Origin of the sequence: Rubricoccus marinus, assembly GCF_002257665.1 — a bacterium.
GTDB lineage: Bacteria > Bacteroidota > Rhodothermia > Rhodothermales > Rubricoccaceae > Rubricoccus > Rubricoccus marinus.
Genome location: NZ_MQWB01000001.1, coordinates 880,515 through 995,857, shown reverse-complemented (window position 1 = coordinate 995,857; position 115,343 = coordinate 880,515). Strand labels below are relative to the sequence as shown.

Below are 115,343 nucleotides of genomic sequence, written 5' to 3'. Positions count from 1 at the left end.
GCCAGCCCGCTCGTGATCTCGCGCAGCCCCTCGTCACCGAGCGCCTCTACTGCGCTGCCTTCCAGCACGCCGGATGCGTCCACACCCAGTAGGGAGAGCACCTCGCGCGCCAGAGGCTCGTCGCCCGCCGCTTCGCGCCGCACGAAGTTCGCCCGCTGCGCCTCAGGCTGCTCCTGCGCGGCGAGGAAGAGGTCCTGGACTCTAGACCAGAGGTCGGGCGTCATGCGGGGAGGGGAATGCGGCGAGGGCCGCAGGAGAGATCAGGAGGCCTCTGGCGTGAACACGTCGTCGCTCAGTTCGCGGGCCAGCCACGCGCGGGCGGTTTTCCAATCGCGCTGCACGGTGGGGACGGAGACGCCGAGGGCTTCGGCGATCTCGTCCTGGCTGAGGCCACCAAAGAAGCGCATCTCGACCACGCGGGCAGCGCGCTCGGCGAACACGCCGAGGCGCGTCAGGGCTTCGTCGAGCGCGAGCAGGTGCTCGGTAGGGGCCTCTCGCGCGATGCCGTCCTCGATTAGCGTGACCGCGGCCACGCCCCCGCCCCGTTTGGCCGCCCCCCGCCGCTCGGCGTACTGGATCAGCACGCGGCGCATGGCGATGGATGCGATGCCGAAAAAGTGGGCGCGGTTCTGCCAGCTGGCGTCGCGCTGGTTGATCAGCTTGAGGTACGCCTCATGTACCAGCGCCGTCGCGTTGAGCGTGTGCGCGGACCGTTCCTGCCGGAGCTGCTGCGCCGCGAGAGACTGGAGCTCGTCGTACACGAACGGGAGCAGCGAGTCCATCGCGACCTCGTCGCCGCTCTGCGCGCGGCGGAGGGCTTCGGTGAGCGGGGGGCCGGGCGGGCGGGACATGATGTGAGGTGGGATCGCCCTCAATAAACGACGAGCGCCTGCCGATCGTGCGGCGGGCCCCTCGCGAGAGGCCCGCCTGATCCGCCAGCGCGAGGACTCACCCGGCGCGCCGCCGGAGGAGCGGTCGCTAGAGGTACAAGACGGTCGCGACGGCGAAAAAGATGGTCAGGCCGAGGATGTCGTTCGAGACCGTGATAAACGGCCCCATCGCGAGCGCGGGGTCGATGCCAATGCGGGACAGCGCCAGAGGCACCGTTGCGCCGACAAGCGTGGAGAGCACGATCACGACCATGAGCGCGAGCCCGGCCGTGAGGGCCAGCCGCGACGTGTCGTCGCCGAAGCCGCTGGCGACGACGATGAGCGCGAGCGCAACCGAAAGGACCAACCCGTTGATCAGCGCCACGCCCAGCTCTTTGCCGATGCGCCGCACGAGGTCGGAGCGCCAGATGTCGCCAGAGGCCAGGCCTTGCACGGCGATGGCGCTGCTCTGAATCCCCGCGTTGCCGGCCATCGCCATCACGATGGGGATAAACAGCGCGAGCACGGGCGCGACTTGCAGCGCGTCCTCGAATCCGACGATGACGAGGCCGGAGATGTACGCGCCTCCCAGGCCGAGCAGCAACCACACCAGGCGCCCTCGCGACACCGCGAAGATGCTGGACGAGATCTCTTCGTCGCCGGTGATACCGACCGCGCGCTGGAGGTCCTCTTCGGCCTCCTCGCGGATCACGTCCACCACGTCGTCAATCGTGATGCGGCCCAGGAGGTGACCATTCGCGCTCACGACCGGCAGCGCGATGAGGTCGTACCGCTCCATGATGCGGGCGACTTCCTCCTGGTCCAGGTCCGCCTCCACCGTTACCACGTCGGTCTCGGCGATCTTCGCCAGAGGCGTGCGCGAGGGCGCCAGGAGCAACCGCTTCAGCGTCACGAAGCCCACAAAGCAGCCTCTGGCGTCGATGGTGTAGACGACGTAGACGTCGTCCAGCGTTTCGGCGAGGCGGCGGACCTCTTCGGTGGCCTCGGCGACGGTCGCGGTTTCCAGCACGGCCACGTACTCCGTGGACATGAGGCCGCCCGCGGTCTCGTCGCCGTAGGTGAGGAGCTGGCGGACATCGGCGGCGTCCTCCAGTTGCGGCAGGACCGCGTCCGCCATCGCGGAGTCGGTCTCCGCGAGGTCGCCCAGCACGTCGGCCTGGTCGTCGGTCTCCAGCTGGTCCAGGAGCGCGGCGATCTCGGGCGAGGTGAGGTCGTCCAGGAGGTCGCCGCGGAGCGCGCTTTCCAGCTCGGGCAGCACGTCGGCCGTCTGCTCGCTCGGGATCCAGTCGAACAGCGTCCGCGCGTCCGCCAGAGGCAGGTGCGCCACGATCCGCGCGAGGTCCGCCGGGCGGAGGTCGGCGACGAGGTTGAGCACCATGCCGCGCTGCCCCTCGTCCACGAGCACGCCGACGTTGCGGACGAGCTCGTCGTCGACCTCGAAGGCGGTGCCGGACCCAGGCGGGGCCTCTGGCGCGGGCAGGGTCGTGGGCTCGGTCACGGCGAAAAAAAGGCGTGGGTAAGGCGGACGAAGTCGGCGGGCGAGACCTGCTCCGGGCGCAGCGTCGCGGCCCACTCGGGGATCTCGCGCGCCGTCTCCTGCGCCAGAGGCCTCAGGCTGTTCCTCAGCATCTTGCGGCGCTGCCCGAACGCCGCGCGGACGACGCGGCGGAGCGCGGCGGAATCTAGCCCCGCCTCTGGCGGGTTCGTGAAGTCAATCGCGACGACGGCGCTCTCCACGTTGGGCGGCGGGCGGAAGGCGCGGCGGTCCACGTCGAAGAGGAGTTCGGCGCGCGCGAGCAGCGCGAAGTACACCGAGAGCGTCCCGTACGTCTTGCTCCCCTCGGGCGCCACGATCCGGTCCGCGACCTCCTTCTGCACCATCACGACCGCCCGCGCGACGTGCTCGCGCGCGTCCAGGAGCGAGAAGAGGATGGGCGAGGTGATGTAGTACGGCAAGTTGCCGACAATGTGGAGGCGCGCGGCGCTCTCGCCTCTGGCGCCAGAGGCCTCGGCGGCGGCCCCGGCCGAGTGCGCGAGTGCGGCCCAATCCACGTCCAGCACGTCGCCCTCGCGGAGGTCCAGCGTGGGGTGCTTCTGGCGGAGGTGCGCAATCGCCTCGCCGTCGATCTCCAGCGCGATGAGGTCCGGGTAGCGCGCCAGGAGCGCACCCGTCATGGCGCCCTCTCCGGGGCCGATCTCGACGACCTGCGCCTCTGGCGGCGCGTTCACGGCGTCCACGATCTGGCGGACGACCGACGGCTCGGCGAGGAAGTGCTGGCCCAGGCCTTTCTTGGGACGGACGGACATGGCGGAAACGAGGGAGGGGCAGATGGTCCGGTGCGGCGCCGAACGACGCATGGCAGAGTAGCCCCCTCCCCCCTCGCTATGCGGACCCGACGCCTTTTCCTTCTACTCCTCGCGCCTCTGGCGCTGCTCGCCGCCGCGCCGCTGGCGCTCGCCGCCGCGGCTCCCATCACGCCAGAGGCCTACCCGGGCCTGCCCGAGGCCGACGCCTCCACCCTCCTCGTGCTCGTCGCCGACCGTGGAACGCCGGCCTACACGGCGGCGGAGAGCAAGGCGAACGGCTCCACCATCTTCGTGGAGCGCAAGCTCTGGCGCGGCCTGGAGAAAGCGGCCGAGCTGATGAACGAGACCGACGGGCTCACCGTCCTCGTCGGCATCGCAGGCGGCGAGTACACCGGTCAGTTCTCCTCTGGTGTCTGGAAGGTGCCGAAGATCGAGAGCCCGAACGGCACGCTCAAAGTGCTCGGCGGCTTCAACGATGACTTCTCCGGGCGCCAGCCGTTTGGCTTCCCCGTCCGCCTCACGACGGTCTACGGCCGCGATGGCGACATCTTCCAGATGACGGACAAGTCCGTGCTCAACGAGTTGGTCGTGAGCGGCCTGGTCCTGGATGCGGCGCCGTCCAACGCGTACGACGCGCGCACCAACAGCATCCTCAAAGGGCAGTCGCGGAGCTACCCGCTCATGTCGTTCGGCCGCGCGACGGTGAACCGGCTGACGGTCGCGGACAACATCTTCCTCAACGGCGCGCACGCGGCGGTCCGCCTCACCATCACGCCGGCCTCGCCAGAGGCGGAGGTCCACATCACGAACAACTTCTTCCTCAACAACCTCCTCGCGTTCGAGACGCAGATCTACCCCTCGAAGCTGCGGACGTTCGGCAAGCTCGTCGTGCGGCACAACTCGTTCGTGCTCAACTGGCCGTACAACCCGGACCAGACCTCGTCCAACGTCTCGGCCATCGAGCTCCACACGGATCAGTCGTTCGCGGCGGCGGCGTTCGAGCGCAACCTCTTCGCCTACAACCCCGGCGGCGTCTTCCAGCACGACTGGCCCGACGGCGACAGCGGCGAGCTCACCATCCGCGAAAACCTGTTCTTCCTCAACGGTGCGTTGTGGAACCAGTCGGCGCCAGAGGCCGCGGTCGTGGCCGGCAAGTTCGGGACGAACCCGCGCTACCTCGTCCTCGACCTGTACGACGTGGAGGACGACCTCAGCGCGACGATGAGCGGCAACGTGGCCTTCGACCCGCAGATCCCCGTCGTCCTCGCGCCGCTGCAAAGCGTGCAGGCCTCTGGCGAGGTGCAGGCCCAGCCAACCGTCATGAACGATGTGCGCCGGATGTTCGGCGGCAACACAGACGGCGGGACAGTCGCGATCGCCAACTTCGCGCCGCAGATGCAGTACGACGTGCGCATGGTGCCGCTGCCGCGGAACGAGGACGCGCAGCCGTACGGCGTGCAGCCCGCAGGCCTCTACGGCGCGACGCCGAGCACCGGCGAGCGCACGGCGGCACCGGCACCGGCCGGGGATGAGGTACGCGAGGGACCGCGCCGTGCCGTCCGCCGCAGCGTTGGGGGCCAGTAGGCCGCCAGAGGCCGGCCGCAGAAGGCAGATCGTGTAGGGGCGAGGCTCGCCTCGCCCTGTTGGGACTGGTGCTGCACGGGCGAGGCGAACCTCGCCCCTACGCGGGTTCGCCTCTGGCGCCAGAGGCAGGCCCCCTCCCCTCCGCGTCCATCTGCCTCTGGCGCGTGCGGAACCGCTCGCGGTCCTCCTCGGAGTAGCGGTCGTGGCACCGGGGGCAACTCACGCCGCGCTCGTACTGCGGGCTCTCGCGGTCCTCCGCCGAGACCGGATCGCCGCAGGCGCGGCAGAGGACGTAATCGCCCGGCTCCAGGCCGTGACCGACGCTCACGCGTTCGTCAAACACGAAGCACTCGCCTCGCCAGAGGCTTTCCTCCTCCGGCACTTCTTCGAGGTATTTGAGGATGCCGCCCTGGAGGTGGTACACGTCCTCGAAGCCTCTGGCGCGGAGCAGCGCCGTGGACTTCTCACAGCGGATCCCGCCGGTGCAGAACATCGCGACGCGCGGCTTCTCTTTGAGCGCCTCCTGCTCCTCCAGCCAGCCGGGCAGCTCGCGGAAACTCTTGGTGTGCGGGTCGATGGCGCCTTCGAACGTGCCGATGGCCGTCTCGTAGTCGTTGCGCGCGTCGATGAGGACCACGTCTGGGTCTGAGATGAGGTCGTTCCAGGCCTCTGGCGGGACGTAGGTACCGACGGTCTCGTTGGGGTCCAGTTCGGGCACGCCCATCGTGACGATCTCTTTCTTGAGGCGCACCTTCATCTTGCGGAACGGCTGTGTCTCGGCGTGCGACTCCTTGTGCTCCAACTCGACCAGCCTCGGGTCGGCCCGGAGGTGCGCGAGCACGGCGTGGACGCCAGAGGCCGGGCCCGCAATGGTGCCGTTGACACCTTCCTTCGCGAGCAGGATCGTCCCGCGCACGTTGCGGTCGTGGCAGAGCGCGAGCAGCGGCGCGCGGAGGGCCTCGAAGTCGGGCAGCGAGGAGAAGCGGTAGAAGGCGGCGACGAGGTACATAGCGGGTCCGAGCGGGTCCAGGCGCGGCGGGCGCCAGAGGCCAACTTCGGGCCGCACGAGCCCTCGGGCCGCGAAGCGCAAGAGGAAAACCCTACTGGCCCTGAAGGAGGAGGCTGCGGAGTTGGTCGGCGTGCTCCCGGGCTTGGGCGGCGCGCTCCTCGAACCCTCCGATGCCCATCCCCCGCTCGCGCGCGTCCTCGTTCATGGAGGAGAGGAGGTTGGCGCGCTCCTCCAGCGACCGAAGCGCGGCCCACAGCGCACGCTCGGTCGCGTCCGCCTGCGCATCGGCCAGCGTGGTTTCCGTGTACGCATGGCCTACGTGGCAGCGGAAGCGGCGCACGTCGGGATCGTCCAACTTCCAGAGTGGCCCGTGGCATTCGGGGCAGGCGTACGGCGCGAGATCGCCCAGGCGCTCCTCTCGCGCGACGTGGCTCTCGGCCTCGGTCGAGATCTTCGTCTCGGCGACGAGACCCTCGCGGGTGTCGTCGTGGGCAGGCTCTGCGGGCATGGGTGCGGCGATCAAACGACGGACGACCGGCCCCATCTTCAGGACTGGCAACACGTGGTCCACGGTGAGCCGCGCGAGCGCGTTCCGCGGGAGGTCTGGGAAGTCGGCGTCGGCGGGATCCTGCACGATCGCCGTGCCCCCCATCCGCAAGATGGCACCCAGCCCGGCCACGCCATCGTCTAGGTAGCCCGTCAGGAGCACGCCGAGCGCTCCCGGCCCGTAGGCGACGGCCGCGGACCGGAACAGCGGGTCGATGGCCGGGCGTGACCGGTTCTCTTTCGGCCCGTGCGCCACCACGCACGTCCTCCCGGAGACGAGAAGGTGATGATCCGGCGGAGCGACGTACACATGCCCGCCCAGGAGCGGCTCGCCGTCCTTCGCCAGCGTGACCGCCAGAGGCCCCGAGCGGTCCAGCGCGCGCACGAACTCGCCGCTGGCGGTGGCCCCAACGTGCAGCACGACGACGATAGGAGCTACAAAGTCCGCGTCGAGTTGGACGAGGAAGTTGGCGAGAGCCTCGACGCCGCCGGCAGACGCACCGATGGCGACGAGACGATCCGGAACGGGCATGGGAGAGGAAAAGCGATGAGGGGCAGGCCAGCAGACGCGCGACCCGGTCTGCGGTTCAGTTCTCCTCTGGCGCCGAGCCCTCTGGCGCGAGCACGAGGCCCATCCTGCATCCCACTAGGGGCCCGCCTTCGCGCCAGAAGCCCGGGCCCGAACAGCCGAGCCCGGGTGTTGACGCAGAGCCTCTGGCGGCGCGACAGAGGCCTCGGCTACCGCACGGTCTTGCGGCGGTTCTGGACGTAGTCCTCGAACAGAAAGCCGCCCAGGTCGTCCAGGCCGGCGTAGTACGCGCGGCCCTGGTTTACCTCGGTCAGTTCGCGGACGAAGCCCTGGAGGTACGGGTCCTTGGCGATCATGAACGTCGTGATCGGGATGCCCTCGCGGCGGCAGATGGCGCCCTCGTCCAGCACCTTGTTGATGATCTTTCGGTCCAACCCGTACGCGTTGCGGTACATCCGGCCGTTCTCGAAGTGACACGACGGCTTGCCGTCGGTGATCATAAAGATCTGCTTGTTGCGGTTTTTCCGCCGGCGAAGGATGTCGCGGGCGCGCTGGAGCCCGGCGCGCGTGTTGGTGTGGAACGGGCCGACGTTGAGGTATGGCAGGTCCTTGATCTCGACCTCCCATGCATCGTTGCCAAAGGCCACGATGTCCAGCGTGTCCTTGGGGTAGCGCGTGGTGATGAGCTGCGCGAGCGCCAGCGCCGTTTTTCGGGCGGGCGTGATGCGGTCCTCGCCGTAGAGGATCATCGAGTGCGAAAGGTCGATCATCAGGACCGTCGCCATGCTGGCGTGGTGGTCCGTCTCGAAGACCTGGAAGTCGTCCTCGCGCACGCGAAAGTCGGCGCCGATGCCGGAGCCGTGGCGGAAGGCGTTGGAGAGCGTGCCGGTCACGTCGAGGTTGGAGACGTCGTCGCCGAAAGCGTACGGGCGCGTCTCGGGCTGACGCTCGTCGCCCAGTCCCGAAAACGGCGTCTTGTGGTCTCCCTTGCCTCCTTTCTTGAGCTGGTCGAAGATGTCCTCCAGCGACCGCTCGCGCAGGCCGCGTTCGGCCTTTGCGGTGATCTGGACCACGCCGGTCTCCTCGTCGCGGTCGATGTAGCCCCGGTTTTTGAGCTCTTCGATGAAGTCGCCCATGCCCATCTCATCGTCGGTCAGGCCGTACTTCTCGTCTAGCGCGGTCAGCCAGCGGAGCGCCTCATCAGCGTCGCCGCCGGTGTGGAGCAAGAGCTGCTGGAACAGGTCGTAAAGCTTGTCGAACGCGGGGCGGTTGTCGCCGTGTCGCTCGTCGTCCCAGGGGCCGTAGCGGATCCTCATCGTCGTGTGCGGTCTCGTGTGTCTCTCGCACCCGCCAGAGGCCGAGGCGTTCCGGCCTCTGGCGGGGACTGGGGACTGGGCGCCGGGAGATAGGGACTGGGAGATAGTAGCCGGGCGGGCCTCTGGCGCTTCGGGTGGGATGCGTACTGCGTGATGCGGTAGGGGTAGCCGCGAGGAGCCGTGCCAGTCGGGTCCAGGTCCTAAACCGTTCGGTGCCGCGCTCGGCCTCTGGCGCCAGAGGCGGAACAAATCGGGCGGCGCCCCTCCTCATCCCTCATCCCTCATCCCTTCGAACCCCGCCAGAGGCCGCGCGTTGCACACGTCCCCTCTCTTCCGCTCGTCGTGCCCGACATCGATCTCACCCGTCCCCACACCCTCGGCCGTGACGGCGCCCGCCGCGCGGCCGACGCCGTCGCCGCGCGCCTGAAGGACGAATACCGGATCCGCTCCGAGTGGTCCGGCGATCAGCTCCGCGTCCGCGGCGCGGGCGTCAAAGGCGAACTGGCTGTGGGCGAGCACGACGTTCGCGTCACCGCCTCGCTCGGCCTGCTCGCGCGCCCGTTCCGCAACCAACTCCACCGAGAGATCGAAAGGGAACTCGACCGCGCCCTCTCCCATCCCGCCTGAACCCGTCATGCAAGCCGTTCGCCAATTCGTCCTCGACCGCCTTTATCCCCGCGCCATCGACGGCCTCCCCGTTCTCGGCACGCCTGAGGCCTTTGCTGCCCGCTTCAACGACGAGGCCAACTCCCCGCGCGAGCGCGCCGAGAAGCTCGTCAACACGCACATCGCGCTCTCCAGCGCGACTGGCTTCGCCAGCGGCCTCGGCGGCTGGCTCACGCTGCCGATCACGCTCCCGGCCAACCTCGGCGGCGTGGCGATGCTCCAGATCCACATGGCCGCCAGCGTCGCCGCGCTGGCAGGCAAGGACCCCTCCGATGACCTGATCCGGTCGCGCGTGCTGGAATGCCTGATCGGCGCCTCGCCGGACCCCGCCAGCGGCCCCGTCCGCGACGCCGAGCAGGAAACCTTCGACCGCATCGGCCTCAAGTTCGCCGAGAAGGGCCTCAACGCCGCCATCTCCGTCGCCGCCGGCGCCGCGAAGTGGGGCGCTAAAAAGGCCGCGAGCTCCGTCGCCAAGCGGCGCCTCTTGCGCGGCGTGCCCCTCGTGGGCGGCGTGATCGGCGCGCTCAGCGACGGCTTTACGACGCGGCAGGTAGCTCGCAACGCCCTCGACATGTTCTTGGACGACGGCGGCATCCCGCAGCCGTCCGGCTTCCCGCCGGCCTCTGGCGACGGCCTACCGGAGAACACTCCCAGCCCCGCGCCGTCGGAGCCTTCCGAGGCATAGGCCTCTCGCCAGAGGCCCCGGACACGCCGGGCCTTTGGCACCCATTTCTCTTCCCCTCGCTTCTCCCCTCTCATGGACCCCATCCCCACAGACACCCACAACATCGAGCTTCAGGCGACAATCGACGACCTAGAAGGTGGCATCGGCCAGCTCTCGCTTTCCAAAGCCGTCAACCGGATCGACGACTGGAAGCGCGAGATCGAGGCGACCGAAAAGAGCGGCCTCCTCCCGATCGCTGAAGGGCTCGGCGAGCTCCACGCCTCGCTTACCGGCGAGGGCGTCAACGGCGACCAGGTCGGCGAGATCATGGTGCGCCTTGGCGAAATGACCGAAGCCTCGGCCGACGACGCTGAGGAGGTGCTGAAACACAGCCTCAAGCGTCTCGGCTCTCTTCTCCGCCACGCCGGCTCCGCCCTCCGAGGCGGCAACGCATGAGCGAGACTCCTCACGTCGATGCGCTCGCGCGCACCGAGTCCGCTCTCGCCAGCGGCCTGACGGGCATTACGCCCACGACGGCGCTCGGCCTGATTGACCACTGGCAGGCCGCGTGCGCCGACGCCGGCCTCACTGAGATCTCCAGCAGCCTGGCGCACCTCGGCGGCCTCTTGCGCGCGGATCGCCTCGACGGCCGCGCCATCGGTGCGTCATTGCGCGACCTCTCCACCGCGACGGTGGACTCCGCCTCTGGCGATGGGGCGCTGGCCGGTCGGCTTCAGGCTCTCGGCGCGGCGCTCGACCGCGGCGCGTCCATGCTGGGCGCCTAGCCGCGCTCCCCTTCTGTTTTCAGCCTCTGGCGCGAGACGGCTCCCGCCAGAGGCCTCCCTTCTGCTTTCTCCCCTCTCATGTCCGAACACGTCCCCCAGGAAGACCGCCCTACCGAGGACGGCATCTCCATTTTCAGCACACTCGAAGCCTTTAAGGACGGCCTGACCTCTACGCTCTCGCGCGAGAGCGGCGTCAGCGTCGCCAGAGGCTGGATCGCCAAGATTGAGGCCGAGGACCGGCCTGATCTCAAGGGCATCCGCGACGGGCTCAACCGGCTCGCACTCCAACTCGAAGGCCAGACGCAGGACGGCCCCGCCTCTGGCGCCGACATCGGCAAAACGATGGAGACGCTGGGTGCCCACACCCGCGAGGCCGCCGGCACCCTCGACGCCGCGCACCTCGTCGGCCCGCTGACGCGGTTGGGCGATTACCTCAAGGCTGCCGGCATCGCGCTCCAGGGCGGCTCCCGCCCCGACGAAATCGAGGGCATCTCGACCGACGTTGACGGCACCATCGGCGACCCCGAGAGCCGGTCGGCGAACATCGCGCCGGACCTCTCCAAAGGCGACGCGCCCGCGTAACGCGGCGACGTCCGGCCACCCCATCAGCCTCTGGCGCGACGCCCGCGCCAGAGGCGTTCTTTGATGGGGTCCTACGGCACGGCGCCCCGCCAGCCCCGATCTTGCAGCCTGCCCCCCCGCACGATCCCATGCGACTGCTCGTCCTCCTCCCCGCCTTTCTCGCCGTCGCGCTCGCAGGCTGTGATTCCACGGCGCCTCTGGCGGAGTGCCCCGGCGGCGTGGACTGCCCGGAGCCGGTAATCGACCCCGACACGGTCGACTTCGATGGGATCACGGAGCTCAACTTCGAGCGCTACGTGCGGCCGATCCTGAACACGCGGCAGGCGCTCGCGCCAGAGGTGACGGATGTGACCTATGCGGCGCTTTTGAATGCCGGACCGAGCAGCTTCCTGATCCCCTTCGACGCCGACGCGAGCCTGCTCGTGCGTCTCGCGGAGGAGACCCTCACGGACGACAGCGTCAACCCGTTTCCCAGACTCCTCTCGCTTCAGGACGACGAGAAGCGCTACATCCGGCGCTGGATCGAAGCCGGCGCGCCCAACGCCAGCGGCCAGCCCGCCTACGCGGACGCCACGCGTCTGCTTTACATCTGCAACCAGCTCGCGGGCCGCGTCTCGGTCGTGGACGTGGACCGCCAGAGGATCATCCGCAACGTGTACTTCGAAGCGCTGGGACAGCCAGCGGACGCCAAGCCGCACCACGTCATCGCCACGCCCGACGGCAGTGCGTGGTACGTGGCGCTGATCGCGGGCGACGGCGGAGGCTCGGTGCTCAAGCTTTCGTCGAGCCTCACGATGGACCCGGCCGATGCCGATTACCTCCTCGCGAGCGAGACGCCGCCCTCTGGCGACGCCACGTTCCAGAAGCCTGGCATGCTGGCGTTCGACGCCGCGAACCAGCGCCTTTTCGCCGGCCGGTCCTTTTCCGCCGACCCGACATCGTCCGGCATCGCGCGGTTTAACGCTTCCACGCTCGCCTTCGAGACCATCCAGACGCCCGACGTGCACCCGCACGCGCTCGGCGTCAGCCGCGATGGCCGCTACGTGTTCACCGCCGGACTCACCGCCACCAGCGGCGCCACGCCCGCCTACGTCTTCGAGGCGGCCACAGGCGACCTGGTGGATCAGGAACTCGTGCCCGGCACGCTCGCCTTTGTGCACTACGCCGTCTCTCCCGATGGCGAGACGGTCGTCCTCACCTCGCAGACCGGCGGCGCGCTCTACGTGTTCGACTTCGACACCGCCTCTGGCGATCTGACGGTCCGCGGGAGCGTCCCGACCGGCGATCAGCCGTGGCACCCGGTCTACGCCCCGGATGGGAGCGCCGTGTACGTCCCCAACCGGCTTTCCAACACGGTCACCGTTGTGGACCCTGCGGCGCTCACCGTCACGCGCACGATCGGCGGCGCGGGGCTCCCCTTTAGCCAAGTCCACGGCTCCGCCCTCTCCGCCGACGGCAGCACGCTGTTCGTCTCCAGCCGCAACTTCGCCATGATGATGGGCGCGATGCCACCCGCAGCGCCAGAGGCCTCTGGCGAGATGGACCACGGTGGGATGAATCACGAGGGCATGGACCACGACGCGGATGCCGCGAGCCCCGGCGCCACGCCAGCCATGGTGATGCCGGAGATCGCGTGGACGCCCTCCATCCGCTTTATCCAGGCCGACGGCACGCCAGAGCCCAACGACCTCTACGGCAACGTCGCCATGCTGGACGCCCGCGACGGCAGCCTGATCGCCGTGATCCAGACCGGCCGCTGGGCCTCCGGCCTCGCGCTCTACGAGCCGCGCTAGCCCCTCTTCCACGCCCCTGGCGCCCTCAGCCTCTGGAGCCAGAGGCCTCGCCCCTCTCCCGTCTCTGATGCGCTTCGTCCTCCCGCTTCTCCTGCTCGCTCTCACCACCGGGTGCAGCACGGCGCCGCCCGCGATGGCACAGGCCTCGTTTACGCCAGAGGCGTTGGTCCGTACCGCCACGCCGTTCCCGGTCGAGGGCGCGGATGGGCCTCTGGCGCTGCCGTTTACCGGCGGCTACTGGGCACCGGTCCCGCAACTCACCGATCTCAACGGCGACGGCCGGCCAGACCTGACGATCACGACCGGCGGCGCGGGCATCGACGTGTACGCCAACACCGCGGACGGCTGGGTGTGGCAGACGGGCAAGCTGGGGGGGATCACGCCCGGCCCGTGGTACCGCTTCGCGGACATCGACGCTGACGGCGACCCGGACTTGCTCACGCGAGGCGCCCCGGGACAGGCGCGCTACTTCGAGAACACTGGCACGGCCTCGTCGCCCCAGTTCACGCTCCGCGCCGAGCCGCTCCTCCTGGCCTCTGGCGAGATCGTGCAGATCGAGGACACGAGCGTACCGGACCTCTCGGACGTGGACGGCGACGGAGACTTCGACCTCATCGTGGGCAAGGCGGACCTGGGCACGATCTCGTTCTACGAGATGGTCGGCCTCGCGGATGGCATCCCGCAGTTCTCGCTTATCACGACCGAGTGGCAGGGCATTCAGATCTACGAGGGCAGCCCGCAGTGTAGGGACGCCTACGGATCGGTCTACGGCATCACGCCAGAGGCCGGACGCGCCACGCGCCACGGCGCCAACGCCCTCGCCCTGGCCGACATCACCGGGTCTGGAGGCCCCGAGCTGTTCTGGGGCGACTTCTTCAGCGAGAACCTCTTCTACTTCCTCAACATCGGCACGCCAGAGGCGCCTGCGTTCGACCTCGTCTCGGAGTCGTTCCCCGGCACGAGCACGCCGGGCGGGCAGAACGCCGCGGCCTTTGGCGACACGGACGGCGACGGCGACCTCGACCTCGTGGTCGGCGTCCTTGGCGGGCTCTGCGTCACCTCGCGCACGCCGACGCAGAACATCGTCAGCTTCCTCAACACCGGAACGCCCGAGGACCCGGCCTTCGAGATCCAGACGACGCGCCTCTTGCGCAGCATCGACCACGGCCGGCGCTCTGTCCCGGCGTTCGCGGACATCGACGGCGACGGCGACCTCGACATGATCGTCGGCGACGGCAACACGGACGCCAACCTCACGCTGTACACCAACACCGGGACCTCTGGCGCGCCCCGGTTCGCGCTGACGGACCCGGACTGGCTCGCGCTGGACTACGACTTCGGCGGCTACGCGCCCACATTCGGGGACCTAGATGCCGATGGCGATCTCGACCTGCTCGTCGGCGGTTTCAACGGGCGGCTGGCGTTCCTCGAGAACACGGGCACGGCGACGGCGCCCGTCTACGAACTCCGCGACGAGCGCTACGCCGGCATCGACGCCGGGCAGTACGCGAAGCCCGATCTCGCGGACATCGACGGTGATGGCGACCTCGACCTGCTCGTCGGCGAGAGCAACGGGCGCGTGTTCCTGTACCGCAACGCCGGCACGCCAGAGGCCGCCTCCTTCGCGACGGCCAGCAACGGCACGCCTGGCCCCGCCGACCTCGCCTTCCGCGACGATCTCGGCCTCACGGACGACGTCGGCCAGGAGAGCGCCCCGAGCGCCGCTGACCTCGACGGCGACGGCGACCTCGACATCCTGATCGGCTCCTCCCCTGGCGACATCGCGGTGTACCTCAACGTGGGCAGCGCGACGGCACCAGCCTACCAAGCCGCTGGCGAGATCGACGCCGAGCGCCTCACCATCGTGCCGCGCGCGGCCGACCTGACCGGCGACGGGCTCGTGGACCTCGTGGCGGGCAGCGACGCAGGCGGCCTGCTGTACTGGGCCAACACGTTTACGACCGCCTCAGTGGCTCCGCCCTCGGGCCTGCTGCGCCTGGACGCTTACCCCAACCCGTCCTCGGGCGAGGTTCGCCTCGCGTTCGGCCGCGCCGTCCGCGGCGAGGTCGTGGTCCACGACGCCAGAGGCCGCGAGGTCCGCCGCGTGGTGGTCTCCTCCGCCGATGCCACCTGGGACGGCCGCGACGCTTCGGGCAGCGATGCGCCCGCGGGCGTGTACCTGCTCCAGTTCGAAGGGCTCGCGTCGGCCCAAGTCACGCTGGCACGGTAGCACGGCCTCTGGCGCCGGAGGCCTCGGGTCCTTTCGCGAGGCGCCCGCCTACGATGTCTACAGCCAGCGCTTGGTGCGGAACACGAGCAGCGTGCCCAGCGAGATCACCGCGAGCACGACGAGAAAGATGGGGTAGGCGTGCGGCATGGCCAGCTCCGGCATGTTCTCGAAGTTCATGCCGTACAGCCCTGTCAGGAACGTGATGGGCAGGAAGACCGCGCCGATCACCGTCAGCGCCTTCATGACCTCGTTCTGGCGCGCGGAGACCGCCGAGAGGTAAAGGTCCGAGACGCCCGCGAGCACGTCGCGCAGGGATTCCAAGGCGTCCGCGGCCTGCACCACGTGGTCCTGCACGTCCCGGAGGAACAGGCGAGTTTTGTCCGTCACCAAGTCCGACTCCGCACGGGCGAGCGAGGCGACGACCTCGCGCAGCGGCCAGACCGCACGGCGGACCACGAGGATCTCGCGGCGGAGCCCGGCAATCGCGCCGCGGACGGTCGGTCCGGGTGTGCCCAGCACGGCCTCTTCCAACGCCTCGGTCGCGTCGCCCAGCTTCTCCACCGTTGCAAACGCCGCGTCCACGATGAGATCGAGCAGCGCGTAGAGCAGGTAGTCCTCGCCCTCGCCGCGCAAGCGGCTGCCCTCGGTCTCGATCCTCTGGCGAACCGGGTCGAACACGTCGCCTGCGGCTTCCTGGAACGAGAGGAGGTAGCCCGGCCCGAGCACGAACGCGACCTGCTCCACGGTGCCGGTCTCCGGGAGCACCATGCGCGTGACCACGAAGGCCTGCTCGCCGTACACCTCCAGCTTGGGCCGCTGGTTGGTGTGGCCCAGGTCCTCCTGCACGAGCGGGTGCAAGCCGAACGCCTCGCCCAAGGCACGGATGGCTTTCGCGTCGCGCACGCTGTCCACGTTGATCCACGTCGTGCCTTCGCCAGAGGCCAAGCGACGGAGCGCGAGGGCCTCTGGCGTCCCGATCTGGCCAACCGTCTTGGCCTCGGCCCAGTCGGCGGTAAAGTGGCGGACCTCGGCGCGAGCGGGCTCCGCGTCGGGGTGCTCGACGAGCGTTCCGGCGGGGCGGCCCGCGTTCCGGTTCTGGCTCTCGACCAGCCGGGTGCCAGGGCGCCCGAGAAGCTTGAACGGGAGGCCGAGCAGGCGCTCCGCCTCGTCGAGGACGGTGCGGGCTTCGGCCCGCGTGCGAGCCGCCTTTTTAAGCGTGGCGGACTTGAGCTTGGTACGTGGGGACGCCACCTCAGGCGTCCCGGGAGATGGAAGCGGTGCGGCGGGCAACCTCGTCGGCGAGGCGCTGCGTTTCCGACGCGTCCTCGGCCGTCTCGTTCGCCATCGCGCGGGCCGCTGGCGTCCGGGCCGTGGCCGCGGTGGCGCGGGCGTCGGCGGCGGTCTCACCGGCCTGCGCCTGGACAGCGGTCATCTGCTTCTCCAGCTTCTTGGCGCGGCGCTTGGCCGAGAAGGCGCCCGGCACGGCCGCGAGGTAGCCCATGAACAACCCGAGCACCCACGCGCCGAGAACGGTCCACAGCTTGATGCCGATAATCGTCGTGCTGACGAACGGGATGGCGAACTCGATGTCCTCCAGGTTCGTCGGTTGGGTGGCGAACAGGACGCCGCCGAGGGCGACGAGAACGATCAGGACGAAGGCGAAGCGCATGGGAGACGTGGCAGGGGAGGCTCTATGGTACGCCGCTCCGTCTCCGAGGTTGTGTTCAGAGTCCGAGCAGCGGCGGGCCTCTGGCGCCAGAGGCTCCGTTTGGGAGCCCGAACGGTTCGGTAATCACCCGTCCCGGGGCGGGGCACCCGCGCCAGGCGTAGACTCCACCTCACCCTGACGCTGCTCTCACCCATGCCTGCGTCCCCACGTTTTTTCCTGGTCGCCGCGCTCGCCCTCGGCGCCTGCGCCGATCCCGAGCCCCCGCCGCCCCCGCCAGAGGCGTCCGTCCCCACGTTCCGCGGCTCCTTCGTGCCCGTGGACGACGGCAGGCACGTGCCCGGTTTCCCGCGCTTCCGGTCCGAGTTGCGCGACGCCGTCGCGCGGAAGGACACGGCGGCCTTTCTCGGGCTCGTGGCCGCTGGCGCGAGGCTCTCCTTTGGCGACGAGCCCGGTGGTCCCGAAGGCTTCCGCACGATGTGGTTCAGCGGGGACCCGCCCGAGGGGCGCGACCCGTGGCGCGTCCTCGCGGGCGTGCTGGATGCCGGGAGCGTGGAAGAAGACGAGGCCGTGACGGCGCCGTTCGTGTACGGCCTGTGGCCGGGCGAGGAGGACCCGTTCTCCAACGTCGCGATCGTGAGCGAAAACGTGCCGGCGCGCGAGGGGCCCAGCATGTCGGCGCCCATCGTGGCGCGGCTGAGCCACATCATCGTGCCCGCCCTCTCTCCTCCAAGCGGCGGCTGGCGGATGGTTCGGCTTCCAGATTCGACGGTCGCGTACGTGGCCTCGCAGAAAGCGCTCAGCCCAGTGGGCTACCGCGCCGCGTTCTGGGAAGACGGCGGCGGCCGCTGGCGCCTGCAATCGTTCCTCGCGGGGGACTAGAGCCCAACAGGTTCTGCGATGCCTCTGGCGCCAGAAGCCCGTTACCGATCCGAGCCTGGCCCCCAGAGCGCGCGGATCGCGCCCGGCAGCACCTCGGTCTGGACTCGCGTGGCGCGCGTCGCGACGGCCTCTCCGTCTGCGTGGATGGGAAGCACGCCGCGGACGGCGCGGATGGACACGCGCTGGGCGCGCCCCATCGAGACCTCAGGCTCGCCCACGTGCGCGCCCTTGAGCGCCAGAGGCAAGACCCGCGCGATGCGCCCAAACGTGAGCGGCCGCGCGAGGCAGAGGTCCAGCGCGCCGTCGTCCGGCACGGCCTCTGGCGTGAGCAGGATGCCGCCGCCGATGGAATGCCCGTTGCCGACCTCGCAGAGGAAAAAAGCGCCATGGTAAAAGAGCGCGTCCTCGCCCGAAGACTCTACCTCGCCAGCAGCCGTCAACTCCACACCGCCCGACGTGCGCACCTCGACGACGAGATCGCGGCGGCGCCAGAGGCGCAGGCTGCGGAGCGTGGCCGCGAGGTAGGCCGCGCGCCCGCCGAGCCGTTTGTAGCGCGCCGCCTCGGTGGCCACCATCGCGTCAAACCCCACGCCGACGCAGTTGGCGAACACGCGCTCGCCGCTGGCGCCGCCCTCCTCGGTCCAGCGCACGCGTCCCACGTCCATCATGCGCGGGGCGCCATCGGCCGCGCTGGAGAGCGCCGCGAGCGCCGCCGGGAGCCGCGTCGGCATGCCGAGCGCGCAGGCGAGGTCGTTGCCGGTGCCGAGCGGGAGCACGCCGAAGGCCGCCTCAGTCCCGATGAGCCCGCCCATCACCTCGTGGACCGTCCCGTCGCCGCCCACCGCCACCACCACGTCGTGCGTGTGCGCAAGGCCTCTGGCGAGACCGGTGGCGTGACCGGGCGCGGTGGTTGCGTGCAGGCTCGCGTCCATCCCCAGCGCGCGGGCGCCTGCGAGGATGGGCTCCGCATCGCGAGCCGCGCGGCCCGAGCGAGCCGCCGGGTTGAGAACGAAAGCGAAGCGCACAGACGCCGGGGGTGGGGTCGGTAAGTTACCCGCGCCCCGATTTCGCCCGCTCTGCGGTCTCTGCAATGCCCGTCCGCTCCCTTCTTTTCGCGGTTTGCCTCCTCGCGCTCGGTGCGTGCGCCTCGCCAGAGGCCGAGGGCCCGCGCACGTTCACGGACGACGACGGGCGCAGCGTTTCCCTCGCGGGAGCGCCCGAAACGGTGGTGCCTCTGGCGCCGAACCTGACGGAGATGATCGCCGTCGCCGCAGGCGTGGACCGCCTCGCAGGTGTTGCGACCGCCGACGACTGGCCTGCCGAGGTCCGAGGCGTGCCGCGGTTCGCCTCGCTGCCGCTGGACCGCGAGCGGATCCTCGAACTCGGGCCCGGCCTCGCGCTCGGCGTTGTTGGCCTCAACCCGCCCGCCGACCTGGACGCGCTGGCAGGTCTCGGCATCCCCGCCTACGCGTTCCGCTTTGCCGAGGTGGACGATATCCCCCGGGCGCTCCGCACGCTCGACACGCTTCTCGCCTCCTCTGGCGGAGCCGCCGCCGCCGACGCGTTCGAGGCGCGCGTTGGCGCTGTCCGCGCGAAGACGGCCGCGATGCCACGGCCGCGCGTGCTGCTCCTCATCGGCGCCGAGAACAGCGCGTTGTACGCCTTCGGGCGCGAGTCGTACGCCAGCGAAGTCGTCCGCCTGGCGGGTGCCGACAACGTCACCGACGCGTTTTCGGGCGACGCCGCGGCGCCGTCCGTGGAGTGGGTGCTGGAAAACGCACCCGAGGTCATCCTGATCGCTGGCGAGGGCGACGCGCGCCAGAGGCTGATCGAGGCCGCGCCCGCCCTCGCGGGACTCTCGGCGGTGCAGAACGGGCGCGTCTACAGCATCCCCGCAGACCCCATCCTGCGGCCCGGCCCGCGGACGGTCGAGGCGCTCGAAACCATCGCAAGGCGGTTGCACCCCGAGGCGTTCGCCTCTGGCGCGGCGTGACGCCAGAGGCGCCCTCGGATCTCCCGAACGAGCCCGTCTCGCCAGAGGCCCGGCTGCGCGCGGTCGTGCTCGGGCTCGTGGTCGTCGGCGCCGTCGTGTTCGTGCTCTCGCTGTTCGTGGGTAGCTCGAACGTGAGCCCGGCGCGGATCTGGGCGGCGCTCATCGGCGAGGGCGACCGGGCGGCTGAGCCCATCCTGCACCAGATCCGCCTGCCGCGCGCGATCCTCGCGCTCGCGGTAGGCGGCGGCCTATCCGTGATCGGCGTGGCGATGCAGGCGCTCGTGCGGAATCCTCTGGCGGAGCCGTACGTGCTCGGCGCCTCTGGCGGAGCGAGCGCGGGCGCGGCGCTGTTCTACCTCGGCTTCCTGCCGCCCGTTCTCACCAAGGCGTTCTCGATGCCTCTGGCGGCGGTCGTCGGCTCGTGGCTCGCGCTCGCGTTCGTGTTCCTCGTCGCGCGCCAGGGGCCGAGGCTGTCCACGGCGCGGCTGCTCTTAGCGGGCGTGGCGGTCTCAGCGCTGCTGGGCGCCGTGACGGCGTTTGTGACGTTCGCGAGCCCCGAGCCCGACAAGCTCCGCGCTGTTTTGTTCTGGCTTCTGGGTTCGCTCGCGGGCGCGACGTGGCCTGGCGTCCTCGTGCCTCTGGCGGTCTCCACCGCAGGCGCCGCCGTCTTGTGGGCACTCGCTCGTCCGCTGGACCTGCTGGCCACAGGCGAGGAGCCCGCGATGGCGCTCGGCGTGCCCGTCGAAGGCCTCAAACGGGGGCTTCTGGCGGTCTCCGCCGTCGTCACCGGCGTGCTCGTGGCGGCGGCGGGACTCGTCGGATTCGTGGGCCTTATCGCGCCACACGCGATCCGCCTCATGGCCGGACCGGGCCACAGGCGCCTCGTGCCTCTGGCGTTCGGCGGCGGCGCCGTGTTCATGCTCCTGGCCGACATCGCCGCGCGCGTGGTCCTGCCGGGGCAAGAGATGCCCGTCGGCGTGGTCACGGCGATTTGCGGCGTCCCGTTTTTCCTGCTGCTGCTGCGCCGAGGCAACGCGGAGACGATGGTGTAGGGACTGGGGACTGGGGACTGGGGACTGGAAGGTGAGCCCGCTCTGCCTCTGGCGCCAGAGGCCTCTAGCGCAGCCCCGAACCGAGAACCCGGAACTCGGACCTCTGAAAGAGGTCTGCGCCCGATGCCCTTCGCCACGCACCGAGCCCTCCGCTACGTCACCCCGCTGCGGGAGGGCGGCTCCCTCCCCGCCCTCGTCGAGACCGACGCCGGGCTGTACGTCACCAAGTTTCGCGGAGCCGGCCAGGGCGCGCGCGCGCTCCTGGCGGAGCTCATCGTCGGCGGCATCGCGCGGGCGCTGGACCTGCCGTTTCCAGACCTCGCGCTCGTGGATGCGCCAGAGGCCTTCGGGCACGCCGAGCCCGACCCCGAGATCCAGGACATCCTCAAGGGAAGCGTGGGCCTCAACGTCGGCCTGGGCTACGTCGAGGGCGCGTTCCCGTACGACCCCGTGGCCGCTGGCGACCTGGTCTCGCCGGACCTCGCCGCCGAGGTCGTCTGGCTGGACGCGCTCACCACCAACATCGACCGGACGGCGCGCAACCCCAACCTCCTCATCGCGGGCGACGACGCGCGCCTGTGGCTGATCGATCACGGCGCAGCGCTCTACTTCCACCACAACTGGGATTCCGTGGACGAAGCCCGTGCACGGGCCCCGTTTGCGCCGATCAAAGACCATGTGCTCCTCTCCGCCTCTGGCGACATCGAGGCGGCGGACGCCCGCCTGGCCCCACGCCTGACCGACGAGGCGATCGTCGAGATCCTGGCCGCCATTCCAGACGACCTGTACATGGACGCGCCCGAAGGCCGGACCGCGCCGTTCGCCACGCCTGAGGCCAACCGCGAGGCCTACGCGCGCTTCTTTCGCCAGAGGCTGGAGTCCCCGCGCGCCTGGGTCGCCGAGGCCGTCCGCGCCCAGGGCGCCCACGGAACGGGCGACGCCCTCCCCTACCGACGCTAGCGTGCCCGCCTACGATTACGCCCTCATCCGGGTCGTCCCGCGCGTGCACCTCGCCTCTGGCGAGACCGTGGGCGTGATCCTGCAATGCCGCCAGAAGCGTTTTATCGGCGTGCGCTGGGCCGAGGCGCCAGAGGCGCTCGCGGCGCGCTGGCCAGGGCTGGGCGCAGGCCTGCTCACGCGCTACCTCCGCGCGATGGAGCAGATGGCCTCTGGCGAAGGACCGCTGGGCGTGTACCCACCCTCCGAGCGGTTCCACTGGCTCACGGCCACGCGTTCCACCGTGGTGCAGCCGTCGCCGGTGCACACCGGCATGGACGACGACCCCGAGGCCGCCCTCGACCGCATCGCGCAATCTCTCTGAGCGTCCCCACCCGGTAGCCCTGGCCTCTAGCGCCAGAGGCCAGTCGCTCTTCGCCCGTGCCGTGAAGAAGTGCGAGAGGGGAATCCAGAGCCGGCGGCTCGCGTCTCTCACCCCTTCCCTGACTCCCGAGCAACAGTATCACATGGCGGACTTTGGCAACCCTTTCGACAGCTTCGGCGGCGCATTCGGCACCGGCGGCATGGAGTTCTCAGGCTCCGGCGTGCCCACCGATGACGCGTTCGAGATCCGACGCAAGCGGATCGTGAAGGCCCTTATCGAAGGAGAAACGGGCGTGCAGTTCGAATCGCTCGCGCTGTTCGCCGAGCCGCTGTTCTCGCTCTACGAGCTCAACCCCGCAGAGGCGTTCACGCTCAAAACCGACCCCGACAAAGCGCCCGACGAGGTCGTCGCGCTGATGGAGACCGCCCGCGTGCTGTGGGCGTTTTTCTCGCTCTCGCCGTCGTCCCGCGCCCATCGGCGTCAGGCGCTCGTGGAGCAGCTCGTCGGCGGCGAAGCCGAGGAGGACGATATGCTGGGCCTCGAAGGCGTGATCGAAGCCGCCGAGATCCACTGGCAGGCGCTCCTCCCCGAGGAGATCGAGATGGCGCAGAAGACCGGCCATGAGGTCCTGAGCTTCGACGACCTTCTCCACCACGCCGCTTTCCGCATCGACGCGGACCAGGACCCCGTCCACGCCGGCTTTGGCGATGGCGAGTTGAGCGAGACCGAGGCCCGCGCCTTGTTCGCCCAGCCGCTCCTCGAAGCGCCAGAAGTTATGCTGGACGCCGACGCGTTCGACTCCGCACTGGAGCGCGCCGACGCCTACTGGGACGCCGCCCAATCCGGCGACACGCCAGAAGCCATCGCGCAAGCACTCTCTCCCGACGACGGCGGCGACGTGGAGGAAGCCCGGACCATGCTGGCCCGTTACGCGAAGCTGTTTCCCAAGCGCTCGGAGTAGCACCTGTCAAGAGATGCACCCGGCGCGAGGTGCACCCGGCTCCCTCTGGCGCCAGAGGCCGCGTAGACGGGGACGAAGCGTAGTTGCCCCCGTACGTCTGTGAAGGGATATTGAACGCCCTGTCCCCAGACCCACCCGATGGACGTTTCTACGCTCGACAACGCTCGCCTCGACGCTCCGGCGAAGATCCCGTTTAACGGGTCGCCCACTCCCACCATCGGCGTCGAGATCGAGTTGCAGGTCGTGGACCCGCAGTCGTTCAACCTCCGGCAGGGCTCGGTCGAGCTTTTGGAAGGGCTCGAAGGCGTGGAAGGGGCGCTGGACCACGTCAAGCAAGAACTGACGCAGTCCACGATCGAGGTCATCACCGGCGTGTGCTCCACGGTGGAGGAAGCGATGGTGGACCTTACCGCGTCCATCCGCCAGGTGTACCACCTCGGCGACCAGCTCGGCATGACGCTTTCCGCTGCCGGGACCCACCCGTTCGGGCAGTGGCGGGACCAGAAGATCTTCCCCAACGACCGCTACCAAAGCCTCGTCGACCGCATCCAGTGGCCGGCGCGACGCTTGCTGATTTACGGGCTCCACGTTCATGTGGGCCTGTCCTCTGGCGAGAAAGCAATCGCCGTCAGCAACGCGCTGTGCTCGTACCTGCCCCACCTGCTGGCGCTGAGTTCGAGCAGCCCGTTCGTGGACTTCGAGGACACCGGCTTGGCAAGCTGCCGCTCGAAGATCTTTGAGGGGATGCCGACGGCCGGACTCCCCTACCGCCTGGCGAATTACGGCGAGTTCCAGCGGTTCATGAACACGCTTGTCCGCGCCAAGGCGATCCAGAGCATCCGCGAGATCTGGTGGGACATCCGCCCCCACCCCGGCTTCGGCACGTTGGAAATCCGCATCTGTGACACGCCCTCGACGATGCACGAGCTCGCGAGCCTGGTCGCGCTGGTCCAAACGCTCGTCGTCGCACTGGACGAGCGCTACGAGGCGGGCGTAACGATGCCCGTCTTGCAGCCGTGGATCGTGCGCGAGAACAAGTGGCGCGCCTGCCGTCACGGCCTGGACGCGAGCATCATCAAAACCAACGAAGGCGACCAGGGATCGCTCCGCGAAGTGATCCCGATGCTCGTCGAGCGGATGATGCCCATCGCGGAGCGGTTGGGCTGCGCAAAGGAGCTCGGCGCCATCCCCGGCCAGATCGACGCCGGCGCGAGCTACGAGCGCCAGCGGCGCGTGTTCGAGCACTCCCGCCGCCTCCCCGACGTTGTGGCCAGCGTGGCGGGCGAGTTCCGCGACAGCATCAACGCGCGGCCTCTGGCGCCGCGGTCGAGCGAGGCCCCGCCCGAGGCTTCTGCGGCGGCCGAGCGGAACGACTGAGCCGGTAGGCACAGACAACGGACCTCGCCTCTGGCGCGTGCGGTGCCCGCTCGCCAGAGGCCCTCGCGGAACGGTGCCGTCACCGGCCCATTACCTTTGCATATGCAACCAGAGCTCGTGACCGACGCCCCCGTCCGCCTTCCCAACCCCGCGCTCCGCAAGGAACTCACGGACCTCCGCCGCACGCTCCACGCGCGGCCCGAGCTCGGCTTCCAGGAGCACGTCACGGCCGCAACGGTCCGCGAGTGGCTCACCGCCAGAGGCCTCGCGCCGGGCAAGCCTCTGGCGGGGACCGGCTTCGCGGTCGAGATCGAGGGCGCCCTCCCGGGGCCGACCGTCGCGTACCGCGCCGACATGGACGCGCTCCCCTTGGACGAGGCCACCGACGCGCCCTACCGGTCGCAAACGCCCGGCGTGATGCATGCCTGCGGGCACGACGCGCACATGACCATCGCGTGCGGCGTGGCGATGCTGGCCCACGCGCGCCGGGACGAAATGCGCGGCACGCTGCGGGTGTTTTTCCAGCCCAACGAGGAAAGCTCGCCCTCTGGCGCGCCGGTCATGATCCGCGACGGCGTGCTGGACGGCGTGAGCGCGGCCTACGCCATTCATGTGGACCCAACCCTTGCTGTGGGCCGCGTGGGACTTCGCGCGGGTTCTCTGACAGCAGCGTGCTCGCCGTTTCTGGTCACGGTCGCCAGCGGCAAATCCGGGCACTCGGCGCGTCCGCATGAGACGGCCGACACGATCTGGATCGCGCAGCAGATCATGGCCGAGCTGTACCAGCTCGCCGGCCGTGTCACCGACGCGCGGCGCCCCTCGGTTATCACGATCTGCCGCATTCAGGGCGGCGATGCGCTCAACGTGATCCCCAGCCAGGTGGAGTTCGGCGGGACCGTCCGTTGCTCGGACACGGAAACGCTGACGTTCCTGCGCGAGAAGATCCGCCGCGTGGCGGGCGCCCTCGGGGCCGTCTACAACGCCGACGTGGACGTGGACTACGCGCACCTCCTTCCGGCGGTCGTCAACACGGCGCCAGAGGTCCAGACGGCCCGCGAAGCCGCGCGCGACCTGCTCGGCGCCGAGGCGGCCGTCGAGCTCCCGCTGCCGAGCATGGGCGGCGAGGACTTCTCCTACTACCTCCGCGAGGTGCCCGGCGCCATGCTCCGCATCGGCACGGCCTCTGGCGAGCGGACGCGCTACCCGCTCCACCACTCCCGCTTCGACCTCGACGAGGCCGCGCTGCCGCTGGCGGCGCAGCTGATGACCGAGGTGTGCCTGCGCGACCTCGCGGGCCGCGCGGCCTGACGGCGTCCCGCCGGTCGCCAGAGGGAGCGCTGGCAGGCGCTAGCTTTGGGCGTCGCTTTCCCGTCTGTGCCATGCGTTTCGTCCTGCTCGCGCTCGCCACCGCCCTTGTCGGCTGCCCCTCGCCCGACGCCCCGGCCCCCGGCAACGAGTTCTCAGGCGTGTACAAGGGCAAGCAGCAGGCCCCGGCCTCTGGCGAGACGACGGCCACGACGTCTCCCACGCCAGAGGCCACCGCAGCGCCCCAGCTTGTCGCGGTAAACCGGCAGGCAACGATTCGCGACCCGCAGGACACGTTTTTGCACCTCCGCGAAGGACCATCCTCGCGCACCGCTTCGCTCGCGCAGATGTCCAACGGGTCGAGCGTTCGCATCAGCTCATGCCAAGAAGGAACGGTCGGGCGCCGCTGGTGCCAGGTATCCTTTGGCGCGCAGGAGGGGTGGGCGTTCGAATCCGGCCTGGACCTCGTGGAGCGCCCGGCGTCTCCGCGCGAGGTGGCCGCTCCCCGCATCGCGACGGTTGACGACCCGGACGGGTGGACAAACCTCCGCAGTTCGGCGTCTACGCAAGCGGCCGTCGTCACGCGCCTGATCAGCGGCGCGCGCGTCCAAGTCACGGCCTGCATCCCGCCTCAGAACGGCTCGCGCTCCCGCTGGTGCGAGGTCGAGGCCTTTACCGTCTCCGATGGCACGCTTTCCGGCTGGATCGCCGAGAGCCGCCTCCGCTACAACTAAATGCTCCGCCTCCTCCCTCTCGCGCTTCTCGCCGCCCTCCTCGCGCCAGAGGCCCTCGCGCAAACGCCCGCCGCTGGCGAGGTCGTGATCAACGAGATCCTGTACGACCCGCCCACGGGCGGCGCGAGCAATGAGTGGGTCGAGCTCGTCAACCGGAGCGACCGGACGGTCGACCTCGCGGGCTTGGTGCTGAGTGACGTGGGCTCCTCCGCCGATGCCCTCGCAGGCCCGCAGCCTCTGGCGCCGGGCGAGTTCTTGGTCCTCGTGCGCGACGAGGCCGCGTTTCAGGCTGCCTTCCCCGGCGTGGCGTTCGTCGCCGCCAGCGGCTTTCCGAGCCTGAACAACGGCGGCGACCGGGTCTCGATCTCCATCGGCGGGACGGAGCTGGACGCCGTGGACTATGACCCGAGTTGGGGCGGGACCGACGCGAGCCTGGAGCGGCGAGACCCCGACGGCCCGAGCACGCAGCCCAACTTCACCACCTCGACGGCCTCTGGTGGCGGCACGCCGGGTGCGCAGAACACGGCGTTCGAGACCGATACCACGGCGCCCACACTCCAGAGCGCACAAGCCGAAAGCGCGACGCTCGTCGTCGCGCGCTTCTCCGAACCCCTCGACGCCGCATCGGCCGAGACTGCGGCGAACTACTCCATCTCCGGCGGAATCGGCCAGCCCGCGAGCGCCGAGGTTCTGGACGATGACGCCTCCGTTGTGCGCCTCACGCTCGCGCAGCCTCTGGCGCCGCTCCAGAGCTACACGCTCACCGCCAGCGGCGTCCAAGACCGCGCGGGCAACGCGCTCGCGAGTGGTTCGGTCACGTTCGGCTTCGGCGAGGGCGCGGCCGCCGTGCCCGGCGATCTCGTCATCAACGAGTTCCTCTACGACGAGCCCACCGCCGACAACCCCGGCGAGTTCGTCGAGCTCTTCAACCGAACCGACAAGACGTTCGACCTCTCGGACTTCACGCTCAACGACGCCGTGGGCGACGACGAGCCGGTTACGGACGCGCAGGTCCTCGTGCTGCCCGGCGACTACGCCGTGATCGTGGAGGACGGCGCACTATTCCAGGCTCTCTTCCCCGGCGTCGCATTCGTGGAGCAGAGCCCCTGGAGCGCGCTCAACAACTCCGGCGACGCCATCGTGCTCAAGTATCAGGGCGTCACGGTGGACTCCCTCACCTACACGCCGAGTTGGGGCGGCGAGGACGCGAGTTTGGAGCGCAAGGACCCCGCCGGCCCCTCCAGCGTGGCCGTCAACTGGGCCACCACGACCGACCCGCGCGGCGGCACGCCCGGCGCGCAGAACTCCCAGTTCGCGCCCGACACGGCCGGCCCGCAGCCTCTGGCGGTCACGGTCGCGCCCAATGAGACGTCACTCGTCGTCACGTTCGACGAGCCTCTGGCGCCAGAGGCTGTGAGCGCCGGTGCCTTTTCCATCACAGGCGGCCCGGCCGTCACTGCCGCCGCGCTCAGCGCGGACGGCACAGCCGTCACGCTTACGCTCGCGAGCCGCCTCCCCGCGGGCGACTTCACGCTTGTCGCCAGCGGCCTCCGCGATCTCCTCGGCAACACGACCGCCAGCGGCTCCGTCGCTTTCTCGTTCGCCGCCGACGTGACCGCGCCCGCCATCGCTCGCGCGAGCGCGTCCGGCGCGACGACGGTCCTGCTGGACTTCACCGAGCCCGTCGTAGCGGAGTCCGCCTCGACGCCCGCGAGCTATACCGTGGACGGGCTCGGCCAGCCCACGGGCGTGACCGTTCTGCCGGCCTCCGACGGGTCCGCCGGGACGGTCGTCGGCGCCGTCCTCACCTACGGTGCACCGTTTCCCGACCGGCAACTCCTGACCGTTCGCGCCAGAGGCCTCCGTGACCCCGCGGGCAACGTCCGCGACGAGACGAGCGCCACGTTCTTTTTCGGCACGCCCGACGCGCCTCTGGCGGGGGACCTCGCGATCACGGAGATCATGTACGATCCGCAGACCGGCGGCGACGGCGAGTACGTCGAGATCCAGAACCTGACGGCCGACAAGATCTTCGACCTCCGCGATCTCGTCCTGGACGACGACGCCTCTGGCGACCGCCCCGTCACCGGCACGCCCTCCATTCTCGCGCCCGGCGAGTTCCTGGCCATCGTAGCCGACCTGACCGCTTTCCGCGCCACCTTCCCCGACGCTCCCGCCGTCGAAGCCGACGACTTCCCCGGTCTCGGCAACGCCGGCGATCTGGTGATCCTGAAGGCCTCTGGCGCGGTTCTGGACTCTGTCGTGTTCGATCCCGCCTGGCATCGCGTCGAGTTGGACGACGCCACCGGGGTCTCCTTGGAGCGCCGCGATCCGCGCGCCGACGCCAACGACTCGAACAACTGGTCCTCCAGCCTGGACCCCAGAGGCGGCACGCCCAGCGCGCCCAACTCCATCGGCGCCGGCACACCCGCACCGCCAGAGGGCACAGGTCTCACGGTCTCTCCGAGCCCCTTCGACGCCAGCGGCGAAGAGGGCACGACGATCTCGTACTCCCTGGAGGCTGAGGCCTCGCTGGTGCGCGTGCGGATCTACGACGGCGCCGGCCGCGCCGTGCGCGAGCTTGAAGGCGCGCGCCTGACGGGCCGCACCGGCTCCCTTCTCTGGGATGGCCGCGACGACCGTGGCGAACGACTCCGCATCGGCCCGTACATCGTTCTCCTGGAGGCCGTCGACACGGAGGGCGGGACGACCGAGGCGTACAAAAGCGTCGTCATCCTCGCGCGGGACCTGTAGACGACGGCTCAGGACAGGTGCGGTTTGGCCGCTGGCGCCAGAGGCCACCCGTGCTGTCACGCGCCTGCGTCCGATCCCTCTTGCGTACTCCGCCAGAGGCCAGCAGGCGTTGTTCTCGCGTAGCTTGGCGCCGCCGGGACGGCCGTGAGACCGTTCGGGCCCCTGGCGCCGCAACTCGGCGCGTCGCCGGAAATCCTCGCGCACGCATGGAACAGCGTTCGCCGTTCCTGATTCGAGACCACACACACACCCGCACACGATGGCTACCGCGACCGCACAGCGCCCGGCCCCCGTCCACCTCACCGACCGCGCCGCAACCGAGGTGCGCAAGATCGTCGCCAACAAGCAGATCCCCGAGACGCTCGGCCTGCGCGTCGGCGTCAAGGGAGGCGGCTGCTCTGGCATGAGCTACGTCCTCGGCTTCGACAAGAAGCGCGAGCACGACCTCGAATTCGAAGTCGCCGACGGCGTCTCCGCGTTCATGGACAAGCGCCACGGGCTCTACCTCATGGGCACCACCGTTGACTACCACGACGGCCTGGACGCCCGCGGCTTCGTGTTCGAGAACCCCAACGCCACCGACACGTGCGGCTGCGGGTCCTCGTTCAACGCCTGATTTCTTCCCGCCAGAGGCCCGACGGTTCTCGGCCTCTGGCGACGCATCCCCGCTGGCATGGCGCCAGCGGCACCCCACCCGACCCATGGAAGGCAACTTCTCCAACCGCGTCCGCGACGTGATCTCGTACTCCCGCGAGGAGGCGATCCGGCTGGGGCACGACTACATCGGCACTGAGCACCTGTTGCTCGGCATCATCCGCGAGGGCGAGGGCATCGCTGTCAAGATCCTTCGCAACCTCGGCTGCGAGCTGTTCAAGCTCAAGCAGGCCGTGGAAGACACCGTGCGCAGCACGGGCGGCACGCTCACCGTCGGCAACATCCCGCTGACAAAGCAGGCCGAGAAGGTGCTCAAGATCACCTACCTCGAAGCCAAGCTCTACAAGAGCGACGTCATCGGCACCGAGCACCTCCTTCTCTCTCTCCTGCGCGACGACGAAAACGTGGCCGCTCAGATCCTCCAGCAGGCCTTCTCTGTGTCCTACGACGGCGTCCGCGGCGAACTCGACTCCATCCTCAGCGGGCGCGCGACGCCCCGCAGTGGGCCTGCCGAACCCGAAGACCCCTCCGAGGGAGGCGGATCGGGCGGAGGCCGCCGCCGCTCGTCGCGCTCCGGCGAACGCAAGCAAATGGCTGAGAAATCCACCACCCCCGTTCTCGACAACTTCGGCCGCGACCTGACCACGATGGCTCAGGAGGGCAAGTTGGACCCCATCGTCGGACGCGAGCGCGAGATTGAGCGCGTTGCTCAGGTCCTCTCGCGTCGCAAGAAGAACAACCCCGTCCTCATCGGCGAGCCCGGCGTCGGCAAAACCGCCATCGCCGAGGGCCTCGCGCTGCGCATCACGCAGCGGAAGGTGAGCCGCATCCTCTACGACAAGCGCATCGTGACGCTCGACCTCGCCGCGCTCGTGGCCGGGACGAAGTACCGCGGCCAGTTTGAGGAGCGGATGAAGGCGGTCATGAACGAGTTGGAGAAGAACCAGGACGTCATCCTGTTCATCGACGAACTCCACACGCTCGTCGGCGCCGGTGGCGCCAGCGGCTCGCTGGACGCTTCCAACATGTTCAAGCCGGCTCTCGCCAGAGGCGAGATCCAGTGCATCGGCGCGACCACGCTGGACGAGTACCGCCAGTTCATCGAGAAGGATGGCGCGCTCGACCGCCGCTTCCAGAAGATCCTCGTCGACCCCGCCACGCCAGAGGAGGCCGTCGAGATCCTCACGCAGATCCAGCCCAAGTACGAGGAGCACCACAACGTCACCTACGACGAGGGCGCCATCGAGCTCACGGTCAAGCTCTCCGAGCGGTACATCACCGACCGGCACCTCCCCGACAAAGCCATCGACGTGATGGACGAGGCCGGTGCGCGCGTCCATCTCGCCAACATCAAGGTTCCGCCAGAGGTTGTCGAGCTCGAGGACTCCATTGAGGCGGTCCGTGAGGAGAAGAACCAGGTCGTCAAAAGCCAGAAGTTCGAGGAAGCCGCTCAGCTCCGCGACAAGGAGAAAAAGCTCCAGGAGGAGCTCGAGAACGTCAAGGAGGAGTGGCAGCGCCAGGCGGAGGACGAGACGTACCCCGTCACGGAGTCCGACATCGCGGCCGTCGTGGCCATGATGACCGGCGTTCCCGTGGACCGCGTCCAGACCACCGAGGGTACCAAGCTTCTCGGCATGGAAACGGCGCTTCAGGGGACCGTCATCGGCCAGGAGGAGCCCATCCAGAAGCTGGCCCGGGCGATCCGTCGCACACGCGCCGGCCTCAAGGATCCCAAGCGGCCCATCGGCTCGTTCATCTTCCTCGGCCCGACGGGCGTGGGCAAGACGGAGCTCGCCAAGCGGCTCACGGAGTACCTCTTCGACAGCCAAGACGCGCTGATCCGCATCGACATGTCGGAGTACATGGAGAAGTTCTCTGTGTCCCGCCTCGTGGGTGCGCCTCCCGGCTACGTCGGCTACGAGGAGGGCGGGCAGCTGACCGAGAAGGTCCGCCGCAAGCCGTACTCGGTCGTCCTGCTCGATGAGATCGAGAAGGCGCACCCGGACGTGTTCAACATCCTGCTTCAGGTGCTCGACGACGGAATCCTGACCGACGGCCTCGGCCGCCGCGTGGACTTCCGGAACACGATCATCATCATGACCTCGAACATCGGGGCGCGGGATATCAAGAACCTCGGTAAGGGCATCGGCTTCGCGCTGGAGTCCGGCTCCACGTTCGACTACTCCAAGATGAAGTCGACGGTGGAGGACGCGCTGAAGCGGGTTTTCAACCCCGAGTTCCTCAACCGCGTAGACGACGTCATCGTGTTCCACCCACTGGAGAAGGAGCACGTGTTCAAGATCATCGACGTGATGCAGGGCGACCTGTTCGGCCGCGTCGAGGACCTGGGCATCGCGATCGAGGTGACGCCATCAGCCAAGGAGTTCTTGGTCGACAAGGGCTACGACCCGCAGTACGGCGCACGTCCGTTGCGCCGGGCCATCCAGAAGTACGTCGAGGACCCGATGGCGGAAGCCATCCTCACGAAGGATCTGGAGGAAGGCGCCAAGATCACCGTCGACTATAAGAAGGGCGCCGAGGAGCTCACCTTCAAGACGCGCAAGCCGCGTAAGAAGAAAGAGGCCGAGGCCTCTGGCGATGACGCGTCCGACGCGTCACCGGAGGAGGCGACGCCGGAGACACCAGAGGCGTCCGACGAGTAGCCTCTGGCGCCAGATTCTAGACGACTCCCGCCCCGCTGGCTTCGGCTGGCGGGGCGGTTTGCATTTGCGCCAGAGGCCGCTTTGCCAAATCTCTAGCGTTCTCACTCAAGGCCAGGACCGCGCCTAGGCGTAGCGGACGCTCACAGCAGGTCCGCCGAGACCGCTAGCGTAGCCCATTAAAAACCCCGCCTCTGGCGAGAGGCGGGGCGAAAGCAGTAGAGCCAGCGGCTAGCGCGAGAGCGCGACCGAGCGGGTCACCGTCGTGCCCCGGCCGTCAGTGGCGCGCACGAGGTAGAGACCTGGCGGGAGGTTGCTCGCGTCCAAGCGAAGGCTGTACGTGCCGGGCTGAAGCGTGCCTTCCTGCAACTTGACCACTTCACGACCGAGGGCGTCAAAGACCGCGACGCGGATCGACGTCGTGGCGTCGACCGATAGCTCAAGACGCGTGGACGACGTGAACGGGTTCGGTCGTGCGGTCGAGAGGCGGAACGGCTTCGGCGTCTCGTCGATGAGCGTCAGTTCCAACTCGGCACGATCGACCACAGCGCCTGCAGAAGCAGGGGCCACGGCGGCTCCGAGAAGGAGCGCGCAGGCGAGCGTGCGGAGGAGAGACGTCATGGCGGTGTCAAGAGTCATCGTCAATATCGCCCAAACGGCGGTGGGATACAAACGGATCCCATTCAAGGGGCGTGCCGGGAACGGGGCCTCTGGCGCCAGAGGCCCGGGCCGCGCCCCCGTCTAAGAGCCCTACCACATGGGGCGGTTCTGTGGATCACGACGCATTGCGGGCGAAAGCGGGCTCTGTTGCTCCTTTTTCCCGATCAAGCGGTAGACCAGCGCGGCAAGCGCTCCCGCCACGAAGCCGCCAATGTGCGCGCCATACGCCACGCCTCCCATCTGCTCGGTCGAGAAGATGGCTCCCCAACCGTCCACGAACTGGAACACGATGTACACCCCAAGCACCAGGAAAGCGGGCACGCTCACCACGCGGAAGAAAAAGATGGCGTTGACCTTGTTCCGCGGAAACAGCACGAGATAGGCGCCGAGCACGCCGGAGATCGCGCCAGAGGCCCCGAGGCTCGGGATCAGGCCGTCTGGATCCAGGGCGATCTGGGCAAAGGACGCCGCCAGCCCGCTCACCAAGTAGAACACCAAGAAAGGCGCGTGGCCGAACCGATGCTCCACGTTGTCCCCAAAGATCCAGAGGTACAGCATGTTGCCTCCGATGTGCATCAGTCCACCGTGCATGAACATGGACGTGATCAGCGTGAGGTAGATCATCGGCGCCGGGCCGGGGCCAGGTCGCTGCGGGATCTCACTCATGGTGGCCGCTCCTACGGGGACCTCGTTCGCGATGTCTTGGCCGCTCGTGATCTCGTACGGGACCGTGCTCCAGGCGTACGTGAACTCCGCGTCCGCGGCCTGCACGAAGAAGAACCCAACGTTCGCCAGGATCAAGAACCACGTCACAAGCGCGGGGCCTGAGAGTCGACGATCGTCGTCGGAGAGGGGAAACAGCATGAAGCGTCAAAGGTGGAAGGGGCCGCCAGAGGCTGCGGCGAGCGCGAAGGTAGTGCGGACCTCTGGCCTCAAGACGCGAGCCGGCCCGCCGCGAGCAACGCAGCAGCTGCGTGGACGCCATGCACGATTTTGCCGCGAGTCACGAGTCCCGCGAGATCGGACGCAGGAAACGCCCGGCGGACGAGGTCCTCGCTGGCCTCTGGCGTTGCGTCTCCCACGATGCTCGCCTCGCGCGCGAGGTAGACGTGCGCCCAGTTCGTGTGGCGCGAGGGCTCTGTCGCCAACCGCGCCAGAGGCTCAAGGTGCCGAGCCGACACTCCTACTTCTTCCATCATCTCGCGCTGGGCCGCGGCCTCTGGCGTCTCGCCGTCGTCCACAGCCCCGGCTGGAAATTCCAGGCTCACCCGCCCAATCGCGTGCCGCCACTGCTCCACCATCACGACCTCGCCAGAGGCCAAGATTGGGACGACGCAGGCCCAGTCCTGGTACTCCAAAGTGTAGAAGGCTTCCAGCACGGTCCCGGTCGGGAGTTGAACGCGGTCCTCCCGAAGCGTGAGCCACGGCGGCCGGTGCAAGAGCTCGCGCGAGGCGAGAAGGGTCCAGGGCTGTGGCTTGGGGTCGGACATCTACTCAGGTACGTTGGCGACGGGCAAGCTACCGGGTCGTGCGTTGCCGGCTCGGTTGCGCCGACCGCACTGCGCGCGGCCAGGGGCGTCGTGACTTCTACGCAATGGTGACACACGCCTTTCTCGCTACCCCTTGCGGGTCGATGGCACATCCATCCCTCAGCAGCCGACCTTCCTGTTTCCGCACTCCCTCTCCCTGAGCTGCTAGCGCGAATGTCCGGTGGTTCGCGCCAGAGGCCTGTGGCGTCTGTCTAGACATCGCTCTCGCTCGGGTCCGTGTGCGGCTGTCTTTGCCTCCTATCCTGAGACGCTGTCAAACCAGAGGCATGTGGCTCTCCCATTGGTTTTGCTGTGCCTACGCATTGACGCCAGAGGCCGTTGTGAGCAAGGTCCTCACCGTCATCCGATGAAGACTCGCGGGAGGGCGACGCCAGAGGGGTCGGGGGCGTTGACCCTTGCAAGCGGCTTGCCGTATCATGGGCACCCCAGGCGGGAATAGCTCAGTTGGTAGAGCATCTGCTTGCCATGCAGAAGGTCGCCGGTTCGAGTCCGGTTTCCCGCTCCATAGAAGGCCCCTTCCATTTCGGAAGGGGCCTTTTTTTATGTGGTCTGCTGCCCTCCTGCCGACGTGGGGCACGGCATAGATGCAGCCCAATTAGGAGTCGCGTATACGGTGGCATAAACGCGACATCTCAAGGCGGCAGGAACGTACTAGGAGTTTGTCTGAAGCCAGAGGCGGAAGTGCAGGTATATGGCACCGGCGCCCTATACTGCCCATCCATGTCACGCGGACCCAACCGTGTAGACACCTATTGAAGCGATTCACGTAGTAGGACGCGGCTGTGCAGGCCATTCTACCGCGCGCGCGACAAGACGGGCAACCTGCGGTTGCGAGAGATACCCTTCCCCTCCCCAATCCTTTCCTCATGGGTCACCTCCTACGTGTCCTCACTGTGCTATTGCTCCTCGCACCAGAGGCGTCCGCACAGCTACAGCTCTTTCCGTACTTCACGGACGGCGCCGTCCTTCAGCGTGACACGACGGTAGTGATCTGGGGCACCGCAGGGCCGAGCGCCCAGGTCTCCGTCGATCTCGGGGGGGTCTTGGGGACTACTGTTGCAGACGGAGCGGGCCAATGGCGGGCGGAACTGCCTGCGCAGCCGGCCGGTGGCCCTCTCACAATGACCATTTCTTCAGCGGGCACCATCAGGACGCTGAGCAATGTGTACGTAGGTGACGTGTGGTTCGCCGCTGGTCAGTCGAACATGGAGTGGCGCGTGATCGAATCCGACGGCGGAGCCGCAGAGGCGCAACGGGCCAACGACCCGATGCTCCGCCAGTTCTACGTGCCGAAGTCGTTCTCGCCGACTCCATCGGACCAGTTGGCATCGGGCTCTGGATGGACTGGTGCGACGAATCCAACCGACACGGGCAACTTCTCGGCGGTGGCGTACTACGCAGCAAAAGACCTACGAGCTGAATTGAACGTCCCGATCGGGATCATCTACGCGGCGTTCGGAGGAGGGCAAATCGAGGAGTGGATGTCTCTGGGCATGATCGCGGGACGCGGCGTGCCGACAAGGCGCGAGCATGCGGGCGCTTGGAACAAGATGGTGCACCCACTCCTGCCCCTCCCTATCAAGGGTGTGGCGTGGTACCAGGGCGAGTCCAACTCCCTCCGGGGAATGACACCCAACTACTACGGTGACCTACTAATCTCGATGGTTGAAGGGTGGCGGGCCGATTTTGGGCAGGAGAACATGCCATTTGCCTGGGTCCAGCTCCCGAACATCGGAGAGCCGTTCACCTCGGTCACCAACGCTCGCCCTCCAGGGGACACGCCTCTTGCGACAATCCGGGCACAGCAGGACCGGGCTCTGGTCCTCCCCCACACCGGCCAAGTGGTGACGTACGATACCGGGTATCCCGACGCTGATGGACGAGTGAACATCCACCCCACCAACAAGAGGCCCGTTGGGGAACGCTTAGCCCTCGTGCTCCGGAACATTGCGTATGGAGAAAGCCTTCAGGCGAGCGGTCCGAGAGCCATTTCGGCTCAACTCGGCGGCGGTGGCGCCGTCGTCGTGTCGTTTAAGGAGGTCGGAGCTGGGCTCGTCGTCGCTGACGGGGTCTTAAACGGTTTCACCCTTGCGGGCCCCGATGGGCGCTACGAGTGGGCCGACGCGGTGATCGCGGGTGACCGGGTTGTCGTGTCCAGTTCGCTCGTACTGGACCCGCGCACGGTCCGGTACGCGTGGCAGACGAACCCTGGGAACCCCGGGGAGCCGGGGACCGCCGACCTTCGAAACCGCGATGGGCTTCCTGCCGCGCCGTTTGAGGTGGATGCTGCTACGGAAACGGATCGCCGGTTAGCCGGAGCGTACTCCGTGTACGGCGCGGGCGCGGATTACACGACCCTGTCGGACGCCGTGAGCGACTTGAACGCGTACGGCGTGCGAGGCTCGGTGCGGCTCGAGTTGCAAGCAGGCACGCACGCGGAGCGCGTACGGATCGGTGTCGTAGCAGGCGCATCGGCTACCAACCGGATCACCCTCACGGCGGCCTCTGGCGCGGCCGTTACACTCGCGCCAGAGGCCAGCGCCGCCGGAGAAGACTACGTTGTCCGCCTGAGCAGCGCGGAGTACGTGACCCTCTCCGGCCTCATGCTCGCTCCGGCCGGGACGGCGTTTGAGAACGCCGTCGTTCTCGACGGCTCACTAACGGGCGTATCGATCGAGAACAACACCCTGGTTGCCGATGGGACGGGAAGTGGTCGCGTCGCGATCGGTTCGGCGCCATCTCTTCGCGCGACAGACCTCAGCATCCGAGGCAACACGATTTCTGGCTACTCCACTGCGATCCACCTCGAAGGCGATGGAGCGGCGATACCGCAGGGCGTTGAGCTCGTCGGCAACTCCGTTACAAACGGGGCCGTCGGCGTACGCCTCTGGCGTCTCGGAGCGCCCGACATCCGTAGCAACGATATCACCGTACGCGATTCCGGGTTCGTGGCGAGCACCCTTCTCGGAGAGACGCGCTTTGAGAGCAACGTCGTAAGCGCCGGTCTGGCCGGGGTCTTTATCACGGGCTCCGACGGTGCGCCAGGGGCGCGACCTCTGGCGGCCAACAACATGGTGCTCACCCAGGCGGGGGGCAGTTCCGCGATGCGATTTGTGCAGTCCGACAACTGGCAGATCTGGCACAACACCCTGAGCGCTGGTGGCGGGGTAGCAGCGACGGCGCTAGGGTTGGACGGCGGAGAAGGCCTGAGCGTGTTCAACAACATCCTGTCCTCGCGGGGCACGGGCACGGCGATGCACGTCACGGCGGCGCCTCTGACGGGTTTTGAAAGCGACTTCAACGCGCTGTCCAGCAACGGCGCGACCATCGGCCGGGTGGACCTGACCGACTACACCACGCTGGAAGCGTTTGTCGACGCCCTCGACACCTTCAACGCCGCGACCGTCTCGGACGCCAACACGCGTCGGGCCTCGGCTGTCTTCGCCGATACCGTCGCGGTGAACCTTCGCATCGTGGGCGAATCCGTGGGCGATCCCCTTCTTTCCGTCCCTCAGCTTCCAACGGTGCTGACGGACATCGACGGGGACGCCAGAGGCGCGACCACCTACGCCGGCGCGGACGATGCGGGCGTGCCCTTCTTCAACCGCGTGGTGTTGCACGGCCCGGCGGGCTGGCGGATGCTTTCCCTTCCCTACCCCGACCTCGGGCTGGGAGGCGATGACCCCGCCGCTGGCGGGGGTCCCGGCGGCGCCGTCACGCCTGGCTTGCTCCAGCCCATCTACACCGCGGGGTACCCCGGCGCTGACATCGACGAAGACGGGAGCGGCGGGTACACCAACGTTTTCGTCCGCGACGAGACCGAGACCTCTGGCGTCCCCAACGCGGAGTACAGTGCGCCGACGAGCAACTTCCTCGCGCCCGGCCAGGGCTTCTGGTACTACATGTTCCAGGACGAAGACCCGTTCACGAACGGCGAGCAGGGCACCTTTCCGAAGGTCCTCCCCGCCAGCGGCACGCCTCTGACATCCGATTACACCTTCCCGGTCACGTTCACGCGGGACAGTCCGATTCCGGGCGCGAACCTGCTGGGCAACCCATACGATCAAGGCCTGAACTGGGACGCTCCCGGCTGGACCCGCTCGCGTGTGATCACGACGGCTTACGTCTACGACCCGTACCTCGGGGAATTCGGCGACTACCGGCAGTGGACGGTCGGCGTGGGAGGCACGATGAAGGACGGTGTGATCCCAGTGGGACAGGGCTTCTTCACCTACTCGACGGGCAACCCGGCGCAGCTCACGGCCCCGGCGAGCGCTCGCACCGGGTTCTGGAATCCCGCCTATGTTCTCGACGCCCCTCGCCCCTCTGGCGCGGAATCGGCTTCCAAGAACGGCGTCGCGCCAGAGGCCCTGCCGCACGTTCGGTTCAACATGACGGGCCAGATCGCAGGGCGTGAGCACACCGCGTTCGCGGCTATCGCCATCGCGGAGGACGCCGAGTTGGGCTTCGATATCCGCGACGCCTACGCCCTGGAGCCTGCCTCTGGCGGGAACGCGCTCCGCCTCGCGGCGGCGCTCCCCGGAGCCGAGGCGGGATCGCCGGGGCTCTCCGTCTCCACCGTCCCCGGCGCGGCGGAGGTCGCGCTCCTCGCCGAAGCCTTCGCCTCTGGCGCCCCCACGGGCGCGACGACGCGGCTCGCATGGGAGCCAACAGGCCTCGACGGCTGGATCGCGACGTTGCGGGACCGCGTGACGGGCGAGAGCTACTCGCTCTCCGAATCGGGCGAGATCGCGCTCGTGCTGGACGGGAGTTCCTCGCTCATGCCGATCGCGGCGGGTGCCGAGGCTGCGTCGAAAAGCGCCAACAGCGGCGGGCTCCCGGCCGCGCAGTTCCTGCGCCTCGCGACGCCCGGCGGCGAACGTTTCGTGGTCTCGCTCTCGCGCGTCAACACCGCGGGCGAGGCCTCTGGCGAACGCGTCCTCACGCTTGGCGCCCCCATGCCCAACCCGACGCGTGGTGCGCTGCGGGTGCCGTTCTCGCTCGACGCCGCGCAAGAGGCGACGGTCGCCGTGTACGACGCGCTCGGCCGTCGCGTCGCCGTCCTCGCCGACGGGCCTCTGGCGGCAGGTGCGCACGACCTCACGCTGGAGACGTCCAGCCTCGCGCCCGGCCTCTACATCGTGCGCCTGAGCGCGACGGACACGGTTCTCACGCGCCGCTTTACTGTCATCCGGTAGCGGCGAGCCGCGCCTGACGCCAGAGGCTCTGGCGTCAGGCCGCGGTTTCCTCCAGGGCGCTCTCGACCATGTGGCCGGCCTCCGGCGAGGGTCCCGATAGCGTCGTCGTAACGGGCCGGTCGGCGCAGTCTTCCAGGCCGGGTGGACACGGCTCACCATCGCGGCGGGGCTCGGGCAAGCCCCACCACACGACAACAGCGACCAGCGCCGACATCGCGCCGGCGAGGAGCGCGTTGATTCCAAAGCCGCTGGCGGCGTAGATGACGCCCGCGATGGCGCTGCCTCCCGCGAAGCCGACGTTGCCGACCGCGGCCGACAGGCTCATCAGCACGCCCCGGCGCTGCGCCGGGACGAGTTCGGTGAGCAGCGCCTGAAGCGGGCTGATCCGGCCCGCCGTGAGCGCCATCACGCTGAAGAAGAACACGAACGCCAGCGGCGGCCAGAGCCGCGCCAGAGGCGTAAGCGCCATACACGCGCCCACGCCAACGGTCGCGATGACGATGACGGGCTTGCGACCGATGCGGTCGGAGAGACGGCCGGCCTGTGGCCCCGTGAGCACGTTGGCGGTCCCGCCGAGCGCGTAGAGTCCCGCGACCATCGCGCTGGTAAAGCCCAGCTCGGATTCCAGCCACGAGGGGAAGTAGATCACGAACAGCCCAACGCCCGCGAACAGCACGAGGTAGACGAGCGAAGCGGCTCGCGTGTCCGACCACCGCAGCAGGTCGGAGTACGACGCCAGCGCCGAGCCAACAGTCAGCCTCTGGCGCGAGCGCGTGCCCGCCACCTGCGGCAACGCCCAGAAGGCGAGCACGAACGTGATGCCCATGACCGCGGCGAACCCCAGAAACGGCATCCGGAATCCTCCGGCCTCCGCCAGCGCGATTCCCGCCGGGATGCCGATAATCTGCCCGACCGAAAAGCCGCTCATCACCCACCCGCTCGCCCAGCCACGCCGGTCGGCCCGAAAGCCGTCGCCGATGTAGGCCACGGCGGCCCCCGAGAGCATCCCGCCCGCTGCGCCAGAGGCCGCGCGCGCCAACAGCAGCGCTTCATAGGAATTGGCCAGCCCGTGCAGCGCGAGGGCGACGGTCATGGACGCGGAGCCCCACAGGATGATCGCGCGGCGCCCGAACCGGTCGGAGACCGGACCCGCGACGAGTCCGCAGAGGCCGAGCGCGACGGCGTAGACGGTCACGAGCAGCCCGAGCGTCCCCTCCTCCACCCCCAACTCGGCGCCGATTCGCGGCAGGATCGGCGCGACGATGATGATCTGGCCCGCGGCGGCGAACACCAGAAGCCAGAGCGTGAACAGCGCGAAGCGCGGACGCGCGAGAACGGTCGTATCGGGCATGGCCGAACCTAGCGCCAGAGGCCTCTGGCGGCGGCACCTCCGGCGACGGCTGTCACGGCACCTCTGGCGCCAGAGGCTCCTGGGTGGGTACGGGCTGATCGAGTAGGCTGCCGGTCTCGGCGCCTTCCATGTCCTCAGTCCCGCTGAGCGGGTTGTTCGCCGAGGCGCCGTGCGTAGGCGCCATCCGGCCGACGCCGAAGAACCACTCGCGCCACGTCAGTTCCATCGCCTCGCAGTCGCGGTCCGGGAAGCGCTGACGCTTGGTTTGCGAGTAGTTCAGGATCGCGACAAGGAGCACACCGCCAACCGTGTTGCCCGTCACGACGGCTCCGAAAAAGCGCCCGGCTTCGAGCAAGCTGGCGTCGCCCTGAAAGACGAGGAACAGTGCCTCGCACGCGCCGATGATGCAGTGGAACAGGTCTGCCGCCGGCACCAGGTACATGATCGCGAAGACAATCAACAGACGTGAGGTCGTGTCCCGCGCGGCGTGGTTAAGCCACACCATGCTGGCCACAAGCCAGCCGGCGATCACGCCTTTCCAGAACAGGTCGGTCGTGGGCACCTCCAGGCCGTGCATCGCGATTTCGCGCGCTGCCTCGAAGGAGTCCGGGTCCAACACGCCTGTCTTGGCGAGGAGCAGCGCGACCAAGGCGGCGCCCGCCACGTTCGCGAGCAGTACGATGCCCCACACGCGGAGCAGTTGCGGGACCGCCGCGATCTTGGTCAGCACGAGCGTGACCGGCGTGAGGGTGTTCTCGGTAAAGAGCTGGTACCGTCCGAGCACGATGAGCACGAAGCCTACCGGGTAGAGAATCCCGCCGATTAGGCCGCTGGCGTCGCCCGGGACCGCGCCCGTTAGCGCAGCACGCGCGACGAAGGAGAGCCCGATGCTCAAACCCGCCGCGAGACCGGAGAAGAACAGCAGTCGCGTGCTGCGCACGAACTCCTCGTCCGCCGTCGCGACGATGCGCTGGAAGATCTCATCGGTCGAGAAGAGATCGCGGACAGCGTGGCCGGCTGCGGGCGCTCCGCTCTCGGAGCGGTCCAGCATGGCGCGGTCAAACGGCTCAGGGGCGGGCGCCGTGGGGCGCGCGGCCTCTGGCGGCGCGGGGCGACGGGAGAACGGGTTCAGCATGAAGCGCCAACGCCGCGCGCAGCGCGCAGATTCGGCTCCCCCGTGAAGCCGCAGCGCGAGCCGCACGCGCTCCGGACGCCAGAGGCGCACCCCGGTTGCGTAAGGGCGCGACCTCTGGCAGTCGCCTTAGGCCGCCTGATAAAACCCTGTGGGTGTCATCGCGAGAAGCCCATTCGGCTGCGCTCAGGGCAGGCTCCGCGACGCGGCGATCCCGTCGCTCTGCGATCATCTGGACGAGAGTGCGTCGCGAGCGCTCACAATGACACCCGGTTCTGTTAGGGCGTTTTAGGCGTCGGCGTACTTGACGGAGCAGCCGTACGGCTCGGTCCGGGCAGGGTCCGCGTCGCGGCCGTCGGCGAGAGCTTCCATCGCGCTCACGAGGTAGTTCGTGGCGTCGTCCAGCGACGCGACGTTCGTGACCGGCTTGTCGTCAATCGCGCCGTTGTAGACCACGCGACCCTCGGGCGAGATCACGAACATGTGCGGCGTCGTCTTCGCGCCGTAGAGGCGGCCCACGTCGCCAGAGGCGTCCTGCAGCACGTGCGTTTGCTTGCCCTGCTCCTTCGCGGTCCGCGCGTCCATGTCGGCGTCGGAGAAGTTGCCCTGCTCGCCGGGAGCAGAGGAGACGACCGAGAGCCAGACCACATCGCCGGCCTGCGTATAGCTCTCTTGCAGCGCCTGCATGTTGCCCGAGCCGTAGTGCTTCTGCACATACGGGCAGTCGTAGTTCAGCCACTCCAGCACAACGGTCTGCCCCTGCAGGCTCGCGAGGTTGATCTCCTCACCAGAAGTGGAGGTGAGCGTAAAGTCCGGCGCCATTACGCCGGGCTGGATGTTGCCGGGCTCGGCCTCGCCAGAGGCCACCGCGGCGGTCTCTGATGTGGCGGGTTCGGCCTCTGCCGCGGGGTCCGGGTCGGACGCGCAGCCGGTGGCGAGGAGCAGTGCGAGGGCGAGGAAGGAAGCGCGCATGGGTCGAGGGGTCAGCGGGAGGCGACGGAGGAAGAAACGCCATCAAGGGCGTCTAAGACGATGCCGGGCGTCAGAATCTCGGGCAGCAGGACAGGCTCCGCGCCGCCGCCCGGGTAGAGTGCGTAGACCGGCACGCCGCTGCGGCCGAGGGCGTCGAGCGAGGCCGTGATGGCGTCATCGCGACGCGTCCAGTCGGCGACGAACAGGTGGACGCCTCTGGCGCGGAAGGCCTCTTGGACGCGCTCGGTGTGTAGCGTGCTGGCTTTGTTGGCCTGGCACGAGAGGCACCACGTGGCGGTGTAGTCCACGAAGACGGGCTCGCCCGCGGCGACAAGCGCGGCGACCTCGGCCGTGTCGTAGCGCTCCCACGCGCCTCTGGCGCCAGAGGCCTGGGCCTCCTGCCTCGCTCCGAAAACGGTCAGCGCGAGCGCGCCCGCGAGCGAGAGCGCAACGAGGGCGCGCGACGTGAGGCGCACCGAGCCGCTGGCGGGTGCCCACCGCCCCCACACCCACGCGGCGAAACCGACGAGCACGAGCGCCGCGAGAAGCAATGCTGCGCCGTTGATGCCGGTCTGGGTGCCAAACGTCCACACGAGCCACGCGGCGGTCAGGAACAGCGGGAAAGCGAGCGCCTGCTTGAGTGTCTCCATCCACGCGCCCGGACGCGGGAGGCGTTGGAGCCACGCCGGGAAAAAGGAGAGCAGCACGTACGGTAGCGCCATGCCCAGCCCGAGCGCCGCGAAAACCACGAGCGCCGCCAGAGGCGGCTGCACGAGCGCCCAGCCCAGCGCCGCGCCCATAAACGGCGCCGTGCACGGCGTGGCCACAACGGTCGCGAGCACGCCCGAGAGGAATGCGCCTCTGGCGCCAGAGGCGGTGTCGGCCTTGGCGGCGACGCCCATCACGCGCCCGCCGAACTCAACGGCGCCGAGAAGCCACAGGCCCATGCCGGTCATGAGGACCGCGAGCGCGGCGATCACGCCCGGCGCCTGCAGTTGGAAGCCCCACCCGATGGCCTCGCCCGAGGCACGAAGCGCCAGAAGCAAGCCCGCGAGCGCCAGGAACGAGACGAGCACACCAGCGCCGAACAAGAGTCCGTGGCGACGCATCGTCGCCTCTGGCGTGCCGCGCCCTTCGGCGAAGCCGAGGATCTTGATGCTCAGGATCGGGAAGACGCACGGCATGAGGTTGAGCAGCATGCCGCCGCCAAAGGCGAGCAGCAACGCGATCCAGAGCGACGATACCTCGGGCTCTGACTCGCTGGCGGCCACCAGTTGCGGGACCGGGGCGCGGACCGCCAGCGCGCGGCTCCCCTCGTTGAACGTCTCGCCAGAGGCAGCGACGAGCACGCCCTCCAGCGCGTCCGGCGTGGCCTCAATCTGTGAGCCCTCGAGTTCCAGTACCCACACCTCGCCCTCACGGCGGACCGGCTGTGGCGCGGCGTAGTCGATCACGCCAGAGGTCTCGGGGAAGAAGTACGCGCCCTCCAGCGAGCCGCTCCAGCCGGGCGCGGGGATCACGCGGAGGTCGAAGCCGCCCGCGGCGGTCGGGATCGCCTCCACGGTCCAGCCTCTGGCGTCGACCGGCAGAAGGGACCGCGCGCGAGCGATCCGCGCGGCGCCAGAGGCGTCGGGCGTGCGCGTGCCGATGTCGAGCGTGAACGCGATCTCAGCGCTAGCCGGCAGGCAAATGTCTGCGCAGATGAGCCAGTTGGCCGTGCCCTCGATACGCGTGGGGCCTCTGGCGGCACCGTCCGCGACGGTAAACGTAGTCAGCAGCGCCACTTCGTCGCTGTAGCCGTACGAGACGAGCCCGGCCTGCTCGATGGCCTCGGGGTACGGGAAGCGCAACGGCCCGGCCGTGATCCCCTCGGGAAGCCGCCAGTCGATGCTCGTCGCCTGTCCGGCGTCGCCGCCGTTGAGCCAGTACGAATGCCACGTGGGGTCCTGCGTGAGCATGAGCGCCACGTCCACGCTCTCGCCGGGTGCGACGCCAGAGGCCTCGGCGACGACCTCCGCGTCCGAGAACGGACTGGGATCATCGGGGTCGATCGCGTCGAACGCGCTCTGCGCTGCCAGGGGCGGGCCGCTGGCGAGGGCGAGGAGCGCGAAGAAGAGGAAAGGCAGTCGCATAGCGTCGGGGGCGTCACGCGTAGGACGCCGAAGAGCGGGTTCTGCATGCCGACGTGCTACGGATCCTCCCGCTCCTCACGTTCCCACGCCGGGGCCGAGGACGTACCGGAGACGGGAGGTGTCCAGACCTTCGGGCATACCAGCCGGGAACCGGGCGTAGGGCGCCACATCGCGCCAGCCCACCTCGGCATCTCGCAGATCGTAGAAGCCGCGATTGGATTCGGCGATGGACGTGAGCATCCCTCCCAACGCCCACGCCGGGGCCGTGAACACCAGGAAAAAGCCATGCGTGAGTGTGGACGCGGCCCCCACACCGGCCCACGCGGACGTCCCTTTCCATCCCTCGTTGCGGTACGCCTCCACTCGGGCCTTGTACACAAACGGTTTGGCGAGCACGAGGTACTCGTTCTCGGTTGTGAGCACGTGCACCGACTCCTCATCGACGGCCAGGAGCTCTCCCTGTATTGCGACCCGGTCTCGCGTTTCCAAGCCGATCCACGCCCCCATGGGGTACGCCGCGAGTTCGCTAGACTGGGGGATCACGCCGCGCGGCGAGCTCCGCGAGGACACGCAGCCGCTGGCGAGAACGGCCGTCAGGAGTAGCGCCAGAGGCGAGAGAGAAACGCGCATCGGTCTAGAAGTCGGGGAGCGGAGCCGCCGACGGCGCGGCAAAACGAGAGGCCCAGAACGCCGCGTCCATCTCGGCCTCCATGGCCTTGAACATCGGCGCGAGGTCGCGGAGGGCGGCCTCTGGCGAGAAAAGCAGGTGCGCCAGCGCGTCGGGGTCGTGGTCCACCATCCACTCATCGCGCATCCACTCCAGGTAGTAGCCCTCCGATTCGAGGAAGAGATCCCACGAGGAGCCCTCTGGCGCCAGAGGCACCTCGTAACCCAAGCGAAGCGCCACGCCCGGGAGGTTCACGAGCTGGCGAGCGTCCTCGGTCAGGTCCGCCAGCGCATCGGCGTCTGCGGCGGGCGCGCCGCCCTCCCCCTCGCGCACGACTACGGACGGCGAGACGCGAACGGGCGCCACCTGCGCGTCCAACCGCACCAGGCTCACCGCGTCGATCCGCCACGCGCCCATCGTGGGCCGCAGTCGGACCTCCACGTCACCGGAGACGCCGGCGGGAAGCACGACGAGGTAAGCATCGCGCGCCAGAGGCCCCGTCTCGCTGACGACGCCCACCTCCTGCCACGTGCCGTCGGCGGTTTTGACCTCTACAGGCATCCGCGTCACCATGTCCAGCGCGGGCGAAGTGGTCGGGGTGCCGGAGCGGTTGCGCGTCTCGGCCTGCGCCACCCACGCGCCCACGTCCGGCCCGGCATACGCGAGGCCTTGGTACACGAGGAACGTGGTGAGCAAAGTCTGCCGCCCCGTGATCGCGAGCCCGTAGCGGGCCTCTGGCGCCACGTCCCTAAACGTCAGCGCGAGGGATTCCTTGGCCGCGAGGTCCGTGGAGTCCGAGGTGCTGAAGCGCTCTATGCCGTCCGCCGACGCCAGAGGCGCGGTGCAATCGCCTTCGGGCGCGGCGCAGGACGACGGCGAGGCGGGTGCTGAGGTTGCCCAGAACGCGCCGTCGTTGGTCCCGTGTCCGGCGAAGTACGCCCGACCGCCAGAGGCTACGGGCACGGCGAGAAGGTCGGCGCGGCGCGTGACGTGCGTTTCGAGCGCCTCGTTGGTCATGCGCAGTTCGTAGGCGCCGCCCTGGTGGAGCGTTGCGAGCCGGTCCACGTCGCGGTCCTCCAGCGACGGCGCGATGCTGGCCGAGTAGCCCTCCGCCAGAAGCGCGCGCTCCCCGGTGGTCTGGTAAAACGTGGGGCAGGAGCCGAAGCAGGACTTCGGGTTGCTCAGGCACGCCGCCGTAAGCGCCGCCGAGACTCCAGTCAAAATGGTCATTCCGATGATGGTCCTCGGGACCGCCACCTCGCGGTCGGCGACGAAGACGCCGACGGAGTCCAGCGCGATCGCCTGCGGGCCTCTGGCGAACTCAGTCCGGAGCGGGTCGTAGCGCACGCCCTCGCCGCGGATAACCGTGTCGCTCGTCTCCCACGTCTCGAACACGATGAGGTCCCCGCCCAGCAGGTGCGCCTGGATCACCTTCGCCTCGCGCTCAGAGCTCTGGAGTTTTTCTGCAGGGATGACCTCGCGCTCCATGCGCGTGATGCTGCACCCGGCGACGGATAGCAGAACCGTGAAAGCGAGACCGAGGGTCAAGAACCGAGGCATACAGAACCAGAGAGGATGCGCAGAATCTAGGCACCCACCTCGCATCGGACGCGGGCTCATTCGCCTGCCCCGCACCGTGTTGTGCGTCCCCGCCTCTGGCGCCAGAGGCGGGCGGTCGCGTATCGTCGGGCCTCGGGCGGTGCGCTCTCGCGGTGCCCGCTGCCACCGAACCACACCCTCCTTGGACACGCCCTGCGCCTTCTGTGACATCGCGGCCGGCCGCATCTCGGCCGATCTCGTCGTGTACCGGACAGAGCGCGTTGTGGGCTTCGTCGCGCGCGAGCCGGACGCGTTCGGGCACACCGTTCTCGCACCCACGGTTCACTGCGCGGACCTCTTCGATGCGCCCGTTGAGGTCGCCTGCGATCTCACGCACGCAGTCCAGAGTCTCGCCCAGCACTACCGCGAGACAATCGGCATGGACGGCTTCAACCTGCTCCACGCGAGCGGTCGCGCCGCCCAGCAATCGGTCCCGCACCTCCACGTCCACCTGATCCCCCGGTTTGACGGCGACGGCCTTGAGGGCTGGCCTCCTCTGGGCACACCGGACCAGACGGCTCAGGACATGGCCTCGCAACTGCAGATGCCCCCGTCCGTGTAGCAGGGCCTCTTGCGACCTGCGCCGATCCCGCGATGACGCCTCACCCGACCATCGAGACCGACCGGCTCGTGCTCCGCCCGTTCTGCCTCGCGGACGCAAGCCGGGTCCAGGAACTGGCCGGAGCGGCCGAGGTGGCCGCGATGACGCAGAACGTCCCGCACCCCTACGAGGACGGCATGGCCGAGCGGTGGATCGCCTCTCGCGCCGTGGCCTTCTACGACGGAGCCGGCGTCTTCTTCGCCATCACGCTGAAGTCGGACGGAGCGCTGATCGGCTCGGTCAGCCTCGGCGTGACGCCGCAGCACCGGCGCGGCGAGTTGGGTTACTGGATCGGCGTGCCGTTCTGGGGCCAGGGCTACGCCTCCGAAGCCGCCCGCGCCACGGTCCGCTACGGGCTGGGCGGCCTCGGGCTCCACAAGATCACGTCGCGCCACTTTGCGACCAACCCAGCATCGGGCCGGGTCTTGGAGAAGGCTGGGCTGGCGAAGGAAGGCGTGCTCCGCGACGAGATCCACAAAGACGGGACGTTCGTCGATGTCGTCGTCTACGGCCTCGTCGGCGGGTAGCGCTCGGGAATCGGAGCCGGAGGAGCGGGGATGCGTTGGATGACGCAACTCCGCCCCGGCCCGCGGCGGCCTCTGGCGCCAGAGGCGATCTATTGCGCCTCTGGCGCGTAGGCCCCTCTCTCTTCTTGACTTCCGACGCCAGAGGCAAGCCGGCACAACGCCGCGCCCTCCCCGCGTCTCCCCTCTCTGACCCGCCCGTGTCCGACTCCCGCCAGCGCACCGCGCTCCGCAAGCAAGCCCTCTCATTTCTCAAGTCCCACAAGGATCAGGCGTACCGCCCCAAGGAGATCGCCAAAACGCTGGGCATCAAGAATCAAGGCCGCTTCGAGGCCTTTAAGGACGTGCTCCGCGAGATGCAGGACGCTGGCATGGCCGAGCACGTCGGCAAGGGGCGGATCCAGTACCGCGACCGCGGCGCGCAGCACACCGCCGAGGGCTCGCTCCAGGTGATCGCCAGCGGCCACGGCTTCGTCTCGCTGGACAAGGGCGGCGACGACGTGTTCGTGCGCAAGAACCGCATGGGCACGGCGCTCAACGGCGACCGCGTCCGCATCGGCCTCGCGGCGGAAAAGAAAAAGCGCGACCCCGGAGACTTGCGCGAGGCGGAGATCCTAGAGGTGTTGGAGCGCAAGACGAACCAGACCGTCGGCACCTTCCAGACCGTTAAAAAGGCCGGCTGGGTCAAGCCCGACGACCCGCGCATCAGCCACGACGTGTACGTGCCGCGCGAGGAGTGGAACGGCGCCACGCCCGGCGATAAGGTCGTGGTGAGCATCGACTCGTTCGACGACCCGAAGGCCTCGCCGGAAGGCCGCGTGCTGAGCGTCCTCGGCCGCGCCGACGCCCCGGGCGTGGCGGTTCTCGCCCTCGCGATGGCGCACGGCGCCAAGGCGGAGTTCCCGCCAGAAGTCGAGAAGGCCGCTAGCGACGTCAAAGCGGGGATCACCAAAAAGGAAGTCGCCCGCCGGTTGGACCTCCGCGACTACCCCATCTTCACCATCGACCCCGTCGACGCCAAGGACTTCGACGACGCGATCCACACGCGCGACCTGGGCGACGGCATGACCGAGCTCGGCATCCACATCGCCGACGTGAGCCACTACGTCCCCAAGGGCGGCATCATCGACCAGGAAGCGTACGACCGCGCGACGAGCACCTACTTGGTGGACCGTGTGATCCCGATGCTCCCCGAGGAGCTCTCCAACGGCGTCTGCTCCCTCCGCCCTCGCGAGGACAAGCTGACCTACTCCGTGCTCCTCACCGTCGACGGCGGCGGCAACGTGCACAGCTGGGACATCCGCGAGACCGTGATCCACTCCAAAGAGCGGTTCGCCTACGAGGACGCCCAGGAGATCCTCGACGGCAAGAACCAGGATCATCCTCTGGCGCCAGAGGTGCTCCGCGCCGGCGAGATCGCCAAAACGCTCACGGCCAAGCGCATGGCCGAGGGCGCCATCGACTTCGACGTGCCCGAGATCCGCGTCGTGTTGGACGACAAGGGCCGTCCGATCGACATCATCACCAAGGAGCGGAAGCCGGCCAACCGGCTCATCGAGGAGTTCATGCTGCTCGCCAACCAGGCCGTCGCCAAGGAGGCGGAAAAGCTCCAGCGCCCGCTCGTCTACCGCATTCACGACAACCCCGACGCCGAACGCATCGCCGCCCTCGCGGACTACGTGCGCCCCTTCGGCTACACGCTCCCGCACGAGAGCGGCAAGGTGGTCCGCGCCGACCTCAACAACCTGCTCAAAAAGGTCAAGGGCTCGCCAGAGGCCCCGGTCATTGAGCAGGCCGCCATCCGCGCGATGAGCAAAGCGGTCTACAGCCCGCACAACATCGGCCACTACGGGCTGGGCTTCTCGCACTACGCGCACTTCACGAGCCCCATCCGCCGCTACCCGGACCTCATCGTCCACCGCCTGCTCAAGGACTACCTCGCCTCTGGCGACGGCAAGGTGCCGGTCCCGGAGATGGACAAGCTGGAGGCGCAGGCCAAGCATTGCTCCGAGCGTGAGCGCGAGGCGACCGAGGCCGAGCGGGAGTCCATCAAGCTCAAGCAGGTGGAGTACGCCGAGCAGCACGTCGGCGACTCGTTTGAGGGCGTCGTGGTCAGCGTGACCAAGTTCGGCGTCTTCGTGGAGCTCAAGGAGTTGCTCGTGCAGGGGCTCGTCCACGTGCGCGACATGAACGACGACTACTGGGAGTACGACCCGAGCCGCTACGAGCTCGTCGGCCGCTACTCCGGCCGCCGCATCCGCACCGGCAGCCCCGTCAAGGTCGAGATCACCGGCGCCGACACGCAGACGCGACAGATCGACCTCGCCTTCGTGGAGGAGCCCGGCGCGGCTCCCGGCGCCTCGCCAGAGGCCTCTGGCGACAAGGGGAAGAAGACGCGCTCGCGGGCCTCGCAGCTCTCCAAGTCGCGCAAGAAGAGCAGCCGCAAGAAGTCGAGCTCGAAGCGCCGCCGCTAGCCGCTCGCCTCTGGCGCCAGAGGCGAGGCTTCCCTCCTCCCCTCGGGGAGGTGCCCGAAGGGCGGAGGGGGTTCCCTCTCAGCTCTCCTCCGACCCGCCAAAAGTCTCCCCTTTGCCAGAGTCTTCCGGCGCATCCCCAAGAGCCGAGCAGATTCGCTCGATGACTGCGTCGAGTTCGGCGACGACCTCGTCGTTCGTCACCCGTATGACGCGAAGACCCTGCCCTACCAGGTACCGCTCTCTGGCAGCATCGTGCGCCATCCGCCGGTCGTGACTGCGTCCGTCGACTTCCACCACCAGTCCGACGTCAGGCGCGAGGAAGTCCACGACGTAACGGCCGACAGGCCTCTGGCGAAGAACGCGGACGCCAAGCTGACGCCGTCGCAGCCGAGACCACAGCAGCCGCTCAGGGAACGTGGCATCGCGTCGCAACCGGCGCGCGAAGGGTGTGGCGCTGGGGTCGTACCGGGGGCGAGGCATCGGGGATGATGTCGGTCGTCACAAAAGGATAGGGCGTCAGGGGTGAAACGCCAGAGGCCGCTCTGGAAGATCAGTGGCACAACGTGGCGCGACCCCCTCCGCCCTTCGGGCACCTCCCCGAGGGGAGGGGTTGAGGGCTCGCCTCTGACATTGAAGGCACAGGCTTCCATCCGAGAGCGCCCTGTTCATTCCTCACACGCGCCCGGTGAACCCACGCACCACCCTAGGGTTCACAGCCTCCCATCTCGCCTCTGGCGCCAGAGGCTCCCATCTCGATGAAGCGACTCCTCCTGTTTTCCGCCCTGCTCGCCCTCGCGGCGTGCGGCGGCTCCGCCGACCTCACCGTGGCGGAGGGCACCGGCCCCACCCCGACGATCCCAGAGCCCAGCGGCGGCCTCATCCCGACCATCAACTTCGCCACCGCCGTGGGCTGGCCCGGCGGCAAAACGCCAGAGGCCATCGCCGGCGCCGAGGTGCAGGCGTTCGCGAGCGGCTTGGACCACCCCCGGTGGATGCACGTGCTGCCCAACGGCGACGTGCTCGTGGCCGAGACCAACAAGCCGCCCAACCCCGACCCGCCGGGCGGCATCAAGGCGATCGTCCAGAAAAGCCTGATGGAGAACGCGGGCGCCCTCGCGCCCAGCGCCAACCGCATCACCCTCTTGCGCGATACGGACGGCGACGGCGTGGCCGACGTTCGGACGCCGTTCCTGACCGGCCTTTCGTCGCCCTTCGGGATGCAACTCGTCGGCGAGGACCTCTACGTCGCGTTTTACAACGCACTCGTGCGCTTCCCGTACACGCCGGGCGCGACCACGCTTGTCGGCACGCCCGGCGAGACGGTCTTGGAGCTTCCCAACATGCTCGGCGCGCGGCACTGGACCAAAAGCCTGCTCGCCTCCCCCGACGGGAGCAAGCTGTACATCGGCGTCGGCTCCGCGAGCAACGTCGGCGAGATGGGCTTGGCAGCGGAAAACGGCCGCGCGGCCGTTTGGGAGTACGACGTGGCCTCTGGCGAGGGCCGCGTGTACGCCAGCGGCCTCCGCAACCCCGTCGGCCTCGCGTGGGAGCCGACGACCGGCGCCCTCTGGACGGCCGTCAACGAGCGCGACGAGTTGGGCAGCGACGTGCCGCCGGACTACATGACGCGCGTCCGCGACGGCGACTTCTACGGCTGGCCGTGGCTCTACTATGGCGACGTGGTGGACACGCGCGCTCCCGGCGCGCCGCCGCAGCCGACGGCGCTCAAGCCCGACTACGCGCTCGGCCCGCACACGGCGTCGCTCGGCCTCGCATGGGGTGCGGACGCGCTCGGGCTCGGCGAGGGTATGTTCGTCGGCCAGCACGGCTCGTGGAATCGGAAGCCCGCCAGCGGCTACAAGGTCATCTTCGTGCCCTTTGCCAATGGGATGCCCTCGGGCCAGCCCACCGACGTGCTGACCGGCTTCCGCGTCGGCGACGACGCCAGAGGCCGGCCCGTCGGCGTGGAGATCGCCAAGGACGGCGCGCTGCTCGTGGCCGACGACGTGGGCAACATCATCTGGCGCGTGTCCAGCCCGTACGACGCCGCGCGGTAGCGCCAGAGGCCTCTGGCGACCAGGGCCGCGCGTTCCCGATCCCTCTTCATCCCTCCCGATGGACCATCGGCGGGGGCCCCGCGTACTTTCGGCCCCTCTTTCTCCTAGCCCGCCTCTGGCGCGACGCCAGCGGCCCAACCCACACCACATGGACAAGCTCGTCATCCAGGGCGGACGCCCCCTCACCGGCCAGATCACGGTCGGCGGCTCGAAAAACACCGCCCTCCCGCTCATGGCCGCGGCGCTGCTCGCCGATGGCGAGTCGAAGATCCACAACATGCCCGTTTTGCAGGACGTGTACACGTTCTCCAACGTGCTGCGCGTGACGGGAGCGACGGTCGCGTTCACCCCGGACGATGACCCGAACACGCCGGACTCGATGCGGATCGACGCGTCGAACATCCACCACCCGGAGGCGCCGTACGAGCTCGTCAAGAAGATGCGGGCGTCGTTCTACATGCTCGGCGCGCTGCTCGGACGCTGCGGCAAGGCCAAGGTCTCCCTCCCCGGCGGTTGCGCATGGGGCCCGCGCCCGGTCGACCTCCACATCAAGGGCATCGAAGCGCTGGGCGCCGAGATCCGCGAGGAAGGCGGCTACGTGATCGCCGAGGCGCCGGGCGGCCGCCTCAAGGGCGGCACGTTCGCCTTCGAGCCCTCCAGCGTGGGCGCGACGATCAACGTGCTCCTCGCCGCGGTCACGGCCTCTGGCGAGAGCCGCTTCGAGAACGCCGCGGCTGAGCCCGACGTGGTCGTGTTCGGCCAGATGCTCCAGGCGATGGGCGCCAAGATCGACGGCCTCGGCACGAAGACGATCACCGTTCAGGGCGTCGACAAGCTGAACCCCGTCGAGTTCTCCAACTGCCCCGACCGCATCGAGCTCGGGACGTACATGATCGCCGCGGCCATCGCGACGCCTCCCGGCGAGACGTTCGTGATCAACGGCACCAACGCCGACCACCTCGGCGCCGACTTCCGCGAGCGCTTCGCCGAGACCGGCGTGCCCGTCACCTACGGCGACGGCATGATCGAGGTCGAAGGCGTCGAGACCATCCAGCCGGTCAGCATCGAGACGGCGCCGTACCCCGGCTTCCCGACCGACCTGCAGGCGCAGTGGACGGTCATGATGACCCAGGCCTCTGGCGCCAGCACCGTCCGCGACACGGTCTACACCGACCGCTTCAAGCACGTCCCCGAGCTCCGTCGCCTGGGCGCCAAGCTCCGCGCCGACGGCGACACGGTCACCATCGAGGGCAAAGACGCGACGCCGCTTTCCGGCGCGATCGTGATGAGCACCGACCTCCGCGCCAGCGTCTCGCTGGTGCTCGCAGGCATGGTGGCCTCTGGCGAGACCAACGTTCTCCGCGTCTACCACCTCGACCGCGGCTACGAGAAGCTCGAAAAGAAGCTCCAGAACGCCGGCATCGCGATCGAGCGCGACACGTACGACGAGGCGCACCCGGAGGGCTAGCGCCTCCCGCTTCGACCTCAACGCCTCTGGCGCGACATCCTCCGCGGCTCCGCCAGAGGCTTTTTTGTAGGGCAGGTGCTAGTGAGCGCGTGTACGCCGCGCATTGCCCCTTGCCCCGTTTGTCCCGGCCTAGCCCCCTACGTTCCGGCCCTTCCAGTCCACCACGCCTCTGGCGTGGGCGAGCGCGGAGTCGAGTTGGAGCGCGGCGCCCATCCAGAGCGGGAGCGGCCCCAGCGCGGAGACCGCCAGAGGCATACCCATCGCGCGGTCGATGACCGCCTTGATCAGCCACGTGCTGGCGAACAGGGACAGCGACGCCAGAGGCGAGACGACCCACACGAGGCTGTAGAGCACGAAAAAGGCGATGAACCCAACCCACGAGCCGCCGCCCGCGAGCAGGAACGCGTTCTTGCGGAAGCCCCGCCACGCCTCGCTCAGCGAGCCGTACATCTGCACTTCGATCTCCGGCTGAACGTCCTCGAAGTGGAGCCGGAGCCCCTCGCGTTTAGTCAGGCGACCGATCATCACGTCCTCCAGGACAGCCGATTTCAGGCGTTCGTGCGGACGGAGTGCTCGGTAGGTCTCGGCGCCCATCATCCAGAACTGCCCGTTGAGCGCGCTCAAGCCCGGCGATTTCGTGCGCGGGACGAGCGGGACCGGCAGCGCGGCGAGAACGGCGAACGGCACGAGGCTCGTCATCAGCGCGCCTGGAAAGCGATCGGTGTAATGCGGCAGGCCGGTCATGCCGATGCCGGAGCCGCTCAGGCCACTGGCGTCGGCGGAGGATTCCGAGGCGTTGGCGGCGAAGCGCTCGACGAGACGCTGGACGGCCTCTGGCGAGCGCAGGCGCGCGTCGGCGTCCAAAAACAGAAAGACGTCGCCAGAGGCGTGCTTCTGGGCCTGGTAGAGCGCGTGGACTTTGCCAACCCAGCCCGGCGGCGGGCCACTGCCCTGGACCGGCACGAGCCGGGGGTCGGCGTGGGCATGGATCACGTCCCACGTGCCGTCCTCGCTCGCGTCGTCCACGACGATAATTTCGAGATCGGGGTACGTCTGCTCTAGCAGGCTCGGGAGCAACCGCGCGAGGTTGGCCTCCTCGTTCCGCGCCGGCACCATCACGCTTACACGCACGGGCTCCGCCATCGGCCCGTCAGTCACCGCCTGTCGGCGGTCGCGGCGGGAGCGGAGCCACGCGATGTTCGTCAGCGCCAGCGCGAGCACGGCGGCGTGGACGACGAGGGCGATCTGGACGAGCACGGGCGTGTGGTGGGGGCCCGGCCTACTCGCCTGATGCGGGCGGGGATTCGAGGCCTCTGGCGGGACGGACGGTGCGCCAGAGGCGGACGGTCACGGAGGGTCCAGCAGGAACTGACGGAACATCGGTGGCGGGCGGCGGGCCAGGAGCTGCCGCTGCAGGGCGCTCGCGCGCTGCTCGTCGAGCTTGCGCTCGGCCATCCAGATCCACACGTCGGCCTCGAACGGGTGTAGGCCGGGCACGCCGGAGCGGCCGAGAACGCGCTTGAGCGCCTGGAATTTTTGCTTCGCCTTGCCGGCGTCGCCCCCAAAGATGCCCGGCTTGTAGAGGTAGGACTGGCCCTCGACGAGCAGCACGTACGGCTCGCTGGGGTTGATGTCTCGCGCCTGGTTCAGGATGCGCTCCGAGCGGCGTCCGTACGTCGGCAGGTGGATCTTGGAGCTGTTGCCGGCCTTGTACGCCCAGAGCGCGGCGATCAGGGCCATCTCGCGCGCCGAGCGCACGCCCTCTTCGGAGGGGATCGTCTGGATCACCCCCATATCCATCGTCATGGGGAACAGCCGGTAGTTGACCAGCAACCGCTCCTCGCGCGAGCGGGCAGAGCGGCTGAGGCGGCGGACGTTCGCGATGTCGCGCTGCACGTAGTAGTGCGTCAGCGAGTCGCGCACGGGCGTGCTCGTCTCGGCGGCGAACGCGCCAGAGGCGGGAGGCGTGGCCTCTGGTGTGGCGAACGCGAGGGCGAGCAGGAGAAACACAAACATGGACGGCGACGGGCGTTCGGAGGAAAACTAGAGGCGCCGGGGAAGACAGCGCCCGCTCAACGGAGCGCTTCCCGGTTTCCTTATGCAACGCAGGGGGCTCAGGCGCCGGGCGTGAGCCTGCGGAACAGGGGGCCGAGCCGGGAGAGGTCCCAGCGTTCGTCGGGGCCTTGCTTGCCCTCTTGCAAGACGTATGCCGCGCCAGAGGCGAGGTCGCTGGGGCGCGCCTCGTGCAGACGGTCCAACACGGCCTGTAGCCTCTGGCGCTCAGACCCGTCCGGGATCTCGTGCGGTTGGCCTGCGGCGAGCAGCGCCGTCGGGCTCGCCTGCCCCCAGTCGGTCACGCGCACCGCCAGGGGCCACCAGAGGGCGTCGGCCGGGAGCAACCGCGCGAGGCGCACGAGGTCTGCGCGCCAGGGGCCGAGGCCGGAATCCGGCGGGCGCATCTCGCCCTCCGGGTACAGCAGCAGGATGGCGGGGCCGGCCTCCATCCGCCGCGCGGTCTCGCGGATGGTTCGCATCCGGCGCGTGGCGTCCTCGGGAGGAAACGGGAGCGCGCCGAGCGGGCCGAAGAGCGGGACGGCGTCCCACTTCTCCATCCAGACGATGAACGGCCGCTCCAGCGTGCGCGCGATCAGGCGCCAGAGGAGAAAGCTGTCGAAGTACGCGTGGTGGTTGGCGTAGAGCACGACGGGCTTGCCCGGCGGGAGCGCGGGCCGCTCCCCCACCCACACCACACGGCGAAACGCCGAGGCGAGGTCGCGCTCGATCAGCGCCCCCGCGGCGCGGGCTGCGAGTCGGGTCGGAAGGGGATCAGGGGTGCGCACGCCCAAAGCTACCGTGGCGCCAGAGGACTCCTCACCTCGCGACGATAAACCGTGCCGACGCCATGCCCGCGGCTGTCTCGGCACGAATCACGTACACGCCCGGCGCCAGAGGCGGAAGCGCGCGCCCCGCCTGGGGCGCCGCGACGAGCCGGCCCAGCGCGTCGTAGACGCTCAGTCGAACCGGGCCTCTGGCGTGTTCTACCCGGACCACCGCCGCGCCAGAGGCCGACGGGTTGGGCGCGACGCTCAGCGTGAGGCCGCGGAGTGTCGTCTCCGCCGCGGTCGGCAACGCCGCCAGGTCACCGCGGTCGCCGTACGCCACGGCGAGCACGTCGTAATCGAAGCGGCCGCCAGAGGCGAGTTCGACCGTTGCAGGCCCAGGATCGGCGTCCACGGTGTCGGAAAAGCGCCCGGTGATGTACGTGCGGCCGCTGGCGAGTGCCACGGCCAGGCCGTTGTCGCCCGTTCCCGAGCCGGTAATCGGCGAGGCCCACCGGAAACCGCCCGCAGGCGTGAGCCCGACGGTCACGATGTCCAAGCCCGCCTCTGGCGTGACGATCCGCGTTGCGGGTCCGGGGTCGGCATCAAAGGCCTCGCCGAAAAAGCCTGTCCACGAGAGGCGGTCGCCCTCTACCGAGACGCCGCGCGGCAAGGCTGATCCCAGGCCGTACGCGAACCGGAGCGTGCCGTCCGCCTCGTAGCTCGCCACGACGCCCGTCCCGTTGGTCCCACCTGTGTCCTCGATGGTCCGCGTTCCCGGACCGGGGTCGAAGTCCGCCGCGCGGTCGATGCTACCCACGAGCGCGACGCCGCCCGCCTCGCCCAGCGCCACGCTCTGCACGCCTCCGAAGTTGGAGCCGCCCACCACGAACGCGCTCGCGAGTTCGCCGTCCGTCGTGTACGTCGCGGTCAGCCACGCACTCGGGCGGTTGTCGGGGTCTTCGAGGAGTCGCTCTGCCGGACCGGGGTCCACGTCCACAGCCCCAGAGATGAGGTTGCCCGTCAGCGCCACGCGCTCGCCCGCCATGCTCAGGCCTCTGGCGCGGTACTGCGCGCCCTCCAACGCAAACCCCCACCGGAAGTCGCCAGAGGCGGCGTACGAGGCGAGCGTCGCACTGCGGAAGCCGTCCACGATGGTCTCGCCCGGGCCGGGATCGAGATCGGTGGGGCTACTGGCGGAGGCCGCGAGGTACACCGTGCCGTCCTCGTCCACGTCGACATACGCGCCGAGGCTGAAGTCGAGCCCCGGGAGTGCGAAGCCCCACCGGAACTCGCCAGAGGCCGAGTAGGCCGCGAGGAAGACGTGCACCGCAAGCCCCGGTGCCTCGACGGTTGCCACGCCCGGACCGGGGTCCAGGTCGACGGTCTCCCCGACCTGCCCAACGACGACCAGCGATCCGTCCGAGCCGAGCGCCACGTCAAACACGGCGTCGGCCGCGCTCGGACCCAGGGGGCCGATGGGCACGGCGAACCGGAAAGCACCGGCAGGCCCGTAGACCGCCGCGAAGCCATCTTGCGCGCCGCCCCCCGGGACTGTGGCGTCCGCGCCGCTCGGGTCTGGATCGTAGCCCCCGAACGTGGTCCCGCCGATGGCGAACGTCCCATCCGCGAGGGCATCTACGGCAACGCCGACATCGGCCTGCGGGCCGCCAAACGCGAACGGCGCCGGCTGCGCTGCCGCCGCGGCGGCACAAACCAGCATGACGGCGAGAGCGAGCACGGTTCGGATGGACATGGCGCCGTCAGCAGAAGAGAGAGGGCGTACCCTACTCTGCTCCGCGCGTTCCGCCAGAGGCCTCTGACGTGAGCGCGTCGCGCCCGCAGGCGGTGCAGTGGTACTCACCACGGAGAGGGTTCGTGCGCCACGGCGTCGGCCGCGCGCAGTGGGGGCAGTCGCCCCAGTAAATGGCACGCGAGACACCTGCAACGGCGCCGAGCGCGGAGAAGACGTTTGGGAAGGACAGCTTCATGGTTTGAAGGGGTGTGTTGCCCTCCAAACGTGTTGCCGCCCCGTCGGTTGTCGTCCTCGGCCGGCCGAAGCGCTTCCTGCACGAACGCTTAATCACAAAGCGCTCCCGGGAGCGTTTCCGCGTTTCGGGCTCGGGGACGCACGCCTCTTGCAGCGGGCCATGAGCAGCCTTCACCCGCTGCGAGAGCACTCAGGACAGCCCACGCGCCTCTGGCGCCAGAGGCTTCCGCCCCTAGCGCTGAACGTCCCCTCTGCTGCCGAACGCCCCTGCGCTCAGGACGTCGAGGGTGCAGCGTCCTCCGCAGAAACGGCGCAGTCCGTGAACAGGATCTCGCTGTCTTGCATCACGAACGCACCCTCGGCGGCGATCCAGACTTCGAGGGGGCCGCTCGCGTAGACGCCCTGCTTGCCCACCGTCGGCTGGAGCGTTTGCGTGTTGCCGTCTACCGTCACCTCTACCGCCCCACCGGGGATCGGCGCGATGGTGAACGTGCCGCCGTCCGCGCAGGCGTAGGTCGTGGTCCCCGCCACCAACGAGGAGCCGTGGTCGGCCGTTGGCGGCGGGGTGTCTGCGGGCGCGACGGGAGAGTTCGGGCCGTCCTCGGGCGCCGGCGGAGCGTCGGTCTCGCCAGAGGCGCAACCAACAAGGACGAGAGCGGCGAGAAGAGAGAAGGAGCGGAGCATCAGGAAAGGGAATCGATCACGGAACGGGCGGCGGTGACGACGGCCTCTGGCGTAAAGCCGAGGTGGGCGTACGCCTCGGCCCCGGGGCCGCTCTCGCCGAAACGGTCAATGGCGACAACGGCGCCGTCCAGGCCCACAAAGCGGCCCCACCCGGTGGGGCTCGCGGCTTCGACGGCCACGCGGGCGCGGACCGAGCGCGGCAGGATGCTCTCGCGGTAGGCCTCGTCCTGCTCCAGGAAAAGCCGGTCGCACGGCATGGAGATCACGCGCGCCTGGACCCCGTCCGACGCGAGTTGCTCGCGCGCGGCCAGCGCCAGAGGCACCTCAGAGCCGCTGGCGATGAGGATCACGTCGGGCGCCTCGCCAGAGGCCTCGGCCACGACGTACGCGCCTCTGGCGACGCCGGCGTGGACGGTCTCGGCGTCGAGGTCCATCGTGGGGAGCGCCTGGCGGGTCAGCGCGAGGGCGGTCGGGCGGTCGGTCTCTTCGAGGGCCACCTTCCAGGCCGCGGCGGTCTCGTTGGCGTCGGCCGGGCGGATCACGAGGAGGTTGGGGATCGCGCGGAGGCCGGCGAGCTGCTCGATGGGCTGGTGCGTCGGGCCGTCCTCGCCGAGCGCGACCGAGTCGTGCGTGTAGACGAACACGGGGTTGGTCTCCATGAGCGCGCCGAGGCGGACCGCGGGCTTCATGTAGTCCGAGAAGATGAGGAACGTGCCTCCGTAGGGGCGGATGCCGCCGTGGAGCGCCATGCCGTTGAGCGCCGCGCCCATGCCGTGCTCACGGATGCCGAAGTGGACGTAGCGGCCCTCTGGCGTCGCGAACTGGAAGGCCTCCATCCCCTTCGCCTGCGTCTTGTTGGACGGCGTGAGGTCCGCGCTGCCGCCCACGAGTTCGGGCAGAACGGGCGCGATGGCGTCCAGCACCTTGCCGCTGGCGGCGCGCGTCGCGATGCCCTTGGCGTCGGCCTCGAACGTCGGCAGCGCGTCGGCCCAGCCCTCGGGGAGCGTGCCTGCGAGGCGGCGCTCCAGTTCGGCGGCCTCGTCGCCAGAGGCCTCGCGGAAGGCGTCCATGGCGCCCACCCAGTCGCAGTGCGCCTCGCTGCCGCGGAAGGCCTGCTCGTGGAACAGCGTCGTCGCCTCTGGCGCGACGTGGAACAGCGGCTCCAACGGGATGCCGAGGTGCTCCTTCGTGGCGTTGAGCTCGGCCTCGCCCAGCGCGTCCGAGTGGATGTCGGCTTTGCCCGCGAGGTTGGGCGAGCCGAAGCCGATGGTCGTCTTGATCTGGAGCAGGCTCGGCCGGTCCAGCGTGCCTCTGGCGGTCTCGATGGCTCGCGCCACGGCCTCGTTGTCGTGCCCGTCGATGTCGCGGACGACGTGCCAGCCCAGCGCGTCGTAGCGCATCGCCACGTCCTCGGAAAACGAGAGGTCCGTCTGCCCGTCGATGCTGACGTGGTTGTCGTCGTAGAGGACCACGAGCTTGCCCAGGCCGAGGTGTCCCGCGAGGCTGGACGCCTCGTTGCTCACGCCCTCTTGGAGGTCGCCGTCACTCGCGATCACGTACGTCATGTGGTCCACGACCACGTGCTCACCCGTGTTGAACTGCGCCGCGAGGTGCTTCTCCGCCATCGCGAGACCCACGGCCGTCGAGATGCCCTGGCCCAGCGGCCCGGTCGTCGTCTCGATGCCCGGCAGCAGGTGCCGCTCCGGGTGGCCCGCCGTCCGGCTCCCGATCTGGCGGAAGTCCTTGATCTCGTCCAGCGTCAGGTCGTAGCCCGAGAGGTGCAGGAGGCTGTAGATCAGCATTGAGCCGTGCCCGGCCGAGAGCACGAAGCGGTCGCGGTCCACCCAATCCGGCGCTTTGGGGTTGTGCTTGAGAAAGCGCGTCCACAGCACGACGGCCGCGTCGGCCATGCCCATGGGCAGGCCCGGGTGCCCGCTGTTCGCCTTCTCGATGGCGTCGATGGTCAGGCCGCGGATGGCGGTCGCCGCAGCGGTTTCGAGCCTCTGGCGCTCCTCGGCGGTCCGCCCTTCGGCGGTGCTGTCGGGGGCGGCGGATTCGGGGGCGGGAGCGTCGGACATGCAGGGCGGATGGGGGGTGCTCCCGAAAGCTACGGGCCGCGCCAGAGGCGGATCCGAACCGCCGGCGGATTTCGCCTCGGACGCGCCAAGTTCAACCGCACGCCCCACAGGCCTCTGGCGCCAGAGGCTAGCCCGTCCGGTAGACCGCGAACTCGTCGTGCCTCGCGTGGAGCGTGAGCGCGATGGCGAGCATCGTCGTGTTGGCGAGCAGCGCCGAGCCGCCGTAGCTCACGAACGGGAGCGGGATGCCGATCACCGGCATCAGCCCGATGGTCATCCCCACGTTGATCAGGATGTGCGTGAGGAAGATGCCCGTCACGCCCGCGATGAACAAGCGCGGCGCCGCGCTGGCCGCCTCCTGCCCCAGGCTCACGAGCCGGAGGATCAGGAACGAGAACACGATCAGGATAAAGGCCGTCCCGACAAAGCCCAGCTCTTCACCGATGATGGTGAACACGAAGTCCGTGGACTGCTCTGGGATGTACGCCAGTTGCGTCTGCGTGCCCTGGGTGATGCCCTTTCCGAACAGCCCGCCGGAGCCGATGGCGGCCTTGGACTGGATCACGTGGTAGCCCGCCGTGGAGGCGTACTTCTGCGGGTCCGTAAACGCCACCAGACGGCTGACCTGGTGCGGCTGGAGGTAGCTGTACAGCACAAAGTTGGCGATGCTCCCGATCCCGGCCGTCGCGGCAAAGGCGAGACCCGTCAGCAGCTTCGAGCGCGTCCACAGCATGTACCCCGCGCTCGCCAACAGCGCGAAGATGGCGAGGTACCACGGGTTCACGATCGCGAGGTACACCGCGACGCCAGAGGCCGCGGCCAGGCCCACGAGAGGGAGCGAGACGAGGCCACTCCAGAAGACCACGAAGAAGCCCATCGCGAGGAAGACGAGCCCGGTCCCGGTGTCGTTCTGGAGGATGACGAGCGCGGTCGGCACGAGGATGATCACCGCCAGCCCGCCGATCGCGGCGATGTACCCGGAGTTCAGACCCGCCTGCACGCTCCGCACGTTGGTCCGCGAGAGGAAGGCCGCGACGGCGAGAACGGTCCCCACCTTCGCGAGCTCCGCCACCTGCAGCGAGGCACCGCCGAACTGCAGCCAGCTTTTCGCGCCGTTGATCTCGCGCCCGAAGACCAGCGCGGCGACGAGCAGCCCGAGGCAGAACACGTAGGCCACTGGCGCCATGCGGATCAGGAACCGCGCCGGCATCAGGAAAATCGTGACCATGACCCCGAACGAGATCCCGGCCCACATGGCCTGCTTGTTCGCGTTGTCCTTCACGGAGTCCAGCAAGAACTCGCGCGCCGGGCCGTGCGTGGAGCTGTAGATGGCGGTCAACCCGACGCCCACGAGGGCCGCCCACGCGAGGATGGTCGGCCAGTCGAGACGCTTGTACCAGGGACGCATAAATCGGAGAGTGCGGGCCTCTGGCGCCAGAGGCAACGGCGGGGGCCTCCTAGTGGAGGCGAAAGAGGAACGGCCAGCGGCCTCTGGCGAGAGACCGCCGCCAGAGGCTAGATGCGGCCGACGGACTTGAAGGACTGCACGGAGCGGATCATGCCGATGCGCTCGGGCGCGACCTCGCCGCGGAAGTACTGCTCGATCATCAGGCTGGAGATAGGGCCGGCGGTCTGGGAGCCGTAGCCCGCGTTCTCCACGATCACGCCGACGGCCACCTGTGGGTCGTCGTACGGGGCGAAGGCGATGAACACCGCGTGGTCCTTGCCGCGAGGGTTCTCTGCCGTACCGGTCTTGCCGGCGATGGGGATCTCGGGGAAACGTCCGTCGCGAGAGGCCAGGATCTGGCTGCGCCGCGCCGTGCCGGCGGTCGCGACGAGGCGCATGCCCTCGCGGACGACCTCGAGGTTGCGTGGCTCCATCGGGATGGTGCGGGCGCGGGGGTGTTGCGGCGTGCGGCTCTGCCCGGTCTCGGGATCGATCTGCTCCAAGACGAGGTGCGGCGTGACGAGCGTGCCTCCGTTGGCCACCGCGGCGGTGTACCGCGCGAGTTGGAGCGGCGTCGCGCCCATGTTGCCCTGGCCGATGCCGAGGTTGACCGTAAAGCCGGGTCCCCAGCCGCCTCTGCCCCACCGGTCGTTGAAGTACGAGGAATCCGGGATGAGGCCGGGGTCCTGGTTGGGGAGGTCCAGCGGCGCGAGCGTACCAAAGCCGAAGCGGTTGGCCCAGTCGCCCCACATCTCCAAGTTCATCCGCTTGGGGCCGTCCGGCGTCTCGAACGTGTCGTTCATGAGCCGGAAGAAGAACGTGTTGCACGAGACCTGGATCGCGCGGCGGACCGAGATGTTGCCGTGAGAGCCGCCGTGGCAGCGGAAGAACCGGCCCAGCATGTACCCACCGCCGCAATACAGCTCGGTGTCCTCGCTGATCATTCCCTCCTGCAGCGCCACGGCCGACATGAACGGCTTCCACGTGGACCCTGGCGGGAGCATCCCCGCTTGCGTAGCCCGGTTGAAGAGCGGCTTCTCGGGGTTCCGGTAGAGGTAGTCCACGTCCGCCTGCGTCATCCGCCCCGCCAGCGCCGTCGGGTCGTAGTCCGGCGCGCTCACCATCGAAATGATGCCGCCCGTCTTAACGTCGATCATGACAGCCCCGCCGCGTTTGTCCACGAACAGGCTCTCGGCCAAGGCCTGGACCCTCGCGTCGACGGTGAGCTTGAGGCCGACGCCGCTCTCGGGCTGGACATCCTCGGAGCCGCCCTCGTAGGCCTGCACTTCCATCCCGTGCACGTTGACGAGCTTGTACTCCCGCCCGACGCGACCGCGCAAGACCGGCTCGTATTCCGCTTCGATCCCGGAGATGCCCACCTTGTCGCCAAGCCGGTAGCCCTGCTCGCGCATGTCGTCCAAGCCTTCGGCGTCGATCTCCTTCACGTAGCCGAGCACGTGGCTCAGCCGCGCCTCCGAGTGGTAGCGCCGCTGCTGGTCCTCGCGGAAGCCGATGCCAGGCAAGCGGTACTGGTTCTCGCGCAGCCGCGCCAGCGCTGCAAACGGCACGTTGTCGAGAAGAACGGCCGTCTGGTAGCCGCTTCGGGCAAAGATCTCCTCGTACTTCCTCTTCAGTTGCGCCAGAGGCACCCCTGAGAGCTCGGAGACGAGCGGCAGCTTGCTCACATCGAAGTACCGCGCCGAGACCGTCACCGCCAGCGTTGCCTCGTTGTCGACGAGGAGAATGCCGTTGCGGTCGAACACGTAGCCTCTGGCGGGCCGGACGATCTTTTCCTCGATCGCGTTGCCCTCGGCTTCGGTCAGGTACTCCGCACGGTCCACGAGCTGCATCTGCACCAGCCGCGCGCCGAGAAACGACACGAGGACGAGGACGGCGATGGTGAACACGCGCGCGCGCAGGCGGGCGTCTTCGTGGGAGGTAGCAGCAACGACAGACATAGCGGACCGGGTGGTGAGATCCCAACGCCAGAGGCCGCGCGTTCGTTCGCGCTCGGGCCTCTGGCGGGGAAGTTCGTCGTTTCTCGCGACGCTCGCCCGGCCAGCGCTCCAGAAGCGGGCCCACTCGGGCGCCCGATGCCGCAACGGAGGCCAGGGGCAGGGCGGCTGCCATCTCAAGGACTTCCGAAGCCCTGGCCTCTGGCGCCAGAGGCCGCGTGCCCCGCGCCGCTTGGCCGCCCGCGCCAGAGGCTGGGGCACAAATGGGCGCCCCAGGCATCGGCGCCGGGCCTCCCCCGTTGGTGCAGCAACAAATCCCGCCAGAACAAGCCCCACCGTCCGGGGTACACGGTCCGCGGGGCACATCGGAGCCCCCGGTGTACCCCCGCCGCCGGCTCGCACGGCTTGATGCGCGACCCCTACGCTTCCCCATGACACGTTTTCCCCTCCTCGCGCTCGGCGCGGTGATCGTCCTCGCGCTCCTGGCGCCCGTGCCCGCCGAGGCGCAGTACTTCGGTCGCAACAAAGTCCGCTACGACGATTTCGACTTCACCGTTCTCGAGACCGAGCACTTCGACATCTACTACTACGCGGAAGAAGAGAAGGCCGCGATGGATGTCGGCCGCATGGCCGAGCGCTGGTACGACCGGCTCTCCTCCATCCTCGACCACGAGTTCGATGAGCGGAAGTCGATCATCCTCTACGCCGACGATGCGGACTTCCGGCAGACCAACATCGCCAACATCGGCGAGGGCACGCAGGGTGTGACCGAGGGCCTGCGCCAGAGGGTCGTGCTGCCGATGGCTGGCTCCTACGCTGAAACCGACCACGTGCTCGGCCACGAGCTCGTCCACCAGTTCCAGTACGACATCGCGCTGCGCAACGACACGTTCCAGCAGTTCGTCCGGCTCCCCCTCTTCGTCATTGAGGGCATGGCGGAGTATTACTCCGTGGGCCGCGAGGACGCGCTTACCGCGATGTGGATGCGCGACGCCGTCCTGCGCGACGACTTCCCGACGATCACGGATCTCCAGGAGAACCCCCGCTTCAACGAGTACCAGTACGGGCAGCCCTTCTGGGCGTTCGTGGCCGGCACTTATGGCGACGAGGCCGGCGTGCGGATGTTTAAGTCGGCCTTGGAGATGCCCCTGGACTCCGCGCTTGTCACCATCTCCGGACTCTCTCCCGACGACCTCTCTGAGCGCTGGGTAGCGGCCCTCCGCGAGCAGCTCGTACCGCCTGCCGACGGCCGCTCCGTCCCCCGCCCCGAGCTCACGCCGCAGGTGCAGGAAGAGATCGAGCGCTACCGCGAGCGCGTGGCCGAAAACGCCCGCAAAGAGCGCGACGAGCGCGTCCCGCGTCCGCCGGGCATCGCCTACCCGGAGGAGTATCCGCGCATCACTGCCGAGCGGCTTCTGGCGCGCGAGCGTGACTCGGGCAACATCTCCATCGCGCCGCAGCTCTCGCCCGATGGCAAGAGCATCGCGTTCCTCTCCGAGCGCGACCTGTTCGGCATCGACCTCTTCCTCGCCGACGCCGAGACCGGCGAGGTGATCTCCAAGCTTGAAGAGGTGGGCACGAACGCGCACTTCGACGCCATCCGCTTTATCGAGAGCGCCGGCACGTGGAGCCCGACCGGCGACCGCTTCGCATACGTTGTCTTCGCTGGCGGCGACAACGAGATCGCGATCCTGAACGTGCAGGCCCGCGACGTCGTGCGCCGCATCAAGGTCGCTGGCATTGGCGCGATCAAGGACCCAACGTGGAGCCCCGACGGCTCGAAGATCGCCTTCGCAGGCGTCAAGGGCGGCATCACCGACCTCTACGTCGTGGATCTCGCCTCTGGCGACGTACGCCAGCTCACCAACGACCGCTATACCGACCTCCAGCCGTCATGGCACCCGGACGGCCGCCGCATCGCGTTCGTCACCGACCGCGGGCCGGGCACGGACTTCGAGCGCCTGACGTTCGCGCCGGTCCGCCTCGCGATCCTCGACACGGCCTCTGGCGAGATCGAGAGCCTCACGCTCTTCGCTGGCAACAAGCACATCAACCCGGCCTGGAGCCGCGACGGTGAAAGCCTGTACTTCATCTCCGACCGCGGAGGCTTTAACGACATCTACCGCCTGGTCCTCGAGAGCGGCGACCTCTTCCAGGTAACCGACCTCGCGACGGGCGTGGCGGGCATCGCGGACCTCTCGCCTGCGATCTCGGTCGCCAGAGGCACCGGCGCGCTGGCGTACTCGGTCTTCGAGGCGCAGCGCTACTCGGTCTACCGCCTCGCGGAGGAAGACGCGCAAGGCACACCGATCACGCCCGTGGCGGCCTCTGGCGCGGCGATCCTGCCCCCGGCCAACGCGCTCGGGCGCAGCACCGTCCAAGGCTACCTCGCGGACGCTCAGGCCGGCCTTCCGGAGACCATGACGTTCCCGACCCGTGGCTACCGGCCCAAGCTGTCGCTGGACTACGTGAGCCAGCCGCAGGTCGGCGCAGGCTACAGCGGGGGTTCCTACGGCTCCGGCTTCGGCATCGCGGGCGGCATCCAGTTCCTCTTCTCGGACCAGCTCTCCGACAACGTGCTCGGCGTCGCGGTCAGCGCGAACGGGAGCGTGCAGGACATCGGCGGGCAGGCGCTCTACCTCAACCGCTCCAAGCGGCTGACGTACGGCGCGCTTGTGGGCCAGGTACCGTACCTCCAGGTGTTCGGGGGCTGTAGCCCTGGCAGCAACGGCCCGTTCTGCGGCGACGAAAACGGCGAGTACCGGACGAACTACTACTACCGGACGTACCAGACGCAGGTGCAGGGGCTCAGCGAGTACCCGCTCAACCAGTCCCAGCGCTTCGAAGCGCAGGGCGGCTACACCCGCATCGGCTACGACCTGGAGTTCCTCGAACTCCGCTCGCTTCGCACCGACGATTCTGGCAACCGGCTGGAGTGCGATTTCTCCATCGCGGACCAGTGCTCATATACCGGACGCAAGCCCGTCAGAGGCGACGACGGCGAGGTGCTGGATTTCGACGCGCTGCACCTCTTCGAAGCCGGAACGGCGTTCGTCGGGGACAACTCCTACTTCGGCTTTGTCTCCCCCATCCGCGGCTCGCGCTACCGCTTTGGCGTCGATGGCACGTTCGGCACGCTGAACCTCGCCACGGCGACGGCGGACGCCCGGACGTACCGGATGCTGCGCCCGGACTTCCTGCCGCAGCGCGTGCCCGTCACGCTCGCCCTCCGAGGCTTCCACTACGGCCGCTACGGCGGTGACGCGAGCTCGGGCCGCTTGCGCCCGATCTTCCTGGGCTACGGCTCGTTTGTGCGCGGCTACTCCTACAACTCGTTCACTGGCGTCAGCGTCGGGAGCGACGAGTCCGCCTACGCCGACTTCGAGGACCGCCTGTTCGGCAGCAAGATGGGCCTCGCGACGGCGGAGCTCCGGGTGCCGCTTCTCGGCGTCCCGCAGCTTGGCCTCCTCAACTTCCCGTACCTCCCGACCGAGCTCACGTTCTTCGCGGACGCGGGCATGGCCTGGGGCACGATCCTGGAGCGCGAGGACATCTTCGGCGGCGGGACGCAGACCCTCGGCACCCCGTTCAGCGAGCAGAAGCCGATCTTCTCGGCCGGCGCGTCGCTTCGCGTGAGCGTGCTGGGCGCGATTGTCTTGGAGCCGTACCTCGCCGTCCCCTTCTCGCGCTCGGACAAGGACCTCGTCTTCGGCGTCAACTTCACGCCCGGCTGGTAGGCGTCCGCCTCTGGCGCAGGCCTGTGGCGCCAGAGGCCGCGTTTGGAAAGATCAACGGCCCGGTGGGTCCGCCTCTGGCGGTATCCTGCCGGGCCGTTTCGCTTGCGCCCGTGTACCGCCTCGTCCGCCCCCTCCTCTTCCGCGCCGACGCCGAACGCGCCCACGGTCTCGGCATGGGCGCCGTCCGCCTCGGTTCACTCGCGCCCGGCGCCGTCCGCGCGATGTACGGATGGCGAGACCCACGGCTTGCCCAAACGCTCTGGGGCCTCCGCTTCGACGCGCCGGTCGGCCTCGCGGCCGGGTTTGACAAGAACGCCAGAGGCCTCCGCCTGTGGCCCGCGATGGGCTTTGGTTTCGCCGAGATCGGGTCTGTCACCGCGCTGGCCTCTGGCGGAAACCCGAAGCCGCGCGCGTTCCGCCTGCCACACGATGAGGCGCTCGTAAATCGGATGGGCCTCAACAACGACGGCGCGGCCGTCATAGCGGACCGCCTAGCGGACGCGCTCACGCCAGAGGGCTTCGTCCTGGCCGTCAACGTCGCGAAAACGCACAGCCCGGACATCCTGGGCGACGCAGGCGTAGAGGACTTCCGGCGGTCCGTGGAGCACGTGCTGCCGCACGCGGACCTGTTGGTGCTCAACGTCTCGTGCCCGAACACCGCCGAAGGCAAGACCTTCGAGGACTGCACCGCGCTGGACGCGCTTCTCGGCGCCGTCATGGGCGAGCGTCAGAGGCAGCGCAACGCCGTCCCGGTCCTCGTCAAGCTTTCCCCACCTGCCGCCTCTGGCGTCGATGCCGGGGCCGTGGACGAGATCGTGGCGCTGTGTAGGGAGCACGGCGTGGCCGGCTTCGTGACGACGAACACCGCCGGCGACCGCGACGGGCTCCGAACGCCAGCGGCCGACCTCACGCGGATCGGCAACGGCGGGCTTTCGGGCGCGCCTCTGGCGGCGCGAGCCGACGCGCTCGTGCGCCACCTGTACCGAACGACCTCCGGCGAGGTGCCGATCATCGGCGTCGGTGGCATCGCCTCGCCAGAGGCGGCGTACCGGCGCATACGGCTGGGCGCGAGTCTGGTGGAGGTCTACACGGGGCTGGTGTACGAGGGGCCAGGACTCGTGCAGCGCATCCACAAAGGCCTCGTGCGTTTGTTAGACCGCGACGGCCTCGGGGCTATTTCGGAAGCAGTCGGGCTGGACGCGTAGGACGTGATGCGTACTGCGTGATGCGTAAGAGGCAGACGCGCAGGCCTCTGGCGGTCGGCTTCGAGCAGTGATACCTCGCACTTGCCTCTGGCGCCAGGGCGGACCAGGGGCCGCGCTCCTATGCTCCCCTCACCGCACACGCGCCACCGGCGCCACGAGCGAGCGGCCTCTGGCGTAGCGCCCAGGGAGCGCGACGGGCAGGCGCCCCGGCGAGGGCGCGCGGCCCAAGAGCACGTCGGCGACGGCGCTGGCAGTGGTCGGGATGCCGTCGTACGCGACGATGAGACCGGTGGAGACGTTGAGCTCCAGCGCGGCGTACGGGTTGCCAAAGAGGACGACGACCGCGGGCGTGCCGCTGGAGAGGATCGCGTCGATGGCCAGGAATTGCTCGGGCGTGAGCGAGGGCTGCTGCCCCGGCACCACCTGGAGGTGCACGCCGATCACGAGCGCGTCCGCGCGCCGCACTTCGTCGACAGACCGCGCCTCGGGCGCCAGAGGCAGCACGTCGACGCCCGCGAGGCGGAGGTCTTCTTCCAACCGGGAGGTGGCGCGGCGCGCGTCGAAGTTGGCGAGCTGGACGACGGCCACGCGCGCACCCGGCGCCAGAGGCAGCGGGCCGGGCTCGACGAGCGTGACCGACGTTCGCGCCACAGCCTCCGCCACGCGCTCGCCTCTGCTTCGCGCCAGAAGCGTGCTCAGGCGCCCCGGCGGCTCCTGCCTCTGGCGGTGCAGCCCGAGCCGCGCCTTCTGGGTGAGCAGCCGGCGCACGGAGGCGTCGATGCGCGCCTCGTCCAGTTCGCCTCTGGCGACGGCCTCGCGGAGGACGGCGAGTGCGCGCTTCGGATCGTAGGTATTGAGGATCACGTCGGCGCCGGCGTGGATGGGGCGCAGGATGCGCTCCTCGAAGGTGTAGCGCGAGGTGAGCGCTCCCATGTGGATGGCGTCAGTCGTGACGATCCCCTCGTAGCCGAGGCTGTCGCGCAAGAGGCTGTGGAGCGCGGCGCGGCTAAACGTGGCGGGCGTGGCCTCGGCGTCCAGCGCGCGCATCCAGAGGTGCGCGCTCATGACGAAGCCCGGCTTTTCCGCAAGGGCCTCGCGGTACGGGCCGAGTTCGGTAAGAGCGAGGCTGCCCCAATCGCCCGGGACCGCGTCGAAGGCGAGGTGGGTGTCCGTGCCCGTGTTGCCGTGGCCGGGGAAGTGTTTAAGCGTAGCGAGCACGCCGTGGCTCTGCGCGCCGCGCACGTACGCCGCCGCCATGCGTCCCACCGCTCGCGGATCGTCGCCGAACGAGCGCGTGTTGATGATCGGGTTGCGCGGGTTGTTGTTGACATCCGCCACGGGCGCGAACAGCACGTTGACGCCCAGCGCACGCGCCTCGATGGCGCTCACGGCGCCCGCGGCCTCTACCAGCAGCGGGTCGTTCGCGGCGCCGAACGCCATCGCGGCTGGGAGTTCGGTCAGCGGCGTGCCGGGTTGCCCGGGGCCCCACTCGTAGTCGGCGGTAAAGAACAGCGGGACGCCAGAGGCCTCTTGCAGCCGGTTCGTGGTGCGCAGGATCTCGCGCGGCACCATCCGGCGCGGCACGTGGAAGCCGCCCACCTTCCACTCGCGCGCGACCTGCTCCAGGCTTCTGGCGCCGGTCAAGAACCGCGGGTTGAGGTCCACGATGAGCATCTGGCCCAGCTTCTCGTCCAGCGTGAGCCCCGCGAGGACGGAATCGGCCCACGCCTCGGCCTCCGTCATGGGTACCGTCCGCCGCGACGCCCCCAACGGCCCGTACGGCGCGAGCAGGCTGTCCAGCCGACTCCGGTCGCGCGCCGCAGCGCTCACCCCGGCCGTGGCCTCTGGCGCCGCCCCCGCCGCCACAGCGTCCCCGCGCTCGATGCGGCACCCCGCCAGAGGCGCCGTCGCCACGAGGGCGAGCGCCAGAGATACATAGAAAAGCGGAGATCTGCGCATAGGGAGAGGCGGGGCGTGCGGCCCCTCGCCAGAGGCCTCTGGCGGTAGATTCGGGCCCCTAACAACGGCCGTGCCACGGGCCGCCCCGCCGCCATCACCCGCGCATGATAGACCGCCTCCGAGCCGAGTGGCAAGGCCTGAGAGCCACGCTCGCGTCCCTTACCCGCGACCAATGGATCGCCGCGACGGTGATGATCGCGGCGACGCTGCTCGTGCTGCTCCAGCTTCAGATCGGCGGGCGCAGCGTGTACCGCGGTCTGGACAACTTCCTGGGATTCGAGGACCCGGAGCTCGGCGGCTGGGCGTGGTGGTTCGGTCTCCAGGGCATCACCGGGTTCGTGATTCCGGTCCTGATCCTGCTCGTGGGCTTCCGGCTCACGCCGCGAGAGGCTGGGCTGGGCCTGGGAGACTGGAAGCTCGCGAGCGTGATCGCGGCGCTCTACCTCCCGCTCGTGATCGTCGGCACGTGGGTGCTCTCCGACGGCGCGGAGTTCCAGCGCCAGTACCCGCATTATCCCGGCGCGCAGTCCGATTGGGGCGCGTTCATCGCGTACGAGCTGCTGTTCCTGTTCTACTGGATGGGCTGGGAGTACCTCTGGCGCGGGTTCACGCTTTTCGGCACGGCGCGGGCGGTGGGGGCGCCTCTGGCGATCGTGATCCAGACGGTTCCGTTCGCGATTCTCCACGCCGAGAAGCCGGCGGCCGAGGCGTACCTGTCGGTTCTGGGCGGGCTCGCGCTGGGCGCGCTCGTCTGGCGCTGCCGCTCGTTCTGGATCGCGGTCCCCATCCACGCCGCGCAGATGGTCGCGCTGGACCTTTTCGCCACGCTCCGTGCGCGGACCGGCGCCTCTGGCGTGGGGCTGAATGCGCTGATGGAAGCCCTGAAAGGCTTTTAGACGGACCCCCTCTGGCGCCAGAGGCCTACCCGCCCACCGCCAAACGCACCATTGGCACGAGCGAGACGAGTTCGCGGTCCTGCTGCGCCTCCGAGTACGCCGCCGCCTGCACCTCCACGCCCAGCGCCACGCCTCTGGCGACCGGGACCGATACGCCCGAGAGGATCGCGAAGCGAAGCTCGCCCGCGTCCGCCGCCGTCGGGTTGACGAGGTAGACGCTCGCGCCCAGGTGCGCGTCCGCCAGAGGCACGCCGGCCACGCGGAGGCGCCCACTGTGTCCGGTCAGGCCCGCGCCAAGCGAGAGCGCATCGGCGCCTTCGTTGCGGTACGGCGGGCAGGGCGAGTTGGGCTGGCAGTGTGGAAACAGGACCTCATCGGACGCGGCCGTCCACGCGAGGGCGGGTTCAAACGCGAGTGCCCCCGGCCCGATGGGAATGCTCGCGCGAAGCTCGGTCTGGACCGCACCGCCGCGGAAGCCTGTCGCCACGCCAGAGGCGAGGCTGTAGGCCGTGCGGAACTCTGGCGCCGGCCCCGAAGCGCCGCGTGGGGCGCTTGGGTTGTAGGCGACGCGCAGCATCGGCACCACGCTTGTGCGCCGCACCGCCAGAGGCCCACGCTGCACCTGCCCGTCGAACTCCACACCGCGAACGTCGCGGCCGGCGTAGCGCGCCGCCTGCACATCGGCCCCCAGCGTGAGGCCTCGGGCGACGCGGAAGGCCACGCCGGCTTCCATCCCGTAGCGGAGTTCGTCGCGCTCGTAGGCCGCCGTCGAATACTGCCCGAGCACGCCGACATGGGCGTCCGCCAGAGGCCCGGGCAGCGCGGCCTCTGGCGCCCGGAGCGTGAGCGCCGCGCCGGGGCCGAGCCGGACGGTCTCACCGCGACGGCTTTCCGAGCACGGCGGAAACAGGCACGGATCGACCTCCATGTAGCCGCTCTCCACGCTCACGCCGAACAGCGGCTCAATCGCGAGCACGGGCGAGATCGCGATGCGCTCGCGGAGTTCGGCATAGGTCGCCGCGCTCTCGAAGCCGGTCGCCGGGCCGGCGCCCAACGACGTGCCCGCGAGGACGTCCGAGGTCTGGGCGCTCGCGCCAGAGGCGAGGGCGAACGCGAGGCAGGCGAAAAGGACGCGCATGGAGACGAAGGTGCGTGAGGTCACCTGCGACTACGGAGGCCGCGCGCGCAGCGCTGCACGCCGCCTTCTATTTCGGAGCGTTCGCCCCCTCCCCCATTCTCGGGAGCGCGGGGCCGCGCCAGAGGCCTAGACTCGGCTCAGCCTGCACCCGCTCCCATGCGCTTCGCCCTCGCGCTTCTCCTGCTCGCCTCTGGCGCCGCTGCCCAGCCTTCGCCAGAAGCCTCAACGCCGGACAGCCGCCGCCTCTGGCGCGCGATGCAGACCGCCGACATCGCGGAAGCCGGAGCGGTGCTCGCAGATGTGATTCGCGACGCGGGCCTGGATCTCCCGGACGACCTTCGTTGGCGCACCCAGCGCTTCGACCAGCCGTTCAACCTGTACGTGCCGCCGGAGCATGTCGTCGCGATCAGCGATATCCCGACCGAGGCGCAGGCGCTGGCGTATTGGAGCACCTGGAGCGCGTTGCTGACGAGGGGCGCGTGGGATCCGCAAGAGCACTTCGCTGGCGCGCCAGAGGCCGCGCAGATGGCGGCGTTCAATCAGGTCGTCCTCGCCGCGCACGAGCTTGGGCACGCCCTCGCCTACCGCTACACCGTCAACCCGCGCACGGACGATGGCAACGTCAACTGCCAGGAGCTTCTGGCGGACCGCGTCGCCGCGGGCATCCTGGACCGACTCGCGCGAGACGACGCGCGCTTCGCGGACCTGCGCCAGAGGTACCTGCGGGTGACCGCGACGCTGAATGCGGGCGTTCCTCAGCCGCTCCGCTACGCGATGCCTTCGCGAGAGGCCCTGCTCTCAAATTGCCGCGAGATCGTGGTGCAGAACCCGACGGCGGACCCGGCCTCGCTCATGCCGTACGCGTCGGCGTTTTTCGAGCGCCACCGCCTGCTCTACGCCGACGCGCCGCCCGAGCCTCTGGCGTCGCTCGCGGCGACGCTGTTCCGGCCCCAACTCCGGACGCTCGGTGCAGACGAAGCTCGAACAGGCGCGCCCGTCGAGGTGCGGACGCTCGCCGTTCTTCGCGACGCGCCTGAAACAGCGTGGTACGGAGGCCGTGACCTCGGCGAGTCCGCGTCCTTCGCGCAGCAGATGATGAGCAGCGGCCTCCCCGTGGCCTCTGGCGCCTACGCGCTGGACCCCGAGGGGCAGCCGTGGCTCGTCTCCCTCCAGTTCCTCCCCAACATCTTCGACACCACCGTCGCCCAGGTATCCGCGCAACGCGCTGACGACACGGACACGCCCCCGAAGTGGCGGCTTCTCGCGGGTTACAACCCAAAGATGTTGGGCGGCGTCGAAACCGCGTTGGCTTTCGGTGACAGCGTGTTCGTCGCGCTCGTGCAGTTTGCGTCGCTGGAGGAGCCGCACGCCGGCGCGTACCGTCTGGTGCGGCTCGCCAGAGGCGAGGCGACGTGGGGGCCTGATCTCCGCCTCACGCCGGGCGAGGAGCACCGCCTCCACCACGTCCCGGGCGGCGCGGCCCTCGCCACTCCGAGCGGCCTCCACATCGTGGACCTCGGCGTGCTAGCTCTGGGCGCGTTCAACGAGGACAGCGCCGCGCTGGAGGTCGCGGCGTTCGCGCCAGAGGCGCTGTACGTCGCCGACCGCTCGGCCCTCGGCGTGCAGGTGTACGACGCCGGCAGGATGAGCGTCGAGCCTGGCGGAACGGTCCTCTACCGCTTCGGCTACGCCGACGAGACCGCCGAGCGCGTCACCGGCTCCGGCTTCGCCAGCACGCGAGACGGGCGCGACCCGGACCGCGCCGCGCTCCAGACCCTCCTCGCCGCGCGACCACTGGCGGACGGCTCGCTCGCGATCGTGGAGCACTTGGAGTTCGAGGCAATGGCGCCTGCGCACACCGAGGGAACGCCAGCGGCCCCGAAGGGCGCGACCGTGCTCCGGACCATCCGGCCCGTCGAGTGAGGCCTCTGGCACCAGAGGCGGCGGCTGTCAGCCTCCGACGGTGAGCCGCAGCATGGGTGCGAGGGAGAAGCGGCCGCGCTCGACAACCCAACCGTCGTACGTCGGAAACGCTGTCTCGCTGGATGAGGTCCAGGCGTAGGACGCCGCCTGGACCTCCGCGCCTAGCGCGAGGCCTCTGGCGAGCGGCACGGCCGCACCTGCGAGAAGCGTGAGGCGTGAGTCAGCAGATTCGCTGTTCCAGGGGTTGTTGACGTACACCGAAGTCCCGACGTACATGTCTGCCAGAGAGACCGTGGAGACGCGGACCCGTCCGCTGTGGGCGGAGACGCCGACGCCGAGCGAAACCGCGTCGTCGCCGTTCTTGCGGACCGGGGCGCAGGTCTGGCCCGGGGCGCAGTTCGGGAACGCGTCGTAGCCGCGCACGGCGGTGTACGCGACGGCAGGCTCGAAATAGAGCGCCTTGCCGACAGGTAGGCTCAGCCGCATCTCGCTCTGCGTGGCGCCGGCCTTATACCCGCTCGCGACGCCAGAGGCCACGCTGAACCGCGCGCGGCGCGTATCGCTAGAGGCCCGGCGGTCTTTGGCCGCTGGCGTGTAGCCCATGCGGAGCATCGGCGCGAGGCTGACCCGGCACAGCGTAGACGCCCTGTCGCCAAAACACGCGAAGCGACTCGGTCCACCGACCCGCGCAGATGCTTGGAGCAGCGCCCCCACCGTAAACCCTCCCGCGACGTACGCGTCCGCTCCAAATTCAGCGCCGTAGCGCAGCGCATCTTGCTCATAATTGGAGATTTCCCACTGCCCCAGAAGGCCTACATGCGCCGAAGCCAGAGGCCCGGGCAATGCCGCCTCTGGCGCGCGAAACGTTAGTGCGGCACCGAGTGCGAGGCTTTCGGCGTACCCGGAATCATAGGACGCGCGATCTGAACAGACGTCGCGCGAGCAATCGAGAGGAATGCCCTCTTGCACGGTTCCTCCCACTGTCGGCTCGATGGAGAGGAGCGGCGTCAACGCGATCCGGCCCCGAAGCTCCGTGTACTTGGCCGGGCCGTTCAGACCCGACGCAGGCCCCAATCCAAGAGACAGACCGGATTGCGCGGACGCGCCACAGGCTAACAGGAGAAGCAGAAAGACGAATGCGCGCATATCCAAACCGTAGTGTCAACCCATGATCACGCGCCAGAGGCCTCTGGCGCCATCCCATCGCGTGTGCCCGGCGCCAGTAGCCTCTGGCGCCATACCCCTCCATTCCGTATCCCCACTCCCTCCTAGAGGTTGAGCCGCAGCGTCGCCGTCTGCGCGACGCCGGTCCCGAAAGGCTCCAGCGTGGCCGCGTAGTCGATGCGGAGGTCGAGTTCGCCCAGTGTGGGGCTGACGGAGAAGCCCGCGCTCGGGCGGATCTCGCCGGAGTCGCCCAGGAACAGCCGGTCCACGCCGATGCGCAGCGCCAGGGGCTCCACGACGCGGTGCTCCACGCCGACGCGTGCCATCACGTCTGCGACTCGCAGGTCCGCCTCGTCGGTTTGCTCAATCGGGAAGCCGCCTGTCGTGCCGATGCCGCCTGGGGTGCGTGCCTCGGTGGACTGCACCTGCGTCTCCACCTCGGCGGCGATCACCGTCCGGCCTGCGCCAGAGGCCGGCCCGAGGAGGTACGCCGCGCCGCCGCGCAGGCGCACAGGAAAACGGTCCTTTACCGTCCCGCCACCTGCAGGCGACGCGTTCCAGTTGTAGGCCGCGAACAGGTCCTCGACGGCCAGGCCGACCGCAAGCCGGTCCGTCGGGCGCAGCGCGAGGCCGGCGTTGACGCCGAGCGCCGTCGGCGGGCGGATGCTTTCGACGAGGTCGCTGCGGTAGATGCGGAAGCCGACGCCTGCCGAGACTGCCTTGGAGAACTGGGTCCCGAAGGCGACAAAAAAGCCCAGGTCGCTCGTGGAGAACTCGCCCGTCGCGTAGCCGCTCTCGTCGCGCCCGTCGATGCCCGTCACGGCGCCGCGCACGACGCCAGCGGCGATGCCTGCACGGGGCCGGAGAGGTGCGCCCACCTGTACCGCCTGCCACTCGCGGTCAAAGCTGAGCAGCGCGCCCGAGATCTCGACGCCCTGGCCCGGCTGAAACGGCGCCAATGCCGGGTTGTGGTACGGGCTCGCGCCGCCGAACACGTCCGCCACCTGTGGCCCCATGACCGCCGCGCGGGCGCCCATGCCGAACCGCGCGAACGCGCCCGGCCCCTGCGCGGCGGCCTCTGGCGAGAGCGAAAGCGCGAGCGCGAGGAGAAGCGCGACCGGCGCGAGAGGCTTGAGCATAGAAGGGCGCGGTGCCGAGCGGAGGCCTCTGGCGCCAGAGGCGGCAGGACGGGTGTCGTGGAGTCTCATCATCAGTCCAGCACCAGGATCTTGCCGGAGAGCTGCGTGTCCCCGGCGTCCACGACGTAGATGTACGTGCCGTTGGCGACGCGAGCGCCGTCGGCGGTCCCGGTCCACTCGACTTCGTTGGCGCCGGAACGCCTCGTTCCCGCGTCGATGTCGGCCACGAGACGCATCCCGAAATCGAAGATGCGAACGCGGACATCGGCAGCGCTGAAGAGGTCGAAGCGGATGCGCGTGAGGCGGTCTGAGCGCGGCGAGAACGGGTTGGGGTACGCGTAGGCCTCCACCTCTGGCGTGTCCTCGCCGAGGGTCGTGGGGTTGGTGGGCACGTTGGAGCGGAAGAGAGCCCACGTGCTGCCGCCGTCTTCGCTCCGCAAGAGGCCGTCGCCGGTCCCGGCCCAGATCGTGCCGTCGTCGGTCACGCTCACGCTGAACACGCCCGTGCCGGGGCGGATGGGGAGCACGGCACCCGAGGCGTCGCGGAAAGAGCGGAGCGCACGCCACGCGCGGCCGGCGTCATCGGAAACGAACAGGCCGTTCTGGCCCGCTGCATAGGCCGCTTCGCCGCGGAAGGCGAGGTCGTACACGCGCTCGCCTAGGAGGACCGTCTCGAAGATGGCCTCGCCGTTCTCGTCGTCGCCGCGCCAGATGCTGACGCCGAAGCGCTCGTCGGGCGCGTTGGGCGCGAAGTCGGGCGAGCGGCCGCTCGGCCACGCCGCCATCCAGATCTCGTCGCGGGCGCCGTCGATCTCGCGCGCTTGCAGCGAGACGATAAAGCTGCCCGCCGGGCTCGGCCGCGCCGCATCGGCCTCGTAGCGCGTCCACGCGCGGTCGCCAGAGGCCACCACGGTGCTGTCCTCGCCGCGGTTGAGGCCTGCGAGCGTGCCCGCCCAGACGGTCCCCTCCTCGTCCACGAGCACCGAGTACGCGATAAAGTTGAAGCCGTAGAGCGACACGTCGCCGGGCTCAGTCGCGCCCGGAAGCTGGACGCCTGCGGGCGTGTACGGGAAGGCGTAGGCGGCCTCTGGCGTGATCGTGCGGAGCGTGTCCGGCGGGAGGACCACGCGCTGCCACGTCGCGCCGTCGTCGCGCGAGACGCGGAGCCCGGCGATGGCGTTGGCGGAGTACAAGTCGCCAGAGGCCGGGTCGATGGCGACATCGAAGGGGGCGGCGTCGCCGGACGTGAAGATCGGTGAGGCTCGGAGCGTGGAGACGCCGTAGGTGACCGTCACGTCGGTCGAGGCGTCGAGCGGGGCCGGTCGGTAGCCGAAGGTCTGGCCGCCGTCCTGCGAGACCGCGAAGCCCGCAGCCGTCGAGATCGGCGTGTCGGGATCGGCGTCGTCCGTGAATCCGATGCCGACGAGCACGCGGCCACCGGGACGCGCGGCGATGGAGAACGCGCGCGGCTGGTCCGAGGTCGCCGGGTTCAGCGCGCCGTTGTTGCCCACAAAGCGGACCGTGCCATCAGCCTCCACGATGACGAGGCGCGGGCCGGCGAACAGCCGCCCGTCGGCCTCGGCGAGCGTCGTGACGGAGTTGCGGGCGCCCGTGGGCAGACCCGTCACGGTCCCGTAGCCCGTCGTGATCGGCTGTTGCGCCGAGGCCTCTGGTGAGGCGCCAGCGGCGAGAAAAAGCAGCGCCAGAGGCGCGAGCCGAAAGAGCGGGCGGAGCATCTACTGAACGGTAAAGGAGACGTCGGCGGGGACGCTTTCCCGTCCGGTGCGGTCCACCGCGACGGCCTGGAAGGCGTACACCCCGGTCGGGGAGCCGCTACGGATGGCGAGACGGAGCGTGTACTGCCCGTCCGCGGCCGTCGCGTCGCCGCCTTGCCCATCGTCGGCGAAGCGGAAGAGCACATCACCGCTGGCGGGATCGCGCAGTTCGACGCGCGCGAGGTTGGCGGGGCCATCGGGGTCGGACGCGTTTGCGGTCAGCGTGACCACCTGCGTGCCCGAGGCCGGACGCTGGACCGTCGCGGGCGAGGCCTGCGTCGCCGCTACGCTGGGCGCCCCGAGCGAGACGGACGAGAACGCGAACACGCCAGAGGCCCGGTCGCCTGGCACGCCGCTGGCGTCCTCGGTCGTGACCGTGATCTCGTAATCGCCGACGGCGCCGCGTGGGAGCGTGAGCGTGGGACGGAGGTCGTAGCGGCCGGGGCCGCCAGAGGCGTCGGCCTCGCCCACCAGTTCGTCGCCGTCCAGGTCCCGCACGAACGCGCGGACCGTGATGTCCCCACTTCCACCGGCGACGGAGACTGAGATCGTCGGCTCGACGGTGATGGTCGCGTTGCCGCTCACGTCCTCGAAGGCCTCTGGCGTGAACGAGAACGCGGAGACGACGGGCGGAGACCCGAACGGGTCGCGAGCGCCGGGCGCGTCGTCACAGGCCGCGGCGGCGAGGACGAGGGCAGCAAAAGAGGCAGACCGAAAAACGCGGAGCATCAGGCTCGTTCCCGAGGTCGGGATGGGGGAGCGGCGAAGGTACGGGCGTAGCGGTCGGTCGGGAGCCTCGGGGGTGCGTGTGCGGCCAACCTAGCGCGCCTCTGGCGCAGGTGCCACGTGGGCGCGCCGAAGTGACCTGGGCGCGGGAGGCCTCTGGCGCCAGAGGCCTTGGGGCCAGAGGCCTTGGGGCCAGAGGCGACTCTACCCGAGCGGCTGGATGGAGAAGCAGAGCAGGAAGATGGCGATGCATGCCCAGCCCAGCGCGCGGCGCCCCGGCGAGAGCCGCTCCACCACCAGCACCGGCGGGTGGTCCATGCGGATCACGAACAGGATCAGCCCGCTCCAGAGCAGCCAGCCGATGAATCCGACGTTCGCCGCGAGGCCCGGCGTGAGGAACGTCACCGCGGCCGCGAGTGCCACCAGCACGGGCGTTCCTACAAGGGCGTACCGCACGTCCCCGAAGTAGCGGCGGAGGTAGAGCAGCAACACGAACGCGAGCGCCGCCCACCCGCTGATAAGTCCCTGCGTGCCGTACCACCTCTGGAGTTCCGGCACCATCTGCACCAGCCACCCGACCGACCCCGAGAGCATCAGGAGCAACGTGGTCACGCGGGCGACGACGCGATGGACGGCCTCACCGAACATCGCGTAGATCACGTGCCCACCGTCCAACTGACCGACGGGCAGCAGGTTGAGCGCGGTAAAGAAGAGACCCAACCACCCGGCGAGCAGCACCGGGTAGTGCGCCAGTTCGTAGCTCGGCACCCGGTAGTCCGCGAGCGACATGACCGCGTGGAACAACGGCGTGTCTCCGGGGACGAGCATTACCCCCATGCCCGGCGCGGACGTGCGCTCGGGAAACACGCCGTTCTCGAGGTAGAACTGGATCGTCGCCGCGTGGCCGGCTCTCCCGGCGCTCATCAAGTACTCCACCGGTGGGAGCGTAAAGACGGCAATCCCGATCACGACGAGGGCCGCTACGAATCCCGCCAGAGGCCCACTGGCGCCCACGTCGAACAACTGCCGCGTCCGGCGGAAGGGCTCCTTGATGCGGATCACGGCGCCGAACGTGCCAAGCGCGAACGGCAACGGGATGTAGTACGGCAACGAGACCCGGATCTTATTCCACCGCGCCGCGAAGTAGTGCCCGAACTCGTGGACCGTCAGGAAGAACAGGAACGGGACCGCGTAGAGCAGACCGTCCGTCACGCGTGCCGTCCATCCGTTCGCCTCGTAAAACGGGATTCGGCCCGTGAGTGGGTACCACAGACCGTCTTCGAGCATTCCGTACCCTGCCGCGAACACCATCGCGGCGAACGTGGCCAGGAACAGCCCGATGTGCAGCCACACGCGGTCCCGGTCCGGGGGTGCGCTCGGCGGCGAGAAGTCGGTGAGCACGCTGTCGCGTGCGGCGCCGGAGATGAGGTCTCCGGGGCGGACATCGCCAGAGGCGGGATGGGGGTCGGGACGGGGCTCCACAAGCGCGGGGAAGGACCCCCGCCCTACGCGAGGCGGGGCGTGGGGTTCGTCTGCATCGCGCGAACAGCGGCCTCAGCCCAAACCTCTGGCGGCGTGCCGGGGCCTCTGGCGCCAGAGGCTAGCGGTGGACGGTGAACCGGCTAAACTCGCCGGTGGCCTTTTCGCGCTCCACGTCCAGTCGCTCCACCTGCGCCGCTGGCGAGCCGACGCTGAGCACGGCCTCGAACTCGTCCAGCACGTGCGGCGTGGCTTCGGCGATCACGTGTACGGACCCGTCTTTCTGGTTGTACACCACGCCCCGAACGCCCATCATGCTCGCCATCCGCTTGACGTAGACGCGGAAGCCGACGCCCTGCACGCGGCCGTGCGCGTAGGCGACGAGGCGTTCGTGGGAGGGCATTGTGTATACGGAGGGTTAGGGCCAAAGGAGAAGACGAACCGCGATCCGTCGCAGCTACGATACGCAACGGCGACGGATCCAGTAACGGTTTGGCGACGCCCCCGGCTAAAGAAGCCCGCGCGAGCGCGCCCACTCGCCGAACTCGTTCTCCAACTGCTCGAACGAGTCCAGCACGAAGAGAAGCGGCTGGAGGTCCCAGACCTCGTACTCCTGGTTGATCACGCGCTCGACGGAGAACGGCACTTTTTCCACCTTGTCGCTCAGCGCGTGCTGCACCTCGTTCTTCGACGAGAGGATCCCGGCCCCGAAGATGCGCATGCCCTCCTCCTGCTGAATCAGGCCGAACTCGACGGTGAACCAGTGCAGGCGCTCCAGGCTCTGGCGGTCTACGCCCTCGGCGTTGAGTGCGGACTGCCCGAACAGGTGGTAGAAGTCCGCGAACGCGGGCTCCGTCAGCATCGGCATGTGGCCGAACATGTCGTGGAAGCAGTCCGGCGCGGGGGTGTAGTCCAGTTCATCCTTGCGACGGATGTAGTCCGTGGACGGGAACACCCGGTCGTTGAGCAGGCCGAAGAAATCACGCTCGTGGAGCAAACCGGGGATGCGCGCAATTTTCCACCCTGCGGCCTCCTCCATGTTACGCGAGAGGTCCTTCAGGTACGGCAGCCGGTCGGGCGTCATGCCGAGCGTGGAGACGCCTTCCAGGTACGCCTCCCCTGCGCGGCCCTGGAGCAACGCCATCTGGCGCTGGAACAGAAACCGCCAGTTCTCCTGGCTTTCCTCGTCGTAGTCGGGCGGCACGATCTCGTCACCGATCGGCGGTGGGCCGTCGAGTTCCTGCGGCACGCACCGTGGATCGACCGCGCTGCCGTCGGTGGGGGCTTTTTCGTAGGCCGAGAGCGGGGCGTCGGCGTCTGTCGTGGCGTCCGGGTTGGTCATGTCAGAGGAGGCGTGAGGAAGGAGGAGAGTGGGGTGCCAAGATACGGGACGGCGTTATCCGTCATCGTCCACGCGCTGGTGCGTAACGAGGGCAAAAACGGCGCCTGCAACAACGGCCGCGGCGGCGGCGATCAGCCAGCTCGTCTCCCCTTCGGCGGTAAACCGAGGCGTGAGGATCGCAGCGAGGCCTCCGGCAGCCAGAGCCGCAATAACGATGGCGAAAGGACGGTAGTTCATGGCAAGCGCGGGGTCAGGGGTTGGAGTTGATGCGGACCGCCAGGCGGAGCACGAGGGCGAGGACTGCGCTCGCGCCTAAGATGAACAGGGCCCGAACGGCTGGCGTGGAGGTCCAGCCCTCACCTCGGTCCATGCCCACCGCCGTCCAGTACGCGTAGGCAAGGGCGGCGAGGGCCGTTCCAAAGCCGAGCACGAGCTTTTCGTAGGGCGGCGGCGCGTCGTTCACCCCCCTCCTACGCTCGGCGCGTGCCGAGGTGCCGTGCCCTACAGGGCCTCTGGCGCCAGAGGCCCCGACGGCAGTCCGGCCCTACTCCTGCTCACGCCACTTGATGCCGCAACCCATCGAAGGAATCTGCTCAGCCGAGACCGCCTGACCTGCGAGCGTCTGCTCGATGGCGTCCGCGAGATCGCGCGTAGTCGGCTCCGTTCCCGGACGGCCCGGACGCGTGGGCCGCCCGTCGTTCAGACGCCCGGCGTAGACGAGGCGGAGGTCGGCGTCGTACAGGAAAAACTCGGGCGTGCAGACCGCGCCAAAGGCGCGCGCGACTTCTTGCGTCTCGTCGTACAGGTACGGGAATGGGTACCCCTTCTGCTCGGCGCGGACGGCCATGTTCTCGAACGAGTCGGCCGGGTACGCCTCGGCATCGTTGGACGAGATGACGACGGCCTGCAACCCCTCGGGAGCGTACGCTTCCGCGAGGGCGATCAGCCGGTCTTCCACCGCAACGGCGTACGGGCAGTGGTTGCAGGTGAACACGACGAGTAACACCCGGGCGCCGCTCATGTCCGAACGGGACACGTGCGAGCCGCCAGAGGCCTCGGGGTTCGCAGCACGCAAACGGAAGTCCGGCGCGAGCGAGCCGAGAACGGGGGCGAGAGACGAGAGGGCCATCGAGAACGGGCGTGTAGGGCCTCTGGCGCCAGAGGGCGTTCCGGCGCCAGAGGCGAGCGCTTAGGCGGTGTGGCCGGCGAGCGCTTCGGCGAGGGCGATCTGGGAGGCCGGCACGTCGGAGCCAGTGACGATGGCGGTCGTGTAGCCCTCGTATCCGGCCAAGCCGCGAGGGCCGCCGAGAACGGCGAGCGTGGTCGGCTTTTCCATCGAGAGGAGCGTTTGCACAAAGCGGCGCTCACGTGCGGCGAGCCCGAACGCGTGCCACGCGGCGGGGCGGACCACGGTCGCGACAACGATCTGCTCGGCCTCTCGCGCCCACGCCAGAAGCTGATCGAACGGCTCGTCCTCGTCCTCGTGCAGGGGCTCCAACTCGACGTACTTCGCCAGAGGCAGGAGCTTCTCGACGGTCTGGCCGAACGGCAGCGTCGGCGGCTCGTACGGGCGTGGAGCTGGCTTGACGAGGACGACGAGCGCCCCAGCGCCGTCGCCGAGTTCGGGCAGCGCGCCGTCGCCTCGGAGGGCGCCTCTGGCGACGCGCTCCGCGAGCGCGATGTTTTCCGGCGCGCGCATGGCGGGCTGCGGCGGCCGCGTGAACACGCCCTCGCCGTGCATGCCGACAAGCTTCTGGCGCATGACCTCGACGCGCGCGAGGGCTTCGTCCAAGAAGCGCTCGTCCAGCGTGCCGCTTTCGATGGCCTGCACGATGCCGTCCACAACCGCGTGCGGATCGACGGGGTCAACGAAGAGATCCACGCCCGCGCGCAAGAGGCGAGCGGCGACGGCGCCTTCGGGCTCGTCCCCCTGGCGGATGCCCGCCATCTGCAGGCTGTCGCTGACCACGACCCCCTCGAAGCCCATCTCGCGGCGCAAGAGGCCGCGCAGGATAGGGCCGCTGGCGGTGGCGGGCGCGTTCGTGGGGTCGAGCGCGGGGTAGGCGACGTGGGCCGTCATGACGGAGTCCGCGCCAGCGGCGAGAGCGGCGCGGAACGGCGTGAGGTCCATTCCCTCGAGCACATCCCGGTCGTCGGTGACCTGGGGGAGCGTGGCGTGGGAGTCGCCGGTGGTGCCGCCGTGGCCGGGAAAGTGCTTGGCGCAGGTAAGCTGTCCGCCCGCGTGGGCGCCTTCGATAAAGGCCGCGGCAAGCTTGCCCGCGCGGATGGGATCGCGCCCGAAGGCTCGCGTGCCGATGATCGGGTTCTTGGGCTCGCGGTCCACGTCGGCCACAGGCCCCCACGTGACGTGGATGCCCATCGAGATGGCCTCTCGCGCGGCCTGTTCGGCAAAGATGCGGACGGCCTCGGCGGCGTCTGGATCGTCCATCATGGCGAAGGCCGCGGAGTGCGGGTACAGCGTGCCGCCGTGTTCGCCGCGCACCTGCTGGCCCAACCCGCGCTCCATGTCCGTCGTGACCAGCAAGCCTCTGTCGCTTTGCTTCTGCAGGCGGTGCAGCGTCTCACCCGCCTCGGGCATGCGCCCGTTGAAGAGGATGAGCCCGCCGATGGGCATCTCGTCCAACAGGGCAGAGACCGAGTCCTCGGCCTCATGGGCGGAGACCTCTGGCGGGAGGTTGTTGCCCAAACGGGCGATCAGAAGTCCGGCGGCGCGGTCGCGGAGGGAAAGAGGCACGAAGCGGGGGGAAAGTGCGCGCGTCCTACCCGCCAGAGGCCTCGCGGGTCCGAGCATCTGCGGCCTCGCCGCGATACAGTTGCCGCTGGCGGATGGCCTCGCGCACCGCGTCCGGGACGAGGTAGCGGACGCTGGTGCCAGCGCCGAGGCGGCGGCGGATCTCCGTGCTGGAGATCTCCAACCGAGGCGCTTCGACGAGAACCGTGCGCGCCATCACCCAACCCGGCACCGCGCCGAGGTCCGCGCCCGGCCGTGGGTAGGCTACAAGAGTCGCCAGGCGCAGGATCTCGCGCGGCTCCCGCCACGTCGCAAAGCTCGCGAGCGAGTCCCCGCCGACGATCCAGAACAGCTCGTCGTCTCGATGCCTCTGGCGGAGCGCGCGGAGCGTGTCCACGGTGTAGGAGACGCCCTCCCGCTCCACTTCGACGCCGCTCGCGCTGAACGCCTCGTTCCCATCGATGGCAGCGCGAACGAGCGCCAGCCGCTCAGCGCCAGAGGCCACGTCCGTACGGCCCTGTTTGTGAGGCGAGGTCGCGGTGGGGATCCACGTTACACGGTCGAGCGCGGCACCCTCGCGGCAGGCCTCGGCCACGGCGAGATGGCCGATGTGCGGCGGGTTGAACGAGCCGCCGAAAAAGCCGAGGCGCATGTCCGGGTGGGTAGGCGAGAGCGGAAGATCGCGCGCGCCAGCGGCCTCTGGCGACAGCGGCCACGTCTGCCCCGTTTTCCGGTCTACTGTCCGGCCCGCTCCGCCGTGGTCTCAGGGACGGCCTGGCGTGCGTCGTAGGCCTGGGAGTAGAGGTCCTCGGCCTCCCGCACGAGCGGGCTGGAGGGGAAGAGCGTGATAAAGCGGTCGTACTTCGCGAGCGCCTCGTCGTACCGCTCGGCTTGACGCGAGATCACGCTAGCGCGGGCGAACTCGACCTGAGCGCTCAGCGCGCCCAGCATCGCGTCGTCCGCGTAGGCGGACGTGGGGTAGTTCTGAAGCACGCTCTCGTAGTACACGACGGCAGCTTCGTACAGCTCGCGGCGCTGGTAGAGCCGGCCGTTGTTGTACCGCTTCTGCGCCAGCTTCTCGCGGAGGTCGGTGAGCAGCGCCGCTGCCTCTGGCGCCTGCGGGCTCTCCGGGTACTGCGCGATGTAGAGCCGGATGTAGTCGATCGCCCGCTCCGTATCCGTTTGGTCGAGGTCGTACGGAGGGCTCAGCGCGGCGTAGGTCTGGATCCGCTCGTACGCCGCCTGGGGCACGCGCTCGTCCGAACGGTAGAACTCGATAAAGCGGGTGTACTCGTTGCCCGCCAGGAGGTACTGCCGGTCCCCCTTGTATGCCCGCGCGAGCGTGAGTTGCGCGTCGGCCGCCAGAGGGCTGGTGCGGCCGAAGTCCAGCGCCGTCCGCAGGTGCTCGATGGCGCGCGTGTACTTGCCGCGGTCGTAGGCCTCGACGCCACGGTCATAGGCCTCTTGCGCCGACCCCGGCGTGACGACTCCGTTGCCGCAGCCGGCGACGACCGCTGAGACGGTGACCACGGAGGCCGCTGGCGCGATGCCCGCCGCAGCGGCGAAAAGGGCGAGGGCGAGGCGCCGGGGCGCGCAGAAACGAAAAGACATACGAGACGCTCGGGGAAGGCGGGGCCGATGGTGTGACGCGGAACGGTCCGCGGCTCGGGTTTCGTGCGGCAGGCTACCGCGCACGGCCACCGTAGGCCGTGAGAAGGCGGTGAGGACGGCGCGGAAGCGGCCTCTGGCGCCAGATGCCGAGGTCTTGGCCTTCTCGCCAGAGGCTACAATTCGGGCTCGCCGTCGGCGTGGCCGTCCCCTCGCGAGAGGTCGTGCAAGTGCTTGGCGCGGCGCACGCGCTTGATGATGCCGGAGAAATGATCCGCCAGGAGCGAGAGCCGCCCGCCTTCGCTCTGGGTTTCCAGAAAGGATTGCTTGTCCGGGAGTTCAAGCCCCGCGTGGCGCCCCACGATAAACGAGACCTCTGGCGGCGGGTCGTAGAGCCCCGGCCGCACCTCCTCGCCCGCCATCTCTACGAGCTTCATGTGCTGCGTGATGACCCGCTGCCGGATCGCCGCGTCCTCGGGCGATGCCGCGTCGTCCTCTATCGGGATGACGTCCGCCGAGAGGAAGGACTGGTCGCGATGGATGGCCGCGAGCCGAAACCGCGCCTCGCCCACCACGACGATGTCCAACCGGCCATCCTCATATCGCGTCACAACCCGCCGGATCCAGGCCGTCGTCCCGACCTGACTCATCCCGGACTCCGACGCGTAGAGGATCCCGAACGGCCGGTCCTCCTTGAGGCACAACGCCACCATCTCGCGATAGCGGGGCTCGAAGATGTGGAGGGGAACCGGCTCTCCGGGAAGGAGCACCAGGCCGAGCGGGAAGAGTGGAAGGCGTTCGTCCATTTTGGATGTGCGTACACCTCTCCTGCCGCGGGGTTCTGCCGGGCTTCCCGTAGCTTCGCCCATCCCCCACCGCCGTGCTCCGACTCTTCCCCCTGCTCGCCCTTCTGCTGCTCGCCTCTGGCGCGATGGGGCAGCCCCCGTCGTTCGGATCGGCCGACGACCCGCTCGAGCTCGGGTCCGCGCCGTTCTCGCCCGACCGCACACTTGCGGAGGTGTACGGGGGCCCGGCGTTTCTTCGCGCGGGGTGGAGAACTGGCGTCCGCGCCGAGGCGACCGTTCTGCGAGGGTCTTTTAGCGCCTCCGTCGGCACGACGCTCCATCCCGGCTCAGGGGGGCTGTACGAAAACGAGGCCGACGACCTGTACGATGCGCTCCGCACGATCCGCTACATCCGCGTCCAGCCGCGCGAGGAGCGGCGGGGCGTGTACGCGCGGATTGGGCCGCTTCAGGGCGTCACGCTGGGGACGGGGATGCTGGCCCGGCGCTACAAAACCACGGCCGCCTGGGACGAGCGCCGCATCGGCGCCGAGATCGCCTCTGGCGTCAGCGGCGCGCGCGTGGCAGGGTTCATCGGCGACATAACCGGCGGGAGCGTCGTCGGTGGCGAGGTGGAGGTGCCGACCCGGCTCTCGATTGGGCCCGCCAGAGGCCTCCGCCTCGGCCTCGCCGCCGCGCACGACCTCTCGCTCCCCGCCAGCGGCGACTCGTCGCTGACCGGCATCGAGGCGACGCTCCGGGGCGACGTGTTCTCCGAAGGCGGCCTCTCGGTCGGCCCCTACGTCTCGTTTGCTCAGGTGCTCGGCAAGGGCGGAGGCATTGGCGTCGGAATCGAGGCGGATGGCGCCGACCTCGGCAGCGTGGCGCGCGCCGAGGGCCGCGTGGGGCTGGTGTTCTCGCGCGGGCGCTTCACGCCGGGCATTATCGGGCCGCTCTATTCCGTGAGCGGCGGGCGCCAGAGGATCGTCGCTGCCAACTCGTTCTACGACGCCAACCTGGACGCGTTCGAACTCGCTGGCACGCCCATCGACAGCATGCGCGGTGGCGTCGACCTCGAAGTCGATCTCCGCTCCGTCGCCTTTGGGCGCATCGAGGGGCTGCTGTACACGCGCCGCCACTTCGGCCCCCGCGCGCTGAGCGCGTTCAGCCTCCGCCTCGCTGCGCGAGCAGGACCGACACGGTTCGAGTTCGGCGTCGAGAAGCAAGGATTCCGCAGCCTCCTGGGCCTGTTCGGCAGCGCACTAGGCGAGGAGAACACGCTGTTGCTGGACATCTCCTTCCCCGTCCAAGCCCTTGGCGGCGCGCACGCTTTTGTCCGTTCCCGCTACGGGTACCGCCGCCTACCGGATAGCGAGGCCGGGCCGCAGCGATACCTCGTGGAGCGCCGGTTCGAGCCGCTGATCGGCGTCCGCACGCGCTGGTAGCCTCTGGCGACGTTCTGTCGACATCCGCCTCTGGTAAAGCGAAACGAACGCGGCCCCTGGCAACTGTTCAGACGCCAGAGGCCGCTCGGTCCTGCTTCTTCTGCGCTTCTGGCGCCAGAGGCTAGCTCACGCCCTCGCTCATCTCCAGCATCCGCTCGATGGGCTTGAGCGCGGCGAGACGGATCTGCTCGTCCATGTGCAGTTCCGGCGCTTCGTGCTTCATGCAGAGGTAGAGCTTCTCCAGCGTGTTGAGCTTCATGTGCGGGCAGTCGTTGCAGGCGCAGCCGTTGTCCGGCGGGGCCGCGATAAACGTTTTGCCCGGGTTGTCCTTCTGCATCTGGTGCAGGATGCCAGACTCCGTCGCGACGATAAACGCCTCCGCGTTGGACTCGGCGGCAAAGCGGCGGATGGACGAGGTGCTGCCCACGTGGTCGGCGTGGCGCAGGACGGCCTCTTCGCACTCCGGGTGCGCAAGCACGGGCGCGTTCGGGTGCCGCACCTTGAGCCGCACCAACTCCTGCTCCGAAAAGATCTCGTGCACGATGCAGGCGCCCTGCCACAGCACCATGTCTCGCCCGGTCTCCTTGATGAGCCAGCGGCCCAAGTTGCGGTCCGGCGCGAAGATGATGGGCTGGTCCGCCGGGATCTGCCGCACGATGTGCTCGGCGTTGGAAGACGTGCAGATGATGTCCGTCTGCGCCTTGATCGCCGCCGAGCAGTTGATGTAGCTGATGACGATGTGGTCCGGGTGCTCGGCGCGGAACGCCGCGAACGCGTCGGGCGGACACGAGTCCGCGAGAGAGCACCCGGCGTGGAGGTCCGGCAGCAGAACCGTCTTCGTCGGGTTCAGGATCTTGGCCGTCTCCGCCATGAAGTGCACGCCCGCAAACACGATGATGTCCGCGTCGGTTTTTTCGGCCTCTCGCGCCAACCCCAGCGAGTCTCCGATGTAGTCCGCGATGTCCTGGATGTCGCCCTCCTGGTAGTAGTGCGCCAAAAGGACGGCGTTCTTCTCGCGCTTCAGCCGCTCGATCTCCTCGAAGAGGTCCAAGCTGGGGTCCACGAGCTGATCCACGAAGCCCACGCGGGCGATCTCAGCGGGGTCGATGACGGGGAGGTCCAGGGTCTCGGGCATGTCTCGGGGGAGAGAGTGGGAGCGGGGTACGCGGGAGCGGCGCTACAGGTTAGCGAAGTCCGCGCGGAGGTGTCGCCTCTGGCGGGGACTGGGGACTGGGGACTGGGGACTGGGGACTGGAAGGTGAGCCCTCTCTGCCTCTGGCGCCAGAGGCCTCCTGAGGAAGCGCGGCGATGTGTCACGCCCCCCGTACCGCTCGCTCGTTGGCTACGTAACTGCCCCTACTGCGGCTGACCCACACACGAGCCGGCCTGCACGTCACACCCGAGCCTCTGGCGCCAGAGGCCCTGTGGAGGCTACGCCGGGTTGAGCCGCCCGCCTTCCAGCCTCAGCACGCGGTCCGCGAGGTCCGCCAGCGCCGGGTTGTGCGTGACGATCACGAACGCGCCGTCCTCCTCGCGGCTGAGCCGCCGGAGTTCGTCGTGCAGGCGGCCGGCCGTCGTGACGTCGAGGTTGCCTGTGGGCTCGTCCATGAGGACCAGGCCGGGGCGGTTCATGAGCGCGCGCGCGACCGCCACGCGTTGCTGCTCACCGCCCGAGAGTTGGCTCGGCCGGTGCTCGACCCGCTCGCCCAGCCCGAGGCTTTCCAGCAGGCCTCTGGCGCGGGGCCGCGCCGCGTCCATGGACTGACCGGCGATAAGCGCAGGCATCTCCACGTTTTCGACGGCCGAGAACTCCGGCAGCAGGTGGTGGAACTGGAAAACGAAGCCGAGGGCGCGGTTGCGAAACGCCGCCAGCGCGTCGTCGTCCTTGCCGAAGACCTCCTCGCCGCGGAAGTGGACCGTCCCCGAGGTGGGCCGGTCCAGCGCGCCGAGCAGGTGCAGCAGCGTGCTCTTGCCCGTGCCGCTCTCGCCCACGACCGCCACCATCTCGCCGGCGTGGATCTCCAGGTCCAGCCCCGAGAGCACGTCCAGCGCGCCGTCGGCCGTGGGGTAGGACTTGCCCAGTCCCCTGGCGACGAGGATGGGCTCCCCACGCTCGCGCGCCGGCTGAGCCACGCCAGAGGCCTCTGGCGAACCCTCTAGAGGCGTGTCGTGGAGAGGCACAGTGCTCTCGCCAGAGGCGGCCTCTGGCGCGTCGCCGTCGAAGTGCGTGGGCTCCATCAGTCGGGACGCTCGATGCCGAGGTCTTTGAGCTTGTTGTAGAGGTGCGAGCGCTGGATGCCGATGATCTCAGCGGTGGCCGAGACGTTCCAGTCGTTCTCTTCCAGCTTGCGCTCGATGAACACCTTTTCGGCCAGGTCGCGGAACTCGAAAAGCGTGTCGAAGCGGTCCACCAGCCCCGCGATGGGGTCTCCCCCGCCGCCGCCCGGCATCACGTAGCGCTCCACGTCGCCAGAGGCGATCTCGTCCTCATCGGAGAGAATGAGCAGGCGTTCTACCACGTTGCGCAGCTCGCGCACGTTGCCGCGCCAGTCGAGGTGCTTCATCCGCTCCAGGGCCTCTGGCGCGAAGCTTTTGCCCTCGAAGCCGTTGCGGCGGGCGACTTCGCCGAGCACGTACCGCGCGATGTCCGGGATGTCGGTCCGGCGCTCGCGGAGCGGCGGCACCTCGATCTCAATCACAGCCAGGCGGTGGAAGAGGTCCTCGCGGAACTCCCGGCTCTCGGCCGCCTGCCGGAGGTTCCGGTTCGTGGCGGCGACGACGCGCACGTCCACAGTAATAGAGCGGTCGCCGCCGACGCGGGTGATGCGGCTTTCCTGCAGCGCGCGGAGGACCTTCGCCTGCGCGTCCAGGCTCATGTCGCCGATCTCGTCCAGGAACAGCGTGCCGCCGTCGGCCTGCTCAAACTTGCCGATGCGCTGCTTTGTCGCGCCCGTGAACGCGCCCTTTTCGTGCCCGAACAGCTCGCTCTCGATCAGCTCGCTCGGGATCGCCGCGCAGTTGACTTCCACGAGCGGGCCTTCGGCGCGGTGGCTCTCGGCGTGGATCCACCTCGCGACGAGTTCTTTGCCCGTCCCAGGCTCGCCCGTGATGAGCACGCGCGCCTCGGTCGGCGCCACGCGCTCGATGGTCTGCTTGACGCGCTCGATGGCCTTGCTGTCGCCCACGATGGGCGTCAGCTCGTTCGTCCCGCGGTCGCGGACGGTCTGGCGGAGCCGCTTGGTTTCGGTCTCCAGCTCGCCGCGCGAGAGCGCGTTGCGGACCGAGACGAGCAGGCGGTTGAGGTCTGGCGGCTTCTCGAGGAAGTCCACGGCGCCCAGGCGCGTGGCTTCCACGGCGGTCTCCACCGTCCCGTGCCCGGAGATCATCACGACCGGCGTGCCCACCTCGGCCTCGCGGAGCGCTTCGAGCACCTCCATGCCATCGCGGCGGGGCATCTTGATGTCGAGCAGGATGAGGTCGACGCCGCCGGCCTTGGCCTTTTGCAGCGCCTCCTCCCCGTCCTCGGCCTCGACGATGCCGTAGCCCTCGAAGTCCAGGATCTCGCGGAGCGAGCGGCGGATGGCGGGCTCGTCATCGGCGACGAGAATCGTAGGCATAGCGGAGCGGGCAAGCGGAGGGGCCCCGAAGGTAGCGAGATCGCCCCGGAGCGGTCGCCCAGCACGAAAGAAGCCTCTGGCGCTGCCGCCAGAGGCTTCTCGACCTGTCCGAGCGGGCAGACCTACTGGTTCTGCATTGCCTGCTGGAGCGCCTGCTGCATCGCTTCCTGCTGCGCCGCGGCGTCCACGCCAGAGGCGGACGCGGTGGAGTCCGGAGCGGGACCGGGCTCCACATCACCCGTAGGCGTGCCGACGGCGTTGGCGGCGGCCTCGACGCTCGCGAGCTCGACCGTAGCCGTCGTGGCCTCTGGCGTGTCGGCGTAGTCGTCCAGAACGGTCTGGTAAGCCCGCTGCGCGGCGTCCATGTCGCCAGCGGCCTGGTGGGCGCGTCCGGCGTCGAGGAGGTAGCCCGGCGAGGTGGCGTCGTTCTTGAAGCGGGCGGCGGCGCGCTCGTAGAGGTCCGCGGCTTCGGCGTGCTCGCCCTGCACCTCGAGGATGGCGGCGCGGCCCGCGATGGCGCTGGCGCCCATCAGGCCGTCATCGTCCACCATGCCGAAGTACTTCGCGGCCTCGTCGTAGCGGCCGAGCTGGAACAGCGCGTCGGCGGCGAAAAACGGAGCGGCGGTCGCTGAGCCGTAGTCGTCGGCGATTTCGAGGAGGCCGGGACGGTCGTCCGTGCCCGCGAGCGCCGTCTCCAAGTCGCCCGCCTCGTAGGCGGAGAGGATGGAGCCGAGGGCTTGCTCGGCCTGCGCGTCCTGGTTCGCGCGCCACGCGACAAACGCGATGATGGCGAGCACGAGCGCGACCACGCCCACGACGGCGCCGATCACGAGCGTGCGGTTCTCCTCAAAAAAGGAGCGGGAGCGCAGCACGCCGGTTTGGAAGCGGTCCTGACGCTCTTCGGCGCGCGCCTCGGGCGTGATGAGCGGTTTGGGCGGGTTGATCTGGGCCATCGGAGGGAAGCGGGGTTCGGATCTCGCAGAGCCGACGAAGCTAGCACGCTCGCGCCCGCCCCCACGGTGAATCCTCAGTTTGGCGCCGCGCCTCCTGCGCCAGAGGCCGGCCCGGGTCCGCCGTCCCGCCTCTCGCGCGGCGAGTGCCACCCGACAAGTGTCCCCAGGGCCCATGGCGCCCCTCCGGCCGCGCCCTACACTCTTCAGCCTCACGAACCGGCGCCGAGCCTCTGGCGACTCCATCCGTGAGCCTCGCTCCGTGGGGCGGCCTGGGACTTCGTGGTGGGAGCCCGGCCGCTCTTCGGGGCGTCCCTAGGTTTGGCCCCATGCTCCGACGCGTTCTCGCCACGCTCCTCCTCGCGGCCTGCACCGCCTCTCCCGCCAGAGGCCAGACGTTCGAACGCTTCGGCGTCCGCGACGGCCTCTCCTCGGAAGCCATCACGGACCTCGCGCTGGGGCCGTCCGGCTACCTCTGGATCGCGACCGAGGACGGGCTGAACCGCTACGACGGGCACAGCGCGCGCGTTTTCCGCCACCGCCCGGGCGTGCCGGGCACCCTCCCCTCCTCGCCAATAGGGGCGCTGGCGATCACGGCCTCTGGCGAGGTGTGGGTCGGGACGGCGCAGGGGGCCGCGCGGCTGGACCGGCGGACGGGCCGCTTCCACTCCCCTCCCGGGCTCCCGCAGCGCTCCAACATCACGGCTCTCGTCGCCGACGACCGGGACCACGTGTGGATCGGGACGAGCACCCGCGGCCTCTGGCGCTACGACCCGGAGCGGGATTCCACCTTCCGCGAGCCGATCCCACTTCTGGGGCGCTCTCGCCTTCGCGTCCATGCGCTCGCCTCGGAGCACGGGGCGACGTGGGTGAACGTGAGCGGGAAGGCTGGGAGAACGGTCTGCCGCATCGCCGCAGGACGCACCCGGTGCCGGCCCGTCAACGAGCGGTCCGAGCTCGCCAGCATCAACGGGGAGCCGCTCCTTTCGGATTCACTTGGCGTCACGCTCACGTGGCTCTCGTCCGGCTACACCTGGACGGTCCCGCCTGCCGGGGAGCCGTTCAGCTCCGGGCTCCGCTCCCGCACCGACGAGCTCTGGCTGGGCACCGAGTTCGGCCTCGCCATCGTGAGGGCCGACGGGACGCGGGGGTGGATTCAGCCGGACCCGGCGCGGCGCGGTGGCCTAGGAGGGCACGACATCCGCGCGCTCGTGCGGGACCGCCAGGGCAGCATCTGGGTGGGGACCGCGAACGGGCTGTACGTCACGCGCGAGCCCTCCAGTCCGTTCGTCACCTACCGCCACGCCGCCGACGACGCCGCCACCCTAAGCGACGACCGCGTCAACGGCATGGCCGAGCACGAGGGCACGCTGTGGGTCACGACCAACAACGGGCTCAACCGGCTGGACCTCGCGACGGGCCGCGTGGAGCGGGTCCCCGCCCGCCTCCCGGAGCCGGACTCCCCGACGCGCTTCGGCGCCGCGTTCTGGCAGGTCCTCGTCACGGCCTCTGGCGAGACCCTGATCGGCTCCAAGCGCGGGGGGCCTCACCGGCTGGACGGCACGCGCTTGCGCAGGCTCCCCAACGGGTCGCTCAACGGGGGAGTCCGAGGGCTAACAGAAGACCTGGACGGCCGCGTGTGGATCACCACCAGCTTCGGCATCTGGAGGCGTGAGGCCGACGGCACGGCCGAAAAAGTCGAGGCCTTTCCCGCCGAGAGCCCCTCCAACATCACCTACGTCTCCGCCGACGGCTCTATCTGGGCAGGCACCGACGCGGGCATCTCGCGCTACAACCCCGCGACGGACCGCGTCGAGCAGATCCGCACGCTGTGCCAGAACGGGCGGAGAGCCTTCAACGTTTGGAGCATTACCGAGACGCCCCTGGACCCCGGCGCGCTCTGGCTTTCGTCCCACGGCAGCGGCCTTGTCCGCTACGACCGGGCCTCTGGCGCGTCCGAGTGCGTGGGGATGGCCGCGGGGCTCCCGACCGATGCCGTGGCAAGCCTCCTGGCAGACGAGTACGGGCTGCTCTGGACCGGCACGTCGGCGGGCCTGGCGCGGCTCCACCCGCTCACGCGCGAGATCGTCACATTCACCTCCGCCGACGGGCTCCAAGGAGACGCGTTCAACCTCATGTCGGCCCTGCGGCTTTCGGACGGGCGCCTCGCGTTCGGCGGGCCGGGCGGGCTCACCCTCGTCTCGCCAGAGGCCGTGCGCGAGCGCAGCGCGCCAGAGGTCGCCATCAGCGGGTTCGAGCGCGCCGGGCGCCTGGACCCCGGAACGCCTCTGGCGGGCGACACGCTCGTGCTCCGGCACGACCAGCGCGCGTTCGGCGTCCGCTTCGCCGCGCTGGACTTCCGCGCGCCGAGCAAGAACCGCTACCGCTACCGCCTTCTCGGCCTGGATGACGCGTGGCAGGCCACCGACGGCTCGGCGCCGCGGGCGACCTTTACCGGCGTCCCCCCAGGGCGCTACCGCTTCGAGGTCGTGGGCGCGGCGGCGGACACACCCTTTGGAGAGCCGGCCGTGCTGTTCGTGGAGATCGTGCCCGCGTTCTGGCAGACCTTCGCGTTCCGGTTCCTCACGGTCACGCTCGCGCTGGGCACGTTTCTCGCCGCCGGCTTTACGCTCTCGCGCCGGCGCTCCGCCGAGGAAGCGCGGGCGGACGCCGAGGCCACCGAGGTGCGGCGCCGCCTGGCGGATGCCCGCGAGCGCGAGAGGCTCCGCCTCGCCCGCGACCTCCACGACGGGCCGGTGCAGAACCTCTACCGCGTGGGTCACGACCTCGACCGTCTGGGCGAAACCGTCGGGACGAGTGGCGTGGCCCCGGTCCGCGAGCGCGTCTCAGACGTGGCCCGATCGCTGCGCCGGATGCTCGTCGAACTCCGCCCCACCCTCGCCGAGCACCTCGGGCTCGGCCCCGCTCTCCGCACTGTGATGCGGCACGCCGAAGAGCGGCACCCTGCCCTCACCGTCACCGTCCGCGACACCACGGGCCGCTGGCGCCCAACCGACGCCGGGCGGCTCGCGCTTTTCCGCATCGCGCAAGAGGCCATCGAGAACGTGGGGCGCCACGCCGAGGCCTCTAGCGTCCGCGTCACGCTCGGTGCGCACATGGGCGGTATCCGCCTCTCCGTGCAGGACGACGGCCGCGGTTTTGCGGTGCCGGAGCGCATGGTGGACCTCGCGCGGCAGGAGCATTTCGGGCTCGTCGGCGCGCAAGAGCGTGCCGAGGCCGCCGGCGGCACGTTCCACGTCCGGTCCGCTCCCGGAGACGGCACGCTTCTCGAAGCGTGGGTTCCGGCGCTGCTCGCGCCAGAGGCTACGCATGTGGACGCTGACACCTAACATCCATCACGGCACCGGCAAACCGCCGGTGCTCTTCCCCACTCAGGCCTTACACCCCATGCGCTACCTCGCCCTTTTCTCACTCTGCGCGCTCGTCGCGTGCGCCGACGCACCTCAGACGCCGCCCGAAGACGCCGCCCCGCCAGTGATGCCGGCCGAGACTGCGCCTCCCGCTGCCGAGGCCTCTCCAGAGCCCGCGCCAGAGGCAGACCTGGGCGCTTTCTTGCGCGACATGCAAGCCGCCGGCTCCTCTGGCGACGCGGCAGCCCTCGGGCAGCTGTTCGCGCTCAACGCGGAGGACCAGGCGCTCTACGACGAGTACTACGCCTCGTCCCTTCTCAAGGGCGGCGACGCGTTTTCGCTCCTGATGGAGAAGGACGTCACCGACATCAGCGAGAACGAGGCCGGAGGCGCGGGCTCTCACGCGCTGGACTTCAACTTCGTCGACAACGTCGACGGCGAGCAGCTCGAAAGCCTTCTCCGCTTGAACATCGGGGAGGTCGACGGGGAGTACCGCGTGGTCGGCATCGTGGCAGCGGGCTAACGCGGGTTCTGGGTTTCTACCGCCGTTCTCGCCGGAGCCGCCTCTGGCGAGAACGGGCCCGCGGTCCCACCTCTGCATGCCTCGCGCGTGCTACCCTGAGCGTGCCCCACCCGCCAGAGGCCTCTGGCGACTCCCCATGTCCGCCCCCATCCGCGTCGCCCTCGCCGACGACCACCCGGCGTTCCTCTCCGGCCTCGTCGCGTACCTCACCGAGCAGCCCGACATCGACGTCGTCGCGACGGCCTCGGACGGCCGTGAGGCGCTGGAGCTGGCTCGCCGCGAGCGCCCCGACGTGCTCGTGCTGGATCTCGAGATGCCGCACATGACCGGCATGGACGTCGCCGACGCGCTCCAGGGCTCGGGCGTTGGCGTGCTCATCCTGAGCGCGTACCAGGACGAGGACTACATCTTCGGCGTGCTGGAGCGCGGCGCTGCAGGCTACCTCACCAAAGAGGAGCCGCTGGCGGAGATCCTCCGCGCCATCCGCGGCGTGGTGGGCGGCGAAACGGGGTGGCTGAGCGGGCGCATCGCGCAACTCGTGCTCAAGGGCCGCTGGCGCCAGACGCCGGAGCCGTCGCTCCTGGAGCCGCTGAGCGCGCGCGAGCAGGAGGTGGCGCTGCTGATGGCGCGGGGCCGCACCAACCCGGAGATCGCCGACGCGCTCTTTATCAGCATGAGTACGGTCAAGAAGCACGTCAACGCGGTCTACGAGAAGCTGGAGATCCCGACGCGGCCGCAGGTGGTGGCGTGGATGTGGGAGCACGGGCTCGTCACGCCAGAGGCACCGTAGCTGCCGCGCCGTAATGGTCGGCCGGCCGTGACCCCGCCAGAGGCCTCTGGCGGCCGCAGGGAAAAGCGGTTCCAGCGCCGCCCCATCTCGTTTTTCACCGAACAGCGAGAACGCGCGCCGGTAAGCTCACCCTTCCTCTGCACACCGACCCCATTTCTCGCATGGCTATCAAGATCGGAATCAACGGCTTCGGCCGTATCGGCCGCCTCGTCTTCCGCTCCATCCTCGAGCGCGGCGACACGGACTTCGACATCGTCGCCGTCAACGACCTCACCGACGCCGAGACGCTGGCGCACCTCTTCAAGTACGATTCCGTCCACGGCATCTACCCGGGCGAGGTCAAAGCAGAAGGCGGCGACCTCATCGTGGACGGCGACCGCTTCAAGGTGTTCTCCGAGCGCGACCCCGCGCAGCTCCCCTGGGGCGACCTCGACACCGACGTCGTCATCGAGTCCACCGGCGTGTTCCGCACGCGCGAGAAGGCCGCGCTCCACCTCCAGGGCGGCGCCAAAAAGGTCGTGATCTCCGCCCCCGCCTCTGGCGAGGTCGACGCGACCGTCGTGCTCGGCGTCAACGACGACGTGCTCACCGGCGACGAGGAGATCGTGAGCAACGCGAGCTGCACGACGAACTGCCTCGCGCCGATGGCGAAGGTCCTCGACGACGCCTTTGGCATCGAGAAGGGCTTCATGACCACGATCCACGCCTACACGTCGGATCAGAACATCCAGGACGCGCCGCACAAGGACCTCCGCCGGGCCCGCGCCGCCGCGCTCTCCATGATCCCGACCACGACCGGCGCCGCCAAGGCCGTCGGCCTCGTGCTCCCGGAGCTCAAGGGCAAGCTCGACGGCTTCGCCGTCCGCGTCCCCACCCCGGACGGCTCGCTCACGGACTTCACGGCCATCCTTAAAAAGGAGGTCACCGTGGAAGAGGTCAACGAGGCCTTCCAGAAGGCCGCCTCTGGCGCCATGAAGGGCATCCTGGAGTACAGCACCGCACCGCTGGTCTCCGTCGACATCATCCACAACGCGCACTCGTGCATCTTCGACGCGCCCAGCACGATGACGGACGGCACGATGGTCAAGGTCGTCGGCTGGTACGACAACGAGTGGGGCTACTCGAACCGCACCGTCGACCTCGCGAAGAAGATCGCCGGCTAAGGGACTGGGGACGAGGGATTAGGGACTGCCACGGCGCACAGCGCGCCAGAGGCTTCCTTCTCCTTCGTCCCCATCTTTCTGTTTGCGCGTCACGGTAGCAGCCGCCAGAGGCCCACGTTGCCGAGACCCCTCTCTCACACCCCGTTCCCATGCACACTCTTTCCGACCTCGACCTTTCCGGCCAGCGCGTGCTCACGCGCGTGGACTTCAACGTCCCCATGGAGAACGCGGCCATCACGGACGACACCCGCATCCAGGGCGCGCTGCCCACGATCCGCGCGATCCTCGACGGCGGCGGTACGCCCATCCTGATGAGCCACCTCGGCCGCCCGAAGGGCGCGCCCGACCCCGAGTTCAGCCTGCGGCCCGTTGCCGATCACCTCGGCACGCTTCTCGACGTGACGGTCACGTTCTGTGAGACCACCATCGGAGACGACGCCGAGGCGTGCGTGGCCGATGTCGCAGCCTCTGGCGCCAGAGGCGTCGTGCTGCTGGAGAACACGCGCTTTCTGCCCGGCGAGACGTCCAACGACGACGAGACCGCCAGAGGCTTGGCGCGGCTGGGCGACGTTTTCGTCTCGGACGCCTTCGGCTCGGTCCACCGCGCGCACGCGTCCACCGCTGGCGTGGCGGCGCTCTTGCCGAGCGCGGCGGGCAAACTGCTGGAGCGCGAGTTGACGTTCCTCCACGGCGCGCTTGAAGACCCCGACCGGCCGTTCGTCGCCATCCTCGGCGGCGCGAAGGTCTCGGACAAGATCGGCGTCATCCAGGCGCTCGCGCCCAAAGTGGACCGCCTGCTCATCGGCGGCGCGATGGCGTACACGTTTCTCCGCGCGCTGGGCCACGAGACCGGCTCCTCACTTGTCGAAGAGGACAAGACCGACGAGGCGTTCCGCCTCTACGACCAGTTCCGCGACACCATCGTGCTGCCCAGCGATCACATCGTTGCGGACTCCTTCTCCGCCGACGCCGAGACGCAGACCGTGGAGACGATCCCGGACGGCTGGATGGGCCTGGACATCGGCCCCGCGACCACCGCGCAGTACAAAGACGTGATCTCCAACGCGAGTACCGTCATCTGGAACGGGCCGATGGGCGTCTTCGAGATGGACGCCTTCGCCAGCGGCACCCGCGCCGTCGCGCAGGCGCTGGCGGACGCGACCGAGGCCTCTGGCGCCATGACCATCGTCGGCGGCGGCGATTCCGTCGCGGCCATCAACGAGTCCGGCCTGGGCGACGCCGTGAGCCACGTCTCCACGGGCGGCGGCGCGATGCTGGAGCTGCTGGAAGGCCAGACGCTTCCGGGCGTCGCCGCACTGGGGTAGGCGCCTCTGGCGTTTGGGAGACAGCGAGCCGGCCTCTGGCGCCAGAGGCCGGCTCTACTTTGTTCGTTCTGCCCCCGATCCGCTCGATGCTCCGCCTCTCCCCTCTCTTCGCGCTCCTCTTTCTCGCCGCGCCCGCCTTCGCGCAGGCCTGGACCGACGCCGATACGGAGGCCGTTACCGGCGACCTCCTCACGATCCGTTTCGAGCCCGACCTTTCGGGCCTGAGCGAAGGCAAGCAGAAGGCCGTCGAGCACCTCCTCGCAGCGGGACAGATCCTTCAGGACCTCTACGAAGAGCAGGTCCACCCGGACGCCGCCGCGGTCCGCGCCGCGCTCGTCCCGGACTCGCCAGAGGCGCTCCTGTACCGCCTCTTTAAGGGGCCGGTCGGCACGACGAGCGACAACCGGAGCGTGGCGTTCGCTGGAGGCGCCAGGCCTCCGATGCCCGAGCGCGCGATGTACCCCGAGGGCGTGACCGTGGAAGAAGTGGAGGCCTTTCTCGCCGAGCACCCCGAGCGTCGGGACGACATCCTCGGACTGCGCACCGCTGTCCACCGCGCCACGCCAGAGGCCATCGCGGCGGACCTGAAGGCGTTCCGCGACGTGCCGGGCCTCGCGCTTTTCCATCCCGAGGCGTTTTTCCACCTCACGGAGCTTTCCGAGGGCCACGAGCCCAACTCGCTCTATGCGGTTCCGTACGCTGTCGCGTATTCCAACCGCCTGATGCTCGTGCGCCAGAGGCTTCTGGCAGCAGCGAGCGCCATCGCGGACGAGGACAGCGACTTCGCGGCGTACCTCCGGCTTCGCGCCAACGACCTGCTGACAGGCAACTACGAGGGCGGCGACGCGGCGTGGGTGACGGGCCAGTTCAACAACCTCAACGTGCAGGTCGGCAGCTACGAGACGTACGACGACGCGCTGTTCGGCGTGAAGGCGTTCTACGGCCTCTCGCTTCTGGCGCGCGATGCCGAGCGGAGCGAAGAGCTGGCCGCAGCGCTGACCGACATTCAAGCGCTGGAGAACAGCCTGCCGTACGACCGGCACAAGGGCGTGAGGTCCCAGATCCCGGTCAGCGTCTACAACGTGATCGCGGACTTCGGGCAGGCGCGCGGGACCAACACCGCCACCATCCTGCCCAACGAGGCCGACCACGCGCGCAAGTACGGCCGCACGATCCTCCTGCGCTACAACGTCCTCACCGATCCTCAGCTGTTCGCGGGCGCCAAAGCGCGCTTCTGCGCGGGCGTGATGCCCGAGCACTGCGACGACCTCACCCTCCCCGGCAACTTCCAGCGCACGCTCTGGCACGAGGTCGGCCACTACCTCGGCGTGGACAAGACCGATGACGGCCGCAACCTGGGCCCGGCGCTCCAGCGCTCCGCCGACCTCCTGGAGGAGATGAAGTCCGACCTCGTCTCGCTCTTCGTCGCGCGCCAACTCGGAGAAAGCGGCTACTACACGCCAGAGGCCCTGCGCTCGGTCTACGCCTCTGGCGTGCTGCGCGTGCTCCAGTCCGCCCAGCCGCGCCGTGAGCAGGCGTACCAGACGATGCAGCTCATGCAGTGGAACTACTTCATGGAGAACGACCTCCTCGCCTTCGACCCCGCCAGCGGCCGCATCGCCATCGACTACGACCGGTACCACGACGTGGTGGCGGGCCTCTTGCGCGAGGTCCTCGCCGTGCAGTCGGCCGGCGACCCCGACCGCGCCGAGGCGTTTGTGGAGCGCTACACGACGTGGGACGAAAATCTGCACGGACGTGTGGCAGCGGCGCTGAAGGCGGCGCCGTCGCCGGGGTACCGCCTCGTGCGCTACGCGGAACTGGGCGAGTAGCCTCTGGCGCCAGAGGCGGGCGTCTTGTAGGGACACACCGCTGGTGTGTCCACCGGACCATTGCGGTGCCGTGGTGGACACACCAGCGGTGTGTCCCTACGGGGATATTGGGGCCTCTGGCGAGATCGGGTCCCGCCAGAGGCCATGCCTTCAGCCCACGAGGACGCGGACCGCGCCCGAGGGCTCGGGCAGCGCGCGGATCGTCACGCCGAGGTGGCGCTCGATGACCTCGGCGTTTGTCTGTGCGTGGCGCGTCCACTCCGTCGCGCGGAAGACGCTGCTCCCGGCGCCCTCCCTCGCGGCGAGCGCCAGAGGCACGAGCACCTGATCCGCGAGGTACGGTCCCACGGGCGCATCGCTCGCGAGGTACGCCTGCACGGCTTTCGCCACGCCAGAGGCCACGCGCTGCGCCGGACGGCCCTTCATGCCGAACTCGGTCACGACGGTCGTGAGCGCAGCGGTCTGGACCTCGGCGAAGAGGACGTTGCCCGGGCCGGCGGAGTCCTTGATCTGGCGCATCGTGTAGGCGTCCTCGGGGCCGCCGAGAGCCTTGGCGACCGTCTTGAGCTCGCGCTGGCCGATCTTGCCCGGCAGGTTCGCCACGAGGGCACGGACCTCTATGCCGTGCACGTCGCCGCGCTCGGTCAGGTCCAGCGGCGCGAGTCGCTCCGCGGGCTCGATGTCCACGACGATGCGGCCTCCACCCGCGGGGTAGAACCCGTAGCGCTCCAGACGCGCGCTCACGCGCGGCCCCATCCGCTCGATGAGCGGCAGGAAGGAGCGCGAGAGGAAGTCGAACGTCGGCGCAGACGGGTTGTGCGTGCCGCCCTCCACCGTGACCTGCGACGGGCCTCTGGCGACGAGGAGCGCGGGCAGGACCGTCTGGAGCACGAGCGTCGCGCTCCCGGCCGTGCCGACGGCAAACCGGTACGTGCCGGGCTGGACCGCGCCCGGACGGAACGTGAGCGAGTCCGACCCGAGCGTCGCGCCAGAGGCCTCGGCGCCCGAGATCTCACACGCCGCGAGGACGGCCGTCAAGTGCTGGCGCAAGAGGCCGGGCCGCTGGCGACCGGCGCGGATGTGGTCGATCTGGATCGCGTCGCCGGTGACGAGCGAGAGGCCGATGGAGGTGCGGAGGATCTGGCCTCCGCCTTCGCCCTGCGCGCCGTCGATGACGTGCTGGGGCGGGCTTTCGGACGTGGTCATGGGGCCGGGGGAATACAACAGCGCCCCGGAAGCTCATCGTGAGCCGCCGGGGCGCTGGCAGGCGGATCACGCGGGAGGCCGCGCGACCGAAGGCCCACTCAGGTCTTCGTCACGCGACGTGTCAGGTCGAACAGCCCGTTCGCACTCAGTCGCACGAGGTCGTGCGACCGTTGCGGGGCAACGGGCGTTCTCAGAAGTCGATAGAGGCGAGTGGTCGGCACGGATGTGCGGGTGACGGTGTGGGCGATAGGATAGCGCGGTCGGGCGCGTTGGCGCCAGAGGCCTCTGGCGTTCGGGCGTGACAGACGCCGGCGGCTTCGGTGTTCGGACGTGACAGGACACACCAGCGGTGTGTCCCTACGGGAGGGTTGACGCGCGGGATGATGGGCCATGTCATCCCGCTGCGCCAGAGGCGGTCAGGCGCGATGCCCGTCGGCACGGTCCTCGCCAGCGGCCCAGCGCATGGGGTTCTCATGGATGTACCGGCGCAGGGCGTCGGCCTCTCGATCGGTGCGGACGATGCGGTCGTGGTATCGCGCCTGCCATAAGCGCACCGTCGGATCGAGAGCGCGAATGCGTTTCGTCACGACGGATTTGTACATCCGCATGATGGACGGCACGGAATGAGGCACAGCGTTCCCAAACCGACGTGGAGACACGCCGCTGGTATGTCCCGCCCCATCCGCGGGCGGCGGCGGCGGCGCCTCGGCATTTCCCTCATGCGGCAGAATCCCAAACAACAGGTGCACGTGATCCGGCATCACCACGAACGCATCCAGCACCACGTACGGCCGGACCTCTGGCGTCCTAAGCCATTCGTCGTGCGCGATACGCCCGAGATCCGACAGCACCATCTCGCCCGCGCCGACGTCTCCGAAAAGCCTCTGGCGCCCGTGCGTACAGATCGTCACGAAGTACAGGCCCGGCTCCGCGTACGAGAGGTCACGCAGGCGAACCGAACGGCGGTGATGTCGGTCGGGGTCGAACGGCATGGCCCGATAGACAACGGGTGGGTGGCGTTCTAACACGGAGCCTCTGGCGGCCTACCGATTCGCATCTCCGCGTAGGGACACACCGCTGGTGTGTCCACGAGCCATCGCGGTGTCATGAAGGACACACCAGCGGTGTGTCCCTACGAATAAGGGTTGCGCATCACCGGAAGCCTCTGGCGCCCGCGGCGGCGCCAGAGGCCCGGCATCACGCCGCGCCGCCGTACTGCTTGTCGGCGTCTTTGATCACGAACCGCGCCTTCAGCCGGGCGACCGACCGCGCGAGGCCCGCCGTCTCGACCGACGCCAGGACCTCGTCGAAGTCCTTGTAGGCCGCGGGCGCCTCGTCGATCGGGTACTGACGGCAGTTCGTGAGGATGTCCGCATCGTTGAACGACGCGTCCACGGTGCGCTGATCGAGCGTCCGCTTGGCGTGGCGGCGGCCCATCCGGCGCCCCGCGCCGTGGTTGACGGAGTACTGACTTTTCTCCGCGCCGGGCTCGGCCACCATCACCGCGCTCCCGGCCTGGGGATTGCCGGGGAGCAGGATCGGGTGGCCGATGTCGGCGAAGGGCGTGCCTTCCAGGCCGGGGTGGCCCGCCGGGAAAGCGCGCGTGGCACCCTTACGGTGCACCCACTGGCGGCCCGTCGGCGTGATTTCCTCTCGCGCGATGTTGTGCGAGATGAAGTACACGAGGTCGCCCGACGTACCGGGGATGACCTCCTGGAAAGCCTCCAGGATGAGCGCGTTGATGAGCATGTGGTTGACCGTCGCGAAGTTGGCGCCGAGCGCCATCATGTCGAGGTAGGCGTCGGCCTCTGGCGTCCCGAGGGGCGCGTAGGCCAACTGCTTGTCGCCGGCGGGGTACTCCAGATTCCACTTCTCGAAGTGCTTCTCCAGCATCTCGAAGCCCATCTGGGCCAGGTTGAAGCCGAAGCCGCGCGATCCGCAGTGGGTCAGGTAGGCCACGCCGCCATCGATCAGGCCGAATCGCTCAGCCGTAGGGGCGTCCTGCGTTTCCACGACTTCGCACTCGCCGAAGTGGTTACCGCCGCCGTACGTCCCGAGCTGCGAGAGCTTGTTGGGCACGTTGCGGAACTGGCCCGTCTCGGTGAGTTCGGTCAGCCGCTGGCGCAGCGCGTCGGCCGTCCCATCGTGTCCGACGTGGAACGAGTCTTCGCAGCGCTCGGCCCAGTGCGTGGGCACGCCCATCGCGGTCAGCACGTCGCCAGAGGCGCCTTCAGTCACGGCCTTCCACGCCACGTCGTGCGGGATTGCGCGGCCCTTGGGGACGGACCGCTGGTTGCGACCCGCACCGGTCGGGGTGCGTGCCTCAATCGCCTCGATGAGCGCGCGACGCGTCCGCTTGTCGTCCACGGCGTCGGCCGGGAGGTCCAATTGGAGCAGGCTCATCGAGCACTTGATGTCGACGCCGACGGGGCCGGGGTAGATGTGCGTCGGAGACGACATCGCGCAGCCAACGGGCGCGCCGTAGCCGAGGTGCGCGTCCGGGTTGAGCACGACGCCCGAGACGCCAGGGGCCTCGCGGGCGTTGAGCGCCTGCCGGATGCAGCCTTCGTCGAAGGTCTCGCGGATGGCCTCGTTGCCGATGACGGTGATGGGGGTGAGCGACGTATCCCGCGCGGGCAGGATCGCGGTGGCGTCGCCGGTTGGGATGATGGTGGACATGGGAGGGGTGTGATTGGGAATCGAAACAGGAAACGGGCACCCGTAGGGACACACCGCTGGTGTGTCCGCAGCCGGGCTGCTGGCGCTCTGGCGGGAGGACACACCAGCGGTGTGCCCCTACGATTTGCATCGTGACGCCCGAGGCGAGATTTCGCGCCGTCAGAGGCGACGAGAGAGGTGCGGGACGATTCATGCTCTACCGGACTGAGCTACGCGCCCGGCGGACCGGGCACGGCGGGATTCGAACCCGCGACCGTGTAGTCCCACGGGCATTCGCCCTGTGGCGGAGGAAAGAACAGGCCTCTGGCGAGGCGAGGGCGCACGCCGCCAGAGGCGACGAGAACGAGCGAGACCGACCCCGCGGGGCGAACCCCGCTGCGTCTACCAGTTCCGCCACGCCCCGGTAAGTCGGGGCGGCCGGACTCGAACCGGCACGGGCGAGGGAGTCTCGCAGGCATTCGCCTGCAGGCGTGCAAAGGATCGCGGCGACGAGGAGGTGACGAGACAAGCAGGTGCTCTGCCGGGCTGAGCTACCGTCCGGGGACGGGCGGGATTTGAACCCGCGGCCTCCTGTGTCAGATGTAGTCTCGTCGGCATTCGCCGCGAAGGTGGAAACAGTAGAGTGTGCCGCCAGAGGCGACGAGGGGATAACGGGACCCTTAGACCGACGCTCTATCCAGCTGAGCTACATCCCGGTAAGTCGGGATGACGGGATTCGAACCCGCGACCTTCGGCTCCGTAGGCATGTAGTCCCGTCGGCATTCGCCAGACGACGCACTCACAACAAGCAGCGGCGACGAGGAAGGGACAGACGTGTCGTTCTGAGCTACTCGCCCGAAGGCGGGCGGGGCTCGAACCCGCGACCTCCCCGCTCTCGCGGGGCGCTCTAGCCATATAGTCTGTCCAGCATTCGCCGCTGGCGGAAACAGACGCGGTGACGAGAATGACGCGACGTCCCCGAAGGGCCGGGACTCGAACCCGTCGGCGCCAGAGGCGCCTTTACCATGTAGTCAGCGTCGGCATTCACCGCGAGAAGGAAGCCGTGACGAGGCGTGGCGCGACCTACCGCACAGCTTCCGCTGCAACGGTCCGATGTAGTCGCGCCGGCATTCACGGCCGGGAGTGGCCTCTGGCGGACGAGGGACGCGGAGACATAGCCCATGCGGGCCATCGTTAACAGCGATGTAGCCTCCACAGCATTCCGCCAGAGGTGTCGGGGTCAAATCATAGTGGGAGGGTTTGAGGAAGGGCACCCGTAGGGACGCACCGCGGGTGTGTCCGCATCACAGGATGCCGTGATGGGGTGGCCTCTGGCGCCAGAGGCGCGGGCCATTCCGCCAGAGGCAGTGGACGAGAGGGGCCGGGACCGATCACCCATTGGGGCGACGCGTGTCAGGCGTGTAGTCCCGGCGGCATTCCGCCGCCTCTGGCGCGATCAGCAGGATTCAAACGTGGTGGCGTTCGGGCCGTCGCGGCGGCTCCCTCCTCCACCACGAGGAGGGAGCCCGACGGGTCAGATCGGCGTGCGCGCGATCCGACCGACCCAGTGGTCGGCGCCGCTCTCGCCAGAGGCGAAGGCAGCCACGACTTCGAAGACGCGGTCCGAGAAGCCGCCGACGTGGAGGATGTCCTCCCGCGGCTGCGCCTGGACGGTGCGGTACGGCTGGATGTCGAGGCAGACCAGCTTCGCGCCCGGGTTGCGGGCCTTAATCTGGTTCCACGCTTTCATCGTGGCCGTGCCGGAGCGCGGGTTGCCCGCGTCCACCCAGGACTCGTTGTCGGAGACAAAGAACACGAGGTCGACGTCGGCCTTTTCGCGGACGAGCTGCGCCAGAGGCGCGGAGCAGTCCGTCCCGCCACCGCCGACGGCGGCGAGCCGCTGGGCGTTGGTAACGACCGAATCCCGCGCGTTCAGCGCCACGTCTACGACGCGGTGCTCGAAGGGCAGGACGCGGGCGCGCGGGTTCTTCCGCACGACCGAGGCCGCAACGAGCGCCGCCACGTCCACGCACCGCACGGCCGAGGTGGAGCCGCGCCGGTATCCCGTGGCCGGGCTCTGCATGGAGCCCGAGACATCGGGGCAGACGACGACGTTGCCGCGGATCTCGGGCACGTTGCCGATCGCGATTTCCATCGCGTCCTGCAGCGCGTCGCGCACGATGGCGGGCACCGTCCCCTTCCCGCCAGAGGCCTCTGGCGGGGTGCCAGAGATGCGGCGGAAGAACTGGCCGAAGCCGGAGTGCTGTGCCACGCCACCGCCGGTCTGCGCCCAGGCGACGAACAGCTGGTACGGGAAGACCCGCGCCCGCCGGATCGCCTCCGGGTCGGAGAGCCGTGCGGCGACCGTCTCGGCCACGCCGGGCACGTCGAAGGCGCCGTGCCGCGCGAAGGCGTTGAGGTTCATCCGCGTGGCGTGCCACGGCGCGGTCCGCGTGATCTCGGCCCAGACGGCCCGCTCAGCCTCTGGCGTCTCGAAGCCCAGCGACGCGATCATCTGGAACGGCACGTCGGGGACGGGCTGCGCCAGAGGATCGGCCTTGAAGGCCTCGTACGCCTGCACGAGGTCGGGCAGCGCCGAAGCGTCGTGTTCGCGGCCGATGAGGTAGGCGTAGAGCGCGCGCCGCGTCTCGGTCGCCGGCCGCGGGTGGACCATCTTGACGATGTCCGCCAGCGACGGCTGGTTGCCGACCGAGGCACGGAACAGCGACTCATCCGAGCGCGAAGCGAGCCAATCGCGGACCATCCGACGCGGAGCAGAACCCAGCGACTTCCGCCCTACGGCTCCCGAGCGGACGATCTGCACGAAGTTGCGGAGCATCCGGCCGTTGTCGATCACGCGGGGGAAGACCCGCTCCAGAATCGCCACGTCGCGGGTCGCCAGGTGGGCAGCGAGCAGCGCGGGCACGTCCTTCATGTAGCCCTCCTCTCGCGCCACAATCGCGGTCTGCGCGACGAACTCGGGCTCCACCTGGGCGGCGAGCGCCAGGATGGTGTCGAGCTGCGTCTCGGCGGAGGCGTAGAAGGTGGCGTTCAGCGTGCCGGTCGCGGCCATCTGCGCCAGCGCCTGCTTGGGGCTGAGGGCGTAGGCCGGAGCGCGCGCCTCGTTGAGGGCGTCGGCGGCAGGAGTGAAACGGCCCCGGAGGGTGCGGAAGAGCGTGGTGTTCATGGCGTCCCCCGTGTGTTGGTGTGGGCTACGGGGACGCCAGAGGTCTTGACAACACCGTGCCAGCCCTGGCCTCTGGCGCCCAATCGCCTCTGGCGCGATGATTTCGGTGGTTTCGCCAGAGGCCACATCTTCAGCGCAATCCAGAAGCGATTTATATTTATCCGGCCTTATCATTCTAGCGCGTCGCTCTGAAAGCTGTGTTCGCCTTCGGTCCCGCCGTAGGGACACACCGCTGGTGTGTCCTCTCCCAGGCGGCCTCGGGCGGGCACCTCGCTCGCGGTCCCTCCCGGCTCGCGTCGATGGCCTCTGGCGGTCGGGCCGCGTGACCATTGGGTGCCCCACCGTCCGCGTTCGCCTCTGGCGCCATGCGCGGACGTGCCCGGACACACCAGCGGTGTGTCCCTACGGGTGTCTCTGGCGCCGATTCATAGCCGTTCGGCCTCTGGCGCCAGAGGCCTGTAGCCCATCCTCTGCCACTGGCGGCTTCCCACTGGCCCCTCCCCTGCCATGAAACCCACCGTCGCTTTCGGCCTTCTCGGCGCCACCCTGGACCGGGCCTCGCGCGACGCGCGGCGCTGGGAAAAATGGCGTCCCAGCGTCGCGCTCTGCCAGCAGCCGGACCTCATCATCGACCGCTACGAGCTGCTTCACCAGCCGCGGTATACGGCGCTGGCCGAGCAGGTGGTCGAAGACATCGCGCTCGTCTCGCCTGAGACCGAGGTGCGGCTCCACAGCTTCGAAATGGAGGACGCGTGGGACTTCGAGGAGGTCTATGCCACGCTCTACGACATCGCCAGAGGCTTCTCCTTCGACGTGGAGGCTGAGGACTACCTCGTGCACCTCACGACGGGCACGCACGTCGCGCAGATCTGCTTTTTCCTGCTGACGGAGGCGCGGTACTTCCCGGCGCGCATCGTGCAAACCTCTCCCGACTATCAGCGCGGGGACCCGGCGGGGACGGTCCGGCTGATCGACCTCGACCTCTCGCGCTACGACCGGATCGCGGCGCGAGAGGCGCAGCATCAGGCCGACACGCGCTCGTACCTCAAGAGCGGCATCGAGACGCGTAACGAGGCGTTCAACGCGCTGATCGACGAGATCGAGCGAGTCGCGATCGGCTCCAAGTCGCCCATCCTGCTCAACGGCCCGACGGGCGCGGGCAAGAGCCGGCTCGCGCGGAAGATCTTCGAGCTCAAGCGCGCCCGCACCCAGATCGCGGGCGACTTCGTGGAGGTCAACTGCGCGACGCTGCGGGGCGATACGGCCGCGAGCGCGCTCTTCGGCCACGTCAAGGGCGCGTTCACCGGCGCCGTCAAAGAGCGCGGCGGCCTCTTGCGCGAGGCCGATGGCGGGATCCTGTTTCTGGACGAGATCGGCGAACTCGGTCTGGACGAACAGGCGATGCTGTTGCGTGCGCTGGAGGAAAAGGCGTTCCTGCCCGTCGGCGCCGACCGCGAGCGCAAGAGCGACTTCCAACTCATCGCGGGGACCAACAAGGACCTGCACGACGGAGTGGCCGACGGCTCCTTCCGCGACGATCTCCTCGCGCGGATCAACCTGTGGACGTTCGAGCTTCCCGGACTCGCGGACCGCCGCGAGGACCTCGCGCCCAACCTCGACTTCGAGCTCGCCGACTTCGCCCGCGCCCACGGTCGACAGGTGCGCTTCTCCACCGAGGCCCGCGGCCGGTTTCTCCGCTTCGCCGAGAGCCCGGACGCGCCGTGGACGGCTAACTTCCGCGACCTCAACGCCGCCGTGACCCGCATGGCCACGCTGGCCTCTGGCGGACGGATCACCGATACGGAAGTGGACGGCGAGATCGCGCGGCTCAGGCGCCACTGGCGCGGCGCAGACCGCCTGGAAGGCGACGCGCTTCTGGCGGAGGTCATGGACGCCGAGGCCGTCGCCGCGCTCGACCGCTTCGACCGCGTCCAGCTCGCCGACGTGATCCGCGTCTGCCGCCAGTCCCGCACGCTCTCCGACGCCGGACGCACGCTGTTCGCACAGTCGCGCCAGAGGCGCGCAAGCACGAACGACAGCGACCGTCTGCGGAAGTACCTCGCCAAGTTCGGCCTCGCGTGGGCCGACGTGCAGGCGTAGGCCTCTGGCGCCAGAGGCTACAGGCAGGGCTCGGGGCTCCACGTGGTGTGGCCGCGGCCCGCGTAGCAGCGCACCTGCCGCCGGGCGCTCTGAAGCTCCCAGCCGCCGGAGACGGGCACGAACGTGAGCAGCAGCCGCTCACCCTCCACGGAGTCGTCGGCGTAGCCCAGAAGCGTGGCGAGAACGGTCGTGCCAGAGGCCGTATCGCCGAGCGTTTCGACGAAGACCTCGGAGGCCTCCCAGCCAGAGAGGAACGCCTCCACGTCGGCCTCTGGCGCGGCGCTCACGGGAACGTCCGTCAGGAAGTCCACGAGCACGTCGTCAGCCTCCTCGAACGAGCCGAAGGCGCTGTCCTCTTCCAGCGTGCCGGGGTCCAGGGGGCGGAGGCTCGCGAGGACCGAGGCGCCCTCTTCCAGCGCCAGAGGCCGGCAGCCGTCCTGGGCGCTGCTGATGAGCCAGACGGACATGTCGCCCGCTTCCACGTAGTCCGAGACGACGGTGCCCGGGCCCCAGTTTTCGGCGCTCGTCGCGCCGGGGTCGTCGGCGGCGCGGTACACGCGGTAGCGCGGCGATCTGGGCAGGGCGCTCAGGGTCACCTCGGCCGAGACGATGGGGTACTCCGGTCCTCCCAGCCCATCGTTTGAGCCGAAGAGGTAGAGGCACGCCCCGTCGTCGCGACGCCAGAGGATCTCGTAGCTGGTTCCATACTCGGTCTCGGTCTCCATCTCCCCTGCGGTCCACTCGGCGCCCATCCGCGGAAGCAGGATGGGCACGCCCAGGTCGCGGAGCGCGTCGCCCTGCAGCGGCGTGAGGCCGGCTTCGCGCGCCACGTCGCCAGAGGCCTCTGGCGGGAGAGGGGCCACGGGCCTCTGACGCGAGGACTGCTGCTCCGTGGGGGCGTCGCTCGGAGCCGAGCAGGCCGCGAGAGACGCGAGGACGAGGAGGGCGAGCGTGCGGACGGTCATGTGGAGAGGCAGAGGGGACGCCTCAAGTAACGGGAAACGCGTTCGTCTCCGGTCACCCTCTCCCGATCCGGCCGAGGTGCGTGTCTTTGAAGTCCGTCGCGTGCTTGAGGCCGTAGCCCAGCGCGCGGTCCACGCCGATGTGGTTGGCCCACAGAAGTGCCAGCGAAGCGGCCAGAGGCGCCCCCAGCAGCAGGCCGCCCGCGCCGAGGGCGACCGGCGCGGCGTAGCTGTGCGCGGCGTTGTAGATCTGGCTCCCCACCTTCGAGCCCGCGAGGTAGCCCACCATCGCGAGGTCCGGCGTGAGCCAGAGCGCGGCCCACCACAGGCTCTCGCCAGAGGCCCCGAAGAGCACGCCCGCGAGGATCGCGATGGCGGCGTTTTCGAGGCGGAGCCAGGCGGCCGTGCTCATGCGAGGGTGGCCGGCCTCTGGCGGAAGGCCGCCACGTTCGCGGCGACGTCGCCGCGGAAGACCGCGCTGCCTGCGACGAGCACGTCGGCGCCCGCGCGGATCAACTCGGGCGCGTTGGCGGGCGTCACGCCGCCGTCGACTTCGATCAGCGCGCGGCTGCGGAGGCCGGAGAGCATCTGTCGGCAGCGCCGCACTTTGTCGGTCGCGGCCGGAATGAACGACTGGCCGCCAAAGCCCGGGTTGACCGACATGATGAGCACGAGGTCGAGGTCTGCCGCGATGTCTTCCAGCGTCACGAGCGGCGTGGCCGGGTTGAGCGCCACGCCCGCCTTGCAGCCCAGCGCCTTGATCGCCTGGACCGTGCGGTGCAGGTGCGGGCACGCCTCCTGGTGGACCGTGATGACGGCCGCGCCCGCCTCGGCGAAGTCCTCCAGGTACCGGTCCGGGTTCTCGATCATGAGGTGCACGTCCATCGGCACCTCGGCCTCCCCGGCCAGAGGCCCGAGGCCGCGCATGACGGGCGCGCCGAACGAGATGTTGGGCACGAAGTGGCCGTCCA

Annotated in this window: 94 protein-coding genes and 1 tRNA gene (1 of these 95 only partly in view); 39 read left to right on the top strand and 56 right to left on the bottom strand. The window is 69.2% G+C overall.

Annotated elements, in window-relative coordinates:
• The 4 genes from BSZ36_RS03935 to rsmA all read right to left on the bottom strand — a co-directional run.
• On the bottom strand, positions 1-224 hold the 5' portion of the coding sequence (locus tag BSZ36_RS03935; RefSeq protein WP_094546232.1) for a serine/threonine-protein kinase. Its footprint begins 2,362 nt before the window's first position; the window shows 224 of its 2,586 coding nt (coding positions 1-224); the start codon lies at positions 222-224; its stop codon lies beyond the left edge, outside the window.
• 36 nt (positions 225-260) lie between these two features.
• Positions 261-851, bottom strand: a complete 591-nt coding sequence (locus BSZ36_RS03930) for a sigma-70 family RNA polymerase sigma factor (protein ID WP_094546230.1) — start codon at positions 849-851, stop codon at positions 261-263.
• 127 nt (positions 852-978) lie between these two features.
• Complete coding sequence (gene mgtE / locus BSZ36_RS03925) at positions 979-2,388, bottom strand: magnesium transporter (RefSeq protein WP_094546228.1); 1,410 nt, start codon at positions 2,386-2,388, stop codon at positions 979-981.
• Positions 2,385-3,197: a 16S rRNA (adenine(1518)-N(6)/adenine(1519)-N(6))-dimethyltransferase RsmA gene (gene rsmA / locus BSZ36_RS03920; protein ID WP_094546226.1), complete on the bottom strand. Its 813-nt coding sequence runs from the start codon at positions 3,195-3,197 to the stop codon at positions 2,385-2,387. Before rsmA ends, mgtE begins: the two co-directional genes overlap by 4 nt.
• A 78-nt stretch (positions 3,198-3,275) precedes the next feature.
• On the opposite strand from rsmA, the gene BSZ36_RS03915 reads away from it, so the two are divergent.
• A complete protein-coding gene (locus BSZ36_RS03915) occupies positions 3,276-4,781 on the top strand; it encodes a hypothetical protein (RefSeq protein WP_094546224.1) in 1,506 nt (501 codons plus the stop codon).
• Between the two features lie 97 nt (positions 4,782-4,878).
• Here BSZ36_RS03915 and trhO read toward each other — a convergent pair whose 3' ends face one another.
• The 3 genes from trhO to BSZ36_RS03900 all read right to left on the bottom strand — a co-directional run bounded on the left by trhO (position 4,879) and on the right by BSZ36_RS03900 (position 8,181).
• Positions 4,879-5,790, bottom strand: coding sequence for an oxygen-dependent tRNA uridine(34) hydroxylase TrhO (trhO, locus tag BSZ36_RS03910; protein ID WP_094546222.1), 912 nt, complete (start codon positions 5,788-5,790; stop codon positions 4,879-4,881).
• Positions 5,791-5,881: 91 nt separating this feature from the next.
• Positions 5,882-6,868, bottom strand: a complete 987-nt coding sequence (locus BSZ36_RS03905) for a chemotaxis protein CheB (protein ID WP_094546220.1) — start codon at positions 6,866-6,868, stop codon at positions 5,882-5,884.
• A gap of 206 nt (positions 6,869-7,074) precedes the next feature.
• Positions 7,075-8,181, bottom strand: coding sequence for a vWA domain-containing protein (locus BSZ36_RS03900; RefSeq protein WP_094546218.1), 1,107 nt, complete (start codon positions 8,179-8,181; stop codon positions 7,075-7,077).
• Between the two features lie 342 nt (positions 8,182-8,523).
• On the opposite strand from BSZ36_RS03900, the gene BSZ36_RS03895 reads away from it, so the two are divergent.
• From BSZ36_RS03895 to BSZ36_RS03865, 7 genes are all read left to right on the top strand, one after another.
• A complete protein-coding gene (locus BSZ36_RS03895) occupies positions 8,524-8,808 on the top strand; it encodes a polyhydroxyalkanoic acid system family protein (protein WP_179271014.1) in 285 nt (94 codons plus the stop codon).
• Between the two features lie 7 nt (positions 8,809-8,815).
• On the top strand, positions 8,816-9,532 hold the full coding sequence (locus BSZ36_RS03890; protein ID WP_094546214.1) for an EcsC family protein: 717 nt from the start codon (positions 8,816-8,818) through the stop codon (positions 9,530-9,532).
• Between the two features lie 72 nt (positions 9,533-9,604).
• Positions 9,605-9,967, top strand: a complete 363-nt coding sequence (locus BSZ36_RS03885) for a hypothetical protein (RefSeq protein WP_094546212.1) — start codon at positions 9,605-9,607, stop codon at positions 9,965-9,967.
• Positions 9,964-10,296 carry a hypothetical protein gene (locus BSZ36_RS03880; protein ID WP_094546210.1) on the top strand — a complete coding sequence of 111 codons (333 nt, stop codon included), beginning with the start codon at positions 9,964-9,966 and terminating at the stop codon, positions 10,294-10,296. The genes BSZ36_RS03885 and BSZ36_RS03880 overlap by 4 nt, the downstream gene beginning before the upstream one ends.
• Positions 10,297-10,374: 78 nt before the next feature.
• The gene (locus BSZ36_RS03875; RefSeq protein ID WP_094546208.1) at positions 10,375-10,878 is read left to right on the top strand and encodes a hypothetical protein; all 504 of its coding nucleotides are present in this window, start codon (positions 10,375-10,377) and stop codon (positions 10,876-10,878) included.
• 128 nt (positions 10,879-11,006) lie between these two features.
• Positions 11,007-12,671, top strand: coding sequence for a YncE family protein (locus BSZ36_RS03870; protein ID WP_094546206.1), 1,665 nt, complete (start codon positions 11,007-11,009; stop codon positions 12,669-12,671).
• 67 nt (positions 12,672-12,738) lie between these two features.
• A complete protein-coding gene (locus BSZ36_RS03865) occupies positions 12,739-14,901 on the top strand; it encodes an FG-GAP repeat domain-containing protein (protein WP_094546204.1) in 2,163 nt (720 codons plus the stop codon).
• A gap of 57 nt (positions 14,902-14,958) precedes the next feature.
• Here BSZ36_RS03865 and corA read toward each other — a convergent pair whose 3' ends face one another.
• Together corA and BSZ36_RS19230 are read right to left on the bottom strand one after the other, a co-directional pair.
• Positions 14,959-16,152 carry a magnesium/cobalt transporter CorA gene (corA, locus tag BSZ36_RS03860; RefSeq protein ID WP_179271013.1) on the bottom strand — a complete coding sequence of 398 codons (1,194 nt, stop codon included), beginning with the start codon at positions 16,150-16,152 and terminating at the stop codon, positions 14,959-14,961.
• Between the two features lies 1 nt (position 16,153).
• Positions 16,154-16,570: a hypothetical protein gene (locus tag BSZ36_RS19230; RefSeq protein ID WP_179271012.1), complete on the bottom strand. Its 417-nt coding sequence runs from the start codon at positions 16,568-16,570 to the stop codon at positions 16,154-16,156.
• Between the two features lie 192 nt (positions 16,571-16,762).
• Here BSZ36_RS19230 and BSZ36_RS03855 point away from each other — a divergent pair, with 192 nt between their 5' ends.
• A complete protein-coding gene (locus BSZ36_RS03855; protein ID WP_094546200.1) occupies positions 16,763-17,449 on the top strand; it encodes an SH3 domain-containing protein in 687 nt (228 codons plus the stop codon).
• A 41-nt stretch (positions 17,450-17,490) separates the two neighbouring features.
• Here the strand turns inward: BSZ36_RS03855 and BSZ36_RS03850 are convergent, their stop codons facing one another.
• Entirely contained in the window at positions 17,491-18,474 is a 984-nt protein-coding gene (locus tag BSZ36_RS03850; RefSeq protein WP_143536743.1) for a diacylglycerol/lipid kinase family protein, read from the bottom strand.
• A gap of 65 nt (positions 18,475-18,539) precedes the next feature.
• On the opposite strand from BSZ36_RS03850, the gene BSZ36_RS03845 reads away from it, so the two are divergent.
• The 11 genes from BSZ36_RS03845 to BSZ36_RS03795 all read left to right on the top strand — a co-directional run bounded on the left by BSZ36_RS03845 (position 18,540) and on the right by BSZ36_RS03795 (position 32,263).
• On the top strand, positions 18,540-19,442 hold the full coding sequence (locus tag BSZ36_RS03845) for an ABC transporter substrate-binding protein (protein ID WP_094546196.1): 903 nt from the start codon (positions 18,540-18,542) through the stop codon (positions 19,440-19,442).
• Positions 19,439-20,494, top strand: a complete 1,056-nt coding sequence (locus BSZ36_RS03840; RefSeq protein WP_218827541.1) for a FecCD family ABC transporter permease — start codon at positions 19,439-19,441, stop codon at positions 20,492-20,494. Before BSZ36_RS03845 ends, BSZ36_RS03840 begins: the two co-directional genes overlap by 4 nt.
• Before the next feature lie 123 nt (positions 20,495-20,617).
• Positions 20,618-21,454, top strand: a complete 837-nt coding sequence (locus BSZ36_RS03835) for a HipA family kinase (RefSeq protein WP_094546194.1) — start codon at positions 20,618-20,620, stop codon at positions 21,452-21,454.
• A 1-nt stretch (position 21,455) separates the two neighbouring features.
• A complete protein-coding gene (locus tag BSZ36_RS03830) occupies positions 21,456-21,815 on the top strand; it encodes a DUF3037 domain-containing protein (RefSeq protein WP_179271011.1) in 360 nt (119 codons plus the stop codon).
• A 142-nt stretch (positions 21,816-21,957) separates the two neighbouring features.
• Positions 21,958-22,776, top strand: a complete 819-nt coding sequence (locus BSZ36_RS03825; RefSeq protein WP_094546190.1) for a hypothetical protein — start codon at positions 21,958-21,960, stop codon at positions 22,774-22,776.
• Positions 22,777-22,914: 138 nt separating this feature from the next.
• Positions 22,915-24,153, top strand: coding sequence for a glutamate--cysteine ligase (locus tag BSZ36_RS03820; protein ID WP_094546188.1), 1,239 nt, complete (start codon positions 22,915-22,917; stop codon positions 24,151-24,153).
• Between the two features lie 102 nt (positions 24,154-24,255).
• Positions 24,256-25,461, top strand: a complete 1,206-nt coding sequence (locus tag BSZ36_RS03815) for a M20 metallopeptidase family protein (protein ID WP_094546186.1) — start codon at positions 24,256-24,258, stop codon at positions 25,459-25,461.
• A 71-nt stretch (positions 25,462-25,532) separates the two neighbouring features.
• Positions 25,533-26,192 (top strand): SH3 domain-containing protein, encoded by a 660-nt coding sequence (locus BSZ36_RS03810; RefSeq protein ID WP_094546184.1) that lies wholly within the window; start codon positions 25,533-25,535, stop codon positions 26,190-26,192.
• On the top strand, positions 26,193-28,946 hold the full coding sequence (locus BSZ36_RS03805; protein ID WP_094546182.1) for a lamin tail domain-containing protein: 2,754 nt from the start codon (positions 26,193-26,195) through the stop codon (positions 28,944-28,946). It begins immediately after the preceding gene.
• A 259-nt stretch (positions 28,947-29,205) separates the two neighbouring features.
• On the top strand, positions 29,206-29,562 hold the full coding sequence (locus tag BSZ36_RS03800) for a HesB/IscA family protein (protein ID WP_094546180.1): 357 nt from the start codon (positions 29,206-29,208) through the stop codon (positions 29,560-29,562).
• Positions 29,563-29,647: 85 nt separating this feature from the next.
• Positions 29,648-32,263: an ATP-dependent Clp protease ATP-binding subunit gene (locus tag BSZ36_RS03795; RefSeq protein WP_094546178.1), complete on the top strand. Its 2,616-nt coding sequence runs from the start codon at positions 29,648-29,650 to the stop codon at positions 32,261-32,263.
• A 228-nt stretch (positions 32,264-32,491) separates the two neighbouring features.
• Here the strand turns inward: BSZ36_RS03795 and BSZ36_RS03790 are convergent, their stop codons facing one another.
• The 3 genes from BSZ36_RS03790 to BSZ36_RS03780 form a co-directional block, all read right to left on the bottom strand.
• On the bottom strand, positions 32,492-32,881 hold the full coding sequence (locus BSZ36_RS03790) for a T9SS type A sorting domain-containing protein (protein WP_179271010.1): 390 nt from the start codon (positions 32,879-32,881) through the stop codon (positions 32,492-32,494).
• A 129-nt stretch (positions 32,882-33,010) separates the two neighbouring features.
• The gene (locus BSZ36_RS03785; protein WP_094546174.1) at positions 33,011-33,784 is read right to left on the bottom strand and encodes a rhomboid family intramembrane serine protease; all 774 of its coding nucleotides are present in this window, start codon (positions 33,782-33,784) and stop codon (positions 33,011-33,013) included.
• A gap of 68 nt (positions 33,785-33,852) precedes the next feature.
• A complete protein-coding gene (locus BSZ36_RS03780) occupies positions 33,853-34,410 on the bottom strand; it encodes an NUDIX hydrolase (protein WP_094546172.1) in 558 nt (185 codons plus the stop codon).
• Between the two features lie 489 nt (positions 34,411-34,899).
• On the opposite strand from BSZ36_RS03780, the gene BSZ36_RS03775 reads away from it, so the two are divergent.
• Both BSZ36_RS03775 and BSZ36_RS03770 read left to right on the top strand, forming a co-directional pair.
• Positions 34,900-34,975, top strand: a tRNA-Gly gene (locus tag BSZ36_RS03775).
• Between the two features lie 616 nt (positions 34,976-35,591).
• The gene (locus BSZ36_RS03770) at positions 35,592-39,668 is read left to right on the top strand and encodes a sialate O-acetylesterase (protein ID WP_179271009.1); all 4,077 of its coding nucleotides are present in this window, start codon (positions 35,592-35,594) and stop codon (positions 39,666-39,668) included.
• Positions 39,669-39,702: 34 nt separating this feature from the next.
• Here BSZ36_RS03770 and BSZ36_RS03765 read toward each other — a convergent pair whose 3' ends face one another.
• The 6 genes from BSZ36_RS03765 to BSZ36_RS03740 all read right to left on the bottom strand — a co-directional run bounded on the left by BSZ36_RS03765 (position 39,703) and on the right by BSZ36_RS03740 (position 47,482).
• Positions 39,703-41,019, bottom strand: coding sequence for an MFS transporter (locus BSZ36_RS03765; protein WP_094546168.1), 1,317 nt, complete (start codon positions 41,017-41,019; stop codon positions 39,703-39,705).
• Positions 41,020-41,071: 52 nt separating this feature from the next.
• Positions 41,072-42,154: a formate/nitrite transporter family protein gene (locus tag BSZ36_RS03760; RefSeq protein ID WP_094546166.1), complete on the bottom strand. Its 1,083-nt coding sequence runs from the start codon at positions 42,152-42,154 to the stop codon at positions 41,072-41,074.
• A gap of 285 nt (positions 42,155-42,439) precedes the next feature.
• On the bottom strand, positions 42,440-43,123 hold the full coding sequence (locus BSZ36_RS03755; protein ID WP_094546164.1) for a redoxin family protein: 684 nt from the start codon (positions 43,121-43,123) through the stop codon (positions 42,440-42,442).
• 11 nt (positions 43,124-43,134) lie between these two features.
• On the bottom strand, positions 43,135-45,255 hold the full coding sequence (locus tag BSZ36_RS03750; RefSeq protein WP_094546162.1) for a protein-disulfide reductase DsbD family protein: 2,121 nt from the start codon (positions 45,253-45,255) through the stop codon (positions 43,135-43,137).
• Between the two features lie 75 nt (positions 45,256-45,330).
• Positions 45,331-45,885 carry a hypothetical protein gene (locus BSZ36_RS03745; RefSeq protein WP_094546160.1) on the bottom strand — a complete coding sequence of 185 codons (555 nt, stop codon included), beginning with the start codon at positions 45,883-45,885 and terminating at the stop codon, positions 45,331-45,333.
• A 4-nt stretch (positions 45,886-45,889) separates the two neighbouring features.
• Complete coding sequence (locus tag BSZ36_RS03740) at positions 45,890-47,482, bottom strand: hypothetical protein (protein ID WP_179271008.1); 1,593 nt, start codon at positions 47,480-47,482, stop codon at positions 45,890-45,892.
• A gap of 181 nt (positions 47,483-47,663) precedes the next feature.
• Here BSZ36_RS03740 and BSZ36_RS19225 point away from each other — a divergent pair, with 181 nt between their 5' ends.
• From BSZ36_RS19225 to rnr, 3 genes are all read left to right on the top strand, one after another.
• On the top strand, positions 47,664-48,083 hold the full coding sequence (locus tag BSZ36_RS19225; RefSeq protein WP_179271007.1) for an HIT family protein: 420 nt from the start codon (positions 47,664-47,666) through the stop codon (positions 48,081-48,083).
• 32 nt (positions 48,084-48,115) lie between these two features.
• On the top strand, positions 48,116-48,649 hold the full coding sequence (locus BSZ36_RS03730) for a GNAT family N-acetyltransferase (RefSeq protein ID WP_094546153.1): 534 nt from the start codon (positions 48,116-48,118) through the stop codon (positions 48,647-48,649).
• Between the two features lie 197 nt (positions 48,650-48,846).
• Positions 48,847-51,120, top strand: coding sequence for a ribonuclease R (rnr, locus tag BSZ36_RS03725; RefSeq protein WP_179271006.1), 2,274 nt, complete (start codon positions 48,847-48,849; stop codon positions 51,118-51,120).
• Between the two features lie 78 nt (positions 51,121-51,198).
• On the opposite strand, the gene BSZ36_RS03720 is transcribed toward rnr, so the two are convergent.
• Positions 51,199-51,600 carry an endonuclease domain-containing protein gene (locus BSZ36_RS03720; protein ID WP_094546149.1) on the bottom strand — a complete coding sequence of 134 codons (402 nt, stop codon included), beginning with the start codon at positions 51,598-51,600 and terminating at the stop codon, positions 51,199-51,201.
• Between the two features lie 269 nt (positions 51,601-51,869).
• Between BSZ36_RS03720 and BSZ36_RS03715 the strand changes: the two genes are divergently transcribed.
• Complete coding sequence (locus tag BSZ36_RS03715) at positions 51,870-53,177, top strand: PQQ-dependent sugar dehydrogenase (protein WP_425442695.1); 1,308 nt, start codon at positions 51,870-51,872, stop codon at positions 53,175-53,177.
• A gap of 148 nt (positions 53,178-53,325) precedes the next feature.
• Entirely contained in the window at positions 53,326-54,645 is a 1,320-nt protein-coding gene (gene murA, locus BSZ36_RS03710) for a UDP-N-acetylglucosamine 1-carboxyvinyltransferase (protein WP_094546145.1), read from the top strand.
• A gap of 129 nt (positions 54,646-54,774) precedes the next feature.
• On the opposite strand, the gene BSZ36_RS03705 is transcribed toward murA, so the two are convergent.
• From BSZ36_RS03705 to mrdA, 9 genes are all read right to left on the bottom strand, one after another.
• Positions 54,775-55,902, bottom strand: a complete 1,128-nt coding sequence (locus tag BSZ36_RS03705; RefSeq protein ID WP_094546143.1) for a glycosyltransferase family 2 protein — start codon at positions 55,900-55,902, stop codon at positions 54,775-54,777.
• A gap of 90 nt (positions 55,903-55,992) precedes the next feature.
• Positions 55,993-56,661, bottom strand: coding sequence for a hypothetical protein (locus BSZ36_RS03700; protein ID WP_094546141.1), 669 nt, complete (start codon positions 56,659-56,661; stop codon positions 55,993-55,995).
• Positions 56,662-56,759: 98 nt separating this feature from the next.
• A complete protein-coding gene (locus tag BSZ36_RS03695; protein ID WP_179271005.1) occupies positions 56,760-57,485 on the bottom strand; it encodes a 1-acyl-sn-glycerol-3-phosphate acyltransferase in 726 nt (241 codons plus the stop codon).
• A 31-nt stretch (positions 57,486-57,516) separates the two neighbouring features.
• Positions 57,517-59,220: a T9SS type A sorting domain-containing protein gene (locus BSZ36_RS03690; protein WP_094546137.1), complete on the bottom strand. Its 1,704-nt coding sequence runs from the start codon at positions 59,218-59,220 to the stop codon at positions 57,517-57,519.
• A gap of 31 nt (positions 59,221-59,251) precedes the next feature.
• Positions 59,252-59,455, bottom strand: coding sequence for a hypothetical protein (locus tag BSZ36_RS18825; RefSeq protein WP_143536741.1), 204 nt, complete (start codon positions 59,453-59,455; stop codon positions 59,252-59,254).
• Between the two features lie 272 nt (positions 59,456-59,727).
• The gene (locus BSZ36_RS03685) at positions 59,728-60,138 is read right to left on the bottom strand and encodes a hypothetical protein (protein WP_094546135.1); all 411 of its coding nucleotides are present in this window, start codon (positions 60,136-60,138) and stop codon (positions 59,728-59,730) included.
• Positions 60,138-62,216, bottom strand: a complete 2,079-nt coding sequence (tkt, locus tag BSZ36_RS03680; RefSeq protein WP_094546133.1) for a transketolase — start codon at positions 62,214-62,216, stop codon at positions 60,138-60,140. The genes BSZ36_RS03685 and tkt overlap by 1 nt, the downstream gene beginning before the upstream one ends.
• Positions 62,217-62,343: 127 nt before the next feature.
• Positions 62,344-63,624, bottom strand: coding sequence for a rod shape-determining protein RodA (gene rodA / locus BSZ36_RS03675; protein WP_094546131.1), 1,281 nt, complete (start codon positions 63,622-63,624; stop codon positions 62,344-62,346).
• Positions 63,625-63,731: 107 nt separating this feature from the next.
• Positions 63,732-65,621 carry a penicillin-binding protein 2 gene (gene mrdA, locus BSZ36_RS03670; protein WP_179271004.1) on the bottom strand — a complete coding sequence of 630 codons (1,890 nt, stop codon included), beginning with the start codon at positions 65,619-65,621 and terminating at the stop codon, positions 63,732-63,734.
• Positions 65,622-66,049: 428 nt separating this feature from the next.
• Between mrdA and BSZ36_RS03665 the strand changes: the two genes are divergently transcribed.
• Entirely contained in the window at positions 66,050-69,355 is a 3,306-nt protein-coding gene (locus BSZ36_RS03665) for a PD40 domain-containing protein (protein WP_179271003.1), read from the top strand.
• 110 nt (positions 69,356-69,465) lie between these two features.
• Positions 69,466-70,560 (top strand): quinone-dependent dihydroorotate dehydrogenase, encoded by a 1,095-nt coding sequence (locus BSZ36_RS03660; protein WP_094546125.1) that lies wholly within the window; start codon positions 69,466-69,468, stop codon positions 70,558-70,560.
• A gap of 129 nt (positions 70,561-70,689) precedes the next feature.
• On the opposite strand, the gene BSZ36_RS03655 is transcribed toward BSZ36_RS03660, so the two are convergent.
• The gene (locus BSZ36_RS03655) at positions 70,690-72,519 is read right to left on the bottom strand and encodes a glycoside hydrolase family 3 protein (protein ID WP_094546123.1); all 1,830 of its coding nucleotides are present in this window, start codon (positions 72,517-72,519) and stop codon (positions 70,690-70,692) included.
• A 104-nt stretch (positions 72,520-72,623) separates the two neighbouring features.
• Here BSZ36_RS03655 and BSZ36_RS03650 point away from each other — a divergent pair, with 104 nt between their 5' ends.
• The gene (locus tag BSZ36_RS03650; RefSeq protein WP_094546121.1) at positions 72,624-73,415 is read left to right on the top strand and encodes a CPBP family intramembrane glutamic endopeptidase; all 792 of its coding nucleotides are present in this window, start codon (positions 72,624-72,626) and stop codon (positions 73,413-73,415) included.
• A 25-nt stretch (positions 73,416-73,440) separates the two neighbouring features.
• Here BSZ36_RS03650 and BSZ36_RS03645 read toward each other — a convergent pair whose 3' ends face one another.
• Complete coding sequence (locus BSZ36_RS03645) at positions 73,441-74,553, bottom strand: hypothetical protein (RefSeq protein ID WP_094546119.1); 1,113 nt, start codon at positions 74,551-74,553, stop codon at positions 73,441-73,443.
• A 156-nt stretch (positions 74,554-74,709) separates the two neighbouring features.
• Here BSZ36_RS03645 and BSZ36_RS03640 point away from each other — a divergent pair, with 156 nt between their 5' ends.
• On the top strand, positions 74,710-76,476 hold the full coding sequence (locus tag BSZ36_RS03640) for a hypothetical protein (RefSeq protein ID WP_094546117.1): 1,767 nt from the start codon (positions 74,710-74,712) through the stop codon (positions 76,474-76,476).
• A gap of 27 nt (positions 76,477-76,503) precedes the next feature.
• Here BSZ36_RS03640 and BSZ36_RS18820 read toward each other — a convergent pair whose 3' ends face one another.
• From BSZ36_RS18820 to BSZ36_RS03570, 14 genes are all read right to left on the bottom strand, one after another.
• Positions 76,504-77,487 carry a hypothetical protein gene (locus BSZ36_RS18820; protein ID WP_143536740.1) on the bottom strand — a complete coding sequence of 328 codons (984 nt, stop codon included), beginning with the start codon at positions 77,485-77,487 and terminating at the stop codon, positions 76,504-76,506.
• 257 nt (positions 77,488-77,744) lie between these two features.
• Positions 77,745-78,851 carry a PorV/PorQ family protein gene (locus BSZ36_RS03630; RefSeq protein WP_094546113.1) on the bottom strand — a complete coding sequence of 369 codons (1,107 nt, stop codon included), beginning with the start codon at positions 78,849-78,851 and terminating at the stop codon, positions 77,745-77,747.
• Positions 78,851-80,515, bottom strand: coding sequence for a FlgD immunoglobulin-like domain containing protein (locus tag BSZ36_RS03625; protein WP_094546111.1), 1,665 nt, complete (start codon positions 80,513-80,515; stop codon positions 78,851-78,853). The genes BSZ36_RS03630 and BSZ36_RS03625 overlap by 1 nt, the downstream gene beginning before the upstream one ends.
• Positions 80,516-81,283 carry a choice-of-anchor X domain-containing protein gene (locus tag BSZ36_RS03620; RefSeq protein ID WP_094546109.1) on the bottom strand — a complete coding sequence of 256 codons (768 nt, stop codon included), beginning with the start codon at positions 81,281-81,283 and terminating at the stop codon, positions 80,516-80,518.
• A 201-nt stretch (positions 81,284-81,484) separates the two neighbouring features.
• On the bottom strand, positions 81,485-82,762 hold the full coding sequence (locus BSZ36_RS03615; RefSeq protein WP_218827540.1) for a site-2 protease family protein: 1,278 nt from the start codon (positions 82,760-82,762) through the stop codon (positions 81,485-81,487).
• 118 nt (positions 82,763-82,880) lie between these two features.
• Positions 82,881-83,162 carry an acylphosphatase gene (locus BSZ36_RS03610; RefSeq protein WP_094546107.1) on the bottom strand — a complete coding sequence of 94 codons (282 nt, stop codon included), beginning with the start codon at positions 83,160-83,162 and terminating at the stop codon, positions 82,881-82,883.
• Between the two features lie 105 nt (positions 83,163-83,267).
• Positions 83,268-84,101, bottom strand: a complete 834-nt coding sequence (locus BSZ36_RS03605; protein WP_094546104.1) for a phenylalanine 4-monooxygenase — start codon at positions 84,099-84,101, stop codon at positions 83,268-83,270.
• 54 nt (positions 84,102-84,155) lie between these two features.
• Positions 84,156-84,338 carry a hypothetical protein gene (locus BSZ36_RS03600; RefSeq protein WP_094546102.1) on the bottom strand — a complete coding sequence of 61 codons (183 nt, stop codon included), beginning with the start codon at positions 84,336-84,338 and terminating at the stop codon, positions 84,156-84,158.
• Positions 84,339-84,351: 13 nt separating this feature from the next.
• On the bottom strand, positions 84,352-84,564 hold the full coding sequence (locus tag BSZ36_RS03595) for a hypothetical protein (protein WP_094546100.1): 213 nt from the start codon (positions 84,562-84,564) through the stop codon (positions 84,352-84,354).
• 81 nt (positions 84,565-84,645) lie between these two features.
• Positions 84,646-85,230 (bottom strand): thioredoxin family protein, encoded by a 585-nt coding sequence (locus BSZ36_RS03590; protein WP_094546098.1) that lies wholly within the window; start codon positions 85,228-85,230, stop codon positions 84,646-84,648.
• Between the two features lie 60 nt (positions 85,231-85,290).
• The gene (locus BSZ36_RS03585; protein ID WP_179271001.1) at positions 85,291-86,856 is read right to left on the bottom strand and encodes a glycoside hydrolase family 3 protein; all 1,566 of its coding nucleotides are present in this window, start codon (positions 86,854-86,856) and stop codon (positions 85,291-85,293) included.
• A 25-nt stretch (positions 86,857-86,881) separates the two neighbouring features.
• Positions 86,882-87,505 carry a nicotinate-nucleotide adenylyltransferase gene (gene nadD / locus BSZ36_RS03580; RefSeq protein ID WP_094546094.1) on the bottom strand — a complete coding sequence of 208 codons (624 nt, stop codon included), beginning with the start codon at positions 87,503-87,505 and terminating at the stop codon, positions 86,882-86,884.
• 83 nt (positions 87,506-87,588) lie between these two features.
• A complete protein-coding gene (locus BSZ36_RS03575) occupies positions 87,589-88,464 on the bottom strand; it encodes an outer membrane protein assembly factor BamD (RefSeq protein ID WP_094546092.1) in 876 nt (291 codons plus the stop codon).
• Between the two features lie 173 nt (positions 88,465-88,637).
• A complete protein-coding gene (locus BSZ36_RS03570) occupies positions 88,638-89,267 on the bottom strand; it encodes an LON peptidase substrate-binding domain-containing protein (RefSeq protein ID WP_179271000.1) in 630 nt (209 codons plus the stop codon).
• Positions 89,268-89,341: 74 nt separating this feature from the next.
• On the opposite strand from BSZ36_RS03570, the gene BSZ36_RS03565 reads away from it, so the two are divergent.
• Positions 89,342-90,688 (top strand): hypothetical protein, encoded by a 1,347-nt coding sequence (locus BSZ36_RS03565; RefSeq protein ID WP_094546088.1) that lies wholly within the window; start codon positions 89,342-89,344, stop codon positions 90,686-90,688.
• 121 nt (positions 90,689-90,809) lie between these two features.
• On the opposite strand, the gene nadA is transcribed toward BSZ36_RS03565, so the two are convergent.
• The 4 genes from nadA to BSZ36_RS03545 all read right to left on the bottom strand — a co-directional run bounded on the left by nadA (position 90,810) and on the right by BSZ36_RS03545 (position 95,258).
• On the bottom strand, positions 90,810-91,823 hold the full coding sequence (nadA, locus tag BSZ36_RS03560; RefSeq protein WP_094546086.1) for a quinolinate synthase NadA: 1,014 nt from the start codon (positions 91,821-91,823) through the stop codon (positions 90,810-90,812).
• Positions 91,824-92,119: 296 nt separating this feature from the next.
• Positions 92,120-92,926 carry an ABC transporter ATP-binding protein gene (locus BSZ36_RS03555; RefSeq protein ID WP_094546084.1) on the bottom strand — a complete coding sequence of 269 codons (807 nt, stop codon included), beginning with the start codon at positions 92,924-92,926 and terminating at the stop codon, positions 92,120-92,122.
• Positions 92,926-94,305, bottom strand: a complete 1,380-nt coding sequence (locus tag BSZ36_RS03550) for a sigma-54-dependent transcriptional regulator (protein WP_094546082.1) — start codon at positions 94,303-94,305, stop codon at positions 92,926-92,928. Before BSZ36_RS03550 ends, BSZ36_RS03555 begins: the two co-directional genes overlap by 1 nt.
• 122 nt (positions 94,306-94,427) lie before the next feature.
• Positions 94,428-95,258 carry a tetratricopeptide repeat protein gene (locus tag BSZ36_RS03545; RefSeq protein WP_179270999.1) on the bottom strand — a complete coding sequence of 277 codons (831 nt, stop codon included), beginning with the start codon at positions 95,256-95,258 and terminating at the stop codon, positions 94,428-94,430.
• Positions 95,259-95,584: 326 nt separating this feature from the next.
• On the opposite strand from BSZ36_RS03545, the gene BSZ36_RS03540 reads away from it, so the two are divergent.
• The 6 genes from BSZ36_RS03540 (at position 95,585) to BSZ36_RS03515 (ending at position 104,259) form a co-directional block, all read left to right on the top strand.
• On the top strand, positions 95,585-98,605 hold the full coding sequence (locus BSZ36_RS03540) for a sensor histidine kinase (protein ID WP_094546078.1): 3,021 nt from the start codon (positions 95,585-95,587) through the stop codon (positions 98,603-98,605).
• 58 nt (positions 98,606-98,663) lie between these two features.
• Positions 98,664-99,149, top strand: a complete 486-nt coding sequence (locus BSZ36_RS03535) for a hypothetical protein (protein ID WP_094546076.1) — start codon at positions 98,664-98,666, stop codon at positions 99,147-99,149.
• A gap of 136 nt (positions 99,150-99,285) precedes the next feature.
• Complete coding sequence (locus BSZ36_RS03530; RefSeq protein WP_179270998.1) at positions 99,286-99,939, top strand: response regulator transcription factor; 654 nt, start codon at positions 99,286-99,288, stop codon at positions 99,937-99,939.
• Positions 99,940-100,100: 161 nt separating this feature from the next.
• The gene (gap, locus tag BSZ36_RS03525; RefSeq protein WP_094546072.1) at positions 100,101-101,102 is read left to right on the top strand and encodes a type I glyceraldehyde-3-phosphate dehydrogenase; all 1,002 of its coding nucleotides are present in this window, start codon (positions 100,101-100,103) and stop codon (positions 101,100-101,102) included.
• Between the two features lie 149 nt (positions 101,103-101,251).
• Complete coding sequence (locus BSZ36_RS03520) at positions 101,252-102,427, top strand: phosphoglycerate kinase (protein WP_094546070.1); 1,176 nt, start codon at positions 101,252-101,254, stop codon at positions 102,425-102,427.
• A gap of 86 nt (positions 102,428-102,513) precedes the next feature.
• Positions 102,514-104,259: a hypothetical protein gene (locus tag BSZ36_RS03515; RefSeq protein WP_094546068.1), complete on the top strand. Its 1,746-nt coding sequence runs from the start codon at positions 102,514-102,516 to the stop codon at positions 104,257-104,259.
• 150 nt (positions 104,260-104,409) lie between these two features.
• On the opposite strand, the gene rtcA is transcribed toward BSZ36_RS03515, so the two are convergent.
• From rtcA to BSZ36_RS03495, 4 genes are all read right to left on the bottom strand, one after another.
• A complete protein-coding gene (rtcA, locus tag BSZ36_RS03510) occupies positions 104,410-105,465 on the bottom strand; it encodes an RNA 3'-terminal phosphate cyclase (protein ID WP_094546066.1) in 1,056 nt (351 codons plus the stop codon).
• 416 nt (positions 105,466-105,881) lie between these two features.
• Entirely contained in the window at positions 105,882-106,457 is a 576-nt protein-coding gene (locus BSZ36_RS03505; protein WP_094546064.1) for a transposase, read from the bottom strand.
• A gap of 205 nt (positions 106,458-106,662) precedes the next feature.
• The gene (locus BSZ36_RS03500) at positions 106,663-108,144 is read right to left on the bottom strand and encodes an RtcB family protein (RefSeq protein WP_094546062.1); all 1,482 of its coding nucleotides are present in this window, start codon (positions 108,142-108,144) and stop codon (positions 106,663-106,665) included.
• 1,513 nt (positions 108,145-109,657) lie between these two features.
• Positions 109,658-111,310: a TROVE domain-containing protein gene (locus BSZ36_RS03495; protein ID WP_094546060.1), complete on the bottom strand. Its 1,653-nt coding sequence runs from the start codon at positions 111,308-111,310 to the stop codon at positions 109,658-109,660.
• A gap of 507 nt (positions 111,311-111,817) precedes the next feature.
• On the opposite strand from BSZ36_RS03495, the gene rtcR reads away from it, so the two are divergent.
• Positions 111,818-113,410, top strand: a complete 1,593-nt coding sequence (gene rtcR, locus BSZ36_RS03490; protein WP_094546058.1) for an RNA repair transcriptional activator RtcR — start codon at positions 111,818-111,820, stop codon at positions 113,408-113,410.
• 17 nt (positions 113,411-113,427) lie between these two features.
• Here rtcR and BSZ36_RS03485 read toward each other — a convergent pair whose 3' ends face one another.
• From BSZ36_RS03485 to rpe, 3 genes are all read right to left on the bottom strand, one after another.
• Entirely contained in the window at positions 113,428-114,375 is a 948-nt protein-coding gene (locus BSZ36_RS03485) for a hypothetical protein (protein ID WP_094546056.1), read from the bottom strand.
• 52 nt (positions 114,376-114,427) lie between these two features.
• Positions 114,428-114,784, bottom strand: a complete 357-nt coding sequence (locus BSZ36_RS03480) for a DUF4260 family protein (RefSeq protein WP_094546054.1) — start codon at positions 114,782-114,784, stop codon at positions 114,428-114,430.
• Positions 114,781-115,343: ribulose-phosphate 3-epimerase (rpe, locus tag BSZ36_RS03475; RefSeq protein WP_094546052.1), on the bottom strand; the 563-nt coding region annotated here is incomplete at its 5' end. The genes rpe and BSZ36_RS03480, both read right to left, overlap by 4 nt.

Excerpts from the sequence above, each read along its gene's own strand:
- BSZ36_RS03875 (WP_094546208.1), top strand. The coding sequence starts at position 10,375 with ATGTCCGAACACGTCCCCCAGGAAGACCGCCCTACCGAGGACGGCATC.
- BSZ36_RS03790 (WP_179271010.1), bottom strand. The coding sequence starts at position 32,881 with ATGACGTCTCTCCTCCGCACGCTCGCCTGCGCGCTCCTTCTCGGAGCC.
- BSZ36_RS03815 (WP_094546186.1), top strand. The coding sequence starts at position 24,256 with ATGCAACCAGAGCTCGTGACCGACGCCCCCGTCCGCCTTCCCAACCCC.
- BSZ36_RS03805 (WP_094546182.1), top strand. The coding sequence starts at position 26,193 with ATGCTCCGCCTCCTCCCTCTCGCGCTTCTCGCCGCCCTCCTCGCGCCA.
- BSZ36_RS03845 (WP_094546196.1), top strand. The coding sequence starts at position 18,540 with ATGCCCGTCCGCTCCCTTCTTTTCGCGGTTTGCCTCCTCGCGCTCGGT.
- BSZ36_RS03820 (WP_094546188.1), top strand. The coding sequence starts at position 22,915 with ATGGACGTTTCTACGCTCGACAACGCTCGCCTCGACGCTCCGGCGAAG.
- BSZ36_RS03765 (WP_094546168.1), bottom strand. The coding sequence starts at position 41,019 with ATGCCCGATACGACCGTTCTCGCGCGTCCGCGCTTCGCGCTGTTCACG.
- rtcA (WP_094546066.1), bottom strand. The coding sequence starts at position 105,465 with ATGACCACGTCCGAAAGCCCGCCCCAGCACGTCATCGACGGCGCGCAG.
- BSZ36_RS03770 (WP_179271009.1), top strand. The coding sequence starts at position 35,592 with ATGACCATTTCTTCAGCGGGCACCATCAGGACGCTGAGCAATGTGTAC.
- BSZ36_RS03640 (WP_094546117.1), top strand. The coding sequence starts at position 74,710 with ATGCGCTTCGCCCTCGCGCTTCTCCTGCTCGCCTCTGGCGCCGCTGCC.
- BSZ36_RS03745 (WP_094546160.1), bottom strand. The coding sequence starts at position 45,885 with ATGCGCGTTTCTCTCTCGCCTCTGGCGCTACTCCTGACGGCCGTTCTC.
- BSZ36_RS03730 (WP_094546153.1), top strand. The coding sequence starts at position 48,116 with ATGACGCCTCACCCGACCATCGAGACCGACCGGCTCGTGCTCCGCCCG.
- BSZ36_RS03865 (WP_094546204.1), top strand. The coding sequence starts at position 12,739 with ATGCGCTTCGTCCTCCCGCTTCTCCTGCTCGCTCTCACCACCGGGTGC.
- BSZ36_RS03885 (WP_094546212.1), top strand. The coding sequence starts at position 9,605 with ATGGACCCCATCCCCACAGACACCCACAACATCGAGCTTCAGGCGACA.
- BSZ36_RS03630 (WP_094546113.1), bottom strand. The coding sequence starts at position 78,851 with ATGATGAGACTCCACGACACCCGTCCTGCCGCCTCTGGCGCCAGAGGC.
- BSZ36_RS03905 (WP_094546220.1), bottom strand. The coding sequence starts at position 6,868 with ATGCCCGTTCCGGATCGTCTCGTCGCCATCGGTGCGTCTGCCGGCGGC.
- BSZ36_RS03605 (WP_094546104.1), bottom strand. The coding sequence starts at position 84,101 with ATGACCAACCCGGACGCCACGACAGACGCCGACGCCCCGCTCTCGGCC.
- BSZ36_RS03535 (WP_094546076.1), top strand. The coding sequence starts at position 98,664 with ATGCGCTACCTCGCCCTTTTCTCACTCTGCGCGCTCGTCGCGTGCGCC.
- BSZ36_RS03620 (WP_094546109.1), bottom strand. The coding sequence starts at position 81,283 with ATGCTCCGCGTTTTTCGGTCTGCCTCTTTTGCTGCCCTCGTCCTCGCC.
- BSZ36_RS03590 (WP_094546098.1), bottom strand. The coding sequence starts at position 85,230 with ATGGCCCTCTCGTCTCTCGCCCCCGTTCTCGGCTCGCTCGCGCCGGAC.
- BSZ36_RS03930 (WP_094546230.1), bottom strand. The coding sequence starts at position 851 with ATGTCCCGCCCGCCCGGCCCCCCGCTCACCGAAGCCCTCCGCCGCGCG.
- BSZ36_RS03545 (WP_179270999.1), bottom strand. The coding sequence starts at position 95,258 with ATGGCCCAGATCAACCCGCCCAAACCGCTCATCACGCCCGAGGCGCGC.
- BSZ36_RS03540 (WP_094546078.1), top strand. The coding sequence starts at position 95,585 with ATGCTCCGACGCGTTCTCGCCACGCTCCTCCTCGCGGCCTGCACCGCC.
- BSZ36_RS03555 (WP_094546084.1), bottom strand. The coding sequence starts at position 92,926 with ATGGAGCCCACGCACTTCGACGGCGACGCGCCAGAGGCCGCCTCTGGC.
- tkt (WP_094546133.1), bottom strand. The coding sequence starts at position 62,216 with ATGTCCGACGCTCCCGCCCCCGAATCCGCCGCCCCCGACAGCACCGCC.
- BSZ36_RS03495 (WP_094546060.1), bottom strand. The coding sequence starts at position 111,310 with ATGAACACCACGCTCTTCCGCACCCTCCGGGGCCGTTTCACTCCTGCC.
- rsmA (WP_094546226.1), bottom strand. The coding sequence starts at position 3,197 with ATGTCCGTCCGTCCCAAGAAAGGCCTGGGCCAGCACTTCCTCGCCGAG.
- BSZ36_RS03515 (WP_094546068.1), top strand. The coding sequence starts at position 102,514 with ATGCTCCGCCTCTCCCCTCTCTTCGCGCTCCTCTTTCTCGCCGCGCCC.
- BSZ36_RS03500 (WP_094546062.1), bottom strand. The coding sequence starts at position 108,144 with ATGTCCACCATCATCCCAACCGGCGACGCCACCGCGATCCTGCCCGCG.
- BSZ36_RS03740 (WP_179271008.1), bottom strand. The coding sequence starts at position 47,482 with ATGCCTCGGTTCTTGACCCTCGGTCTCGCTTTCACGGTTCTGCTATCC.
- BSZ36_RS03760 (WP_094546166.1), bottom strand. The coding sequence starts at position 42,154 with ATGCTGAACCCGTTCTCCCGTCGCCCCGCGCCGCCAGAGGCCGCGCGC.
- BSZ36_RS03570 (WP_179271000.1), bottom strand. The coding sequence starts at position 89,267 with ATGGACGAACGCCTTCCACTCTTCCCGCTCGGCCTGGTGCTCCTTCCC.
- rodA (WP_094546131.1), bottom strand. The coding sequence starts at position 63,624 with ATGCGTCCCTGGTACAAGCGTCTCGACTGGCCGACCATCCTCGCGTGG.
- BSZ36_RS03600 (WP_094546102.1), bottom strand. The coding sequence starts at position 84,338 with ATGAACTACCGTCCTTTCGCCATCGTTATTGCGGCTCTGGCTGCCGGA.
- BSZ36_RS03900 (WP_094546218.1), bottom strand. The coding sequence starts at position 8,181 with ATGAGGATCCGCTACGGCCCCTGGGACGACGAGCGACACGGCGACAAC.
- BSZ36_RS03825 (WP_094546190.1), top strand. The coding sequence starts at position 21,958 with ATGGCGGACTTTGGCAACCCTTTCGACAGCTTCGGCGGCGCATTCGGC.
- BSZ36_RS03690 (WP_094546137.1), bottom strand. The coding sequence starts at position 59,220 with ATGTCCATCCGAACCGTGCTCGCTCTCGCCGTCATGCTGGTTTGTGCC.
- BSZ36_RS03700 (WP_094546141.1), bottom strand. The coding sequence starts at position 56,661 with ATGTTTGTGTTTCTCCTGCTCGCCCTCGCGTTCGCCACACCAGAGGCC.
- BSZ36_RS18825 (WP_143536741.1), bottom strand. The coding sequence starts at position 59,455 with ATGAAGCTGTCCTTCCCAAACGTCTTCTCCGCGCTCGGCGCCGTTGCA.
- gap (WP_094546072.1), top strand. The coding sequence starts at position 100,101 with ATGGCTATCAAGATCGGAATCAACGGCTTCGGCCGTATCGGCCGCCTC.
- BSZ36_RS03810 (WP_094546184.1), top strand. The coding sequence starts at position 25,533 with ATGCGTTTCGTCCTGCTCGCGCTCGCCACCGCCCTTGTCGGCTGCCCC.
- BSZ36_RS03530 (WP_179270998.1), top strand. The coding sequence starts at position 99,286 with ATGTCCGCCCCCATCCGCGTCGCCCTCGCCGACGACCACCCGGCGTTC.
- BSZ36_RS03685 (WP_094546135.1), bottom strand. The coding sequence starts at position 60,138 with ATGCTCCGCTCCTTCTCTCTTCTCGCCGCTCTCGTCCTTGTTGGTTGC.
- BSZ36_RS03785 (WP_094546174.1), bottom strand. The coding sequence starts at position 33,784 with ATGCTGTTTCCCCTCTCCGACGACGATCGTCGACTCTCAGGCCCCGCG.
- BSZ36_RS03915 (WP_094546224.1), top strand. The coding sequence starts at position 3,276 with ATGCGGACCCGACGCCTTTTCCTTCTACTCCTCGCGCCTCTGGCGCTG.
- BSZ36_RS03890 (WP_094546214.1), top strand. The coding sequence starts at position 8,816 with ATGCAAGCCGTTCGCCAATTCGTCCTCGACCGCCTTTATCCCCGCGCC.
- BSZ36_RS03480 (WP_094546054.1), bottom strand. The coding sequence starts at position 114,784 with ATGAGCACGGCCGCCTGGCTCCGCCTCGAAAACGCCGCCATCGCGATC.
- BSZ36_RS03855 (WP_094546200.1), top strand. The coding sequence starts at position 16,763 with ATGCCTGCGTCCCCACGTTTTTTCCTGGTCGCCGCGCTCGCCCTCGGC.
- BSZ36_RS03795 (WP_094546178.1), top strand. The coding sequence starts at position 29,648 with ATGGAAGGCAACTTCTCCAACCGCGTCCGCGACGTGATCTCGTACTCC.
- murA (WP_094546145.1), top strand. The coding sequence starts at position 53,326 with ATGGACAAGCTCGTCATCCAGGGCGGACGCCCCCTCACCGGCCAGATC.
- BSZ36_RS03665 (WP_179271003.1), top strand. The coding sequence starts at position 66,050 with ATGACACGTTTTCCCCTCCTCGCGCTCGGCGCGGTGATCGTCCTCGCG.
- mrdA (WP_179271004.1), bottom strand. The coding sequence starts at position 65,621 with ATGTCTGTCGTTGCTGCTACCTCCCACGAAGACGCCCGCCTGCGCGCG.
- rtcR (WP_094546058.1), top strand. The coding sequence starts at position 111,818 with ATGAAACCCACCGTCGCTTTCGGCCTTCTCGGCGCCACCCTGGACCGG.
- BSZ36_RS19230 (WP_179271012.1), bottom strand. The coding sequence starts at position 16,570 with ATGCGCTTCGCCTTCGTCCTGATCGTTCTCGTCGCCCTCGGCGGCGTC.
- BSZ36_RS03655 (WP_094546123.1), bottom strand. The coding sequence starts at position 72,519 with ATGCGCAGATCTCCGCTTTTCTATGTATCTCTGGCGCTCGCCCTCGTG.
- BSZ36_RS03650 (WP_094546121.1), top strand. The coding sequence starts at position 72,624 with ATGATAGACCGCCTCCGAGCCGAGTGGCAAGGCCTGAGAGCCACGCTC.
- BSZ36_RS03575 (WP_094546092.1), bottom strand. The coding sequence starts at position 88,464 with ATGTCTTTTCGTTTCTGCGCGCCCCGGCGCCTCGCCCTCGCCCTTTTC.
- BSZ36_RS03800 (WP_094546180.1), top strand. The coding sequence starts at position 29,206 with ATGGCTACCGCGACCGCACAGCGCCCGGCCCCCGTCCACCTCACCGAC.
- BSZ36_RS03755 (WP_094546164.1), bottom strand. The coding sequence starts at position 43,123 with ATGCGCGCTTCCTTCCTCGCCCTCGCACTGCTCCTCGCCACCGGCTGC.
- BSZ36_RS03505 (WP_094546064.1), bottom strand. The coding sequence starts at position 106,457 with ATGCCGTTCGACCCCGACCGACATCACCGCCGTTCGGTTCGCCTGCGT.
- BSZ36_RS03880 (WP_094546210.1), top strand. The coding sequence starts at position 9,964 with ATGAGCGAGACTCCTCACGTCGATGCGCTCGCGCGCACCGAGTCCGCT.
- BSZ36_RS03870 (WP_094546206.1), top strand. The coding sequence starts at position 11,007 with ATGCGACTGCTCGTCCTCCTCCCCGCCTTTCTCGCCGTCGCGCTCGCA.
- BSZ36_RS03550 (WP_094546082.1), bottom strand. The coding sequence starts at position 94,305 with ATGCCTACGATTCTCGTCGCCGATGACGAGCCCGCCATCCGCCGCTCG.
- BSZ36_RS03520 (WP_094546070.1), top strand. The coding sequence starts at position 101,252 with ATGCACACTCTTTCCGACCTCGACCTTTCCGGCCAGCGCGTGCTCACG.
- BSZ36_RS03780 (WP_094546172.1), bottom strand. The coding sequence starts at position 34,410 with ATGTCCGACCCCAAGCCACAGCCCTGGACCCTTCTCGCCTCGCGCGAG.
- BSZ36_RS03750 (WP_094546162.1), bottom strand. The coding sequence starts at position 45,255 with ATGCGACTGCCTTTCCTCTTCTTCGCGCTCCTCGCCCTCGCCAGCGGC.
- trhO (WP_094546222.1), bottom strand. The coding sequence starts at position 5,790 with ATGTACCTCGTCGCCGCCTTCTACCGCTTCTCCTCGCTGCCCGACTTC.
- BSZ36_RS03720 (WP_094546149.1), bottom strand. The coding sequence starts at position 51,600 with ATGCCTCGCCCCCGGTACGACCCCAGCGCCACACCCTTCGCGCGCCGG.
- BSZ36_RS03645 (WP_094546119.1), bottom strand. The coding sequence starts at position 74,553 with ATGCGCGTCCTTTTCGCCTGCCTCGCGTTCGCCCTCGCCTCTGGCGCG.
- BSZ36_RS03610 (WP_094546107.1), bottom strand. The coding sequence starts at position 83,162 with ATGCCCTCCCACGAACGCCTCGTCGCCTACGCGCACGGCCGCGTGCAG.
- BSZ36_RS03625 (WP_094546111.1), bottom strand. The coding sequence starts at position 80,515 with ATGCTCCGCCCGCTCTTTCGGCTCGCGCCTCTGGCGCTGCTTTTTCTC.
- BSZ36_RS03485 (WP_094546056.1), bottom strand. The coding sequence starts at position 114,375 with ATGACCGTCCGCACGCTCGCCCTCCTCGTCCTCGCGTCTCTCGCGGCC.
- nadD (WP_094546094.1), bottom strand. The coding sequence starts at position 87,505 with ATGCGCCTCGGCTTTTTCGGCGGCTCGTTCAACCCGCCGCACATCGGC.
- BSZ36_RS03835 (WP_094546194.1), top strand. The coding sequence starts at position 20,618 with ATGCCCTTCGCCACGCACCGAGCCCTCCGCTACGTCACCCCGCTGCGG.
- nadA (WP_094546086.1), bottom strand. The coding sequence starts at position 91,823 with ATGCCCGAGACCCTGGACCTCCCCGTCATCGACCCCGCTGAGATCGCC.